Annotated in this window: 120 protein-coding genes and 1 other RNA gene (1 of these 121 running past the window's edge); 43 read left to right on the plus strand and 78 right to left on the minus strand. The window is 66.6% G+C overall.

Features of this window, described 5'->3' with window-relative positions; translation table 11 throughout:
• The 14 genes from ADE01S_RS17235 to gyrA all read right to left on the minus strand — a co-directional run.
• A partial coding sequence (locus ADE01S_RS17235) for a ComEA family DNA-binding protein (RefSeq protein WP_062682957.1) occupies positions 1 to 488 on the minus strand: 488 nt, incomplete at its 3' end.
• A gap of 193 nt (positions 489 to 681) precedes the next feature.
• A complete protein-coding gene (rfaD, locus tag ADE01S_RS17240; RefSeq protein WP_062682958.1) occupies positions 682 to 1671 on the minus strand; it encodes an ADP-glyceromanno-heptose 6-epimerase in 990 nt (329 codons plus the stop codon).
• A complete protein-coding gene (gene rfaE1, locus ADE01S_RS17245; RefSeq protein WP_062682959.1) occupies positions 1668 to 2609 on the minus strand; it encodes a D-glycero-beta-D-manno-heptose-7-phosphate kinase in 942 nt (313 codons plus the stop codon). The genes rfaD and rfaE1 overlap by 4 nt, the downstream gene beginning before the upstream one ends.
• Entirely contained in the window at positions 2606 to 3820 is a 1215-nt protein-coding gene (gene lapB / locus ADE01S_RS17250; protein ID WP_062682960.1) for a lipopolysaccharide assembly protein LapB, read from the minus strand. The genes rfaE1 and lapB overlap by 4 nt, the downstream gene beginning before the upstream one ends.
• 60 nt (positions 3821 to 3880) lie before the next feature.
• The gene (locus ADE01S_RS17255) at positions 3881 to 4195 is read right to left on the minus strand and encodes a LapA family protein (RefSeq protein WP_043542997.1); all 315 of its coding nucleotides are present in this window, start codon (positions 4193 to 4195) and stop codon (positions 3881 to 3883) included.
• 138 nt (positions 4196 to 4333) lie between these two features.
• On the minus strand, positions 4334 to 4693 hold the full coding sequence (locus tag ADE01S_RS17260; RefSeq protein ID WP_062682961.1) for an integration host factor subunit beta: 360 nt from the start codon (positions 4691 to 4693) through the stop codon (positions 4334 to 4336).
• A gap of 3 nt (positions 4694 to 4696) precedes the next feature.
• Positions 4697 to 6409 (minus strand): 30S ribosomal protein S1, encoded by a 1713-nt coding sequence (gene rpsA, locus ADE01S_RS17265; protein WP_062682962.1) that lies wholly within the window; start codon positions 6407 to 6409, stop codon positions 4697 to 4699.
• A gap of 207 nt (positions 6410 to 6616) precedes the next feature.
• Positions 6617 to 7309 carry a (d)CMP kinase gene (cmk, locus tag ADE01S_RS17270; RefSeq protein WP_062682963.1) on the minus strand — a complete coding sequence of 231 codons (693 nt, stop codon included), beginning with the start codon at positions 7307 to 7309 and terminating at the stop codon, positions 6617 to 6619.
• Between the two features lie 11 nt (positions 7310 to 7320).
• Positions 7321 to 8643, minus strand: coding sequence for a 3-phosphoshikimate 1-carboxyvinyltransferase (aroA, locus tag ADE01S_RS17275; protein ID WP_062682964.1), 1323 nt, complete (start codon positions 8641 to 8643; stop codon positions 7321 to 7323).
• A gap of 5 nt (positions 8644 to 8648) precedes the next feature.
• Positions 8649 to 9551: a prephenate dehydrogenase gene (locus tag ADE01S_RS17280; protein ID WP_087881357.1), complete on the minus strand. Its 903-nt coding sequence runs from the start codon at positions 9549 to 9551 to the stop codon at positions 8649 to 8651.
• Positions 9548 to 10669, minus strand: a complete 1122-nt coding sequence (gene hisC, locus ADE01S_RS17285) for a histidinol-phosphate transaminase (protein ID WP_062682965.1) — start codon at positions 10667 to 10669, stop codon at positions 9548 to 9550. The genes ADE01S_RS17280 and hisC overlap by 4 nt, the downstream gene beginning before the upstream one ends.
• Before the next feature lie 11 nt (positions 10670 to 10680).
• Positions 10681 to 11766, minus strand: a complete 1086-nt coding sequence (pheA, locus tag ADE01S_RS17290) for a prephenate dehydratase (RefSeq protein ID WP_062682966.1) — start codon at positions 11764 to 11766, stop codon at positions 10681 to 10683.
• Positions 11759 to 12889 (minus strand): 3-phosphoserine/phosphohydroxythreonine transaminase, encoded by a 1131-nt coding sequence (serC, locus tag ADE01S_RS17295; protein WP_062682967.1) that lies wholly within the window; start codon positions 12887 to 12889, stop codon positions 11759 to 11761. The genes pheA and serC overlap by 8 nt, the downstream gene beginning before the upstream one ends.
• Positions 12889 to 15558 carry a DNA gyrase subunit A gene (gyrA, locus tag ADE01S_RS17300; protein ID WP_062682968.1) on the minus strand — a complete coding sequence of 890 codons (2670 nt, stop codon included), beginning with the start codon at positions 15556 to 15558 and terminating at the stop codon, positions 12889 to 12891. The genes serC and gyrA overlap by 1 nt, the downstream gene beginning before the upstream one ends.
• Positions 15559 to 15972: 414 nt before the next feature.
• Between gyrA and ompA the strand changes: the two genes are divergently transcribed.
• From ompA to ADE01S_RS17335, 8 genes are all read left to right on the plus strand, one after another.
• Positions 15973 to 16554 carry an outer membrane protein OmpA gene (gene ompA / locus ADE01S_RS17305; protein ID WP_042792519.1) on the plus strand — a complete coding sequence of 194 codons (582 nt, stop codon included), beginning with the start codon at positions 15973 to 15975 and terminating at the stop codon, positions 16552 to 16554.
• A 144-nt stretch (positions 16555 to 16698) separates the two neighbouring features.
• Positions 16699 to 17427, plus strand: a complete 729-nt coding sequence (gene ubiG, locus ADE01S_RS17310) for a bifunctional 2-polyprenyl-6-hydroxyphenol methylase/3-demethylubiquinol 3-O-methyltransferase UbiG (protein WP_062682969.1) — start codon at positions 16699 to 16701, stop codon at positions 17425 to 17427.
• Positions 17424 to 18098 (plus strand): HAD-IA family hydrolase, encoded by a 675-nt coding sequence (locus tag ADE01S_RS17315; protein WP_062682970.1) that lies wholly within the window; start codon positions 17424 to 17426, stop codon positions 18096 to 18098. Before ubiG ends, ADE01S_RS17315 begins: the two co-directional genes overlap by 4 nt.
• 343 nt (positions 18099 to 18441) lie before the next feature.
• Positions 18442 to 19620, plus strand: coding sequence for an MFS transporter (locus ADE01S_RS17320; RefSeq protein WP_062682971.1), 1179 nt, complete (start codon positions 18442 to 18444; stop codon positions 19618 to 19620).
• 89 nt (positions 19621 to 19709) lie between these two features.
• Positions 19710 to 20098: a transfer-messenger RNA gene (gene ssrA / locus ADE01S_RS17325) on the plus strand.
• 178 nt (positions 20099 to 20276) lie between these two features.
• Positions 20277 to 20423 carry a hypothetical protein gene (locus ADE01S_RS31605; RefSeq protein ID WP_156494256.1) on the plus strand — a complete coding sequence of 49 codons (147 nt, stop codon included), beginning with the start codon at positions 20277 to 20279 and terminating at the stop codon, positions 20421 to 20423.
• Positions 20424 to 20460: 37 nt separating this feature from the next.
• Positions 20461 to 21132, plus strand: coding sequence for an SOS response-associated peptidase (locus tag ADE01S_RS17330; RefSeq protein WP_062682972.1), 672 nt, complete (start codon positions 20461 to 20463; stop codon positions 21130 to 21132).
• A 48-nt stretch (positions 21133 to 21180) separates the two neighbouring features.
• Positions 21181 to 21453, plus strand: a complete 273-nt coding sequence (locus ADE01S_RS17335) for a hypothetical protein (RefSeq protein ID WP_131828706.1) — start codon at positions 21181 to 21183, stop codon at positions 21451 to 21453.
• Here the strand turns inward: ADE01S_RS17335 and ADE01S_RS17340 are convergent.
• From ADE01S_RS17340 to ADE01S_RS17495, 33 genes are all read right to left on the minus strand, one after another.
• A complete protein-coding gene (locus tag ADE01S_RS17340) occupies positions 21450 to 21923 on the minus strand; it encodes a hypothetical protein (RefSeq protein WP_242663384.1) in 474 nt (157 codons plus the stop codon). The two genes, ADE01S_RS17335 and ADE01S_RS17340, sit on opposite strands and share 4 nt — an antisense overlap.
• Positions 21920 to 22450 (minus strand): hypothetical protein, encoded by a 531-nt coding sequence (locus ADE01S_RS17345; RefSeq protein ID WP_062682974.1) that lies wholly within the window; start codon positions 22448 to 22450, stop codon positions 21920 to 21922. The genes ADE01S_RS17340 and ADE01S_RS17345 overlap by 4 nt, the downstream gene beginning before the upstream one ends.
• Entirely contained in the window at positions 22447 to 22725 is a 279-nt protein-coding gene (locus tag ADE01S_RS17350; protein WP_045952776.1) for a hypothetical protein, read from the minus strand. Before ADE01S_RS17350 ends, ADE01S_RS17345 begins: the two co-directional genes overlap by 4 nt.
• 1 nt (position 22726) lies before the next feature.
• Complete coding sequence (locus tag ADE01S_RS17355) at positions 22727 to 23035, minus strand: hypothetical protein (RefSeq protein WP_062682975.1); 309 nt, start codon at positions 23033 to 23035, stop codon at positions 22727 to 22729.
• Positions 23036 to 23098: 63 nt separating this feature from the next.
• A complete protein-coding gene (locus ADE01S_RS17360) occupies positions 23099 to 23488 on the minus strand; it encodes a hypothetical protein (RefSeq protein ID WP_062682976.1) in 390 nt (129 codons plus the stop codon).
• Between the two features lies 1 nt (position 23489).
• Positions 23490 to 24881: a hypothetical protein gene (locus ADE01S_RS17365; protein ID WP_062682977.1), complete on the minus strand. Its 1392-nt coding sequence runs from the start codon at positions 24879 to 24881 to the stop codon at positions 23490 to 23492.
• A 134-nt stretch (positions 24882 to 25015) separates the two neighbouring features.
• On the minus strand, positions 25016 to 27574 hold the full coding sequence (locus ADE01S_RS17370; RefSeq protein ID WP_062682978.1) for a lytic transglycosylase domain-containing protein: 2559 nt from the start codon (positions 27572 to 27574) through the stop codon (positions 25016 to 25018).
• Positions 27574 to 28809, minus strand: a complete 1236-nt coding sequence (locus ADE01S_RS17375; RefSeq protein WP_062682979.1) for a hypothetical protein — start codon at positions 28807 to 28809, stop codon at positions 27574 to 27576. The genes ADE01S_RS17370 and ADE01S_RS17375 overlap by 1 nt, the downstream gene beginning before the upstream one ends.
• Positions 28810 to 28818: 9 nt before the next feature.
• Positions 28819 to 29979 (minus strand): hypothetical protein, encoded by a 1161-nt coding sequence (locus ADE01S_RS17380; RefSeq protein WP_131828707.1) that lies wholly within the window; start codon positions 29977 to 29979, stop codon positions 28819 to 28821.
• Position 29980: 1 nt separating this feature from the next.
• Positions 29981 to 30436, minus strand: a complete 456-nt coding sequence (locus ADE01S_RS17385) for a GNAT family N-acetyltransferase (protein WP_062682981.1) — start codon at positions 30434 to 30436, stop codon at positions 29981 to 29983.
• A gap of 3 nt (positions 30437 to 30439) precedes the next feature.
• On the minus strand, positions 30440 to 31039 hold the full coding sequence (locus tag ADE01S_RS17390) for an aspartyl/asparaginyl beta-hydroxylase domain-containing protein (protein ID WP_062682982.1): 600 nt from the start codon (positions 31037 to 31039) through the stop codon (positions 30440 to 30442).
• Positions 31040 to 31051: 12 nt separating this feature from the next.
• The gene (locus ADE01S_RS17395) at positions 31052 to 31417 is read right to left on the minus strand and encodes a hypothetical protein (protein ID WP_062682983.1); all 366 of its coding nucleotides are present in this window, start codon (positions 31415 to 31417) and stop codon (positions 31052 to 31054) included.
• On the minus strand, positions 31417 to 32835 hold the full coding sequence (locus ADE01S_RS17400; protein WP_131828708.1) for a packaged DNA stabilization protein: 1419 nt from the start codon (positions 32833 to 32835) through the stop codon (positions 31417 to 31419). The genes ADE01S_RS17395 and ADE01S_RS17400 overlap by 1 nt, the downstream gene beginning before the upstream one ends.
• Positions 32832 to 33212, minus strand: a complete 381-nt coding sequence (locus tag ADE01S_RS17405; protein ID WP_062682985.1) for a hypothetical protein — start codon at positions 33210 to 33212, stop codon at positions 32832 to 32834. Before ADE01S_RS17405 ends, ADE01S_RS17400 begins: the two co-directional genes overlap by 4 nt.
• Positions 33212 to 33547 carry a hypothetical protein gene (locus ADE01S_RS17410; protein WP_062682986.1) on the minus strand — a complete coding sequence of 112 codons (336 nt, stop codon included), beginning with the start codon at positions 33545 to 33547 and terminating at the stop codon, positions 33212 to 33214. Before ADE01S_RS17410 ends, ADE01S_RS17405 begins: the two co-directional genes overlap by 1 nt.
• Before the next feature lies 1 nt (position 33548).
• Positions 33549 to 33743 (minus strand): hypothetical protein, encoded by a 195-nt coding sequence (locus ADE01S_RS17415; protein ID WP_062682987.1) that lies wholly within the window; start codon positions 33741 to 33743, stop codon positions 33549 to 33551.
• A gap of 43 nt (positions 33744 to 33786) precedes the next feature.
• Positions 33787 to 34197: a hypothetical protein gene (locus ADE01S_RS17420; RefSeq protein WP_131828709.1), complete on the minus strand. Its 411-nt coding sequence runs from the start codon at positions 34195 to 34197 to the stop codon at positions 33787 to 33789.
• A gap of 74 nt (positions 34198 to 34271) precedes the next feature.
• Positions 34272 to 35369, minus strand: coding sequence for a phage capsid family protein (locus ADE01S_RS17425; RefSeq protein ID WP_062682989.1), 1098 nt, complete (start codon positions 35367 to 35369; stop codon positions 34272 to 34274).
• An 11-nt stretch (positions 35370 to 35380) separates the two neighbouring features.
• Positions 35381 to 36133, minus strand: a complete 753-nt coding sequence (locus ADE01S_RS17430; protein ID WP_075873244.1) for a lipase chaperone — start codon at positions 36131 to 36133, stop codon at positions 35381 to 35383.
• A gap of 111 nt (positions 36134 to 36244) precedes the next feature.
• Entirely contained in the window at positions 36245 to 38314 is a 2070-nt protein-coding gene (locus tag ADE01S_RS17435; protein ID WP_062682991.1) for a portal protein, read from the minus strand.
• Positions 38311 to 39756: a terminase large subunit domain-containing protein gene (locus ADE01S_RS17440; protein ID WP_062682992.1), complete on the minus strand. Its 1446-nt coding sequence runs from the start codon at positions 39754 to 39756 to the stop codon at positions 38311 to 38313. The genes ADE01S_RS17435 and ADE01S_RS17440 overlap by 4 nt, the downstream gene beginning before the upstream one ends.
• Positions 39698 to 40156, minus strand: a complete 459-nt coding sequence (locus ADE01S_RS17445; protein WP_062682993.1) for a terminase small subunit-like protein — start codon at positions 40154 to 40156, stop codon at positions 39698 to 39700. Before ADE01S_RS17445 ends, ADE01S_RS17440 begins: the two co-directional genes overlap by 59 nt.
• Positions 40157 to 40250: 94 nt before the next feature.
• Positions 40251 to 40700 (minus strand): hypothetical protein, encoded by a 450-nt coding sequence (locus ADE01S_RS17450; protein ID WP_131828710.1) that lies wholly within the window; start codon positions 40698 to 40700, stop codon positions 40251 to 40253.
• A 5-nt stretch (positions 40701 to 40705) separates the two neighbouring features.
• Entirely contained in the window at positions 40706 to 40888 is a 183-nt protein-coding gene (locus ADE01S_RS31610; protein WP_131828711.1) for a hypothetical protein, read from the minus strand.
• 98 nt (positions 40889 to 40986) lie between these two features.
• Positions 40987 to 41409, minus strand: coding sequence for a hypothetical protein (locus ADE01S_RS17455; protein ID WP_062682995.1), 423 nt, complete (start codon positions 41407 to 41409; stop codon positions 40987 to 40989).
• Positions 41406 to 42152 carry a hypothetical protein gene (locus ADE01S_RS32125; protein ID WP_242663385.1) on the minus strand — a complete coding sequence of 249 codons (747 nt, stop codon included), beginning with the start codon at positions 42150 to 42152 and terminating at the stop codon, positions 41406 to 41408. The genes ADE01S_RS17455 and ADE01S_RS32125 overlap by 4 nt, the downstream gene beginning before the upstream one ends.
• Complete coding sequence (locus ADE01S_RS17465) at positions 42149 to 42364, minus strand: hypothetical protein (RefSeq protein ID WP_062682996.1); 216 nt, start codon at positions 42362 to 42364, stop codon at positions 42149 to 42151. Before ADE01S_RS17465 ends, ADE01S_RS32125 begins: the two co-directional genes overlap by 4 nt.
• Positions 42365 to 42366: 2 nt before the next feature.
• Positions 42367 to 43722: a replicative DNA helicase gene (locus ADE01S_RS17470; RefSeq protein WP_062682997.1), complete on the minus strand. Its 1356-nt coding sequence runs from the start codon at positions 43720 to 43722 to the stop codon at positions 42367 to 42369.
• The gene (locus tag ADE01S_RS31615; protein ID WP_131828712.1) at positions 43719 to 44636 is read right to left on the minus strand and encodes a hypothetical protein; all 918 of its coding nucleotides are present in this window, start codon (positions 44634 to 44636) and stop codon (positions 43719 to 43721) included. Before ADE01S_RS31615 ends, ADE01S_RS17470 begins: the two co-directional genes overlap by 4 nt.
• Positions 44633 to 45037 carry a nuclease domain-containing protein gene (locus tag ADE01S_RS17485; RefSeq protein ID WP_062683065.1) on the minus strand — a complete coding sequence of 135 codons (405 nt, stop codon included), beginning with the start codon at positions 45035 to 45037 and terminating at the stop codon, positions 44633 to 44635. Before ADE01S_RS17485 ends, ADE01S_RS31615 begins: the two co-directional genes overlap by 4 nt.
• A complete protein-coding gene (locus tag ADE01S_RS32305; protein ID WP_082775832.1) occupies positions 45030 to 45647 on the minus strand; it encodes an HNH endonuclease signature motif containing protein in 618 nt (205 codons plus the stop codon). The genes ADE01S_RS17485 and ADE01S_RS32305 overlap by 8 nt, the downstream gene beginning before the upstream one ends.
• Positions 45647 to 46102 carry a recombination protein NinB gene (locus ADE01S_RS17490; protein WP_062683000.1) on the minus strand — a complete coding sequence of 152 codons (456 nt, stop codon included), beginning with the start codon at positions 46100 to 46102 and terminating at the stop codon, positions 45647 to 45649. The genes ADE01S_RS32305 and ADE01S_RS17490 overlap by 1 nt, the downstream gene beginning before the upstream one ends.
• Before the next feature lies 1 nt (position 46103).
• Complete coding sequence (locus ADE01S_RS17495; protein WP_062683001.1) at positions 46104 to 46415, minus strand: hypothetical protein; 312 nt, start codon at positions 46413 to 46415, stop codon at positions 46104 to 46106.
• Between the two features lie 65 nt (positions 46416 to 46480).
• On the opposite strand from ADE01S_RS17495, the gene ADE01S_RS31620 reads away from it, so the two are divergent.
• Positions 46481 to 46654: a hypothetical protein gene (locus tag ADE01S_RS31620; RefSeq protein WP_156494257.1), complete on the plus strand. Its 174-nt coding sequence runs from the start codon at positions 46481 to 46483 to the stop codon at positions 46652 to 46654.
• Between the two features lie 105 nt (positions 46655 to 46759).
• Positions 46760 to 47035 (plus strand): CRISPR-associated endonuclease Cas2, encoded by a 276-nt coding sequence (locus ADE01S_RS17500; protein ID WP_062683002.1) that lies wholly within the window; start codon positions 46760 to 46762, stop codon positions 47033 to 47035.
• A gap of 1 nt (position 47036) precedes the next feature.
• On the opposite strand, the gene ADE01S_RS17505 is transcribed toward ADE01S_RS17500, so the two are convergent.
• Both ADE01S_RS17505 and ADE01S_RS32310 read right to left on the minus strand, forming a co-directional pair.
• Positions 47037 to 47231 (minus strand): hypothetical protein, encoded by a 195-nt coding sequence (locus ADE01S_RS17505; protein ID WP_062683003.1) that lies wholly within the window; start codon positions 47229 to 47231, stop codon positions 47037 to 47039.
• Positions 47232 to 47253: 22 nt separating this feature from the next.
• Entirely contained in the window at positions 47254 to 47547 is a 294-nt protein-coding gene (locus ADE01S_RS32310) for a transcriptional regulator (protein WP_062683004.1), read from the minus strand.
• On the opposite strand from ADE01S_RS32310, the gene ADE01S_RS31285 reads away from it, so the two are divergent.
• From ADE01S_RS31285 to ADE01S_RS17580, 17 genes are all read left to right on the plus strand, one after another.
• Positions 47546 to 47974, plus strand: coding sequence for a helix-turn-helix transcriptional regulator (locus ADE01S_RS31285; RefSeq protein WP_165695611.1), 429 nt, complete (start codon positions 47546 to 47548; stop codon positions 47972 to 47974). The genes ADE01S_RS32310 and ADE01S_RS31285 overlap by 2 nt on opposite strands.
• A gap of 481 nt (positions 47975 to 48455) precedes the next feature.
• Entirely contained in the window at positions 48456 to 48971 is a 516-nt protein-coding gene (locus tag ADE01S_RS31625; protein WP_131828714.1) for a hypothetical protein, read from the plus strand.
• 169 nt (positions 48972 to 49140) lie between these two features.
• Complete coding sequence (locus tag ADE01S_RS32130) at positions 49141 to 49926, plus strand: pentapeptide repeat-containing protein (protein ID WP_082775834.1); 786 nt, start codon at positions 49141 to 49143, stop codon at positions 49924 to 49926.
• 37 nt (positions 49927 to 49963) lie between these two features.
• Complete coding sequence (locus ADE01S_RS17520; protein ID WP_062683005.1) at positions 49964 to 50209, plus strand: hypothetical protein; 246 nt, start codon at positions 49964 to 49966, stop codon at positions 50207 to 50209.
• A gap of 2 nt (positions 50210 to 50211) precedes the next feature.
• Positions 50212 to 50580 (plus strand): hypothetical protein, encoded by a 369-nt coding sequence (locus ADE01S_RS17525; protein WP_088146988.1) that lies wholly within the window; start codon positions 50212 to 50214, stop codon positions 50578 to 50580.
• 85 nt (positions 50581 to 50665) lie between these two features.
• Positions 50666 to 51031, plus strand: a complete 366-nt coding sequence (locus tag ADE01S_RS17530; protein WP_062683007.1) for a hypothetical protein — start codon at positions 50666 to 50668, stop codon at positions 51029 to 51031.
• A complete protein-coding gene (locus ADE01S_RS31810; RefSeq protein ID WP_087881360.1) occupies positions 51031 to 51198 on the plus strand; it encodes a hypothetical protein in 168 nt (55 codons plus the stop codon). Before ADE01S_RS17530 ends, ADE01S_RS31810 begins: the two co-directional genes overlap by 1 nt.
• Position 51199: 1 nt before the next feature.
• A complete protein-coding gene (locus ADE01S_RS17535; RefSeq protein ID WP_062683008.1) occupies positions 51200 to 52300 on the plus strand; it encodes a hypothetical protein in 1101 nt (366 codons plus the stop codon).
• Positions 52301 to 52307: 7 nt separating this feature from the next.
• Entirely contained in the window at positions 52308 to 53081 is a 774-nt protein-coding gene (locus ADE01S_RS17540) for an ERF family protein (RefSeq protein ID WP_075873247.1), read from the plus strand.
• Positions 53081 to 53716: a lambda exonuclease family protein gene (locus ADE01S_RS17545; RefSeq protein ID WP_062683009.1), complete on the plus strand. Its 636-nt coding sequence runs from the start codon at positions 53081 to 53083 to the stop codon at positions 53714 to 53716. Before ADE01S_RS17540 ends, ADE01S_RS17545 begins: the two co-directional genes overlap by 1 nt.
• Before the next feature lie 37 nt (positions 53717 to 53753).
• Positions 53754 to 54665 (plus strand): phiTE_015 family protein, encoded by a 912-nt coding sequence (locus tag ADE01S_RS32135; RefSeq protein ID WP_075873248.1) that lies wholly within the window; start codon positions 53754 to 53756, stop codon positions 54663 to 54665.
• Positions 54665 to 54907 carry a hypothetical protein gene (locus ADE01S_RS17555; RefSeq protein ID WP_062683010.1) on the plus strand — a complete coding sequence of 81 codons (243 nt, stop codon included), beginning with the start codon at positions 54665 to 54667 and terminating at the stop codon, positions 54905 to 54907. Before ADE01S_RS32135 ends, ADE01S_RS17555 begins: the two co-directional genes overlap by 1 nt.
• Positions 54904 to 55881: a hypothetical protein gene (locus ADE01S_RS31630; protein WP_131828715.1), complete on the plus strand. Its 978-nt coding sequence runs from the start codon at positions 54904 to 54906 to the stop codon at positions 55879 to 55881. The genes ADE01S_RS17555 and ADE01S_RS31630 overlap by 4 nt, the downstream gene beginning before the upstream one ends.
• Entirely contained in the window at positions 55874 to 56386 is a 513-nt protein-coding gene (locus ADE01S_RS17565) for a class I SAM-dependent methyltransferase (RefSeq protein WP_062683012.1), read from the plus strand. The genes ADE01S_RS31630 and ADE01S_RS17565 overlap by 8 nt, the downstream gene beginning before the upstream one ends.
• Complete coding sequence (locus ADE01S_RS17570; protein WP_062683013.1) at positions 56379 to 56564, plus strand: hypothetical protein; 186 nt, start codon at positions 56379 to 56381, stop codon at positions 56562 to 56564. Before ADE01S_RS17565 ends, ADE01S_RS17570 begins: the two co-directional genes overlap by 8 nt.
• A complete protein-coding gene (xisR, locus tag ADE01S_RS17575) occupies positions 56561 to 56758 on the plus strand; it encodes an excisionase family protein (RefSeq protein ID WP_062683014.1) in 198 nt (65 codons plus the stop codon). The genes ADE01S_RS17570 and xisR overlap by 4 nt, the downstream gene beginning before the upstream one ends.
• A complete protein-coding gene (locus tag ADE01S_RS17580) occupies positions 56755 to 57978 on the plus strand; it encodes a site-specific integrase (protein WP_062683015.1) in 1224 nt (407 codons plus the stop codon). The genes xisR and ADE01S_RS17580 overlap by 4 nt, the downstream gene beginning before the upstream one ends.
• A gap of 247 nt (positions 57979 to 58225) precedes the next feature.
• Here the strand turns inward: ADE01S_RS17580 and ADE01S_RS17585 are convergent, their stop codons facing one another.
• From ADE01S_RS17585 to ADE01S_RS17595, 3 genes are all read right to left on the minus strand, one after another.
• Positions 58226 to 60289: a TonB-dependent copper receptor gene (locus ADE01S_RS17585; protein ID WP_062683016.1), complete on the minus strand. Its 2064-nt coding sequence runs from the start codon at positions 60287 to 60289 to the stop codon at positions 58226 to 58228.
• 208 nt (positions 60290 to 60497) lie between these two features.
• Positions 60498 to 60902 (minus strand): DUF2946 family protein, encoded by a 405-nt coding sequence (locus tag ADE01S_RS17590; RefSeq protein WP_062683017.1) that lies wholly within the window; start codon positions 60900 to 60902, stop codon positions 60498 to 60500.
• Positions 60903 to 61061: 159 nt separating this feature from the next.
• Positions 61062 to 63095: an alkyl/aryl-sulfatase gene (locus tag ADE01S_RS17595; RefSeq protein WP_242663386.1), complete on the minus strand. Its 2034-nt coding sequence runs from the start codon at positions 63093 to 63095 to the stop codon at positions 61062 to 61064.
• 544 nt (positions 63096 to 63639) lie between these two features.
• On the opposite strand from ADE01S_RS17595, the gene ADE01S_RS17600 reads away from it, so the two are divergent.
• Positions 63640 to 64608: a hypothetical protein gene (locus ADE01S_RS17600; RefSeq protein WP_062683018.1), complete on the plus strand. Its 969-nt coding sequence runs from the start codon at positions 63640 to 63642 to the stop codon at positions 64606 to 64608.
• Between the two features lie 130 nt (positions 64609 to 64738).
• Here the strand turns inward: ADE01S_RS17600 and ADE01S_RS17605 are convergent, their stop codons facing one another.
• The 4 genes from ADE01S_RS17605 to ADE01S_RS17620 all read right to left on the minus strand — a co-directional run bounded on the left by ADE01S_RS17605 (position 64739) and on the right by ADE01S_RS17620 (position 68044).
• Complete coding sequence (locus tag ADE01S_RS17605; protein WP_062683019.1) at positions 64739 to 65155, minus strand: YidB family protein; 417 nt, start codon at positions 65153 to 65155, stop codon at positions 64739 to 64741.
• A 112-nt stretch (positions 65156 to 65267) separates the two neighbouring features.
• Positions 65268 to 66500: a lytic murein transglycosylase gene (locus ADE01S_RS17610; protein WP_082775835.1), complete on the minus strand. Its 1233-nt coding sequence runs from the start codon at positions 66498 to 66500 to the stop codon at positions 65268 to 65270.
• Between the two features lie 2 nt (positions 66501 to 66502).
• Positions 66503 to 67219 (minus strand): MOSC domain-containing protein, encoded by a 717-nt coding sequence (locus ADE01S_RS17615; protein ID WP_062683020.1) that lies wholly within the window; start codon positions 67217 to 67219, stop codon positions 66503 to 66505.
• Between the two features lie 3 nt (positions 67220 to 67222).
• The gene (locus ADE01S_RS17620) at positions 67223 to 68044 is read right to left on the minus strand and encodes a ferritin-like domain-containing protein (RefSeq protein WP_062683021.1); all 822 of its coding nucleotides are present in this window, start codon (positions 68042 to 68044) and stop codon (positions 67223 to 67225) included.
• A gap of 83 nt (positions 68045 to 68127) precedes the next feature.
• Here ADE01S_RS17620 and ADE01S_RS17625 point away from each other — a divergent pair, with 83 nt between their 5' ends.
• Positions 68128 to 69264: a GNAT family N-acetyltransferase gene (locus ADE01S_RS17625; protein WP_062683022.1), complete on the plus strand. Its 1137-nt coding sequence runs from the start codon at positions 68128 to 68130 to the stop codon at positions 69262 to 69264.
• A 16-nt stretch (positions 69265 to 69280) separates the two neighbouring features.
• Here the strand turns inward: ADE01S_RS17625 and ADE01S_RS17630 are convergent, their stop codons facing one another.
• Both ADE01S_RS17630 and ADE01S_RS17635 read right to left on the minus strand, forming a co-directional pair.
• Positions 69281 to 69751, minus strand: coding sequence for a cyanophycin metabolism-associated DUF1854 family protein (locus ADE01S_RS17630; protein WP_062683023.1), 471 nt, complete (start codon positions 69749 to 69751; stop codon positions 69281 to 69283).
• 21 nt (positions 69752 to 69772) lie between these two features.
• Positions 69773 to 72058: a cyanophycin metabolism-associated ABC transporter gene (locus tag ADE01S_RS17635; protein ID WP_062683024.1), complete on the minus strand. Its 2286-nt coding sequence runs from the start codon at positions 72056 to 72058 to the stop codon at positions 69773 to 69775.
• Between the two features lie 259 nt (positions 72059 to 72317).
• On the opposite strand from ADE01S_RS17635, the gene cphA (ADE01S_RS17640) reads away from it, so the two are divergent.
• The 5 genes from cphA (ADE01S_RS17640) to ADE01S_RS17660 all read left to right on the plus strand — a co-directional run bounded on the left by cphA (ADE01S_RS17640) (position 72318) and on the right by ADE01S_RS17660 (position 78985).
• Positions 72318 to 74933 carry a cyanophycin synthetase gene (cphA, locus tag ADE01S_RS17640; protein ID WP_062683025.1) on the plus strand — a complete coding sequence of 872 codons (2616 nt, stop codon included), beginning with the start codon at positions 72318 to 72320 and terminating at the stop codon, positions 74931 to 74933.
• 61 nt (positions 74934 to 74994) lie between these two features.
• The gene (cphA, locus tag ADE01S_RS17645) at positions 74995 to 77565 is read left to right on the plus strand and encodes a cyanophycin synthetase (RefSeq protein ID WP_062683026.1); all 2571 of its coding nucleotides are present in this window, start codon (positions 74995 to 74997) and stop codon (positions 77563 to 77565) included.
• A 615-nt stretch (positions 77566 to 78180) separates the two neighbouring features.
• Positions 78181 to 78381 (plus strand): CsbD family protein, encoded by a 201-nt coding sequence (locus tag ADE01S_RS17655; protein WP_062683028.1) that lies wholly within the window; start codon positions 78181 to 78183, stop codon positions 78379 to 78381.
• A gap of 27 nt (positions 78382 to 78408) precedes the next feature.
• Positions 78409 to 78573 (plus strand): DUF1328 domain-containing protein, encoded by a 165-nt coding sequence (locus tag ADE01S_RS31300; protein ID WP_006389411.1) that lies wholly within the window; start codon positions 78409 to 78411, stop codon positions 78571 to 78573.
• A gap of 73 nt (positions 78574 to 78646) precedes the next feature.
• Complete coding sequence (locus ADE01S_RS17660; RefSeq protein WP_062683029.1) at positions 78647 to 78985, plus strand: BON domain-containing protein; 339 nt, start codon at positions 78647 to 78649, stop codon at positions 78983 to 78985.
• 98 nt (positions 78986 to 79083) lie between these two features.
• On the opposite strand, the gene ADE01S_RS17665 is transcribed toward ADE01S_RS17660, so the two are convergent.
• The 10 genes from ADE01S_RS17665 to ADE01S_RS17710 form a co-directional block, all read right to left on the minus strand.
• The gene (locus tag ADE01S_RS17665) at positions 79084 to 79956 is read right to left on the minus strand and encodes a PhzF family phenazine biosynthesis protein (protein WP_062683030.1); all 873 of its coding nucleotides are present in this window, start codon (positions 79954 to 79956) and stop codon (positions 79084 to 79086) included.
• 59 nt (positions 79957 to 80015) lie between these two features.
• A complete protein-coding gene (locus ADE01S_RS17670) occupies positions 80016 to 81413 on the minus strand; it encodes a 4Fe-4S binding protein (RefSeq protein ID WP_062683031.1) in 1398 nt (465 codons plus the stop codon).
• Between the two features lie 39 nt (positions 81414 to 81452).
• A complete protein-coding gene (locus ADE01S_RS17675) occupies positions 81453 to 82304 on the minus strand; it encodes an FTR1 family iron permease (RefSeq protein ID WP_062683032.1) in 852 nt (283 codons plus the stop codon).
• A gap of 14 nt (positions 82305 to 82318) precedes the next feature.
• Positions 82319 to 82678 carry a cupredoxin domain-containing protein gene (locus ADE01S_RS17680; protein WP_172600314.1) on the minus strand — a complete coding sequence of 120 codons (360 nt, stop codon included), beginning with the start codon at positions 82676 to 82678 and terminating at the stop codon, positions 82319 to 82321.
• Positions 82675 to 83211, minus strand: a complete 537-nt coding sequence (locus tag ADE01S_RS17685) for an iron transporter (RefSeq protein ID WP_062683033.1) — start codon at positions 83209 to 83211, stop codon at positions 82675 to 82677. Before ADE01S_RS17685 ends, ADE01S_RS17680 begins: the two co-directional genes overlap by 4 nt.
• 197 nt (positions 83212 to 83408) lie before the next feature.
• Positions 83409 to 83975 carry a polyhydroxyalkanoate synthesis repressor PhaR gene (gene phaR / locus ADE01S_RS17690; RefSeq protein ID WP_062683034.1) on the minus strand — a complete coding sequence of 189 codons (567 nt, stop codon included), beginning with the start codon at positions 83973 to 83975 and terminating at the stop codon, positions 83409 to 83411.
• Between the two features lie 118 nt (positions 83976 to 84093).
• On the minus strand, positions 84094 to 84831 hold the full coding sequence (phbB, locus tag ADE01S_RS17695; protein ID WP_062683035.1) for an acetoacetyl-CoA reductase: 738 nt from the start codon (positions 84829 to 84831) through the stop codon (positions 84094 to 84096).
• A gap of 73 nt (positions 84832 to 84904) precedes the next feature.
• Positions 84905 to 86542 (minus strand): class I poly(R)-hydroxyalkanoic acid synthase, encoded by a 1638-nt coding sequence (gene phaC, locus ADE01S_RS17700; protein ID WP_062683036.1) that lies wholly within the window; start codon positions 86540 to 86542, stop codon positions 84905 to 84907.
• Between the two features lie 124 nt (positions 86543 to 86666).
• Complete coding sequence (gene pgeF / locus ADE01S_RS17705; RefSeq protein ID WP_062683037.1) at positions 86667 to 87431, minus strand: peptidoglycan editing factor PgeF; 765 nt, start codon at positions 87429 to 87431, stop codon at positions 86667 to 86669.
• Positions 87419 to 88417: an RluA family pseudouridine synthase gene (locus ADE01S_RS17710; RefSeq protein WP_062683038.1), complete on the minus strand. Its 999-nt coding sequence runs from the start codon at positions 88415 to 88417 to the stop codon at positions 87419 to 87421. The genes pgeF and ADE01S_RS17710 overlap by 13 nt, the downstream gene beginning before the upstream one ends.
• A 107-nt stretch (positions 88418 to 88524) precedes the next feature.
• On the opposite strand from ADE01S_RS17710, the gene ADE01S_RS17715 reads away from it, so the two are divergent.
• Positions 88525 to 89313 carry an outer membrane protein assembly factor BamD gene (locus ADE01S_RS17715; RefSeq protein WP_062683039.1) on the plus strand — a complete coding sequence of 263 codons (789 nt, stop codon included), beginning with the start codon at positions 88525 to 88527 and terminating at the stop codon, positions 89311 to 89313.
• A gap of 49 nt (positions 89314 to 89362) precedes the next feature.
• Here ADE01S_RS17715 and ADE01S_RS17720 read toward each other — a convergent pair whose 3' ends face one another.
• Complete coding sequence (locus ADE01S_RS17720) at positions 89363 to 90304, minus strand: GlxA family transcriptional regulator (RefSeq protein WP_062683040.1); 942 nt, start codon at positions 90302 to 90304, stop codon at positions 89363 to 89365.
• An 86-nt stretch (positions 90305 to 90390) separates the two neighbouring features.
• Here ADE01S_RS17720 and ADE01S_RS17725 point away from each other — a divergent pair, with 86 nt between their 5' ends.
• On the plus strand, positions 90391 to 91602 hold the full coding sequence (locus ADE01S_RS17725; RefSeq protein WP_062683041.1) for an MFS transporter: 1212 nt from the start codon (positions 90391 to 90393) through the stop codon (positions 91600 to 91602).
• 39 nt (positions 91603 to 91641) lie between these two features.
• Here the strand turns inward: ADE01S_RS17725 and yoaA are convergent, their stop codons facing one another.
• Entirely contained in the window at positions 91642 to 93738 is a 2097-nt protein-coding gene (gene yoaA, locus ADE01S_RS17730) for a DNA repair helicase YoaA (RefSeq protein WP_062683042.1), read from the minus strand.
• 201 nt (positions 93739 to 93939) lie between these two features.
• On the opposite strand from yoaA, the gene tex reads away from it, so the two are divergent.
• Entirely contained in the window at positions 93940 to 96315 is a 2376-nt protein-coding gene (gene tex / locus ADE01S_RS17735) for an RNA-binding transcriptional accessory protein Tex (protein WP_062683043.1), read from the plus strand.
• A 123-nt stretch (positions 96316 to 96438) separates the two neighbouring features.
• Here tex and ADE01S_RS17740 read toward each other — a convergent pair whose 3' ends face one another.
• The 5 genes from ADE01S_RS17740 to ADE01S_RS17760 all read right to left on the minus strand — a co-directional run bounded on the left by ADE01S_RS17740 (position 96439) and on the right by ADE01S_RS17760 (position 100767).
• On the minus strand, positions 96439 to 97197 hold the full coding sequence (locus ADE01S_RS17740; RefSeq protein ID WP_075873249.1) for an ABC transporter permease: 759 nt from the start codon (positions 97195 to 97197) through the stop codon (positions 96439 to 96441).
• A 1-nt stretch (position 97198) separates the two neighbouring features.
• Positions 97199 to 97987: an ABC transporter ATP-binding protein gene (locus ADE01S_RS17745; RefSeq protein ID WP_075873250.1), complete on the minus strand. Its 789-nt coding sequence runs from the start codon at positions 97985 to 97987 to the stop codon at positions 97199 to 97201.
• Positions 97980 to 98981: an ABC transporter substrate-binding protein gene (locus tag ADE01S_RS17750; RefSeq protein WP_062683044.1), complete on the minus strand. Its 1002-nt coding sequence runs from the start codon at positions 98979 to 98981 to the stop codon at positions 97980 to 97982. The genes ADE01S_RS17745 and ADE01S_RS17750 overlap by 8 nt, the downstream gene beginning before the upstream one ends.
• Positions 98982 to 99026: 45 nt before the next feature.
• The gene (locus tag ADE01S_RS17755; RefSeq protein WP_228468166.1) at positions 99027 to 99620 is read right to left on the minus strand and encodes a cupin domain-containing protein; all 594 of its coding nucleotides are present in this window, start codon (positions 99618 to 99620) and stop codon (positions 99027 to 99029) included.
• A 91-nt stretch (positions 99621 to 99711) separates the two neighbouring features.
• Positions 99712 to 100767 (minus strand): porin, encoded by a 1056-nt coding sequence (locus ADE01S_RS17760; protein WP_062683045.1) that lies wholly within the window; start codon positions 100765 to 100767, stop codon positions 99712 to 99714.
• Between the two features lie 152 nt (positions 100768 to 100919).
• On the opposite strand from ADE01S_RS17760, the gene ADE01S_RS17765 reads away from it, so the two are divergent.
• The 6 genes from ADE01S_RS17765 (at position 100920) to ADE01S_RS17790 (ending at position 107402) form a co-directional block, all read left to right on the plus strand.
• Positions 100920 to 101759: an alpha/beta fold hydrolase gene (locus tag ADE01S_RS17765; RefSeq protein WP_062683046.1), complete on the plus strand. Its 840-nt coding sequence runs from the start codon at positions 100920 to 100922 to the stop codon at positions 101757 to 101759.
• Positions 101760 to 101770: 11 nt separating this feature from the next.
• Positions 101771 to 102586, plus strand: coding sequence for an IclR family transcriptional regulator (locus tag ADE01S_RS17770; RefSeq protein WP_062683047.1), 816 nt, complete (start codon positions 101771 to 101773; stop codon positions 102584 to 102586).
• Between the two features lie 61 nt (positions 102587 to 102647).
• A complete protein-coding gene (locus ADE01S_RS17775; protein WP_062683048.1) occupies positions 102648 to 103439 on the plus strand; it encodes an SDR family oxidoreductase in 792 nt (263 codons plus the stop codon).
• The gene (locus tag ADE01S_RS17780; RefSeq protein ID WP_062683049.1) at positions 103432 to 105102 is read left to right on the plus strand and encodes a thiamine pyrophosphate-binding protein; all 1671 of its coding nucleotides are present in this window, start codon (positions 103432 to 103434) and stop codon (positions 105100 to 105102) included. The genes ADE01S_RS17775 and ADE01S_RS17780 overlap by 8 nt, the downstream gene beginning before the upstream one ends.
• 7 nt (positions 105103 to 105109) lie before the next feature.
• Positions 105110 to 105907 (plus strand): aspartate dehydrogenase, encoded by a 798-nt coding sequence (locus ADE01S_RS17785; protein WP_062683050.1) that lies wholly within the window; start codon positions 105110 to 105112, stop codon positions 105905 to 105907.
• A gap of 7 nt (positions 105908 to 105914) precedes the next feature.
• Positions 105915 to 107402 carry an aldehyde dehydrogenase gene (locus ADE01S_RS17790; protein ID WP_062683051.1) on the plus strand — a complete coding sequence of 496 codons (1488 nt, stop codon included), beginning with the start codon at positions 105915 to 105917 and terminating at the stop codon, positions 107400 to 107402.
• 46 nt (positions 107403 to 107448) lie between these two features.
• On the opposite strand, the gene ADE01S_RS17795 is transcribed toward ADE01S_RS17790, so the two are convergent.
• The 3 genes from ADE01S_RS17795 to ADE01S_RS17805 form a co-directional block, all read right to left on the minus strand.
• Positions 107449 to 108804 carry a tryptophan--tRNA ligase gene (locus ADE01S_RS17795; RefSeq protein WP_062683052.1) on the minus strand — a complete coding sequence of 452 codons (1356 nt, stop codon included), beginning with the start codon at positions 108802 to 108804 and terminating at the stop codon, positions 107449 to 107451.
• Between the two features lie 67 nt (positions 108805 to 108871).
• Positions 108872 to 109195 carry a DUF3325 domain-containing protein gene (locus ADE01S_RS17800; RefSeq protein ID WP_062683053.1) on the minus strand — a complete coding sequence of 108 codons (324 nt, stop codon included), beginning with the start codon at positions 109193 to 109195 and terminating at the stop codon, positions 108872 to 108874.
• Positions 109192 to 110255 carry the 3' portion of a PepSY-associated TM helix domain-containing protein gene (locus tag ADE01S_RS17805; RefSeq protein WP_062683054.1) on the minus strand. It continues 607 nt past the right edge of the window, so the window shows 1064 of its 1671 coding nt (coding positions 608-1671); its start codon lies off the right edge, out of view — the gene reads right to left on this strand; the stop codon is at positions 109192 to 109194. The genes ADE01S_RS17800 and ADE01S_RS17805 overlap by 4 nt, the downstream gene beginning before the upstream one ends.

The raw sequence follows: 110255 nt of genomic DNA on the forward strand, positions 1-110255 counted from the left end.
GCGGGCTGGGCGGCGGCCGGCCTGGGAGCCGGCTTGGCCGCCGCGGCAGGCGCGGCGCTCGCCGCGGACGGGGCGCCGGACGCGGCCGCGGGCGGCTGCGCCCCGCCGACCTGCAAGCCGGCGGCCTGCAGGGCTTGCGCCTTTTTCAGACTGATGCCGCGCACGCGCTCGGCCAGGTCGTCCAGGGATTCGAACTTGCCTCCCCGCTCGCGCTCCCGGACGATGGTTTCGGCGGTGCGCGGCCCGATGCCCCGCACGCTTTCCAGCTGCTGCGCGCTGGCCTGGTTCACGTCCACCGCGCCCGCCGGCGCCGCGGCCAGGCCCAGGCCCGCCGTCATGAGCAACACGCCCATCGCCCGCCGCAAAGCGCGCGGCGTCGACTGGATGCCCGGCTCGCCTTGCGGCGGGCGCCGGCCCGGCCCGTTGATGCGCCGCCAAGGCACAGACAGGCGCGGCCGCGCCACCGCGGAATGCAGGAATGGATTCATGGAAGCCTCCGGAAGTAAGGGGCGCAACGGATGTTGGGCCACGAGGCGATCATGCCGGCCGGCAGGGCCCCCGGCGCGGGCGGTGAACGGAAACATCCACCTCGGTTGGCCACGAGCGCGGCCTGCCCGCGCTCCCCCGGCGCAAGAAAAAAGCCACCGGGGTCAGCAGTGGCTTTGTCCTGGATGGGCGCGCTTACTTGCGGGCGCGCCAGTAGCGCACGTACTCGGTTACGCCGGTCCGCACGTCGCGCATCGGCGCCTGGAAACCCGCCGCGCGCAGGCGCGAGACATCGGCCTGCGTGTAGCTCTGGTAGCGGCCTTTCAGGTCGTCCGGGAACGGAATGTAGCGGATGAGGTCCTGCTCGACCAACTGGGCCAGCGTCAGCTCGGCTTCGCCGCGTTCCGCGCGCAGCGCGTTCACCACGCCGGCGGCCACATCGTTGAACGGCTGAGCCCGGCCCGTGCCGCAATTGAAGATGCCCGACTGCTCGGGATGGTCGAGGAAATGCAGGTTCACGGCGACCACGTCCTCGACGGAGATGAAGTCGCGGCTCTGGCCGCCGTCCGGGTAGCCGTCCCAGCCCGCGAACAGGCGCACGTGCCCATGCTCCAGGAACTGGTTCATGTTGTGGAACGCCACCGAGGCCATGCGGCCTTTGTGCTGTTCGTGCGGACCGTAGACGTTGAAGTAGCGCAGCCCCACGACCTGGGCCGTCAGGCTGTCCATGCGCCGGCGCAGGACCTGGTCGAACAGCAGCTTGGAATAGCCGTAGACGTTCAAGGGGCCTTCGTTGGCCGGGTCTTCCACGTAGACCGAAGAGCCGCCGTACACGGCGGCCGAGGAGGCGTACAGGAAGGGAATGCGGCGCGCCTGGCAGAACTCGAACAGCTCCAGCGTGACGCGGTAGTTGTTGTCCAGCATGTAGCGGCCGTTGCGTTCGGTGGTGTCCGAACACGCGCCCTGGTGCAGGATGGCGCGAATGTCGCCGATGCTGCCCTCGGCGATGCGGCGGCGGAACTCGTCCTTGTCCAGGTAATCGGCGATCTTGCAGTCGACCAGGTTGACGAACTTGTCGCCTTCGGTGAGGTCATCGACCGCGATGATGTCCTCGATGCCGCGGCGGTTGAGCCCGCGCACCAGGTTGCTGCCTATGAAGCCCGCGGCTCCGGTAACGACGATCATGAGGATTCTCCTGCCAGTTCGGCGGCGGTGACGACGGACGTGCCCAGCTTGCCGACGGCGATGCCGCCGGCCTTGTTGGCCCAGGCCATGGCCTCGGCCCAGGGCAGATCGATGGCGCGCGACACCGCCAGGGTGGCGAGCACGGTATCGCCCGCGCCGGACACGTCGAACACTTCGTGCGCCTGCGCGTCGATGTGGTCGCGTCCCGCATCGGTAAACAAAGTCATGCCCTGCTCGGAGCGCGTCACGAGCAAGGCCTCCAGATCCAGGTCGGCGCGCAAGCGCTGCGCCCGGCCGGTGAGTTCGGCCTCGGAATTCCAGCGGCCCACGGCCTGCTGCATTTCCGCACGGTTGGGCGTGACCAGGGTGGCGCCGCGATAGCGCGTGTAGTCGTCGCCCTTGGGATCGACCAGCACCGGCACGCCCGCGGCGCGGGCCAGCGCGATGAGGGCTTCGACCCGCGTGAGCACGCCCTTGGCGTAGTCGGACAGCACCACGATGTCGTGGTTGGCCAGGTGGCGCGCCAGCGAGGCATCCACGCTGTCCAGCGCCGCCTGGGCCGGATGCTGCTCGAAATCCACGCGCAGCAGCTGTTGCTGCCTGCCCAGCACCCGCATTTTCAGCGTGGTGTGCAGCGACGGATCGGAGATCAGGTCGGCCTGGATGCCGGCCTCGGCGGACAGCCGGCGGACGCTGTCGCCCGCCTCGTCTTCACCCAGCACGCCCACCAGCGTTACGTGTCCGCCCAGCGCGGCGACGTTGCGGGCCACGTTGGCCGCGCCGCCCAGGCGGTCTTCGCGGCGCGCCACGCGCACCACCGGCACCGGCGCTTCCGGCGAGATGCGTTCGACCTCGCCGAACCAGTACCGGTCCAGCATCACGTCGCCCACCACGAGAACGCGGCTGCGCGAAATGGCTTCGGCGGGAAAAGATTTCATTCAAGTTCTTCCAGACGGCGCGGCGCGTAGGTTTCCCATGCGTTGCAACCGGGGCATTGCCAGTAAAAACGACGCGCCTGAAAACCGCAACTGCGGCATGCGTAGCGGTCCAGCCGCTGCGTATGCTTGTGGATCAGGCTGCGCAATAGCGTCAGGTCGGCGCCGGGCACCGGGCCGTGGTCGGCGCCGCCCTCGCCGTTGGCGAGTTCGGCCTCCAGCAGGCGGTCCAGCCCCAGCAGGGACGGATGGCTGCGCAAGGCGCCGCGGGCGAAGGTCCACGCCGGCGCGGCCCCCTGCTGCACGCGCAGCTCGCGGAACAGCACGTTGAACAGGTCCAGCGAGGCATGGCGCGCGTACTGTTTCTGGAGGACTTCCAGCCCGGCTTCGGCCTGGTTGGCGGCGCGGTAGTTGGCCAGCACCTGCTCGGCCACCAGGCCCGCGTATTCCGGGGCATCGGTCATGACCGACTCCAGATACAGCCTCTCCCGCTTGGGATCCTGTTCGATCAGGGCCAGGCGGGCGCGCAGCATGGCGGTGCGCACCATGGCGCCCCGGCTCGATGTCGCGTCGATGCCCGACAGGGCGTGGTCGGCGGCATCCAGCGCCTTGTGGGCCGCTTCGCTGTCGGCCGGCTTGGCCAATAGCGCGGTCTGCGCCTGCTCGCAGTAGTAGTGCACGATCTGCGGCACCGGCTCGTCGACCAGGCCTTGCAGCGTCTTCACGGCCTCGATCGCGCGCGGCCAGTCGTGTTCCGATTCGAAGATGCGGATCAGCGAGCGCAGCGCCGGCAAGGCGTAACGGGTGTCCTTCAGCTGCTCGAAGCCGCTTTCGGCGCGGTCCAGCATGCCGGCCTTCAGGAAATCCTGCGCCAGCTCATGCTGGGCATGCTCGCGTTCGGCGGCGGGCAGGTCCGAGCGGCTCAGCAGGCTCTGGTGCACGCGGATGGCGCGCTCCATCTCGCCGCGGCGGCGAAAGAGGCTGCCGAGCGCGAAGTGCAGCTCGGTGGTTTCGGGGTCGAGCTTGGCCACCTCGACGAAGGCGTCGATGGCGCGGTCCGGCTCTTCATTGAGCAGGAAATTCAAGCCCCGGAAATAGGAATCGGGCAGGCTGCGGGTTTCCCGCAGCATTTGCCGGATGTCGAAGCGCGCGGCCAACCAGCCCAGCGCGAACAGCACCGGCACGAAAATCAACCACCAAGGTTCAAAATCCACTGTTCGGGCTCTTGCGGGAAGTCGGTGCGGAAAAGGCGGAATGCAGCGTGCGCAACGGCATTACAGCGGCGACATCGGGGCGACGGCCTCGGGCGGCACGACGGGCGTGGTGCCATTGACCGCGGCCTGGACGCGATCCAGCTCACGGCGCAGGCGCATGGCCTCGCGGCGACGACGCATGGCGGCGGGCACTGTCAGCAAGAGGCCGAACAAGGCGCCCAGCACGAAAACAACCAGCATCACGACGATGAGCGGAACGTCCTGCACCACGTAATCGGCGTAGAACTTCACGGCAACCGGATCGGTGTTCTTCAAGGCGAACATCAATACCGCAACAAACACGAGCAATCGCAGGGCCCAGACGAGGTAGCGCATGACGCATGCTCCTAAGAATTCGAGACTTTCAATTGTAAGCGACGTCTCGGAGATGCCGCGAAAAAACAAAGCCCCTTGATTTCTCAAGGGGCTTCGTCCGCGGTCCGATCCGCCCGAAGGCAGCCTTCAGCCGTGCCGTCAATGCATGGCGTGCAGACTCGCCATCGACGGCATCGGTTCACTCGATCCAGAGGATTGAGCGTCCTCGTCATTGCCGCCGGCCAAGTCCACCCGCTCGCGCAATTCCTTGCCCGCCTTGAAGTGCGGCACCTGTTTTCCAGGCACCAGCACCTGCTCGCCGGATTTCGGATTGCGCCCGATGCGGGGAGACCGCTGCGACAGCGAAAAGCTGCCAAAACCGCGGATCTCGATGCGCTGGCCCGAGGCCAGGGCCTGGGTCATTGCATCGAGCACGGTCTTGACCGCGTAATCGGTGTCGCGGGCGGCCAGCTGAGGATAGCGGGCCGCCAAGGCGGCGATCAGCTCCGACTTGGTCACGAATTAACCGTCGTTGCGCTGTTGGTCCAGCTTGGCCTTCAGCAGCGCGCCGAGGTTGGTGGTGCCGGACGAAGCGCTGGCGTCGGACATGCGCTGGATCGTTTCGGCGGTTTCGGCGTTGTCGCGGGCCTTGATCGACAGCTGGATCGAACGCGTCTTGCGGTCGATGTTGACGATCATGGCTTCGATGTTCTCGCCGGCGGTCAGGACGGTGGTGGCATCTTCGACGCGGCCCGAGGAGATCTCGGAAGCGCGCAGGTAGCCTTCGACGTCCACGGACAGCGTCACGACGGCGCCCTTGGCTTCGACCGACTTGATGGTGCCCGGAACAACGGCGCCCTTGTCGAAGGTGGCAACGAAGTTGTTGAAGGGGTCGCCTTCCAGCTGCTTGATGCCCAGCGAGATGCGTTCCTTGTCGGTATCGATGCCCAGAACCACGGCTTCGATCTCGTCGCCCTTCTTGAAGTTGCGCACGGCTTCTTCGCCAGCTTCCGTCCACGACAGGTCGGACAGGTGCACCAGGCCGTCGATGCCGCCGGGCAGGCCGACGAACACGCCGAAGTCGGTGATCGACTTGATGGCGCCGCGGACCTTGTCACCACGCTTGAAGTTGGTGGCGAACTCTTCCCACGGGTTCTGGCGGCACTGCTTCATGCCCAGCGAGATGCGACGACGGTCTTCGTCGATTTCCAGGACCATGACTTCGACTTCTTCGCCCAGGGTAACGACCTTGCGCGGATCGACGTTCTTGTTGGTCCAGTCCATTTCGGAGACGTGCACCAGGCCTTCGATGCCGGCTTCCACTTCAACGAACGCGCCGTAGTCGGTCAGGTTGGTAACCTTGCCGAACAGGCGGGTGCCTTGCGGGTAGCGGCGAGCCAGGCCCACCCACGGATCTTCGCCCAGTTGCTTGACGCCCAGCGAGACGCGGCTCTTTTCCTGGTCGAACTTGAGGACCTTGGCTTCGACTTCCTGACCCACTTGCAGGACTTCGGAGGGGTGACGCACACGGCGCCAGGCCATGTCGGTGATGTGCAGCAGGCCGTCGATACCGCCCAGGTCCACGAACGCGCCGTAGTCGGTGATGTTCTTGACCACGCCCTTGACCACGGCACCTTCGTGCAGGGTTTCGAGCAGCTTTTGACGCTCTTCGCCCATGCTGGCTTCCAGCACCTGGCGACGCGACAGCACGACGTTGTTGCGCTTGCGGTCGAGCTTGATGACCTTGAATTCGAGGGTCTTGCCTTCGTACGGGGTGGTGTCCTTGACCGGGCGCAGATCCACCAGCGAACCCGGCAGGAACGCGCGGATGCCGTTGGTCATGACGGTCAGGCCGCCCTTCACCTTGCCGGTGATGGTGCCGGTGACCAGCTCGCCGTTTTCCAGGGCCTTTTCCAGTTGCAGCCAGGCCGACAGGCGCTTGGCGCGGTCACGCGACAGGATGGTGTCGCCGTAGCCGTTTTCCAGGGAATCGATGGCCACCGAGACGAAATCGCCAGGTTGCACTTCGAGCTCGCCCTGGTCGTTCAGGAACTCTTCCAGGGGGATCAGCGCTTCGGACTTCAGGCCGGCGTTGACGACGACGAAGTTATGGTCGACGCGCACGACTTCGGCGCTGATGACCTCGCCGGACTTCATGTCCTGGCTCTTGAGGCTTTGTGCGAAAAGGTCGGCGAAGCTTTCGCCGCCGGTGGCGGTAGTGGAAACGGAAGACATGGGGTTGAAATCCATTGGGCCGAAATGGCCGTTAAATACACACCGCAGCGGATTGCCCGCCACAGTGGAGTCAAAATACCTGTTTGCCGGTTCGCCCTTGCGGGGTGGCCCGTGGGGGTTGCGCCATGCTTGAACAGGGCCGATAAAAAAATCAGAAAACCAGGGTGGATTCGCGTAGCCACCCGGCAGGGCCGATCCCGGAATGGATCAGCGGTCCGCCGAGGCGCGCTTCCAAAAATCCAGTATTGCCTGCACCGTTTCTGCAATCGTCAAATCAGACGAATCCAGCACGTGTGCATCCGCTGCGGGAGCCAACGGAGCCGTAGTTCGCCCCATATCGCGAGCATCCCGCTCGCGCATATCCCGTAGAAGGTCATCTAGATTAGCAGAAATTCCCTTTTCGATCAACTGCTTACAGCGCCTCTCCGCCCGCGCGACCACGTCGGCGACCAGGAACACCTTCAGGGGCGCGTCGGGGAACACCACCGTGCCCATGTCGCGCCCGTCCGCCACCAGGCCCGGAGGCAGCCGGAAAGCGCGCTGGCGCTCCAGCAGCGCCTGGCGCACGCCCGGGAAAGCCGCCACGCGGGAGGCGAAATTGCCCACTTCCTCGCGACGGATGTCGTGGCCGGCCTCCTTGCCCTCCAGATAGATGTGGGGGCCGTCGAAACGCACGTCCAGCGTTTCGGCCACGCGGGCCACGCCAGGCTCGTCTTCGGCCGCCAGGCCGCGATTGATCGCCGCCAGGGCGGTCAGGCGGTAGAGCGCGCCGCTGTCGAGCACCGCCCAGCCCAGCGCCTTGGCGACGCGATGGGCCACGGTGCCCTTGCCGGACGCGGTGGGGCCGTCGATCGTGATGACCGGCACGGCGGAAGGGGTTTCGGAGGAAATCGAAGTCATGGGTACATCCGCTAGGCCGTCACCAGGCCCGCGTAAACGTCAAAGTAACCCGGGAAGGTCTTGCTGACGCAACCCGGGTCGAGGATACGGACCGCCGAGGGGCCGAAGGCCGCCAGCGAGAAGCACATTGCCATGCGATGGTCGTCCCAGGTGCCGATATGCGCGTCGCGCCAGCCGTCCCGGGCCGGCGGCGTCACCCGCAGCCAATCCGGCCCCGATTCCACGCGCGCGCCCAGCTTCTCCAGCTCGGTCTGCATGGCGTGGATGCGGTCCGTCTCCTTGACGCGCCAGCTGCCGATGTTGCGCAGGCGGCAGGGCCCGTCGGCGAACAGCGCCAGGGCGGCCGCGGTCATGGCGGCGTCCGGAATCAGGTTGAAATCCGTGTCGAAGGCTTTCAGGCGCTCGCCCTGCGCCACGCGGGCGCCAGAGACCTCGATCCAGTCGGGGCCGTAGCTCACGGAAGCGCCCATGTCGGCCAGGGTGCCGGCGAAGGCGACGTCGCCCTGGATGCTGTCGGCGCCCACGCCGGTCACGCGCAGCGGACCGCCGCCGATGGCGCCCAGCGCCAGGAAGTAGGAGGCGGTGGAGGCATCGCCCTCGACCGCGATCCGGCCCGGGCTGCGATACGCGGCCCCGCCGTCGATCACGAAGCGGCTCCAGCCGTCTCGCCGCACCTGCACGCCGAAGCGCGCCATCAGGTTCAGCGTGATCTCGATGTAGGGCTTGGAAATGAGTTCGCCCACGACCTCGATCGTTACGGGCTTGCCGGTGCCGCTCGCCTGCAGCGGCGCTGCCAGCAGCAAGGCCGTCAAGAACTGGCTGGACACCGACCCCTGCACCCGCGTCACCGCTTCCTCGGCGATCTCGCCGCGGCCGATATGCAGGGGCGGATAGCCGGGCTGGCCCAGGTAATCGATGCGCGCCCCCAGGGCATTGAGCGCGTCCACCAGGTCCCCGATGGGGCGCTCGTGCATGCGCGGCACGCCCGACAGGCGGTAGTCCCCGCCCATCAGCGCCAACGCCGCGGTCAGGGGACGGATGGCGGTGCCGGCGTTGCCCATGAACAGGTCCGCGCTTTCCACCGGGAAGCGCCGCACGCCTTGCACCGTGACCCGGCCCTCTTCCAGCTCGGACACCTGCACGCCCAGCAGGCGCAAGGCGCCCAGCATCACGCGCGTGTCGTCCGAATCCAGCAGGCCGGTGATGTCGGTGCTGCCTTCGGCGATCGCGGCCAGCAGCAGCACGCGGTTCGAAATGCTCTTGGAGCCCGGCAGGGCGATCACGCCCTGCGCTTGCCGCACCCGCGGCAGATCGAGATAAGGCAAAGCGCCCATGTCAGCTACTCCTTGCGCCAGTTGCGGCGCGCTTGCGCCGCCGTATCCAGCAGCGTCAGCAAAGCCGCGCCGTCGCCTTCGGCAATGGCGCGTTCGGCACGATCCAGCACCGCGCGAACGTCGGCCAGTTCGGCCAGCATCGCGTCGCGATTGGACAGGAAGATATCGCGCCACATCTCCGGCGAACCCGCCGCGATGCGCGTGAAATCGCGAAAACCGCTGCCCGCGAGGCCGAGGCGGGTCGGCGCGTCGGCGGCCAGGGCCACCTGCTCCATGTAGACCGCCGAGAGCAGGTGCGGCAAATGGCTGACGGACGCCAGCACCCGGTCGTGGGCATCGGCATCCATGTCGATCACGTCCGCCCCGCAGGCCTGCCAGGCGCGGCGCGTCAGGTCGAGGGCGGCCGGGCCGTTTTCAGGCAGCGGCGTCAGGACGACGGTGCGCTCGCGGTAGAGATCGGCGTCCGCCGCCTCCGGCCCGGTGCGCGCGGCGCCCGCGATGGGATGGCCGGGCACGAACTGCCCGATCCGCCCGCCCAACGCGGCGCGCGCCGCGGCGACCACTTCCGCCTTGGTGCTGCCGGCGTCGGTGAGCACGGTGCCCGCGCCCAGATGAGGGAGCATGCGCGACAAGGCATCGGCCAGCCCGCCCACCGGCGTGGCCAGCAGGACCAGGTCGGCGCGCGCGGCCGCCTCTTCCAGGGAGACGGCCTCGTCGATCAGGCCCAGTTCGAGCGCGCGCGCCAGCGACTGCGCGTTGCGCCCCGCCCCCAGCACCCTGCCCGCCTGCCCGGCCCGGCGCAGCGCCGCGGCGAAGGATCCGCCGATCAGGCCCACGCCGACGATGGCCAATACAGGAATCAGGGGGCCAGCGGCCCCCTGATCGGAAGACAGTGAAGCGTCGTTCATTCGGACAGGATGGCGGTCAGGGCGTCGATGAAGCGCTGGTTCTCTTCCGGCAGCCCGATGGATACGCGCAGCCACTCGGGCAGGCCGTCGCCGGCCACCGGACGCACGATCACGCCGCGCTTGAGCAGCTCCAGGTTGATGCGCGGAGCATCGCCCACGTGGACCAGCACGAAGTTGCCGTAGCTGGGCACGTAGCGCAGCGCCAGCGCGTCGAACGCGGCGCACAGCTGCGCCTTGCCCGACTTGTTCGAGGCATAGGCCTGCGCCAGATACGCGGCGTCGCCCAGCGCGGCCACGGCGGCGGCCTGTGCCAGCGTGTTGACGTTGAACGGCTGGCGCACGCGGTTCAGCAGGTCGGTCAGGGCGGGCTGCGCCACCGAGAAACCCACGCGCAGGCCGGCCAGGCCGTAGGCCTTGGAGAAGGTGCGCGAGACGATCAGGTTCGGATAGCGGCGCACCAGGGCGGTGCTGTCGAAGCGGAATTCCGGATCGAGGTATTCGTTGTAGGCCTCGTCCAGCACGACGGTGACGCGGTCGCCGTGGGCGGCATGCACGCGCTCCAGGAAGGCCGCGATCTCGTCGCCCGGCACGAAGGTGCCCGTGGGGTTGTTGGGGTTGGCGATGAACACCAGGCGCGTGTCGTCCGCGATCGCGTCGAACATCGCGCCCAGGTCATGGCCGTATTCCTTGGCCGGCACCACGATGTGGCGCGCGCCGCGCGCCTGGGTGGCCAGGCGGTACACGGCGAACGAGTGCTGCGCGTACACGGCCGAGGCGCCCGGTTCCAGCAGCGCCAGCGCCGCGATCTCCAGGATGTCGTTGGAGCCGTTGCCCAGCGTGATCCAGTTCATCGGCACGCCGTAGCGTTCGGCCAGCGCCGCCTTCAGGTCGAAGCCGTTGGGATCCGGGTAGCGCGCCAGCGATTCGGCCGCGGCCAGCATGGCCTCGCGCGCCGACTTGGGCATGCCCAGCGGGTTTTCGTTGGAGGCCAGCTTGACGATGCCGGCCGGATCCAGCCCGAACTCGCGGGCCAGTTCTTCGATGGGCTTGCCCGCCTGGTAAGGGGCGATGGCGCTGACGTGCGCGGGTGCGGCGAGGGGCTTGGATGCGGTGGTCATGTTGTGGAGACTCACGACGCCGGGTAGGAACCCAGCACTTTCAGGTAGGCGACCTGCGCCTGCAGGGCGGCAAGCGCGCGTTCGACGTTCGGGTCATTGCGGTGCCCCAGCACGTCGACGTAGAAATAGTATTCCCACTGGCCGGTGCGGGCGGGCCGCGACTCGAAGCGCGTCATGGACACGCCGTTGGCCGCCAGCGGCGCCAGCATTTCGTAGACGGCGCCCGCGCGGTTCGGCACCGCCAGGATCAGGCTGGTCTTGTCCTGCCCGCTGACCAGCGGCTCGATACTGCCGATCGCCAGGAAGCGGGTGCGGTTGTGGGGATCGTCCTGGATACCCGCGGCGACGACCTGGAGGTTCCAGGCCGGCGCGGCCACTTCGCCCGCGATGGCCGCGATGGAGGGATCGGACGCCGCCGCGCGCGCGGCCTCGGAATTGCTGGAGGCGGCCACGCGGGCCACGTCGGGATAGTTGCGCGTCAGCCAGCCCTGGCACTGGGCCAGCGCCTGCGGGTGCGCGGAGATGGTCTTGATGCCGTCCATGCTGCCCGACTGCGACATCAGGCAATGGCGGATGACGAGCGAGCGCTCGCCCAAAATCTTCAGCGGCGTGTTCAGCAGCAGGTCCAGGCTGCGGTTGACGGCGCCCTCGGTGGAGTTCTCCACCGGGACCATGCCCACGTCGGCCTGGCCCGCCTCGACGGCGCGGAAGACTTCGTCGAAGGACGCGCACGGCAGCTTCTGCACGGCATGGCCGAAGTGCTCCATCGCGGCCTGCTCCGAGAACGAGCCCTGCGGCCCCAGGAAGGCGACCGTCATGCCGCGCTCCAGGCCTCGACAGGCCGAGATGATCTCGGTCCAGACCGCCGCCACGCCCGCGTTCGGGAACGGGCCGGGGTTGGTCTGCTGCAGGCGGCGGATGACTTCGGCTTCGCGCTCGGGGCGCAGCACCGGGCCGTCGGCGTGCGCGGCATGCTTGACCTCGCCCACTTCCAGCGCGGCGCGCGCGCGCTGCGTCAGCAGTTCGAGGATCTGCGCGTCCAGCGCGTCGATGCGTTGACGCAAGGGGAGCAGCTTGCGCTGCAGATCATCAGCCATAGCGACGCTCGAATTCCTTCAGGTACTCGACCAGCGCCGACACCCCTTCCAGGGGCACGGCGTTGTAGATGGAGGCGCGCATGCCGCCCACGCTCTTGTGGCCCTTCAACTGCGTCAGGCCGGCGGCGTCCGCGCCTTGCAGGAAGGCGTCGTTGAGCGATTCGTCGCGCAGCACGAACGGCACGTTCATGCGCGAACGCACGGGCGCGTGGATGGGATTGCGGTAGAACGAGGTGCCGTCCAGGTAGCCGTACAGCAGGTCGGCCTTCGCCTTGTTCGCGGTTTCCATGCCCGCCACGCCGCCGTTGGCCTTGACCCACTTGAACACCAGGCCCGCGACGTAGATCGCGAAGGTGGGCGGCGTGTTGTAGCGCGAGTGCTCGGCGGCCACGTTGGCGTAATCGAACGCGGACGGGCAGATCGGCAAGGCATGGCCGATCAGGTCGCGGCGCGCGATGACGACCGTCACGCCCGCCGGGCCGGCGTTCTTCTGCGCGCCCGCGTACAGCAGGCCGCAGCGCGTCACGTCCATGGGACGCGACAGGAAATGCGAGGACGCGTCGACCACGAGCGGCACGTCGGGCGCGCCCAGCTCGGCGGTATCCGGCCAGTCCATGAACTCGACGCCGCCGATGGTCTCGTTGCTGCACAGGTGCAGATAGGCCGAGTCCTTGCGCACCTGCCAGGTATCGACCGGCGGCACCCAGGTCAGCGGCGCCTGCTCGCGGCCATCCAGTTCGATGGCCTGCTCGCTGCTCGCCGCCACTTGCGCGCTGCCGTAGCGCCCGGCTTCCTTGTACGACCGCTTGGACCAATGGCCCGTCACGACGAAGTCGGCCGCCGGCGTGCCGCGGCGTCCCATGAGGTTCATGGGAACGATGGCGTTCTCCCCGGAACCCCCGCCCTGCATGAACATGACGGCGTAATCCGCCGGCAGCCCGAGCAGGTCGCGCAGGTCGGATTCTGCTTCATCGCAGATCTGCACGAAATGCTTGCCGCGATGGCTCATTTCCATCACGGACATGCCGCTGCCGTGCCAGTCCAGCATTTCCGCAGCGGCTTGCTGCAGCACCACCTCGGGCAAGGCCGAGGGGCCTGCCGAGAAGTTCCAGGGGCGGGCCATTATTGCTCCGTAGGTTCCGTCGAATCCGTCGTTTCCGCGGCGCCGTCGCCGTCGCCGCCGTCCGTGTCCTGACCGTCCTCGTCGAGGTCGCCGTCATCGTCCGCGTCGCTTTCCACGACACGGCGCACGCCCGACAGCGTGCTGCCGTCGTCGACGTTGATGAGCGTGACGCCCTGCGTGGCGCGGCCCATTTCACGGATTTCCGACACGCGGGTGCGCACCAGCACGCCGCCGGTCGTGATCAGCATGATCTCGTCCGAAGGCATGACCAGCACGGCGCCGACCACCTTGCCGTTGCGCGAGCTGGTCTGGATGGCGATCATGCCCTTGGTGCCGCGGCCATGGCGCGTGTACTCGGTGATCGGGGTGCGCTTGCCGTAGCCGTTTTCGGTGGCGGTCAGCACGCTTTGCGTTTCGTCGCCGGCGACCAGCAGCGCGATCACGGTCTGGGTGTCTTCCAGCATCATGCCGCGCACGCCGCGGGCGTTGCGGCCCATCGGACGCACGTCGTTCTCGTCGAAGCGCACGGCCTTGCCGGCGTCGGAGAACAGCATCACGTCGTGCTTGCCGTCGGTAAGGTCGGCGCCGATCAGGTAGTCCCCGTCGTCGAGGTCGACGGCGATGATGCCGGCCTTGCGCGGGTTGGAGAAGTCGGACAGCGGGGTCTTCTTGACGGTGCCGCGCGAGGTCGCCATGAACACGTAGTGGTCTTCGCTGAATTCCTTGACCGGCAGCACCACGGTGATCTTCTCGCCTTCAGCCAGCGGGAACATGTTCACGATGGGCTTGCCGCGGGAATTGCGCGTGCCTTGCGGCACTTCCCAGACCTTCAGCCAGTACACGCGGCCGCGGTTGGAGAAGCACAACAGGAAGTCGTGCGTGTTCGCGATGAACAGCTGGTCGATCCAGTCGTTTTCCTTCATCGCCGTGGCCTGCTTGCCGCGCCCGCCGCGCTTTTGCGAGCGGTACTCGGACAGCGGCTGGCTCTTGATGTAGCCGCCGTGCGACAGCGTCACGACCATGTCGGTCGGGGTGATCAGGTCTTCGGTGTCGAGTTCGGTGGCGTTCAGCTCGATCTCGGAGCGGCGCGTATCCTTCGCGCCGGTCGAGAACTCGGCCTTGATGGCCTGCAGCTCTTCGCCGATGATCGTGGTGATGCGCTCCGGACGCGCCAGGATATCCAGCAGGTCGGCGATGGTGGACATGATGTCCTTGTATTCGCCGACGATCTTGTCCTGCTCCAGCCCGGTCAGGCGTTGCAGGCGCATGTTCAGGATTTCCTGGGCCTGCGTGTCGCTCAGGCGGTACATGCCGTCGCCCTGGAGGCCGAATTCGGCGCCCAGGTCGTCCGGACGGAAGGCCGCGCGGCCTCCCGGCGTATCGCCGTCGGCGCGCGACAGCATCTCGCGCACCAGGGACGAATCCCACGATTTCGCCATCAGTTCCTGGCGAGCCACCGGCGGCGTCGGCGCCGCCTTGATGATGGCGATGAAATCGTCGATGTTGGCCAGCGCCACGGCCAGGCCTTCCAGCACGTGGCCGCGTTCGCGGGCCTTGCGCAGCTGGAACACCGTGCGGCGCGTGACCACTTCCCGGCGGTGCTGCAGGAAGTAGTCGATCATCTGCTTCAGGTTGAGCAGGCGGGGCTGGCCGTCGACCAGCGCCACCAGGTTCATCCCGAAGGTGTCCTGCAGCTGGGTATTCTTGTACAGGTTGTTCAGCACCACCTCGGGCACTTCGCCCCGCTTGAGCTCGATGACCAGGCGCATGCCGTCCTTGTCGGACTCGTCCCGGATATCGGAAATGCCTTCGATCTTCTTGTCGTTGACCAGCTCGGCGATGCGTTCCTGCAGCGTCTTCTTGTTGACCTGGTAGGGGATCGCGTCGACCACGATGGCCTGGCGGTTGCCCTTTTCCATGTCCTCGAAGTGGGTCTTGGCGCGCATGATGACGCGGCCGCGGCCCGTGCGATAGCCTTCGCGCACGCCGGACATGCCGTAGATGACGCCGCCCGTGGGGAAGTCAGGCGCCGGGATGAGCTCCATGAGCTCATCGACCGTGCACGCCGGATTGCGCAGGCAGTACAGGCAGCCGTCGACCACTTCCTGGAGGTTGTGGGGCGGAATGTTGGTGGCCATGCCCACCGCGATGCCGGAGCTGCCGTTGACCAGCAGGTTGGGCAGGCGCGAGGGCAACAGCAGCGGCTCTTGCTCGCTGCCGTCGTAGTTGGGGCCGAAGTCCACCGTTTCCTGGTCGATGTCGGCCAACAATTCGTGCGCGATCTTGGCCAGGCGGATTTCGGTGTAACGCATGGCGGCGGCGTTGTCGCCGTCGATGGAGCCGAAGTTGCCCTGGCCGTCGACCAGCATGTAGCGCATGGAGAAATCCTGCGCCATGCGGACGATGGTGTCGTAGACGGACTGGTCGCCGTGGGGGTGGTACTTACCGATGACGTCCCCGACGATACGCGCCGACTTCTTATAGGCGCGGTTCCAGTCGTTGTTCAGTTCGTGCATCGCGTAGAGCACGCGCCGGTGGACGGGCTTGAGGCCGTCCCGCACATCCGGTAGCGCCCGACCGACGATCACGCTCATCGCGTAATCGAGGTAACTGCGGCGCATCTCTTCTTCCAGCGATACCGGAAGCGTCTCCTTGGCAAAGGAATCCATATATATAACGACAGAATCGTGTAAGGAGGAACCCGGGCCGGGTAAACAGGAAATTCTATCATTCGATTCACGGAGCGGTCAGATGGGCCGCCCGAACAGGCGCCCCGGCAAGCCAGGCCGCGCAACATCCGGACACGGCTGCCGGCTCGTCCGCCCGCGCCCTGCGGGCCTGTTGCCAAAAACCAACATGGGAAACGGATGGAGTGCCGAAAACGTCATATCCAGCGTTAATGCGCCTGTCCAGGGAAGCCAAAGCCCCCCAAATGCCTTAAGATTGTTTCCAGCACGCAGGAAACCCAGTAGCTATTCCTTTGAACCAGCTCTTGGCGTTGCTATACTGGCCCCGTTTTCCTGATATGCGGCGGGGGTTCGCTGCGAGTCACTTATCCAGCTTCAAGCTCAACGAGGAGAAACATGAACAAACCCTCCAAATTCGCTCTGGCGCTCGCCTTCGCCGCTGTCACGGCCTCTGGTGTAGCTTCCGCGCAAACCGTGGACAACTGGCGCAACCCGTTCGGTGACGTTTGGAAGAACGGCACGAACGAACTGTGCTGGCGCGATGCTTTCTGGACCCCGGCCACCGGCATCCCCGGTTGCGACGGCGTTCCGGTTGCACAACAGAAGGCGAAGCCGGCCCCGATGGCGGCAAAGGTCGTGTTCAATGCTGACACGTTCTTCGACTTCGACAAGTCGACCCTGAAGCCCGAAGGCCGTCAACTGCTGGACCAAGTCGCCCAGCAAGCTCGCGGTATCGACCTCGAAACCATCATTGCTGTGGGCCACACCGACTCGATCGGCACGGAAGCCTACAACCAGAAGCTGTCCGAGCGCCGCGCCGCTTCGGTCAAGAGCTACCTGGTCAGCAAGGGTATCGACCCGAACCGTATCTACACGGAAGGCAAGGGTGAGCTGAACCCGATCGCTTCCAACAAGACGAAGGAAGGCCGCGCCCAGAACCGTCGCGTTGAGATCGAAATCGTGGGTAGCCGCAAGTAATTGCCGGACTAGCTACAATAAAGGGGCCTCGCATAGCGAGGCCCTTTTTTTCGCCGCCAGCGCACCGCTTTGGTGCGGCGGCGCGCCCTCCTCGCCTCGCGCGGACCCCTCTATATATAGAGTCGCCTTACGCTGGACCCGCCCATGACCACGCAAACCCACGACACCGCCCGCCCCGCCGTCAACGCCGACCAGGCCGAACTGGATAAGTTCGCCGCCCTGGCCAGCCGCTGGTGGGATCCCGAAAGCGAGTTCAAGCCCCTGCACGCCATCAATCCGTTGCGGCTGGAATGGATCCAGGAATGCGCGGGCAGCCTGGCAGGCAAGGCCGTGCTGGACGTGGGCTGCGGCGGCGGCATCCTGTCCGAAGCCATGGCCAAGAGCGGCGCCGAGGTAACCGGCATCGACCTGGCCGACAAATCCCTGAAGGTGGCGCGCCTGCACGGCCTGGAATCGGGCGTCAAGGTGGATTACCGCAAGGTGCCCGTCGAAGAGCTGGCCGCCGAGCGGCCCGGCCACTACGATGTGGTGACCTGCATGGAAATGCTGGAACACGTGCCGGATCCGGCTTCGATCGTGCGCGCCTGCTCCGCCCTGGTCAAGCCGGGCGGCTGGGTGTTCTTCTCCACCCTGAACCGCAACGCCAAGTCCTTCCTGTTCGCCATCCTCGGCGCGGAATACGTGCTGCGGCTGCTGCCCCGCGGCACCCACAGCTACGAACAGTTCATCAAGCCCAGCGAACTGTCCGCCGCGGCGCGCGGCGCCGGCCTGGAGCCGGTCAGCATGCGCGGCATGGAATACAACCCCATCACGCAGATCTATACCCTGTCGTCCAACACTTCGGTCAATTACCTGATGGCTACCCGCAAATGAGCGCCCTGATTCTGTTCGACTTCGACGGCACGCTGGCCGACACCGCCCCCGACCTGGCTGCCGCGGCCAACCGCCAGCGCACCCGCAAGGGCCTGGAACCGATGGCGTACGAGGCGCTGCGCCCGGTGGCCTCGCAGGGCGCCCGCGGCCTGCTGCGCGTCGCCCTGGGCCTGGCCCCCGGCGACGCCGATTACGAACCCACCCGCCTGCAGTTCCTGGAGGACTACGCGGCCGGGTCCACCGTGCACAGCAAGCTGTTCCCGGGGATCGAGGCCCTCCTGGCCGACATCCGCCGCCGCGGCCTGTCCTGGGGCATCGTGACCAACAAGGTCACCTACCTGACCCTGCCCATCGTCGAGTTCCTGGACCTGACGCGCGAGAGTTCCGTGCTGGTCTGCGGCGACACGACCGCCCATTCCAAGCCGCACCCCCTGCCGCTGCAGCACGCCGCCCGCGAGGCCGGCTTCTCCGTCGAGCGCTGCGTCTATGTCGGCGACGACCTGCGCGACATCCAGGCGGCGCACGCGGCGGGCATGCCCGCCGTCGCGGCGGCCTACGGCTACGTCGGCGAGGACGACAACATCACCACCTGGGAAGCGGAAACCTGCGCCCACTCCTCCACCGAACTGTGGCCCGCCATCGAACCCCTGCTGCCCCGCGATCTGCGCTAGGCGCGGCGGGGCGAGCCGCTATCCGGACCGCCCCGACCCGGCGCCGATCCACCGAATTAGTTGACAATAACGAACAATCTTTCCCGGATCGGCGTCTTTATCCCGAAACCAAAGTCACTTAAAGTGTGACTCATGCACGGTATCGGGGTCTTCCCGATACCCCACCGGCCAACGCCGGAGCCCCGGGCAATGCCGCCCGCGGCCTTAGATCCAACGCGCCGACGCCAGTCGGCCCAGGCGCGGTGCCGGACGCCCCCGGGGCGCCGAGCACGCCAGACCTTTTCATTCGCCCTTGAACGCCTGTCCGCGCGCCGCCTTCCCGCGCCGCGCCAGAGGAATGCCCATGCTATTGCCCATCTTGCTGCTTTCCGCCGCCGGGTTCACCATCCTGACGACCGAATTCCTGATCGTCGGCCTGCTGCCGGGCCTGGCCCGCGACCTGAACGTCACGGTGTCCCAGGCCGGCCTGCTGGTCTCGCTGTTCGCCTTCACCGTGGCGGCGACCGGCCCGCTGCTGACCGCCCTCATGGCCAACATCGAGCGCAAGCGCCTGTTCATCAGCGTGCTGGTCCTCTTCGGCCTGTCCAACGCCGTGGCCGCGGCCGCGCCGAACATCTGGGTCATGGCCGTCGCCCGCTTCGTCCCCGCGCTGGCCCTGCCCGTGTTCTGGTCGCTGGCCAGCGCCACGGCGGTGGAACTGGTCGGCCCCGCCCGGGCCGGGCGCGCCATCTCCACGGTGGCGTTCGGCATCGTCGCGGCCACCGTGTTCGGCATCCCCATCGGCGTGCTGATCTCCGACGCCTTCGGCTGGCGCGCCGCCTTCGCCGTGCTGTCGGTCGTGGCGTTCGCCAAGGCCCTGCTGCTGCTGTTCACCTTCCCCAGCACTCGCGTCCGCGCCGACGGCGTCCGGCTCGTCACTCAGCTGCGCATCCTGCGCAACCCCATGGTGGTCGGCCACGTGCTGCTCTCGCTGCTCGTCTTCACCGGCATGTTCACCGCCTACACCTATCTGGCGGACATGCTGGAACGGCTGGCCGGCTTCAACGGCCAGATCGTCGGCTGGACCATGATGGCGTTCGGCGCGGTGGGCCTGATCGGCAACACGCTGGGAGGCCGTCTGGTGGACCGCAGCCCGCTGGGCGCGACCGCCCTCTTCTCCTCGCTGATGGCGGCCGGGCTGGCGGCGCTGGCCCCCGTCATGGCGTCTCACGGCCTGCTGGCCGTGGCGCTGGGGGTCTGGGGCATCGCCCAGGCGGCCCTCTTCATCGTGTGCCACGTGCGGCTGATGAAATCGGCGCCCGAGGCGCCGGCATTTGCCGCGTCCCTGAATATCTCGGGCGCCAACATCGGCATCGGGCTGGGCGCCGTGGTGGGCGGAGGCGTCATCGACCGCTACGGCCTGGCGTCCCTGGGTTGGGCGGCTGCCGCCATCGTCGCCGTGTCGGTCGGCCTGGCCTTCCTGCTGATGGCCGCCTCGCGCGCCCGGCCGCAGTCCAAGGCCGCCTGCGCCAACGCCGCCTGAGCCCCGCTGTGTCCCCGGCGCCACGCCATACGCGCCGGGGAGCAGGAATACAGCAGGCTATGGCATTTACCAGTACAATAGAACTTCTTGGGGCCGATCCGGATTCGACGTGGGTCGCGAAACAACTCAGGGCATGCCGAGCACCAGTACGCTCGTTAAACCACTGGAACACTACAAACGCCAACGACGAGCGTTTCGCTCTCGCCGCTTAAGCGGTGAGCCGCTGCACTGATCTGTCCTTGGGTCAGGCGGGGGAAGGCAACTTCCTAGGGGGGCAACCCTCGAACCGCAGCAGCGACATTCACAAGGAATCGGTTTGAACTGGGGTCACACGGTTCAAATTTAAATTACGTGAATCGCTCTGGTCCGGCCTGTCGGTTGGCTAAGTCCAGGGTTAAAACCAAATAAATCGACTACGCATGTAGAACTGGTTGCGGAGGGCTTGCGGACGGGGGTTCAATTCCCCCCGGCTCCACCAAATTAGCAAGCTATAGACAGTACAGGACAGGGGCGGACGGGTTAACCGATCCGCCCTTTTCTGTCTCCAACTGTCCACCGTTTCACACCGTTTTCACACCCAAATCACACGAGCCAGAAACGTCCTGGATTCCCCTGTGCGCTGTCCGCCAGCGCGGCGTCCGAGCTACAGTCGGGCCATGGAAATCTGGCCTTTCAACGAGCACTTCACCGTCGCGGAATTCGCCGCCCTGCCCGTTGCCGCACAGCGGCAGATCGCGCTGATCGTCCGCGCACTCGTCGAGTACCTAGATCGCCATCCGGAGGAAGCCGCGGACCTGGAGTGACCCTATACTGGCCCTTCCCCTCGGTCAGGAGTGCGTCATGTGCGGTCGCATCGTCCAGAAGGCAGGCCCCATGGACTACGTGGAGCGCCTGTTCCCCAATCCCCACCGGATCTTCTCCGACCCGGCCGGCCCACGCTACAACATCCCGCCCGGCACGCGCCCGCTGACAATGCACCGGCTGGCCGGCGACTTCGAACTGGAGCGGCTCGCCTGGGGATACCGGCCGCAAGGGTCCAAGTTCTTGATGTCGAATGCGCGCCTGGACAAGATTCAGGCAAATAAGTGGCCTTGGAAGATGCTGACCGGCCAGCGCATCCTGGTGCCGGCCGACGGCTGGTATGAATGGAAGCCGCTGGACGACAGCCCGAAGCCACCGAAGCAGCCCTATTACATCCACGCCAAAGATGGCGCGCCACTGTTCTTCGCCGCCCTGTCAGCCTGGCGCGCTGGCGCAGAGAAGGACGCGGCCCACGGGTTCGCGATCGTCACCAACGACGCCGCCGGCGGCATGGTGGACGTGCACGACCGGCGCCCCGTGGCCCTCCCGGCCGACCTCGCCATGCACTGGATGGATCCGGACTTCCCAGCCGCCCAGGCGGTCGCGCTGCTCAGCGAGGGCCTACCGGAATCGGCATTCATCTGGCACCCGGTGCGCCAGGAAGTGGGCAATTCAAAGTACCAGATGCCGGACGCAATCGACCCCATTTAAGTTGGAATACACTGTTCATCCGAACAGTATTTTCACGCAGGTTGCAGCATGGGAAAGCCCGCCCGAACCCCACCGATCCCTCTGGATCGCCTGATCGCCCTCTGGAAAATCTCCCTCCCGGTGAGCATCGAGCGCGAGTTGCTATCCGAAATCAGCAGGGAGCACGGGGTACTACAGGAGGCCCGCGACCTCGTGGAAATCATCGACCGCGCCTGGAACGAAGAGGTCGGCAGTCATTTCGCGGCCATCCACCGCATAAAACTGCTCCTGGACGAGGAACCGGCCGTGATCGCCCGGAACCTGAGGGCGCCGAAAGTCTAGGGAGCGACGCCCAGCCCCCGGATGTACCCCTGCAGGCCGTTCACCTGGTCAGCCCATCGTGCAGCATCTTTTCCCATCTGCTCATATCGTCCGACACACGATCCAATAATTCCGATCCAGTCGGGGCCGGTTGCATCAGGTCCCGCGCTGGCGCCGGTAGCTTCGGCGCGCCGCTGGGCAAGCTGGCGGAGCAGCCCGTCAATGCGGCCACGCTGAGCGGCAACAGTCCTTTCAGCAGCTTCTCGCGCCAGGACGGCGCCACGGTATTGGGCATCAGCACGATCCTTTCCCTCCTGCCAGGCGCGCTCGATGGCAGTCTGGCGTTTCTCGATTTCGGCCAGCTTAGCGTCGGCCCCAGCCTGGAACTGGCGCGATCCGTACCACTGGCGTTCCAGGACCACGCCCGCCACCAGCGCCGCCCCGACCACGGCCACCGCGGCGTAGCCCTTCCAGCCGGCCAGCGCGCTCACGGTGCCACCTCGGTCAATGCCTGGGCATGGTTGCCGGCCCATTTCGCACGAAGCCCCGCACGCTGGGTCGGCGTGCCGCGCGCGTAGGCGCCCGGGCGCCAGGTTCGCAGGTACAGAGCCCAGGCGCCCTCGGCATCGCCGACCGCCGGAAGCCGGCCCGGGTCGCTCCACAAGAGCAGCCGCGCCAGGCCAGCCGCCAGCACATCGTCATGCTCGATGGCGTCCCAGATCGCGGCATCGCGCGCCGGTACGCCCCGGGCCTGGTACAGGTGCGCGGCCGCGGCGCGCGTGGCGACGTGCAGCCGAACACCGTGCACCATCCCGCCGCCCTGCTCCGCCTGCCAGAAGCTCTTCGCCGGTCCAACCGGGCGCGGCGGCCTTCCCACCAGCTGACGCCTGTGTTCGAACCGGGATTCCTGCAACCCGGTGGCCAGCAGCATAATGCGCGCTTCGGGCGTGTCCATCTTGGTGGGAAGCAGCGCCAGCGCGGGGGTGATGGCGTCGGAAACGATGGTATCCAAGGTCATAGCGTGGGCTTCCTGATGTGCTTTGCCGTCACGGCGGCAACGTAGAAGGCGGCCGACGCGGCAAGCGCGGCATCGCCGGCGCTGGCCCAGCCGGCCATGAAGATCCGGCATGCGGCGCCAGTGGCGGTCAGGCTGACGGCGGCCAGGCCGATTCGTTCGAACGTGGTGTCCTTGATGGCCCGCGAGAACACGGCCAGCACCGCGCCGCCGGCGACGATGAGCCAGCTTACGAAGGCCAGCACGGCCCACAGGGTCAAGTAGATGGTGCTGTCCATGTCACGCCCCTTTGCCGCGCACGCGGTCAATCACGGCCTGCCACAGTGCGGCGATTGGGGCAGCCTGCACCGCCTCCCAGCCGCGCGAGACGATGGCCATGCCAAACATCCCCGTCAGGAACCCGGCCAGGCCTTCAGGAATGCCCAGCAGCAGCGACAGATACGGCGATGCGTAATAGGCCACCAGCGAGCCGCTGGCCGCCATGCTCAACCTCGCCGGCCATGACCCTTGCAGATAGCGCATGGACACCGCCGCGCCCAGCACGCCGGCGAACTTTGCCGCAAGGGCGTCGAAGTCTTGGATGTTCAATCGTGTCCCCTATAGGCATGAAAAAGCCGCCCGGAGGCGGCGTATGGTTCTTGTGTCGTTGGCCTACAGCTGTATCGCCTCGGCCGCGATAAACAGCTGGTCAAGCATCGCGTCACTCCATTGGAGCGCCGCAGCGCCTGCGGCCAGGGCCGGACTATCCCGCCGGAACGTGGCTCCCTTCTGGAATGCCAGACGATGGAGCGGGTCCGTCGCCGGATCTGCGGCCCAGGCTTCCACCTGATCGAACAGCCCAGCGGCCATCAGCGCGGCGTAGGCTTGTGCGGCGGATACCTCCTGCGGTACGTACACCGGCTCAGGGTCGGCCGGCTCAATCACGCCGCCGGCGCGCTCCCACTCCAGGAACGCCTGATATTCCTTGTTGGCCTCGTCACGCGGGACATAGGCGCCATCGTCCAAACGCTGGATCAGTGTGTCATTGATGATTTTGTACATATCAGAACCTCGCGTCAGCAATCCAAGACCAAACGTTATTCACCATCCCGGCGTTCTGAAAGTTCCAGTTCACGAAGCCGACGCTGGCAGCTTGAACGACAACCGTGCCGTTCACTACCGCCCGGGTAACGGTGGGGGTGGCGCGCTTTTGGACCGCAAACTTATGCGATAGATATTGGACGGTCGTCGCATTGTTACCCGGGTTGGTGTAGCCGAACTGTCCATCTGATACTTCGTAATAGCGCTGGCACATCGCAAACTCTTGGCTGATCGGCCGATCTTCGAAGGGTGTCGCCTGATTACCTGGCTCGATCTGGACCTTGCTAATTTCAAGGGTTGCTCCGCTGGTGCTGACGGTGCGTATCGAGCCGGTCGCACGCGTGGTTTCTGTCGACAGCCACGTGCTTACGGCACCCTCGTAGTTCGTTCCGCTGCCCAGGTCGAATACCAGCTGCATTCCCAGCCCATTGGTGCGGTCCCAGTTGGCAATTCCGCCTTGGTCGATGGGAATCGTCAGCGTCTTCTTTTCCCAGGTGCCCGCCGTACCCACAGGGAACGTTCGCACATAGGACCGGAACGACGGAGAACCACCGTTTAGGAAGGCGATGCTGTAGTCGCCAACGATCGAGGCCTTGACCCAGAAACTGACCGTGAAGGAGCCACCCCACAAGGAGCCCAGCGCCAGAGCAAGTAGGTTCTGACCCTCGATGGGCTGCGAGAGACGGTTTCTGTCCGACGCGCCAGGAGTTGCTGCTGCGTTGGACGTTATGCGAGCGCTATATCCTCCCACTCGATCCTGCCCATAATCAGCCCCTGCCGCCTGCTGCGTGACAGTCACAGATGTGGTGCCAGCAGCGTGGATCCGCCATTGATCCGCCGTATACGGGTTGCCGCTCGCGGACGTGATGGGGCCGATCGATGTGCCCAATTGCCAGACGCGGAAATCTCCATTGATGATCTTGTTCTTATTGCCGAACGCCCCACCACCGAAGCCGCGCGAATAGTCGGATACGTACTGGCTTCCGTCCCAGTAGAACGTGCCCTGGCCCGGCAGGTACACCGGGCCGATGTCCGACGTCGGCAGCACGTTCACCACCGTGATCCCACCCGTGCCGCCGGCCGTTCCGGAAATGTCGTCCTGGGACCACACCAGCACGTCGCCGGCAGTCTTGAGAACCCACGTGTATTTCAGACCGTCCTGCAGGAACACCACGGCCTCACCGCGGTCGTCCAGCACAATCGGGTTCGTGTTGGCGGCCAGGCCGGCGGAGTCCTGATAGGTCGCCTGCGGCGTCGTCGTCGTGTTGGCATAGGTGTACAGCAGCCCACCCACCAGCGGCCGGCCGTTCAGGTCGATGGCCTGAAACCTGGGCGAAATGTATGATTGCGGCATTGCAAGCCCCAAAAAAAGCCCCGGCTATAGGCCGAGGCTGCTATGTTTACGAAATGGAAAACTTCCTACCGGCTTCCCTAATTGCCTATCTCGCTTTCGCCCTGGTGAAAGGAATATGGGATGGCTTTCACGAATCACCGACTGTTGGTGGGCGTCTTGATCCCCATCCCCAACGCGCCGCCGACACTGACGGATGGGTAGAGGAGACGATTCAGTCCCCCGAGACCCGGGAGTGGGCGCGGCGCACTGGCTGCACGATCGAGAGCAGAAAGCCCTGATCCCCCTTCGTTCAGCAACAGGCGCGCCAGACGGTTCTGGACATCCTCATTGCCAGACCGCATTAGGGCATTAGCAGCGGCGCCCAGCCTATTGCCGACCACAGCACCAGCGGCACCACCAGCAGGCCCTCCTATCATGAACCCGAGGCCGCCGCCAGCCAGAGCCCCCGGCCCGATGGCGCCGGCCACTTCGCCGACGCGACCGGGGAGCATGGTGGACAGCATGTTTTGCATCGCCAGGTTCTGAGCGGTATTCGTGCCCAGCGAGCGCCCGGCCTGGGCCTGCCCCTGACGCATCAGGTCGTCGCGGATATCCGTCAGGGCCGCAACTTTCTCCGCCGTGACGGATTTCGCCTCGTTCATGCCCGGCTTCTGCTGGGCCTTCTCCAGGTTGCGCAGTGCGTTCTGTACGCGCGCCAGCGTGATGTTCCCTTGGGCATCCGTGAGATTCATCCCCTGCAGGTACGCCATCTGGTCGATGTCGCGAGAGGCTGCGGAATAGGCTTGCCGAGCCTCCGCATAGCCTGGTATCTCCCTGTCCATCATGTCGACCAGCCGGCCTTTCACCTGCAGGACGCTGGCGGCCTTACTGTTCTCGCCGGCGCGCATGGCGGCGTTGATCTGATCATCGAGAGCCATCTTGATGCGCTGTAGGCCCACACCAGATACGTAGGTATCGGGCGTGCCCATCTGGCCGCCGCGATTTGCGTTCGTCCGGTTTGCAACTTTGGTTTCCACCGAGCTGCCGGAGTTCTTTGCCATCCGTTCCGCTTCGGCAAACGCGCTCTGGAAAGCAGGTGTTTTGCGCAGGGCAGCATATTCCGTATTCGCAACCGGGATGCCTACATGAGTATTCAGGTAATCATCCGCCGCCGCCGCTGAGCGGGCGGTTCTGGCAGAAGCCAAATCATCGGCCGTGCCGCGTATGGCGCCCATGGCATCCTGGCGAGCCAACTGGTTTGCCTCCTCACGCGCGACGAACGGAGTGGGCTCCAGATCGCGGATGGTGCGCTGCAGGTTGGCGATCTTGGGGTTACCCGTAATCTCGGCCAAGGTGGGTTCTACCCCCTCGACGAATTCGGCAACGCGACCCTTCTGCGGGCCTCCCCGGGCCATTCTGGCAAGAATATTCTCGGCGATCCGTTCGCGGCCAGCCTCCGTGAAGGGAGCAATGGCAGCTTGAACATTGCGGCCGATATACCGACCAGCGGAGCCCACGACCTGCCCGAGCGCCGGCGCCGCGAAACCCAATGCTGCACCGACCTTGGCGTTTCTGGAGGATTCCTTGTCGTAATCGCCGCCAGTTACCGGGGCCGCCGCACCGTAGCCAGCACTGACAAGGCTGCTTCCCGCTCCCCCCCCAAGCACAGCGCCAAGACGAGGAGCTACCGGCAACACGCGCGCCCCGATCTGCGCGCCCGTCGTCATAGGCGCGACCAGCGACGCGGGGCCGCCAGCCATCGAGAACGCGATATTGCCGCCCAGGCGGCCAACTCCTGCCGCGGCGGACCCGGGCGTCTGCTGCTGATATTCCGTTTCGCGCTGCGCCACCTCCGCATCTCGCGCGGCGACGTTGCTGGCGGCTTGGCTCGCCAGGTCGGTACCCAGCAGTCCATCGAGTTCTTGCAGGATCTGCTGACCCTGATGCATGGACGCCTGTGCGATTCCGGCGGGCACATCGCCGAACCCCTGCGCAAAGCCTTGACCTGCTTTGCGCACGCCCGCGCCAAGGCTCTCGATCGCGCCAAGCACGCCCGTATGCTGCGGCTGACCTTGCATCCTCTGGGCGCCTTCCTGGCTCATTTCGACGCGGTAGGGCTCGGCGGCAGGCGCAGTGGAGGGGCCCGCAGGTTCGTCCCACTGGACAGCATTCCAATCCACGTCAGGCGCGGCGCCAGCAGCGGCTGCCGCCGGGGCTTCATCCCACGTCACGCTGTTCCAATCCACATCGGGAGCGGAAGCAGCGCTGGCAGCCGGCAGCACCGCCGACGCCACGCGGTCCATAACGCCCGGCTGACCGCGCATGCCCGCCACGATCTTCTCAACGTACGGCACTGTCTCCTGGGGCTTGGGCAAATAGCGCATCCAATCCGGGTCGCCGGCCGCTTGGGCCTGGGCCAGCGCACGGTCTACGTTCCCGGGCCCGGCGTTGTAAGCCGCCAGGCCCTTACGAACGTCTCCGCCGTAATTGTTCACCATGGCGGCCAGGTAGTCCTGGCCCACGCGGGCGCGTTCCTCCAGGCTGTCGTCGCGGGCCGGCACCACGCCATAACCAGGATCGCGGTTGGTGGCGTCCATGACCTGCATGCGGCCCTTGGCGCCCACGGGCGACGTCACGACCCGGCCCGCCGCGTCATAGTCGCGGTTGCCGCTTTCCGCCTGCTCAACCAGGCGAAGAAGATCGTTGTAGGCCATTATTGGATCACCTCGCGCGTGCCGTCCGTGTATTCCACGACCTGGCGGCCATCAGGAAGACGTCCGCGGCGCGCAATCTCACGCGCGGGAGCGGCGGCCGGCGCGGCGGTAGCAGCAGGTGCTGCGGATTCGCCCGCCTTGCGACGGGCGCGTTCCAGCCCTCTGGCGACAATGTCCCTCAGCTCCTGCAAGGATTTGACGAATTCTTCTTCTGACTGTGCAGCGTCAAGGCGCGCAATAGCCTGCGTGGCCTTCGTTCCTTCCACTTCGGTGATCTGCCCGCCCCCCTTGAGGCTTTCGAACGCCTGAAGGAACGCTTGCCCCTTGATCTGGTCCAGTACGGCCCTGAAATCTGCGGCATCCGTGCCTGGAAAAATCGGGAGTATGGACGAAGTGCCGGTTGCATACGATCGGCCCGGATGGCTTATTGCCTTGTCGATCACGTCCATGATCTGCGTGGCCGTAGCCTCGGCCTGCCCCAGGCCCTGCTCGTTCTCCACCTGCGCCTTGCCCTGCGCGGTGCCGCGGGCCTTGGCCTGGGCGACACTGCCCTGTACTGCCGCATCGATTGACGCCGGCATCACGCGCTGGCCATTGTCTTCCAGCCACTTCTGCTCGCCACGCGCGTTTGTTTGAACCAAGCCACGGTTCGTCTGCACCGGCGACCCGTAGTTTCCAGCATCGCGCGCTAGACGGTCGCGCTGCAGCTCCATCATCTGCTGCCTGTACAGCATATCGAACTGGTCGAGCTGGCTCATGGTGCGCGCACGGGCTTGGTTCACCCAGGCCGGGTCGTAGCTCGGCGGCAACTGGGAAACATCCATGCCGGCCTGGGCCGCCGCTTGCTTAGCGCTCTGGTACGTCGATTCGTCATTCACCCCCTGCAGCAGCCGGCCTTGCAGCTCCATGCTCTGCTTTGCCTTCTGCATCCGGCGCACGTCCGCCTGGTCCGCGCTCGCGTCCTGCTGGTTCGCCAGGCCGGCGTACTGGAGAGCCGCGCCGGGCGACGCCTGCGCAATGGCAGGGAGCGCCGAGCGGTTGAAGCGGCCATCGGCGCCGAAGGTGTCGGGCGACCGGAGGACCCCCGCCAGAGCGTTGCGCTCGCCGGCCTGGCGCTCCTGTTCGCCTAGCTGAGCCTGGGCCGAGCGCAGCCGCGCCACATTGAACAGCGTATTGATCGGGCTTTCGATCTGCGGGCCGCGCGCCTGCAGCGCGATGTTGGTGTCGAGTTGCATATTCGCTCCTTAGGCGACCGGGCGCCATGCGCCATACAGGCTGTTCACGTTGCCCGTGGCGGCTGACGTCGGCGTGTAGCCCCCGCCATAGCCGCTCTGGCTGTTCAAGGCCGCGTAGTTCAAACCAGCATTCGCGATGGACCCCAAGCCCTGGCTGATGGCATTGCTCTGCCCCACGGCGCCGGCGGCCTGCGCATTCGCGCTTTGCGCCAGATTGTTGCTGACCTGGTTGGCATAGTTCTGGCTCACGCCCGCCAATGACGACGCCGACGCCTGGCCCATACCAGCCAAGGCCGCGAGCTTGTTGTACTGGTTCGTCTGGTTGGTGTTGAAAACGTTGAAGCCGGTCAGATAGTCGTTGTTGTATCGACCATAGGCGTTCCCATATTCCTGCGACGCCTGGCCCGAGTTGTAGGCCATGGCGTCTTTCAGCGCGCGGCCGGAATTCAGGTTCCCGGTCGCCGCCGCCATGTTGTTCAGCGCGTTCTGCCCTTCCTGAAGGCGGAACTGATAGCCGGGGTCCACCTCGAAATCAGCCATCGAGAACGGCTTGTACTCCTTGAAGGTGTTTAGTAGGCTGCCATAGAGCGGATCGTTCTTCGCCGCAGCCTGCTGGGCCAATCGTTCTTGAACGGCCGCGTTCAACGCCGCCTCGTCCACGGTGTCGCCGGTGGCGCCCACTGGATCGCCATATACCCAATTCGAAGACGTCCCGCCCGCGTCGCCGCCATCGATGTAATCGAGTTTGTAGCCCCAACGCTGGGCGCGCGGGTCATATCCCCACGTCGCATTCGAATAGTTCGATGCCGCTGCCCCACGCATCCCATTTGCAGCCAGCACCTCGCTGACCGACGGAGGGCGCCCGGAGCTCCCAGCTGTCGTGTACTGGCCGCGCAGTTCGTTCCGGATTTCCTGCTCGGTCAGTTCGCGCCCGCCGGTGCCGGTGCCAAGCCCGAGCCGATACATCAGCGCGTTCAGCCCAGCTTGACCTGCATTCAGATACGGCTGGAAATTGGCCGTGTTCTGCTCGTACTGTTCGCGCGTGATGGCATTGGCGTCCGCCGCGGCCTGTTGCTGCACGGCGGCGGCGTCTCCGGCTGCGTCTGCCGCCATTGCGCTGCCGGCCACGCCGGCGACTGCGCTACCTACTCCTACTGCTGCTGCGACCATTTCAGCCTCCAATCCACGCGCTATACGTGGTCTCTACATGTTGGAACCCCATCGCCTCGAATAGCCGGCCGATGTCCATGTGGGCTTTGGTACCCACGAACCAGCGCTGGACTCCGCGGCGCTTCAATTCCGCCTTGACCGCCTTCAGCAGGATCACCCCACCGCGGCCGCCGCGCTTGTCCTTGCGCAGGAAAAGGATGTCCATGTGGCAGGTCAGGCAGGTCTGGTAATGCAGCCCCGGCGCCACGAAGCCCACGAAGTAGCCCACCAGCTCGCCGGCGTCGCGCAGCGTGACGAAAATGACCTCGCCACGTGCGTCGCGCTGCAGGTAGACGTGGTACTGAGGGTCCAGAGGCACCTTGTCCTTGTTCAGGGCGAGTTCTTCCCAATGCAACGGGAACAGCGGCTTGAGTTCTTCCAGGCGTTCGGTGAGGCTTTCGACGTGGGCCGTGAGCATGGCTTACCCCTGGCGCGGCAGACGAATATCCACCACCATGGATACGCGGTCGTCGGCGCTGTTGTTGATGACCTCGTGCACTTTGTCGTTGGCGAACCAGAAACAGTCGCCAGTGCGCATCTGAATTTCTTCCGCGTCGTCGCCGTCGCCGCAGCGCAGGACGGCGCCGGGCAGCCCATGCAGCACAATGTGAAAGCGCGTGTAGTACCGGGTCTGCTCGGGCGTGTCGGCGTGCGGGAAGATCCGGCCGCCGGGGGCCACTTTGTTGATCATCACGCGGCCCAGCCGCTCACCGCTCACGCGCGCCATCAGGTCGAACATCAGCTTGCGCACCTCGGGCAGCGCGGCCTGCGCCGGATAGTTCACGGCCTCGTACTGGTCATGCCCGGCAAGCTGGTTGGCCTTATAGGCCTCGATTTGCTCGTCGGTCAGGCCTTCGACCTTCTCCGGGAAGCGGATCATGATGGTTTCGGTCTGGCCGAACGGGCCCTGTGGATACTTGCGCAGGAACGTGTCTTCCTTCCACAGGTGCGGCTGGCGACGGATGGCGAGCATGAGCGGGTTCACGTCCAGGCCGCTCGCCAGGAAATGGAAATGTTTCATATGGCCTCTGGGTTAGCGCGACACGGCGGTGATCGTGGGCGCGACGGTGTAGGTGATGACGACTTGGTCGCCGGGGTTGAGGGGGATGAGCTGGCCCGCCGACTGGACCGCCAGGCCCAGGGTGGTGGTGCCGCGTTTGAAGGAAATGGCGGACGCCGTGCCGCCGGCCACGTGCAGCGCCATGCGTGAGGGCGCCGTGTAGGTCATTGGCGAGCCCGTGGCGGCCACGGCAGTAGGCGCCAGGGTGTCGGCATAGGCCGACCCCAGAACGTTCGCCAGCGCCCGCATAAAGGCGAGTGTCTGGGGCGACTGGATAAGTTGGCCGTTCTGCTCGATCGCGAAGACAGCGTTGTTCTGAAGTAGCTGCAGGTCGGCCATCAGTCGTCCCCCAGGTAGGCGCCCAGCAGCACCGCCTTCACCGGGTCGGTGACGCTCAGCTCATAGACGACTTGCCGGCCATTGCCGGGACGGTTGAACCGCGCGCCATAGCCGTATTCGCCGATGCGGCCGACGGAGACCGTGCGCCGGTTGCTCCAAGTATGTCCGCCATCCTTGGACTTGCGCATCATCATGGCGGGCTTTTGGCCCTGCCCGGTGCTGGTTCCCACACCCGCCTCGACGTGCACCACCAGCGCGCCCATGGCCAGGTCGTTCAGCTTTTCCACGATCGTCTGTGCGGCGCGCAGCCGCTTGATGGTTTCACCGTCGTCCGTGTAGTTGGCCTGGTCCAGCAAGTACAGCCGCCCGCGCTCCCAGTCACCGACCACATGGCGCCCGGCAAACAAGGCGTGACAGTTGGCCCTATGGCGCGTGAATTCGCCCGTCCCCGGCACCATGTAGCCGCGCTCATGCCATTGCTGGGACGCGACGTCATACACCCAGGTGGTCATCGCCGCCGGGAACGTGAGCTGATAGAACAGGTGGCCGCCCTGCTGGTAGGAGAACCCAATCGCGTCATCAACGCGCGGGTATCCGCCGATGGCCGCTTCAACGCCATGAGTCGACACCCGGGTCGGCGCCGCGCCGCCTCGGGATTGCCAGATCACGCCCTGCCCCTCGGTGCCGCGGCCCAGCCACATGACGCTGTTGTCGATGTTCACGGGGCTGAACGCGGCCACGCATCCCTGCTGCATGGCACTGTTCTGGCTGGGGGAGAATCCTTGCGCATCGGCAACCAGCAGCTGCGTGGTGGATTCGCCGAAAACGTACAGCTGCTGTTGGTCTGGCAGGTGCGCGACGATATTGTCGGGTGACGCGTCCGTGCTGGCGAAATCCAGCCCGTTCCAATCGCGCACGTCGCCGATCTTGGACCAGCTCATGGTTTGCGACTGAGGCGCTTCAACCAGGAAGCGGTTGCGCAGGTATGAAATTTGCCGGGCGCCAGTCGGGAATTCGGTGTCGGTGATCGTGCCAAACGTGGAACTGGGCAGGTCGTAGTAGTAGCCCAGCACGCCGTCGACCAGCGCGAGCTGCGTTTCGTTGATCGCCATGGACACCGGGCCGGCCGACGTCGCGAGGCTGCCCACCAGTGTGGGAATCCAGGCGGCGGTGACGCGGAAAAGCTTGTCACCAGACACGACCCACAGTTCGCCCTTGAACACCTTCAGGCCGCGAATCTCGGCGGGCGCGTTGGGCATTTCCAACACGCGCGTCAGGCCAGGCGTGGGCAGCAGCGCCGCCTGGACCGTCGCGCCGTCTGCGCCCAGCTCGATGAACCAGTTGACGCAGCGTTGCGCGCTCAGGTTCAGGCTGGCGGCCTGATAGGCCGGCCCCACAACGGGTATGGGCGTTCTCAAGGCAGCACCCCCATGTTCCCCGGGCCGAAGGGCCAGCGCCAGCCATAGTCATTGCCCCAGGGCACGGTGCGCTCGGGCATGCCGTAGCCCAAGATCCAGCCGAAGGCCAGCGTGGTGCTGATGCCGTCCACGGTGCCGCGCAGGGTGTACCAGTTGCGCCAGACCAGGTCACCGGGCACGGTGAAGGGGGTCGCCACCGGCACCGATCCATTGAACGGTCCGACCGTCGCAATGGCCAGGTCCGTGATCAGCAAGGGATCGATCGGGTCTTCGTCGGCATCCGTGCGGAACACCTTAGCCGTCAGCGTGATCAGGTCGCCCTGATACACCTGCAGGTCGCGGCGCTTGGCGCCGTCCAGCGCAACTATGATTTCCATCAGAAGTACTCCGCCGGGGTGGTGCCGGCGTTGGGCAGCGCCACCGCAGATTCGATTTCTCGCATGCCCGCCGACCACATGCTGGCGTCCGGCGGGCGCTGGAATTCAGGGGCGGCCAGAAATGCGGCCATGAGCACGTACGATTCCTGCGCATAGTCTGGCACAGCGTTCAACGTCCAGCGCAGCAGGCCGCGCGTTCGCAGCGCCGCGTGCACCGCATCCAGCTTTTCGTTGATCAGCTCGATGTCGTCGGCTTCCGCCGTCTCGCCGGCGCCCAGTACCGACAGCTTGCGCAGGACGCGCGGGCCCAGGTCGCGTTTCGTGGCCGTGAGCATGTCAGGCTGCCTTCTTGGCCTGCGCCGGCGCGCCAGCCTTGAAATGGCTGTTCTCGGCCAGCTTGCGGAAGGCCGGGGTGTCCGGGACTTCTACCGCCTTACCCAAGGGGAAGATGTGCTCGCCGATGACCAGGTCGTCGCGCTTCTCGCCCGGATTGGCGGGGTCACCCGTGAAGGTGAGTTTGATTGTTTCCATGTAGATCTCCAGGCGGGCCGACCGAAGCCGGCCCGCGGTTGGGTTACGTGTTGAGGGGGATCACCAGGATGTAACCAGCGATGAAGCCACTGGCACCCGTGACGGCCGTACCGGTCACGATGTCGATGGTGTCGTTGGCGGTCAGCACCAACGGCGCGGCCGTGGCGGCGCTCGCCCGGATAACGGCGCCGGTAGCCGCGGCGGCGAAGTAGTCCGGATCGCCGCCGTACCCCACGTTGAAGGTGGCCGTGCTGACGCCGCTGGTCACCACCATGACGTCCAGCACCACCGAGCCGGCCTGGATGACCGGCGACTGGATCACGGTGCCGATCGGGACGGCGGCCGAAAAGTCGTAGCGAAACGGGATCGCCTTGACCGATTGGCCATCGCCCACGCCGGGCATGACGTCGCGCGGCTTCGTATCGCCCACACGGGCGGCATTGACAGTTGCCATGAAAATCTCCTTGGTAGAGACGAAAAAAAACGCCCCTCGGGCGCTTCGTTTCGTCTCAGGTTGGCTGTGGTTGCTTAGGCGTCCGGAACGGCAGCGGTGACGACCGTCACAACGCCGTTCTGCACCAGGTTGTCGGTATCCGTGGCGCCCTTGCCGAACATCAGCTTTTCGATGCCGCGGATTTCCTGGATGCCGACGCCGTTACGGAAACCATAGTCGCGCACGTCCGTGGTGGAGCGCGTGCGCTGCGCCCAGCCCAGGCCGAGCGCGCCGGCGCCGCACAGGAAGTTGAAGCCGACGTCAATGTTGCCCGCGCCCACGCCCGGCACGGAGCCGATTTCGGGGATTTCGCGGATGATCACGCCATCCCACACCAGGTCGCCTCCGGTAAACAGCGGGTTGGTGCGCACGTTGCGCTCGCGCGCATCGCGGTTCGCCTGGGTCATCTCCGGGGCGTTCTGCAGATCGCGGAACGACAGGGAATTGGCGAACATGACGAACCATTCCTGGTCCTCGGTCGTGCGGGTGGGCGTGATCGCCGGGGAGGCGGTCTGAGCCATGCGCTTTGCCAGGCTGATCACCTGGGGCGTCAGCTTGTCGGCCGTGTTGTCGATGTTCGCCAAGGAGGCGGACCAGTCGTTGCCAGTGTTGTTGGACTTGGCCGCGCCAAACAGCACGCGGTCGGCGTTGTTGGCCAGGAAGGCGTCCTTCTCGGCTTCGGTGGCCTGCTCGTAGGGGATCATGATGCCGGCGGCGTTCGGGATCGACTTGAACGCCGTATTGATGGCATCCCGCAGGGCATCAAGCGACCAGCCCTTGAGCGCGCTGCGGCCAGCGTTGCGCAGGTCGATCGCAGATTTCTGCTCGTCCCACTGGGTGATGACCACGGCGTTGCGATGTGGCATGACGCGCACGGCCATGGACCGGGTGTCAAGCTCGGCTTCGTTGCCTTCCAGCACCGTGTTGCCGGAGACGCCGCCGCCGATCTTGCGGACCGCAGCAAACGTGATTCGATCGCCCGCCTTGCGGGTCAGATCCTCTTTGACCATGAAGAGCGATTCTTCGCTGGTCCCCATGTAGCGCATGTAGCGGTTGGCGCGCAGGTATTCCTGGAAGAACTTGTCGTCCCAGATTTGCGGGGTAAGCCCCGGGCGTGCAGTGGTCTCAGCCATTTACGGCTCCTTTACTTTTTGAACAGGTCTTCGAACGGCGTCGGCCCGGTGTGCGCGTCCGCAGAGCGGGCGGCAGCAGATCGGGCGGTAGCCAGGGAGGTGGGCAAAGCTGCCGTGGGCGCAGGGCTTGCGGCGGGCTGGGCGGATTGGGGCTGTTGCGCGGAGAGCTCGGCCAGGAGTTCCTGGCGCAGGCGCTCCTTGTAGGCCGCTGGGTCATCGCCGATTTCCTGCATGGCAAGCAAGCGCGTGCCTTGCTCGTAGACGAATTCCCAGGGATGCCGCTGCTGCATCAGTTCCGCGCGCATGGCGGGGTTCTTCTGTGCCGCGGCTTCCCATGCCGCCATCTTCTCGTCCATATCCGGGTGGTCCTTGCGGGCCAGTAACTCGGACGTGTTGAAACGTTCGTTGATGGCGAACTCTTGCGCGGACATCTCGCGCGGAGTGGCAGGTTGCTGCTGCTGGGGCGCCTGCTGCTGCGCCGTCAATTGCTTGATCTGCTCCTCGTAGCGGATGGCCCTTTCCTTCCAGTCCGTCTTTTCCTTGCGGACGGCTTCAAGCGCGGCGAGTGGGACATGCTTGTCACTTCCAGGGGCTGGCGGCTCCCCATTCGCAGGCTCGGCGGTTGCCGGCTCCTGCGGTTCGCCCTGCGGTGCCTCCGGCGCGGCTGCCTGCGGCTCCGGTTCCCGTGCGGGTTCCGGCGCGGCCTGCGGCTGCTCTGGCTGCTTACCTTCGAAAATGCCGTTGAAGTCCATCGTTTCACTCATTGCGCTCTTCCTTCACGCCCGATTCAGCCCGGCGGCAGCTTTAACGCCCGAAAATCCCCGGCGGCGGAATAAAAAAAGCCGCCCGTAGGCGGCTGTCGAAACTGGGAGACGTCAGATGCTGACGCTTCCCCTGAACTCTGGTGCGGTGGGCATGGTGACGAGCAATTCGGTCTCCACCTCGGTCTGGACGGCCTCGGCGTTCGTCTTGCGCGCGCTGGCCACGTCCTTGGCGATCTGGGCCTGCTCGGCCATGGGGTTGCCAGGGTGGGCCTGCTGGCGTTGCTCCGGCTTCATGACGTCGTAGCGGCGCGTCTCGGCGTCGAACGCCTTGATCTGCAGGTCTGCCTGCTTGTCGCGCAGCTGCTCCTGCATCTGCTGCATGGCCTGCGCCTGCTGCTGAAGCTGCTGCTGCATCTGCTGCATTTGCTGCTGGATCTGCGGCGGGAGAGCGTTGCCCTGCTCCATTTCGTCCAGAATCTGGTCCTTGTTGCGCAGGCTGGACGCCAGGATGATCGCCTTGGGTGGGATGGGGATGCCCGACTGGGCCATCTGCGCGAGCTGTTCGAACTGTTCGCTTTGCAGGGTTGCCAGGTCCGGGCCCTCCTGAATGACGATGTCCACGTCCAGACCGCTGACGTCGTTCTCGACGGCCACGGGCTGCTCCAGCAGGCGCGGGTCCTGCGGCGGTATCCCGAATTGCTGGGCGGCCAGCATGATGGCCTGCTGCTGCATCTCGGGAGGCAGCTGCTCCAGGCGGTCCTTGACGGTCACGACCTTGTTCAGGCCTACCCACTTGATGTTGCGTTCGTCGTCGGTGACGCGCACCCACTTCTCGTCCGTCCAGAATTGCTTGATGCGCAGCCAGACCGCCTCGTATACGTCGCGTGTCCACTGGCGCAGCTCGTCGACGGTCGGCTCAACCTCGATGCTGCCGGCCTGCTGCTGGGACTGGATGGCGCGGCCGGACAGTTGGCGCTGATCCTTGCCGGCCAGGGAAGCATTCGGGCCGCTGGCCTGCATTTCAGCGGTGGCCTGCTGCAACAGTTCCATCTGACCGCTGGCCATATCGCCGGTTGGCAGGATGCCGAAGTTCTGCCCGAAGGTGGCGCCGCCGTTCAACTCGACGTGGCCATCAGGCTTGGCCAGTTCGCGCTTGGCCGCCGCAACGTCCTGCACCGCCTCCTTGGTGCCGTAGGTCTGACGCTGGTTCAGCAGGTGCAGCGCCTTGGACCGGCGCTTGTTTACCTCGTCCTGCGTGTCGATCCAGTCGCTGACCGCGCCGTAGCGGTTGTTCTCGCGGTCGATGTAGCAGGACCGCATGATCAGGGACGGCGCCGGTTGGCCGTACTTGTCGATGTAGGGGGAGACCTGCGGGTCCACCAGGAAGCCGCCGCGGGTGAACGTGGCAACCATCCAGGTGCCTCCGTCGTCCTGGTAGTGCATCTGGACGATGCGCACGCGGGTTCGGCGGTTGTCGGACCACATTCCGTCCTTGGGCCGGTCCTCGTAGGTGTCGGACATGGACACCGTCTGCAAGGATGCCTCGATGGCTTCGATGCGGTCCGGATAGGTGGCGAATGCCTCGGTCTTGTCCATCCAGATAACAATGCCGCGATACCGGCCGTCGCTGAAGTCGGACCGGCGGCTGTGGGGGTCGTACACCAGACGGTCCCAGGGCACGTACTGGATCGACACGACGATATCGCCGTTGGGGGCCGGCTCGACGATCACATCGGCGCCGCCGAACCCCTCGATCATCATGTTTTCGTAGACGGACGAGCGGACGACGTCGAAATCGTTCTCGTCGGCCACGAAGCGCAGCGCGTCGGTGGCGGCCTCGGCGCCCTTCTCGTCCTGCGGATTACGGGGGAACGCGCGCGGGTCCGTGCGGGACCGGCGTTCCAGGCCGCGCAGGATCTCGATTTTCCGCTTGATGTAGTTCACGACCACGGGCGGCTGGCCCCGGCGGCGCAGCGCGGCGACTTCCTCGGTCGTGAGCTGCTTGCCGTCGTAGTAGTCGCGGTTGCGCTCGGCGCGCTGGCGGGCGTCGCGGGTGCCGTCCTCCGCCGCCTCGAAATCACGGACGAGCCGGGTAAGGTGGTCGTAGAACTCGCCGCCGGGCGTCGCCGCGGCAGCGTCGGGCACCTGCTCGCCGTCCTTGGTTGCCAGTCTCAGGTTCATGCCACTTTCCAGTTTGTTTCGTCAGGGTCGGATGCGCCGAATGCGCGGTCCCAGCGGTCCAGCGTCTTGCTTTTGGTCTTGGCGCTGACGACGGCGGGGTGTGCATCGTCCAGCGCGCGGCCGATCAAGGAAGCCGTGTCCACGTCGTCGTCGTTCTTGCCATTGGGGAACTTCAGGAACTCGGCCAGCTCGGCACCCGGTTCGAACCACACGCGCTTGCTGGCGGCTCGGGCCTGAAAGCCGCGGGCCCGGGTCGGCTTGTTCGTCACGCTGGGCAGCCATTCCAGGCGGCAGAATGTGTTGCGCTCGCGCATCCGGCGCACCAGCATGGGTTCGATCGCCTTCTGGATCACGCCCGATTCGCCGAACCAGGCGAACGGCTTGTGCTTGGCGATCAGGTCGATCTCCCTTTCGATCCAGACGTCGGATGTGGTCTGGCCACGCCACCCGCCCAGGCGGTACAGGTCGCCCGCGGGGTCCACGCCCCAGATTCGGTGCACCGTGTAGTCGCCACCGTCTGCCGTCACTGCGTAGTCGCTCGTGCCGTACAGCGCCAGGTCGCCAGGCAGCGTGTCCTGATCCCATTCCTGGAAGTACTCCCGGCGGAAATACGTGCCGTCGTCAGGGTTGGGCTGCTGCTGGTACAGCGCATTCCAGTCCCGCTCGGGCAGCACGGCCTTGATCTGCTGCAGCACGGGCAACGGGTAGCGGTCGGGCCACAACGCCGCGCCATCATCGCTGATGGCTGGCAGGCTGACCACTTCCCACTTGTCGCCGCCCTTCGTCTGCTGGTCCAGCAACTTGCCCGACAGGTCATCCTCGTGCCACCGCGTGTTGATAACCACGATGGCCCCGCCCTTCATCAGGCGCGTGTAGGCGGTCGACGTGTACCAGTCCCAGACGCGGCGCCGGCGGATGTCGCTGTCGGCTTCCTCGCGGTCCTTGAACGGGTCATCGATCAGCAGCACGTGCGCGCCGCGGCCGGTGATGGCGGTACCGACGCCGGCGGCCACGTACATCCCGCCCTTGCTGGTGTGCCAGCGGTTTGCCGCCTGGGAATCCGGCGCCAGGCCCGATTCAAACAGCAGCCGATAGTACGGATCGGCCACGATGTTGCGCACGTCCCGGCCGAAGTCTGCCGCGATGTCGCCGTTGTAGGACGCCGCGATGATCTGCCGGTCGGGGTTGCGCCCCAGATACCAGGCAGGAAACCGGCGGCTTGCCAGCTCAGACTTCCCGTGGCGCGGCGGCATGCAGATCATCAGGCGGGTGACTTCCCCGCGCTCGACCGCTTCCAGGGCCGCGGCGATCTTGCTGTGGTGCCCGGCCGGCTCGTACCCATGGTTCGTGTACTGCGTGAAGGCCAGCAGGCCTGTGCGCGCCTTACGCCGGGCCAGAAGTTCGGCCGCCGCTTCCTGCGGCGATAGCTGCGAGCTGGTCATCGGTCATTTCCTGGGCGGTCGTGAGGCGCAGCGGCTTGTCGTCGGCGTTTGCCAGCTCGGTGCGCATGCGGTCGCCATAGACGGACGGCTCCATGCGGGCTGCATTCCACTTGCGGGTCTCGATCGCCAGCTTGGCGGCCTGGATTTCTTCGCTGGTGCCCTTCTTCACGGCGTCGGCGATGTCGATCATCTGCTCGGCGAACGTGTGCGCGCGCTCCTTCAGCGCCGCGCGGTATAGGGCCTGGATCCCCTGGCGATCCTCCTGGACCCACAGCATGAACGTGGAGCGCGCGGGCCGGCCCTTCTTGCGGCAGGCTTTCACTCCAGACATTCCGGACGCAATATCCCCGCAGATCGCGCTGGCCTGGGCCAGGATCTGCTCGTCGGTGTACGTGATCATGTCTGTGTCGGGACGCAAAAAAGCCCGCGAACCTTTCGGTTGCGGGCTTCGTGGAGGCATTTGTGGAGACTCGGGAGCGATAGTAACGCCAGTTTCAGCCGCCTGCAAGGGGGTCGGCCATCAGCCCTCGACGGATGAACATCGGGATAAGGAGCGCCTTGGCTTCCTGGTAGGCCTCGTGCAGTTGCTCGGGCGTCATCCGGGCATTGCGCATCAGGCGATTGCCGGCGTGCCGGTTCCCCGCGTGGATGTCGACGGCGGCGCGCATCTGCCAGGTGGGCAGGCTGTCGATGCAGACGTCGACCTGCTGGGCCTGCATCCTGGCAATGCGTAGCTCGCGTTCATCCCGCTCGGCCTGGCCGTCAATGTCCCGGGTGAGCCCGGGCTTGGCGTCCTTGAACATCGGCGACGCGTTGGAATGACCCAGGTGCGGGCGGCAGGCCAGGGTGTAGCGGTACCAGGTCATGATCAGGTCTTCGGCCGGGTCGGCCTGGGCATGCATGAACGGGTTCGGCGCCGTCGCGCGCATTGCGATGTGCATCATGTCTCCTAGACCCATTCCGGGTGATCGTGGCCCTTCGGCGGGCGCCGGGGGTCGTATTGCTGCATCAGGCGGTTCAGGTCCATCTGCGCATCGGTCAGTTTGCGGCGCCAGCCCCGGCCATTGGCCATGCGCTCCACGCGGTCAGGGCTATGCAGGGCCAGCTTTGCCGCCTCCAGCCTCGTAGCCATGCAATCTGGCGCGTAGGCTGCTTGGGAATTCTGCAAGCTCCATGCGCTCGGGACCTGCCAGGGAACTATCAGCGCGCCCATATCCGGGATGCAGAACATCACTCCCCTCCCCGCCGTCCGCCCGCGAGCGAGGGCGTTTTCGGCTGGGCCGCCAGCGCGCGCTCGCCGTTCAGGCGCAGGCCCACGGACGACAGGCTGAGCGGCGGGCGCTGCAATGCGTTGCTGGTGCGCGCCGGGGCCACGAATACGGGGATGTCCAGAGCGGCGGCTGGCGTCGATGCCGGCTTGACCGCGGGCGCAGGCTTGGGCCTGGGTGCGCGTGCGCGCCTCGCGGGCTTGACCGGCTCAACCGGCTGAGCCTCGATGATCGCCGCCATCAGCCAGCCGTCATACGCGTCTTTCGGCGTGACGCCGCGGCAAGATACCGTGGCGTCCACGCAAAGCCAGCAGCCGTCCATCCGTCCTTCTACGGGGATCAGGCGCGGCAGCTTGGCCCGCGCGGTCTGTTCGTGTGTGCTCATGCTTTGCGCTCCTGCGGCTGCCTGCCGCTGCGTGCGTTGGACGTGATTGCCACGCCCAGCGCGGGCCAAGCATGGGTGCTGACGCCGTAGAGCGGTCCGGGCTGCCCCTTGGTGCCTACCTGGGGCGTCGCGCCGCCACCCGTGCGCGGGAAGAGGTCCAAGATGGCCTGGCGCACGTTCCCGTCCTTGGCCTTCGTCGTGCCGCACAGGTGCATCTTCACGTCCTTGCGGTAGACCAGATCGACGGCTTCCGGCCGTTCCATGGCCTGCATGAACCGACCGATCCAGACGCAGGTTTCGAACACTTCCCGGCCCACGGGCATGCCGTAGCTGGCGATCATTTCCATGGCGATGCGGCTGTGGCTGACCATCTCCAGGTAGCGCAGCAGATCGGAGTTCTTCTTCACGCCGCAGCTCAGCACGCGGTGATGGTCAGGCAGGTAGACACACCAGCCGGACTGCTCCGGGCCCGGGTCAATGCCGAAGATCGAATACACCGGCCGCGGGTGACATTCGGGCACCTTAGGCGCGCGCGCGAAGCTGTCCGGGGCCGCTCCTGCACTACCTGCACTTTTCTGGTCGACCTGCATGAAATCGGTCGACCTGCAGGTGCACACCAGGCAGCCGTCGCAGCCGCGGGCCTGGCATTGCAGCGCCGTCCGTCCGTGGAAGGCCTGCAGCGTTCCCTGCATCGGATCGAGCGCCACGTCGGCGCCCTGGGGGGTGAGGTTCGGTAGGGTCATGCGGCCACCTGCGCGCGCTTCATCACCACGGGGCGTAGCATCTCCGCAGCGCTGTCGCATTCGGCTTTGGTGCCGACGTGCACGACGATGTAGTCGCAGGGCCGGTTCTGCATGAAGGCCTTGCGGTTGCCCTTGATCGCGTGTTCCAGGGGCTGGATGTGAAAGCCGCTCTGCCGCTGCGACCATTCGAGGACGTAGATTTCGTTTTCCATGATCAGTCTTTCAAACCTCCCGAGTAGACGGGCTTCTGAGGGCGCCCGAACTCCCAGCCGGCGGCGAGGTTCTCGAACCGGCTTTCGTGGGCGATGAAGGAAAGGCCGACACGCCCGGGTTCCCCCTGGCGGTTCAGGCCGACGTTGACCTCGCAAATCCCCTGGTCCGTGCTGTTCGGGTTGTAGACCTCGTCCCGGTACAGGAAGAGCGCGGCGTCACAGTCCTGCTCGATGGCGCCGGAGTCGCGCAGGTCGGACGCCATGGGGCGCTTGTTCGGGCGCGCTTCCAGGTTTCGGTTCAGCTGCGACAGCAGCAGGATTCCGATACCCATGGACATGGCCATGCCCTTCAGGCCGCGGGTGATCTGCTCAAGCTGCGTGTTGCGGTTGTCGCCGCCGGCGCCCTGCATGAGCTGCAGGTAGTCGATGACCAGCAGATCCAGCCCGTGCTGGCGGTGATGAGCCCGCGCCACAGCACGAACCTGCGCCAGGGTCATCTCGCCTTGGTTGTGGACGAACAGGCCAAGCTTCCGGAGCAGTTCGCCACCGCGCGCCGCACGGCCAAAGTCTTCCTGGCGCATTTTTTTCGCGTCGACCACATGCGCCATGTGCACGCCACCGAGGGCCGCAATGTTGCGCAGGTGCAACGAACGACGGTCCATCTCCATCGACAGGAACAGCACCTTGCCCTGCTGGGCAACGTTTCTGGCGACGTTCAGCGAAAAGGCGGTTTTGCCCATCTTCGGACGCGCCGCGACGATGATCAGGCTTCCCGGCCAAATGCCACCGCCCAGGTGCGCGTCAAGGTCGACGAATCCAGTGGAAATGCCCTGCTCGCCTTCGCCGCGGCTGCGCCGGTCCAGGTCGTCCAAGATGTCCTGCACGTCGTCCGCTGCAAGCACGGGCTCGTTCTTCTGGCGCTCCGTCAGCATGTCCTGAAGCTCACCTTGCGCTCGGTCGATGATGTCGATTACCGGCGTGGCGAGCTCAGTGGCGGCGGCTCCAGCCATCAGGTCGCCCAGCTCGGCTAGGCGGCGTCGGCGGCTGCGCTCGATCACGACCGCCGTGTAGTGCTCGACGTTCTCACCGAAGAACGACGTCAGCAAGCTGCTGAGGTAGGCCAGATCGGCATGCTCCGGGGCGTGGATCTGCAGCCGATCGTAGACAGCCAGGCTGTCAGGCCCGATGCCTTCGGCAATGAGGGCTTCGATCTGCTCGAAGATGGCCCGATGGCGCGCGGCGTAGAAGTGCTCAGCCTTCAAGGACCCGATACGGTCGAAGTGTGCGGCGCTCGCCAGCAGGCAGCTCAGCAACTGCTGCTCGGCTTCCAGGCCCGCCAGGGGGTGCGGCGCGTTCATGCGGCCTCCCTGGTCTGCGTGGCCATCTGAGCCTGCAGTCCAACGGTCGTCAGCTCGTAGGCAATGCCGTCACCCTGGGGTTTGGCGTACCACAGGCGGTAGAAATTGCCCTCGACGAAGTTCTGGAAATGCCGGCGCCAGAGGGCCTGCTGCTTGCGCTCGCGCTTACCGCCGGGGCCGAAGTCCCGCTTGAACTCGGCCCAAGCCAGGTTCACGAACTCCACCGGCAGCTTTGCCTCGGCGATGTAGGTCTGCAACGGCTCGTAGCCACCGATCGGGCGTTCGCCCGAGGTTCGGCAACGGTCCAGGAAGGTTTTCAGGGTCATGCGTTCGGACTTCACCCGGGCCTTCTTTTCGGTCAACGTCCCGGCACTCCCCCCGGTCACGGGGGGTGGGGGGGGATTATCTTTTTCCGAAGGAGAAGAAGAAGATGAAGAAGAAGAGCCGTCACCAAAGGGGGGCTTTGGTGAAGACTTAGATGGTTGCTTTGGTGCTGCCTTGGATGCTGCATCATTGCCTTCACCAAAGCGCGAACCTTCGCCACGAATGGTGCGGACATACTCGTCCTTCACCATGCGGCTGGAATACCAGATCGGGCCATCTTGGGGGGTGACAAGGGTGACGGGTTCGCCATCCTTGCGGCCGCTGCGCGGGGTGTAGACGAAGGGCTCGGCGAGCACCTTGTCGTCGCCCTTCAGGACGCCTTTGGCAACCAGGCCCTTCACCAGGGCCACCTGGCAGCCCGCAGCCTGCGCGATCTCCTTCATGGGCCAACGCAGCACGCCGTACTCTTCCTGGTCGTGCATCAGGCACATGATGTCCAACCAGGCGCCCTTCTCGGCATGCGTGCAGCGGCGCAGGTTGCTGTTCCCGGTCCAGTCGCCGGGGTAGAACTGGAATGACGGGCGCTTCATGCCGCCTCCTGCAGCTTGCCGGCGCGCACGGGCAGCCAGCGGTTGTATGCCCATTCCCAGGTCGCGCGCTTCTCGTCACCGGTCAGCGAGAAGCCGCTGTCCAGGCACGCATGGCAGCGGAAGCAGCCGGGAACGGTGTAGATGTCGTGAGCCTTGATGCCCATGCCCTTGCCGTAGGCGCTCCAATTGGCGTGGCACGGCACCACGCTGTCGCGCTCGCACGCGCCGCGACACACGCCCGGGATCTGGAGGTAGCAAGGTTCGCCGCGGCACGCGGCCAGGTACTTGGAATCATGGCCGGCGCGCTTCTTCGGCGCGCGGCGCTTGAATGCGGTGCGCTGCAGGCCGGTGGTGGCGCGCAGCGGGGTCTTGCGGGTCATCGCGACAGCGCGTTTAAGCATGAGCACCTCCATCCGTCAGATGTGTCCAGCTTTGGCCTGTACGAATTCGATGCACGGTCGATGGGGCAACCCCATACTGGCTGGCCACAACACGTTCTGAGGCCATCGATGATCGGATCGCCATGACTTGGCAGTCCGTCAGCCTTGACGCTTTATTCTGCTCACCGTAGATGCGCGAAGACCGCCCTTTATTCGATCGATCAACCGAGTTTTCAGCGTTGGTACCCAGCCATAGATGGCTAGGGTTGACGCAGGCAGGCGTGTCACAGCGATGGCACACGCACAGCCCCGACGCGATAGGCCCAACATAGGCCATGTACGAAAACCGATGCGCTGTGATTTTCACCGCGTCAGCGCAGAACTGCCCATATCCGAGGCGGTTACGCCCGCCTTGCCAAAGCCAGCAACCCGGCCCCTTCGTGAACTTCGTTTCAAATAGGTCGAGCGGCGTAGCCGCACGTCTCGTCGACGCACCTAGATAGGAGGCCATTGCGCGGATTTCTTCGCGGGTTCTGTCGGGCAGAAGAAGCATGCAGCCGGAAGCACCGACATCCCGGTAATGCTGTTGGAGGATAGCCTTGTCCTCTTTGGACCACGAGCGACGGAGCATCAGCGATCCCCTCGCGCGCGGAACTCCACGCCCAGCTCGGCGCCAGCGGCCTCTACCTGCGTCAGGTACTGGGCCATGCCCTTGACGGTCAGCATGGTGGTGCTGCCCACCAGCACGCGGTCACCGCGCGGGGTGTAGTCCCACTTGCGGTAGCCTTCCAGGCACAGCTCCGGGTCGAACTCTTCGGGCAGAAAATCGCGCTTGAACTGTTCATGCCAGGACTCGGCCGGGAAGCGCTGCCCCAGCACCCACGCCTGTTCGGCGATGTCGGACAGAGGCCCCTTCCACATCAGCGCGTTCTGAGACAGCTTGCGCGGCTTCACGCGCTCGCGCACGACCACTTCCAGCGGCTCGTCAGCATCCAGCGGCAGGTTGGCCAGGAACGTCTGCGCGGCGGCCTGCTGGCTCGCGCCGATCAGCAAGAAGGTGCGGGGGTTGTGCAGGCGCTGGCGCATATCAGCGGTCCCAGCCGCACTCGCCGCGGCCTTCGCTGGCGCAGACGCACGCGGCGCCCGTCTTGCCCAGCTCGCGGATGGCGTTCAGGTAGCGGCGCGTCACCGGCACCATGTCCAGCGCGCCGATGGCGGCGTCCAGCTTGTCGATGGTCACGCCCTGGGTGCCCGACAGGAACCGGCTCACCTGGCTATCGTCCCAGCCCAGCGCCTCCATGACCGTGGGCTTGAGCCGCGGATCGGTCAGGTACTGCCGGAACGAGCGCGCCATTGAGGGCGCTTGAGGGACCTGCGAGATGGGTATGGGTGCGTTCATCGAGATACAGCCTTGAACAAAAAAGCCTGAGTGCGCCTGAGCGCGGGGCCGCGCACACTGGCGGCATGAAAAAACTGACCGAAACCGAACAGCTTCTGCAGCACGCCCAGGACATCGCGCGCCGGACCTTCGTGGACCCGAGCGAGGCCGCGGTGATGGACCTGTTCCGTGAGCTGTGCAACGAGCGCGACCGTATGGCGTGGGCCACGGACGACCGCGCCGGCGCGGCTGTGCACTGATGGCCGTTTTGCGCGGGCCTTCCCCCGCGGATACGATTGACGGCGCCAGGACATACCTGGCATGGCTACCAACCATCCAACAATCGTTCCGCAGGAGAAGCCTTCATGGCGCATTACTTCATTGCCTACGACCTGACGAATGCCAGTCAGGAGCGGTATCAAGAGCTCGAAGACTTGATCGAGTCGCTTGGAACCTCCGTGCACTTGCAGTACTCGGTGTTCTATCTCCGCAGCAATATGGAGCTCAAGGCGCTCAGGGACACCATCGGCACCAAGATCAACAAGAACGAAAAGCTCATGGTGATCGACGCCAAGAACTGCATAGGCAAGGGGCATGGCAACGACTGGGACACGCTCCTGGCCGTCTGGAAGCGGCCCTAAATCAGGTTGCATCGTGTAGTTCCAAAGTCGCGCCCGGCGTGGCTTTGACCAACGCCTGGGCCAACGTCACGGCCCGGGCTTCGCTCTCGACCTCTGCAATGGTCCCCGCAGAACCGCCGGCCTCCTCAGAAGTGGCATGGCCGAGAACCCAAACGGTCTTGGGTCGCACAAAGAAAGTGGTCTTCACTTCGCTCATCGCGCCCTCCTGGGGTGTGGGCTTACACATGGCTCGCCTCCTGCTGGGGCTGGGCGGACTGGGAGGCATCGGGGGTGCCGCTCATTCGGAGCGCTGCCCAGTCGACGTCAGGCCGCAATTCCTCGCAGCGGACCACCTCCCCGCGAGCACGCGTTTCGCGCTCAATGATTGGGCAGTGCTCTGCCTTCACCTGGCGGTCAGGGTCTTTGTATTGGCTCACTGCACCCTTGGTGATACCAAGAAGCCGAGCCAAGGCCGACGCGGAACCAATCACGCGTGCAGCTTTATCGATGGGGTGTTCGGTCGGAGGATTCATGTCGCGTAGTATAGAAATTCTAGACTTTGAAAGTCAAGAAAAACTAGACCCACACCGTTTAGGTCCTCTCTACACTCGGGCGATGGAAATTAGCGTGTGGATTAAAGCTAGCCGGCAGTCTGCGGCAATGACTCAAACAGAACTTGGCGATGCCTTAGGCGTGACCAAGGGGAATATCTCTGCTTGGGAAAACGGCCGACATGAGCCGAGCTATTCGCAGATGTTGAGAATCGCCGAGCTGACGAATAGTCGGTTGCCTCTGGCATCTACACCCGGTGATTGGCCGTTCCCCAGAGTGTCGAAAGATTCTTTCGACAGGCTCACCCCAGGTCAGAAAGAGGCCATTGAAGACTGGGTCATCAATCAAGTAAGAGCATTCACCTCTGCACCCGTCGTCAAAAGCGGTGGAGCCGAAGAAGCCGCCTAGCCCGCGGCACCGTACTCTAGTTCCCTGTTGCGGTAGAGCTTTACGTTGAATGTGACAAAATCCGTATAACATTTCTGGAGATAACCATGCGGCACGCCTTACAGCTCTGCGCTGCGCTCGCTTCCATCGCATTTAGCACATCCGCTTTAGCTCAGTACTATGGCGGCAGCCGGTCGTACGGTTCTCAGCCATCTCGCGGTAGCGGCTACTCCACTCCCTCAATGCCCCGAGCGCCGACACCCAGCTACGGCACAGGCTCCAACTGGAACAGCAATAGCGTCGGTGGCTACACGAAACGGGATGGGACCTATGTAGCCCCTCATCAGCGTTCGATGCCGGATTCCTCCCTGAACAACAACTGGTCGACCAAAGGTAATTCCAACCCATACACCGGAACGAGTGGCACCAAGCGTGGCAATCCCTATGGGTGGTGATGAACCAGCACTTGGGATTTGCACGGCCTTGGGTAGGAGCATGAACAATGACGATGAAGAAATTTGCTATTGGTATTTCGGTATTTTGCTGCGCTACAGCAGCCTATGCAGCCAATGAGTCTTGGTCGCTCCAACTCATCGAAGGTTTTCAGATCGCCCGTGTAACGAATGACGCTGCACTTGCCACTGGAGTCATTTGTTCCATAGATGAACAGTCATGCAGGGCATACGTCACCATGCCAGCTTCTTGTGAGGTTGATGCCGGCTACCCGATGATGATCAATTCACCTGTAGGTGCGCTGCCAATTTCGACTACTTGCTTCGAAGTTGGTGGCCAAAAACTGTACGTGATCGACCAGTTCGATAAATCGCTAGCCGCATTTGAGAGTGGCGGCGAAATCGGATTCGCGATGCCATTAGAGAGCGGTAAGTTTGCCGTCGCAAGATTTAGCACCCGCGGGGCCTCTGCAGCGATCAGGAAGGCAAGAACCTATCCGCGTAAACCCGCATCACCGGCCAAACCTTCGCCTGGATCTCGGCCCAGTAGCGTTCAGCTCTTATAGGACCATAAGCACCAAATCAGGCCGCCTTCGGGTGGCCATTTTTTTGCCTCCTCCGCATGGCATCAACTTTTTCTAGACAAAGGTATAGATTTTGTTGACAACATAAGTTCAGCTTTTCTATACTTCTCCCAACGCCTCACCACCCGGTGAGCAACATGGGAGAAAGGCCTTGAAGCACCAGATCAAAAGCATTTCCGGCGCCGTGCTGTTCACGGCCGATGTGCCCGAGGGCACCGAGAGCGGGCTGATTACCCGCGTGGCGCTGGAGCAGGCGGTGGAGGCCCGTGCCTACCTGGCCGATGCCTACCTGGCCGGTGCCAACCTGGCCCGTGCCAACCTGGCCGATGCCAACCTGGCCGATGCCTACCTGGCCGGTGCCAACCTGGCCCGTGCCAACCTGGCCGGTGCCAACCTGGCCCGTGCCTACCTGGCCGATGCCAACCTGGCCGATGCCTACCTGGCCGATGCCTACCTGGCCGGTGCCAACCTGGCCCGTGCCAACCTGGCCGATGCCAACCTGGCCGATGCCTACCTGGCCGATGCCTACCTGGCCGGTGCCAACCTGGCCCGTGCCAACCTGGCCGGTGCCAACCTGGCCCGTGCCTACCTGGCCGATGCCTACCTGGCCGATGCCTACCTGGCCGATGCCAACCTGGCCGGTGCCAACCTGGCCGAGCTGAGCGGCATCTGGGGCGCCAGCGGCAACCTGCGCGAGGTCAAGGCGATCCAGTGCGACACGTGGCCCGTGACGTACACCGCGACCCACATGCAGATCGGGTGCCAGATGCACGCGCTCGAAGCGTGGTGGTCGTTCACCGATGAGCAGATCAACGAGATGGCCTTCGGCGCGCTGGCTTGGTGGCAGAAGTGGAAGCCTGTGCTGCACACCATCGTCACGATGTCGCCGGCCGTGTCCGGCGCTGAGCGGCCGGCTGAGCAGCAAGAAGCCGCCTGACCTTCCCCACCCGCCCCGGTAGGGGCAAGGAGACACCATGGACACGATCACCACCTGCCAAGCCGTCGCAGCGATGCAGAAGTTCGGCGGCAACGGCGTCAAGAAGCTGGCCGCGTGCTGGCTGGCTTTCGACAGCGAGAATCGCGACCGCCTGGAAACGGCGTTCAAGCCAGAGTTCGACCGCTACCGCGTGATGGCGAACCAGGAGGGCGACTACGCGGCCCAGCAGACCCTGGCTCAGCGTGCCGTGCTGGACGTGGCCGCCGGCTACGCGAGGAATTAATCATGAACGCCCGCCCCGAAATCCGTCTTACCCCAGCGCAGGAATTGCGCATGGACCTGACCTGGGATGTGCGCATGGCGCTGCGTGACGGCATGCAGGAGGTCGTCCGCTACTGCGTCGCCGGCGAGAACCGCCAGCTGGCCGCGCATGCCGTCTACGAGGACAGCATCGGCAAGCAGGACTTGGTCGACGCCTTCGACGCGGTGGCGAGGGCCTACGCGCACGGCGACACGTTCGGCCGGATCGGCGAGCTGTTCAGCAAGTTTATGGACGGCGCCAGCGCGCACTACGTAGAGAACCTGGCCGACGCGATCGAGGACCAGGACCGGCAGCTGGACGTGTCGTTCGAACTGCCGGCGCGCCGCAAATGATGGCCTACGCCGTGTGGGGCCTGTGCGCCCTTTATGCAATTGCCCTCGCCGGCGACGCCGCGATGGCCTATCTCCGGAGAAGCGCATGAGCGCACCCAACGGCAACATCCTGGCCCTGTTTCATGACGGCCACTACCTGGCCGAAATCGTCGGCGGCGGCATCCGCGTCGGCAAGCAGCAAGGCGCCCGTGCCGATTTCCCGCCCGGGACGCCCGAAGCGCGGCGCTTGGCGCGGCTGCACGAGGTCGGCTCGATGGACCAGATCCACGCCGAGGTGCAGGCCCAACTGGCCAAGCGTGCAGCAGCCGCCAGCGGCGCAAAGCTCAAGAACGGCGACAAGGATTGGGAAACGCCCTGCCAGAACTGCGAGCAGGTTCCCACCGTGCACCCCGTGGCGCTGTGTGGCCCGTGCTGCTTTGGCGAGGCCGAAACCGCCGGGGGGAACTGGTGATGATCCGCCGCCTCCTGCGCGCCCACGGCGACCTGCTGATCGGTGCCGTTGCCCTCTGCGCCGGCGTCTTCATGGCCTGCGTGCTGGGCCCGACGCTGGATGCTCAATCCCCCACCCTCACCGCCTGCGAAGGCTGCGGCAAGACCGCTGTGGCCGCCAAGGAATGACATGACCCAAACGACCGAACTCGCCGAACTGCCGCCCCAGGAATCCGCGCTGGAGGTGTATTCGAAGCCCTCCGGCCTGGAACCGTGGCTGGACAAGATCCGCGCCGAGGTGGCCGGCCACGTGCCGGACATGTCGACGAAGAGGGGCCGCGAGGCCACCGCCAGCCTGGCGTTCAAGGTGCGCAAGTCCAAGACCGCGCTCGACGCCCTGGGCAAGCAGCTGGTCGACGAGCTGAAGGATGTGCCCAAGCGCATTGACGCTGAGCGCAAGCGCATGCGCGACACCCTGGACGCCCTGGCCGAAGAGGTGCGCGCGCCGCTCACCGAGTGGGAAGCCGCCGAGGGAACGCGCCAGCAGCGCCACCAGCAGGGTATCGAATGGTTCCGCCTGCGCGCTGACGAACACCGCGACCTGGATGCGGCCGAGCTGCGCGCGGCCCTTGAACAGGTCAATGCGTGGGCTGTGGATGCGTCCTGGGAGGAATACGAGGCCGAGGCGCACCGCGTCAAGGCCCGCGCTCTGGACGCGCTGACGCAAGCCCTGGCCGCGCGCGAGAAATACGACGCCGAGCAGGCCGAGCTGGCGCGCCTGCGCGCCGCCGAAGCGGAGCGCGAGCAGAAGGAGCGCGACGAGCGCATCGCCCGCGAGGCTGCCGAGCGCGCCAAGCGCGAAGCCGAGGCCCGCGCCCAGGCCGAACGCGACGCCGCCGCGCGCCGCGAAGCTGAAGCCCTGGCCGCCGCCGAAACTGCCCGCCTGAATGCCCAGTTGGCCGAGCAGCGCCGTATCGCTGCAGAGCAACAGGCCGAACTCGACCGCCAGGCCGCCGTAGTGCGCGAGCGTGAAGCCGCTGCGCAGGCCGAACAGCGCGCCCGCCAGGCTGCCGAGCAGGCCGCCGCGGCCGAACGCCAGCGCATCGCCGACGAACAGGCCGCGGCAGCAGCCGAGGCCCAGCGCCGCGAGGAAGACATGGCCCACAAGGCCGGCATCAATCGCGCTGCCCTGGATGCGTTCGTCCATGGCGGCATGCCCGAGGACTGCGCCAAGCAGGCGATCAAGCTGATCGCCAAGGGCCAGATCCCCAACATCCGCATCACCTATTGAGGAAGCCATGACCGAAATCATCGATGCCCCGGCCCGCGCAGTGGCCCCCCGCCCCGAACCAAACCCTGGACACCTGCCCGCGCTGGCCGCCAATTCTCCCATGGGCATGATGCTGGCGGCCGTGCAGCAAGGCGCCACGCTGGAACAGGTCGAGAAGATGATGGACCTGCAGGAGCGCTGGGCCAAGGCCGAGGCCAAGAAGGCCTACGACGAGGCGTTCGCCAACTTCAAGGCCGAAGCGGTCAAGATCATCAAGGGCAAGGACGTCACGGATGGCCCGTTGAGGGGGAAGGCCTACGCCGAGCTGCACGACGTCGTCAATGCGGTCACGCCGGCGCTCTCCAAGCATGGCCTGTCGTCGTCCTGGAAGCTCACGCGCGACGAAAAGGACTGGATGGAGGTGACCTGCTACTTGCGTCACGTGGGCGGCCACGAGGAAAGCGTCAGCATGGGTGGCCCTCCGGACAACGGCGGCGCCAAGAACGCCATCCAGGCCCGCGCCAGCACCAAGACCTACTTGGAGCGCTACACGCTCAAGGCGATCACCGGCCTGTCCGAACAGAAAGACGACAACGACGGGAACGGCGCCGCGCACGCAGCCGAAGACCTGCGCGACGAGTGGATCAGCAAGCTGGCCCAGGCTGAAACGCTTGATGAGGCGGCCACGGTCTGGCAGGACGGATGCAAGGCGATTGAGCAAACCAACAACCTGGCCGCCTTCGCCGCGTTCAAGACGGCCTACAGCGACAAACGCAACATGCTCAAGCAGGAGACCAAATAATGGATCTGATCTTCCACAAGGAGCCCCAGGGTACGCCCGAGTGGCTGGAAGCGCGCCGAGGCGTCATTACCGGCAGCCGCTTCAAGGACTGCCGCGACCGGCTGAAAAGCAAGGAGCCGTCCAAGAACTGCCTGAACTACGCCATGGACGTGGCCCGCGAGCGCGCCGGCGGCAAGGCGGCCGAGGTGTTCGTGAACGGCGCCATGCGCTTCGGCACCGAACAGGAGCCGCACGCCCGCGCTGCCTACGAGGCCGCGACCGGCCGGTTCGTCGAAGAGGCGGGGTTCATCACCACCGATGACCGCAAGTTCGGCGTCAGCGTGGACGGCCTGGTCGACGAAGACGGCATCGTCGAGATCAAGACCATGGTGTCGTCCAACACCCTGTTCACCGCCGTCGTGTCCGGCGACATCAGCGAGTACGTTGACCAGTGCAACGGCGCCATGTGGCTGCTGGGCCGGCAGTGGGTCGACCTGGTCCTGTGGGCGCCCGACCTGGAGGCCATCGGCCGCAAGCTGACCATCGTCCGCATCAAGCGCGACGACGACGCCATCGAGGCCATGGAATCCGACCTGCTCGACTTCGAGCGCCGCGTGACCCGGCTACACCAGCAGCTCACGCAGATCGCCGCCTAACCCTTCCCCAGCAGCACAACCTACGGAGCAATCCCGAATGTTCACCCTGTACCAGCAGACCGCCAAGCTTGCCCAGTTCAAGCCCCGGATCGAACGCCATGGCGAAGAGCCCGCCGGCGCGGCCGACCTGTACATCAATTTCACCGACTCCAACATCATCCTCAGCGAACTGCACCCGCGCCTGCGCCACGCGTTCTACAGGATCGACGACAGCGAACGCCAGGAATCCATGGTTCCGGCCGAGCCCACGCAGCGCGTCTTCGGCGATCTGGTCGAGGAATTGAAGTTCAAGCATGAACTCAAGGGCGCCGCGGTCGTGATTGGCTTCGGCCTGGGCGGCCCTTCTGACATCGTCCTGGATCCGGTGGACGTTCTGGGATTTTCGGCGGTTCTCATGGAAGGTGGCAGCGTGAATATCGCCTTCCGCATCAAGTGCCATCCCACCAGCGAGCAGGCCAAGAAGCTGTACGAGGTAATGGGCCGCGAAATCACCGTCACGATCACCCCCGCCGTCGAAAAGCAGGGCTCGCGCTGCATCTACAACGGCGCGCACGCTTTGCCCGCCCCTTCAGCGCCTGGGGATGCGCAGGACGAGCGCCAGGCGTTCGAGGCGTGGTTTACCCGGAACGATGCCACCAAGGACATGGCCGACAGAGCGGTGCGGCGTGATGCGTGCGGGGAGTACTACCTCATGCAGACTTATACCGCGTGGGAAATCTGGCAGGCCGCCCGCACTTCGGTTGCCGCTCCCGCTGCTGGCGATGCGCTGGATGCGGCGCGATATCGCATCGTGCGCCAGTCCATTGCGGACGAGGCGAACGGCGCGAACCAGGTGGCCGCGGCCAGCGAGGTCATCGGACTGGAGCGCGGTAGCTATCCAACTCCCGATCAGTTCGATGCCATCGTGGACCATATTGCCGCCCAGCAGTCCGTGCGGAAGGAGGCGTGATGGAACTCAGCGAATACGAGAAAAAGGTTATCGCCGCACTGGCGGGCCCTGGCGCGCTTCTGACCAGGGATGTGGCCGACAGAGTGCGCCCGCGGTTCGGCAGCAACCAACAACAGCACAGTGGTGCTGTGCGGGCGTGGCTTCTGCGCCTGGAGAAGCTGGGGCTGGTTCGCCGCCTGGATACCGAGAAACCCGTCTGCTGGCAGCTTGCCGCCCAGCCCACCACTAAGAGAAGGCCATGAACCAGAACAACTCCGCCCAGCCTGGGCTGACGGATGACGAAATCAAGGCCATCAGGGACCGTCTAGGTGGCGGCTTCCTCGGGCCTGTTCCTTTCGCCCGCGCCGTCGAATCCGCCCTGCTGTCCGCGCTGCGCGCCCCTGTAGCCGATGAGCGGGCGGACGGTGACAAGCTGGCGGACCGTCTGGACAGAATGGCCTTTGCGCAACCGACAGGATCGCAGGCACAAAGTGATTTGCTTGCAGCGGCGACCATGTGGCGCAAGCATGCCAACCGGACGGCAAGCGCCCCTGTAGTCGTTGAATCGCCCATGGCGAAGATGGCCGAGGCTCTGCGGGAGAAAGCCCGGCAAGAGCAGCAGGCTTACCAAGACCGGCGAAATCAGGCTACCGAATGGGGGACTATGCCTGAAGGCACGGAGGCGGATCACCCAACCTCAAGTGCGCCTGTAGCACACGTTGCAGGCGATGAAGTTTCCCGGCATCTCGAATGGGCAAAAGACCGTAGCGCTTGGGAAATGCCCGTTGGCACTCCTGTCTACTACTCTGCCCTAGCAAGCGCCCCTGTAGCCGGGGAGGCGGTGGCTTGGCGCGTGACGCACCCGCGCTCTCCGGCCCCGAACTGGCGGGACGCGGCGCTCGAACGGCCTCCAAATAAGCACGACGTGAAGCAGCAGGATCCCGACTTGATCTTGGAACTGGCCTATGCCCCGCCCCAGGCCAGCGACGCGGTGCGCGATGCATTGCACGAACTTGTGGAAGTCCTGCAAAAGCGCCATTACGGTCGGATGCCGGACGAAGTGCAAAAGGCTTTCGACAACGCCCGCGCCGCCCTGTCCGCGCAACCGGTGCTCAGCAGCGGCGCGCCCAACGGACGCAAGCGCACCGCCGCCGAAAGGCGCGCACCGATGGTCGAGCGAGTCTATGGCACCGGTGTGACCGCGCAACCGGCGCAGAAGGATCATAGCGATGAATGACGCGACCGTGCTGGACCCGTGCTGCGGTGGCCGCATGATGTGGTTCGACCGCCAAGATCAGCGCGCCCTGTTCGGTGACATCCGCAGCGAAGAGCACACCCTCTGCGACGGCCGCGTGTTCAACATCACGCCAGATCTGAACATGGATTTCCGGGCCATCCCGTTCGCCGCCGACACGTTCGGGCTGGTGGTGTTCGACCCGCCGCACCTTCGCCGCGCCGGCCGGGATTCCTGGCTGCGCGCCAAGTACGGGATTCTGGGCGACGACTGGCAGGACGATCTGCGCCGAGGCCTCGCCGAGTGCTTCCGCGTACTCAAGCCGGAAGGCGTCCTGATCTTCAAGTGGGCGGAAGTCCAGATCCCGGTCAGCCAGATTCTGGCGCTCACCGATCACCGGCCGCTGTTTGGTCACAAGTCGGGCAAGCGCGAGAAGACGCATTGGCTGACGTTCATGAAGCCGCCCTACCCGACCCAGCACACCGACGGAGGGGCCGTTTATGGCTGACCTGATCGCCCGCCTGGCCGCCCAGCTTCGCGAGTGCGCCGAAACCCTCGGGGCCGACCGGATTGACGAACACCGAGCCATGCGCGCATATGCCGACGCCATGGCGCTGCTGGCGGAAATGCCTCATATATCGCGCACGCCCGCGGGCGATGCGTCATTAAAGGAGCAGCAACCATGAAGTGGGTGAAGCTGAACAAGTACTGCGAGCTGTCCGGGGATACGCCGGACGCCATCTATGCTAAAAATCGCCGACGGATCTGGACTGACGGCGTCCATTACAAGAAGGCGGCCGACGGCTGCATCTGGATCAACACCGAGGAAGTGGAGAAATGGGTCGAGCAGGATCAGAGCCAAAGCTGCCGCGCGGCGTGACCATCCGGGAACTGAAGGACGGCCCGCGCCTGCAGATCGCCTTCAGCTACCGCGGCGAGCAGTGCCGCGAGCTGCTGCCCGCGGGCAAGGTCACGAAGTCCTATCTGGAATATGCCGCCGGCCTGCGTGCCGAGATCCGCCGCAAGATCACCGACGGCACATTCAGCTACCGCGCCTACTTTCCGGATTCGCCGGCTGCGGCCAGGATGGAGCCGAACCAGGCTGCGATTCCAGGCGCGAAGCTGCTACTGGGCGCGCTGCTGGACGCGCAGCTTGCCCTCTACGAGAAGCAGGCCGCCAACGGCAGCATCTCCGCGTCCACGCTGCTGGGCTATGCCAAGGCGATCCGGCATTACCTCCGGCCGCGCTGGGGTGATACACCCGTCAACGAACTGGCGCCGGCCGACCTGCGCGCCTGGATCGCCGGCATGGGCGTCACGGGCAAGACGGTGCGCAACCGGCTGACGCCGCTCCGCTCGGTCCTGGATGATGCCGTGAACGACGAGTTGCTGGACAGCAACCCGCTGGACCGGATCGCCCTGGGCAAGCTGATCAAGCAGACGGCCACCAAGAGCAACTACGAGGTCGACCCGTTCGACATGGACGAGGTTGCAGCGCTGTGCAAGGCGGCGCGAGCCGACGAACTGCCGCTGATCCAGTTCTGGTTCGAAGCCGGATTGCGCCCGGGTGAAATTCAGGCCGTGGAATGGTCGAGCGTCGATTGGGTGCATGGGCGCGTGCGCATCGACGACAACATCGTGACGGGCATGGTCGAAGGCAAGGCCGCCCAGGTGCGCAAGGCGCCGAAGACGCAGGCGGGCATACGCGACGTGGACCTGTCACCCCTGGCACTGGCGGCGCTCAAGGCCCAGAAGGCGTTCACCTTCCTGACCGGCGGCAGAATCTGGCACGACCCGCGCAAGAACGAGCCATGGGCATCGGATGCGCAGATCCGAAAATCCCTCTGGCAGCCCCTGTGCAAGCGCGCCGGCGTGCGCTACCGCAACCCATACCAGATGCGGCATACCTATGCCAGCACGCGGCTGACTGCGGGCGCGAATCCCTGGTACATTGCGGACCAGCTCGGCCACACCGACGTCGAGATGGTATTCAAGATCTACGGGAAGTTCATCCCGAAGAACTTCCAGAGGGCCGGCGCATTCACACCGGTTTCACACGCAGACCAGGCGGCGGGCAAAACTGGCACTGTAAGCGGCTGATTTTTGGGACATATTCCCCCCAAGAAATCAGGCCAGCCGGCAGTTCAATTCCCCCCGGCTCCACCAGATTAGCAAGTCCTGCCTTGTGCAGGATTATCTGCCCTCAAGTACGAATGGCCGCCCGGCATTATGCCGGGCGGCTTTTTCTTTGGCCGGACGGTTCATCCCGGCCGTGTGCCGCGCCCCGGGAAAGCCGGCGGGGCGGCGGAGGCCGGCTTCCGGCCCACGGCAACCCGGGCCCGATGCTTCAATACTTGAAGCTCACGCGCGCCCAGAACGTGCGGCCGGGCTCGTTCACCGCGGTGTTGGCGGCGTAGCCGAAGCCGGCGTTCCCCGCGAGGTTCAGGTGCTCGCTGTAGGTCTTGTCGAACAGATTGTCCACGCCCATCGACAGCTGGACCTGCTTGTTGACCGCGTAGCCGCCATTGATGGAGAAGACGCCGAAGCCGGCGCTGGGGCCGAAGTCCTTGCCGACCACGTTGCCTTCGTTCAAGGCGTAGCGCTTCTGCGCGGCGACGATGCGCCACAGGGCGCCGGCCGACCAGGTGCCGTCGTCGTAGGCGGCGCTGAGCTTGGCTTCCAGCGGCGGCATCTGCGGCAAGGCCCTGCCGTCGCTGCGGTTCTGCCCCCAGGCATAGGCCAGCGTGGCGCCCAGCTTCCAGCTCGGCGCGATCTTGTAGGACGCGCCCAGCTCGCCGCCGGCGATCCTGGCGTCCACGTTGGTCGCCTGGGACGAGGATCCCATCATGCCGCCCGAGGTGTAGTTGAACAGGATGTAGTCGTCGATATAGCCCGCGTAGCCCGAGAACCAGGCGTCCACCGTCTCCGTCCGGTACTGCGCGCCGAAGTCCAGCTGCGTGGTCTTTTCGGGCTTCACGCCGCTGAAGGCGTTGACCGTGCCGGCCGGCCCGCGATCCGGCGAGAACAGCTCCCAGTAGTCGGGGAAACGCTCCACGTGTCCCAGGCCGACGTAGAGGGTGGCCGGCAGGGTTTCCAGGTCCTGCTCGTAGCGCAGGAACCCGCTGGGCAGCGTGTCGTTGCGGCGTTCGCCGGCGGTGGGATTGGGCATGGGCATCATCATGCCGCCGTCGTCCTGGCGGAAGTCCTTGGCGGAGGCCCAGTCCACGCGCGCGCCGCCGATGACGCGGCTGCCCGGCGCGGCGCGCCAGGTCACTTCGCCGAACAGGCCGGTATTGGAGAAGTCCGCGTCCTTGACCCAGGGCTGGCTGCGATAGGAGACTGCGCCCATGCCGCTGCGGGAACGATGGCGGCTTTGCTGGAAGTCCAGGCCGGTCACGACATCGACGTCCCGGGACAGGTTCCAGGTGCTGGCGAAACGTCCTCCCCAGGTGGCGCGGTCGACGTCGGCCGCCATGCGCATGGGCATGGCGCTCATCGGGTCGGGCGCGCGCAGCGTGTAGTTGTCCATCACGTGATCCGCGTAGTTGTAGTACAGCTGCGCCTCGACCTTGTTGAGGACCGTCCCGATGTTGCGCTTCTCGAACCGCAGGCCGAAGCTCTCGCGCTTGAATTGCGAGCCGTCCATGCCGCGGCCCGCGTAGCGGGCCTCGCCGTCGCCGGTGCCCGCGGTCAGCTCATACAGGGTGTCGGCGTCCGGGGTGAAGCCCAGCGTGACGTCCGCGTTCCACTTGTCCCAGCGGGACGGCACCTTGTTGCCGTCGCCGTCCTCGTAGTCCTGCGAATGGGAGTGATTGGCCGTGACGCGCGTGTACACCTTGTCGTTGCCCACCGTCAGGTCGGCGGCCTGGTCGTTGCGGCCGAAGGAGCCGCCCAGCAGGCTGCCGTCGAAACGCACCCCCGGCTCGGTGAAGCGCGGCGTGTCGCGGTCGAACTTGACCGTGCCGGCCGATGCGCCCGGGCCCCACAGCACGGTCTGCGGCCCCTTGATGACCGTGAGCTGGTCGAAGTTCTCGGGTGAGATATAGGAGCTGGGCGCATCCATGCGGGCGGGGCAGGCGCCGGGCATGGACGTGCCGTTGGTCAGGAGATTCAGGCGCGAACCGAACATCCCGCGCAGGACCGGATCGCCGTTGGTCCCGCCGTTGCGGATGGAGGAGAAGCCGGGAATGGTCTTGAGGTAATCCGTGCCGTCGCTCGCCGGCAGCGGCTGGCGCGGGATCTTCGGATCTGTCGTGAAGGTCAGGGGCGCGCTGGGCGCCACGCCCGTGATCACCACCGGATCCATGGTGGCGACGGCGTTCGCGTCGGTGGCCTGGCCCCAGGCGGGAGAGCTGGCGGCCAGGGCGGCCGCGAGGGAGGTGATGCGCAGGAATACGTCTTTCTGGTACATGTCGGGTTCTATCTGCAAAATCCATGGCCCGCACCCGCCGCGGCGGCCAGGGCCGCGCGGCGCCAGCCGCCCAGGGGCGGCGCGGGTGCGCAGGAAGCGAAACCGGTTTACGTCCGCGCCAGGGCGGCGCCGGCGGCGCGCAAGCGCGCGTCATCGCGCGCGCGGCCGGGGGCCGCGCGCGAAACGCATCGGTAACGTGGGAGCGGAATCAGGCCGTGAACGGCGGCGCGCGCGATTTCTGCGGCAGCCTCGCCAGCGCGCTGGAGAAGTGGACCTCGACGCTCGGCCGCGGCACGACGGGCGTGACGGCGGGCAGGAGCCAGGCCAGGACGAACAGCTCGGGAAGCGTGGCGCCGCCGAGCATCGCGCAGCCGGTGACGCAGCAATGCGGCAAGGCGCCGCTGTGCTGCTCGGCATCTTGCGCGGGACGCTGGATGTCTAGCGCGACGACGCGAGGACCGCTCGCCGTGCAGATGATGGTGAGGGCGCCCGCCTTGCCGGACGCGAGGCCGGATGCGGCCAGGGCCGAAGATGCGATCAACGCCTGGAAGACGAACAGAAGCGCCGCGGCTAGCGCGACGCATCGTCTGTTGGCGAGGACTCGTGTGTACATTCGCATCCCTTGATCGGTGCAGATGGTAGCACGCGAAGACGGAGCAAATGCCGCCTGCGGCACGCGGCCACCAGCGGTTTCGCGCCGGGACATGATCTCCGACAATATCCGGCGCCAGGCGTCGGGAAGGCCGGGATTCCCGTCCCGGCCCGTTCACCATCAAGGCGTGACGATGTTGAACCAGAACTCGAAGTTGTCCAGAGCGGCGAACATGTCCGTGATCTTCTGCTGATCGCCGGTGACCTTCACCTCGCCCTTGTCGATGGCGTCCTTGAGCGTCATTTCCTTGAGCATCATGCGGTTGAGCGTCTCGCGGCTGAGCGTCATGCCGGCCGTCGGCTCCTTGGACTGCTTGCCCTCGGTGTGGTTGAGCACGCTGTTCACCATTTCCAGCATGTACTGCTGCTTGGTGTCGGTGAAGTCCAGGTTGAGCACGACGTGCTTGCCGGCGGCCTTCTCGCGGTTCAGGCGCACGGCGAAATAGTCGAACAGCATGTCGAGCGTCATCGCGCGCACCGTGTCCGGGCTGGCGGTGTCCGGCACGGGCAGCTTCTGCACGCCTTCGCGCAGTTCCTTGGCGCCGGTCAGGTAGAAGTTGCGCCACGGCCCGCTTTCTGCCTGGTACCCCATCTGCTCCAGCGCGTCGGCCTGCAGGTTCTTGGCTTCCTGGTTGTCGGGGTCGGCGAAGACCGCGTAGTTCACCACTTCCGCGACCCAGCGATAGTCGCCCTTCTGGTAGTACTCGCGCGCCTTCTTCAGGATGGCGTCGACGCCGCCCATCATGTCCACGTAGCGCTTGGAAGCTTCCTGGATGGGCAGCGTGTGCAACGTGGCCGGATTGCCATTGAACCAGCCCAGATAGAGCACGTAGGTGGCGCGCACGTCATGGTTCACCGAACCGTAATAGCCGCGGTTCGAGAACTTGGTGGCGATGGTCTCGGGCAGCTTGACCTGCTCGGCGATCTCTTCCTTGTTGTAGCCCATGTTGGCCAGCCGCAAGGTCTCGTCGTTGATGTAGCGGTACATGTCGCGCTGCATGCCCAGCTGCTCCTGGACCGCCTTCTGGCCCCACACCGGCCAATGGTGCATGGCGTACATCACTTCCACATCGTCGCCCCACAGGGCCAGGGCCTCGTTCAGGTATTTCGACCAGGCCAGCGGATCGCGGATCTTGGCGCCGCGCAGCGAATAGGTGTTGTGCAGCGTGTGGGTGGAGTCCTCGGCGGTGTTGAGCGCCTTCTTTTCCTTGATGTAGTAGAGCATCTCGGCGGGCGCCTCGCTGCCCGGCGCATACAGGAACTCGTACGTGAGCCCGTCGATGGTGCGCTTTTCGCCGGTCTTCTCGATGATGTCCGTGGGCGGGATCAGCGTGACCGTTCCGGCGGACGTGGTGGTGCCCAGCCCGGCGCCCACCTGGCCGGTGGGGCTGGGCGGCAGCAGGTTGCCGTACATGTAGCTGGCGCGGCGGCTCATGGCGGTGCCGGCCATCACGTTCTCGGCCACGGCGTGTTCGAGAAAGCCCAGCGGCGCATAGATCTTGACCTTGCCCGCCTTGACGTCCGCTTCGTCCACCACGCCGCGCACGCCGCCGTAGTGGTCCACGTGGCTGTGCGTGTAGATCACGGCCACCACGGGCTTCTTCGGGCGGTGCTGGTAGTAGAGGTCGAGCGCGGCCTTGGCCGTTTCGGTGGAGATGAGGGGATCCATGATCGTCAGGCCTTCCTTGCCCTCGACGATCGTCATGTTGGAGAGGTCGTAGTTGCGCACCTGGTAGATGCCGTCGGTGACCTGGAAGAGACCCGAAATGTTCAGCAACTGGGACTGGCGCCAGAGGCTGGGATTGACGGTGTCCGGCGCCGCGGCGCCTTCCTTGATGAAATCGTATTTGCCGGGGTCCCAGACCAGGTTGCCCTGGGCGCCCTTGATCATGCCCGCGGGCAGCGGCGCGATGAAGCCCTTGTGCGCCAGCTCGAACGACGTCTTGTCGGAAAACGGCAGTTCCTTCAGCAGCGCCGCGTTGGCGTTCTTGGTCGCGACCTCGGCGGGCTTGGGTTGCTCGGCCGACCAGGCGCCGCCCGCCAGGGACAGCGCCAGCGCGCTCAGAGCCCATCGCGCCAGCCGGTGCTTTGGCGCCCTGGCGCGGCGGTCGGGGAATTCGGAAGGGGCGTTCATACTGCGAGGGGGCTTCATCATGACGTGTCTCCAAACATGGGGTATGGATGGGTCACGTCGGAACGCGGCCCGGTCAGGCAATGAGGTCACGCGTATGCGGGAAAACGCTGGCGTTCGGCCATGGAGCCGGGAACGCGCGCGCGGGGCTGACGGTCTGGGCTGGAGGAACAGGAGGGGGGATGGGGGGGAAGGACGGTGGCGCGGCCGGTGCGGCCGTGGGTGTGCGCGGCGTCAGCCGCGGTGCAAGCAGGAAACCCAGGCCATCGTTGCATCCAACCACCCTCCCGGTATTTTGACAATACGTACGAGTGAAACGCGGTAACGGCTTGACGGTCGCGTGTGCGCCAAGATGCATAAATCGTACACATAATTTCGATGGAATCAAGCATGAGTGCCGCAAATGCAACTGCGGCCCGGCGCCCTTCCCCGGGCCGCGCCCGAGGCAGCGCGCGGGATTCTTGAGCCCTTTCCGGCATCCGTGTAATCTGCCCGAGCCGGCTCCCCCTTGCCGTCCGGGCGCCAGACCGGCGTAGCGCGTTGTCAATGCATACACTCGGAGATTTGCATGCGGCATTCCGTCAGCGGGGCGAAGCGGCGCGTGCTCAGCCTGCTTGGCGTGCTGTCCTGCTGCTGCGGCGCGGCGCAGGCGCAGCAAGGCCTGCGGCTCACCCAGGACGACCTGCAAAAGCGCGCCAACGGCGTGCTCGCCCTGATGTCGTTCTCCATCGTGCCCGACATCACGACCAGCTCGCTCAACATCGGCAGCGGCGGCGGATCGACCAGCGGATCGACCGAATTCTTCATGACGCAACTGGGCGGCGGGGACACGATCTCCGACTCCGTCCCCATCTACCTGGAAGGCGTGCTGGCCGCGAGCCGCTATGACCCGACCTTCGTCGCCACGCAAGGCGCGGAGTCCCGCCGCATCCCCACGAAATGGAACAGCCTGTCGGCCACGGGCGGGATAGGCTGGGACTTCAAACTGACCGACGAACTCAAGCTGCGCCCTATCTTCAACTTCGCGCTGGGCAACGTCACCAGCGACCTGCGCGCAGCCAGCTGGTACGTCGGACGGCAGACCGACACCGACATCGATTTCCTCGACAAGGGCTCGCTCAACGCCTACGGCCTGGGCGGCTCGCTGATGCTGGACTACGAGCACTACCGGCCGGGCTACGAAGTGGACGTGGAACTGCGCTATTCCGACATGCGCCTGCGGAGCTTCGACAGCTCCGCCGCCGTGCGCGGCCAGGCCACCGCGCAGTCGGCGAACCTGTGGGCGCGCTATCGCGCGCCCACGGGCGCGATCCTGCTGCAGCGGCCGCTGCGCTACGTGCTGGAACTCACGCACTCCGAGTTCCTCGGCGACCAGCGCGGCATCCTGGGCTTCGACCGGCTGACCTCCGTGGGCCTCGGCCTGGAGCTGGACTCCAGCGCGTACGACATGATCATCACGCGCACCCGGCTGGTGGGCCGCTACGTCTTCGGCACCAACGTATCCGGGTTTTCGGTCGGCCTGGCCGTGAGCTTCTAGCGGTTCAGGCCGCCGGGGCGAACTGCGGCCGCGATTGGAATGGGATTACCGTCGCCGGCACGCGGCATGCCAGGGGCACGCAGACCGGCCGCAGGGCGGGCTGTTCGAGGAACAGCCCGGGCAAGGGAAACTACCCTGCGCGATTGCCGAACAGGCCCGACAGCGAAGCCAGCAGGTCGGCCGGGTTGAATTGCTGCTCGCCCTGGACTTCGCCGTTGGGCGTGGCCTTGTCCACCAGCTGCGGCAGCAGCGCGGACAGCGAACCCAGCACGGAATCCGTGTCCTGGCCGGTCTTGGCGGCCAGTTCATTGACTACGCCGGGATCCAGCACGGAACCGAGCTGGTCGGCGCTGACGGGCATGTTCTGGCCGGTGCCCACCCACGACGCCACGATCTCGCTCAGGCCGCCCTTCTGGAAGCTTGCGATCAGGCCGGCCAGGCCGCCCGGGTACTTGTTCAATTGCTCGATCAGCGCGGGCAGCAGCGACGCCGAGCCCCCTTGCTGACCGCCGCCGGCCATCGAGGCCAAGGAATCCAATAGGCTCATCATCGTGCTCCTCAAAAAATCGGAGAACCAGTATAGGCCCCTGTCCGAGGCCATGCGCGTCATCCCATGGCCCGGTTGCAGATCTTTGCAAAGCTTGTATTTGCGGGCCGGATCAGTCCGCCGGCTTGCCCGCCTGCAGCGCCCGCAGCGACTTCAGGCCCGCGCGGCCGTCCGGGGGCAGGCCGAGTTCGCGCTGCGCCGATTGCAGGGCCGTCCGCGTGCGGGCGCCGATCATGCCATCGGGTTCCCCCAGGTCATAGCCCCTGGCAATCAGCAGCCGCTGCAGCTCGCGCCGCTGCGCCCGCGACAGGCCGGGATCGTCGGTCGGCCAGGCTTGCGCCAGCGGGCCGCCGCCGCGCAGCCGATCCGACAGATGGGCGATGGCGAGCGCATAGCTTTCCGCCGCGTTGTAGGAATACAAGGCGTCGAAATTGCGCGTGACCAGGAAGGCGGGGCCGTTCTTGCCCGCCGGCAGCAACAGCCCGGCCGGGACATCGCCCGCGGGCAGCGGCCGGCCGTCGACCCGCGCGACGCCCTGTTTCGCCCAATACGACATCGGGCGCTTGTTCTTGCGGCCGGCCCCGGCGGTGTCCAGTCCGGCGGGCAGACGCACTTCGTATCCCCAATCGAGCGCGCTGTTCCAGCCCGCGCGCTTGAGGAAGTGGGCGGTGGACGCCAGCGCGTCCGGCACGCTGTCGACCAGGTCGCGGCGGCCGTCGCCGTCGAAATCCACGGCCAGCCGAAGGTAGGTCGAGGGCATGAACTGGGTCTGGCCGAACGCGCCCGCCCAGGAACCCACCAGGCGATCGGGCGCGAGGTGTTCGTCCTGGATGATCTTCAGCGTGGCGTAGAACTCGCCGCGGAAATAGGCCTGGCGCCGGCCGAAGCACGACAGGGTCGACAGCGACGTCAGCAGAGGCCGCCCGCCCAGGGTGCGGCCATAATTGCTTTCCACGCCCCACACCGCGGCGATCGTGGCCGGGTCCACCCCGTAGCGGGATGCCGCCCGCGCCAGCTCGGCCTGCCAGCGCGCCATGCCCGCCTGGCCGTCGGCCACGCGCTCGTCGTCGACCAGCCCGGCCATGTAGTCCCAGATCGGCATCTTGAATTCCGGCTGCGCGTCCAGCAGCCCGATCACGGCCATGTCCGGCGCCAGGCCCGCGGTATGGGTGTCGAACGTGGCGCCCGACACGCCCGCCTTCAGCGCGGGGCCGCGCAACTGCGCGAGGCAGGCCGCGAACGGGTCCGCGGCCTGGGCCGCAAACGCCAGCACGGCCAGCGCGGCGCCGGACAATGCGCGGGCCAGGGCCCGGGTGGCCCGGGGCCGTCCAGTGTTTCGATGCATGCTCAGGACTCCGTGGAAGGGGGTGGGACGACGTCGCCTTCCAGGCGCCGCGTCCAGTCTTCGGCCTCGCCGGAGCGGGCCCGTTTTTCGAAGAGCGCGCGCCAGTTCGGCGACAGCTCGGGCAGTTCCGACAAGGCCCGCAGCACGGCCGGCTCCAGCACGCGCCGGTTCAGGATGTCCTGCACCCGGGCCAGCGGCCATTGCGCCTGCGGCCGTTCCTGCAGGCAAAGCGCGTCGCCCGCCCGCAGCCAGCCTTCTTCCAGCACGCGGTAGTACCAGCCCGTCTTGCCGCTGGCCTGCACGCGCGCGGCCATGCCGCGCGTGTCGAAGCGGTGGTCCAGCTTCCAGCAGGGCTGACGCGCCTGCGACACCTGCAGCAGCGCCGTGCCGGCGCGGTAGATGTCGCCCACGCAGACCTCGCTTTCGGTCAGGCCCCGCGTGGACAGGTTTTCGCCGAAGGCGCCCGGCGCGCGCAGGACGGCGCGCGGTCCCAGTTCGGCGAGCCAGGACGGGTAGTGCTCGCGCGCGTAATGGTGCAGGGCTTTTTCGGGGCCGCCGTGATGGCGGCGGTCGGCCTGTTCGTCGCCGCGCAGGCCCTCCCGCCCCAGCCACAGGCGCTCCTCGACCGGATGCTTGTCGATGCCGCTGTCGCGGCCGGAATCGCCCAAGGGGCGCACGGCGCCGGTCAGCAGCGCGTCTATCGGAATGCCGGCGGCCATGTCTCAGCCCGCCTGCAGCGCGGCAAGTTCGGCCTCGTCGAAGCCGGCGGCCCGGCGGGCCTCCAGGTTGAACGGGCCGCGCAGGCGCGGCGCGCCATGGCGCCGCGCCAGTTCCGCATAGCAGGCGATCGGATCCCTGCCTTCCTGCTCGCACAGGCGCTTGTACCAGAAGTTGCCGATGGCCACGTGGCCGATCTCGTCGGCCAGGATGATGTCGACGATGGCGGCGCTTTCCCGGTCGCCCGCCCCCGCGAGCTTGTCGCGGATCTGGGGCGAGGCGTCCAGCCCGCGCGCCTCCAGCGTGCGGGGCACCAGGGCCAGCCGCGCCAGCAGATTGGCTTCCGTGCGTTGCGCCATGTCCCACAGGCCGTTGTGGGCCGGGAAGTCGCCGTAGGCGTAGCCCAGGGCTTCCAGGCGCCGCCTGAGCAGATCGAAGTGATGCGCCTCTTCGCGCGCGACGCGCAGCCAGTCGCGGTAGAAGGCCTCGGGCATGCCAGCGAAGCGCCACATGATGTCCAGCGCCAGGTTGACCGCGTTGAACTCGATATGGGCCAGCGCGTGCAACAGCGCCGCCCGCCCTTCCAGCGTGGCCATGGAACGCTGCCTGACCAGGGAAGGCGCCACCAGTTCCGGCAGCGGCGGACGGCCCGGCAGCGCGGGCGGCGGCGCGAAGACCTGCGCGCAGTCCAGCACGGCCGCGTCGGTGATGGCCCGCACGCCCGCCAGCTTGTCCTGCCACGCCGTGGCGGCCAGCGCCCGCAATGCCAGTCCGCGCAGGCTGTCCTGCCCTTCCCCGCCCGCGGGCGGGACCGTCTTGATATCCATGCTCGATCCAGTGCCGGGCTAGCGACCCGACAAAACCCCGCGGCTTCAGCGCCGCTTCATCATGAAGACTTTATCATTCGCGGATGGACTCCCTGCGCCTGACCATCGAAACCGACCTGTCCCGCATCGACGCCCTGCAATGGGACGCGCTCGCGGGCGACCAGCCCTTCCTGCGCCATGCCTTCCTGCGCGCGCTGCACGAGACCGGCTGCGCCACGCCGGAAACCGGATGGGCGCCGCACTATCTCGCGCTCTGGCGCGATGAGGAACTGGCCGCCGCCGCGCCGCTCTACCTGAAGTCGCACTCGCGCGGCGAATACGTCTTCGATTACGCCTGGGCCGACGCCTTCCAGCGCCACGGGCTGCGCTACTACCCCAAGCTGCTGTCGGCCGTTCCGTTCACCCCCGTCACCGGGCCGCGGCTGCTGGCGCGCAACGACGAAGACCGCGACATCCTGGTGCGCGGCCTGGTGGCCTTCGCCGAAGAGATCCAGGTCTCGTCGCTGCACCTGCTGTTTCCCGCGGACGCCGATATGCGCGCGCTGCGCGAGGCCGGCTTCATGATCCGGGAGAGCGTGCAGTTCCACTGGACCAACCCGGGCTACGCGGACTTCGACGGCTTTCTCGCCGCGATGAGCCACGACAAGCGCAAGAAGATCCGGCAGGACCGCAAAAAAGTGGCCGCCGCCGGGCTGAGCTACCGCTGGCTGCGCGGCGAGGAGATCGGCGCCGAGGAACTCGGGTTCTTCTATGAATGCTATTGCCGCACCTATTTCAGCCACGGCAATCCGCCCTACCTGACCCGCGATTTCTTCGAGCGCGCCCATCGCGACCAGCCCGAGGCATTCGTGCTGATCCTGGCGCAACGCGGCAGCCAGCCGGTGGCGGCCGCGCTCAATCTGGCGGGCGGCGACGCGCTTTACGGACGTTACTGGGGCGCGACGGAATACGTGCCGGGCCTGCATTTCGAGACCTGCTACATGCAGGCCATCGCCTACTGCATCGCGAACGGGATCGCGCGCTTCGAGGGCGGCGCGCAGGGCGAGCACAAGATGGCGCGCGGCCTCCTGCCCACGCCCACGTGGTCGGCGCACTGGGTGGCCCATCCCGGATTCGCCGATGCGATCCGCGTGTTCCTCGACGAGGAAACGGCGGCGGTGGCGGACTACCTGGGCGAACTGGAAACGCACACGCCGTTCAAGCGGCCCGCGCAAGGCTAGGCCGCGCCGCGGCCGCCTACAGGAAGCGGTCGAGCAGCTTGCGGCTGTGCTTGTCGAGCGACTGGATGTCGCGCACCAGGTAGAAGATGCCGTGGCTGTCGGCGATCAGCAGCGTCTGCGCGCTCAACCGGCGGATGTCTTCCTCGCCGCGCAGCGTGAACGAGGTGGGGCCGCGGTCGGTGTCGACCTTCCAGACGCTGGGCGTGGCGAAGGTGGACACGCTGGCCAGCTTGCGGATCTCGGGCATGAATTCCCGGCTTTCCAGCTCTTCCTCGATCAGCGCGCGCTGCAGCGCCGGCACGTCGGACAGGTGTTCGATCCAGACCAGTTCGCGCCCGTCGCCGGTCACCAGCGACAGGCCGCGGCCCGCCTCGCTGATCGGGAAGGCGCGCACGGGGATGACCCCTTCGTGGATGTCGCCGTCGGCGGACTGGAATTCCAGGCGCCCGAAAGCGTTGCGGCGCAGCTGAAAGGTCGGCAAGGTCATGACGATAATTCCGGTTCCGCGTCAGGCCACGGCGGCCATGTCTTCGCTGCCCGACGCTTGCGCGTCGGCCTCGGCCTGGCGCGCCTGCGCCTGGTAGAGCCGATAGTAGGCGCCCTCGCGGGCCATGAGTTCTTCGTGCGGCCCCTGCTCGACGATCTGCCCGCGGTCCAGCACCACCAGGCGGTCCGCCTTGCGCAGCGTGCTCAGGCGGTGGGCGATGGCGATCGTGGTGCGGCCGCGCACCAGGTTGTCCAGCGCCTTCTGGATTTCCTTTTCGGTGGTGGTGTCGACGGACGAGGTCGCCTCGTCCAGGATCAGGATGCGCGGATCGATCAGCAGCGCGCGCGCGATCGAGATGCGCTGCCGTTCGCCGCCCGACAGGGCCTGGCCGCGTTCGCCGACCAGGGAATCGTAGCCGTGCGGCAACCGCAGGATGAATTCATGCGCGTGCGCGGCGCGCGCGGCCGCCACGATTTCATCGCGCGTGGCATCCGGCTTGCCGTAGGCGATGTTCTCGGCGATGGTGCCGAAGAACAGGAAGGGTTCCTGCAGCACCAGCCCGATGTTGCGCCGGTAATCGGCCACGCGCACCGAGCGGATGTCGGCGCCGTCCACCAGCACCGCCCCTTCCGACACATCGTAGAAGCGGCAGATCAGGTTGATCAGGGTGCTCTTGCCCGAGCCGCTGTGGCCCACCAGCCCGATCATTTCGCCGGGCGCGATGTTGAGGTTCAGGCCGCGGATGACCTGGCGGTTGCCGTAGCGAAAGCCCACGTCGCGCAATTCGATGCGGCCGTTGATGTGCGGCAGCCTGGCCGGATTCTGCGGCTCCGGCACGCTGGACACGTGATCGAGGATGTCGAAGATGCGCTTGGCGCCGGCCGCGGCCTTTTGCGTGACCGACACGATGCGGCTCATCGAATCCAGGCGCATGTAGAAGCGCCCGATATACGCGAGGAAGGCGGCCAGCACGCCGACGGTGATCTGCTTCTGCGACACCTGCCAAATGCCGAAGATCCACACCACCAGCAGCCCTACCTCGGTCAGCAGCGTGACCGTGGGCGAGAACAGCGACCAGGTGGTATTGACGCGGTCGTTCACTTCCAGGTTGCGGTTGTTGGCCTCGCGGAAACGCGCGACTTCCCGCTTTTCCTGCGCGAAGGCCTTGACCACGCGTATGCCCGGAATGGTGTCGGCCAGCACGTTGGTGATTTCGGACCAGATGCGGTCGACCTTCTCGAAGCCGTGGCGCAGGCGGTCGCGCACGGCATGGATCATCCAGACGATGAAGGGCAGCGGCACCAGCGTGACCAGCGCCAGCCAGGGGTTGATGGACACCAGGATGACCGCCGTCATGGCGATCATCAGGATGTCGGTGGCGAAGTCCAGCAGGTGCAGCGACAGGAACACGCAGATGCGGTCCGTTTCGCTGCCGATGCGCGAGATCAGGTCGCCGGTGCGCTTGCCGCCGAAATACTCCAGCGACAGCTGCTGCAGGTGTTCGTACGTGGTGGTGCGCAGGTCCGCGCCGATGCGCTCGCTGACCCAGGCCAGGATGTAGGTCCGGGCCCAGCCCAGCCCCCAGGCCAGGAAGGCCGACGCCAGCAGGCCGCCCAGGTAGAGGCGGACCTTGTCGTAGTCGATGGGCGCGCCGTTCTGGAACGGGATCAGCACGTCGTCCATCAGCGGCATGGTCAGGTAGGGCGGCACCAGGGTGGCCGCCGTGCCCAGCAGGGTCAGCAGGAAGCCGGCCAGCAGCGGCCCCCGGTAGGGCCGGGCGAAGCGCCAGAGCCGCAGCAGCGCCCAGGTCGAGGACGGCGCCGCCTGCTCCTGGTTGCAGACCGGGCACTCTTCGGCGCCCGCGGGAATGACGTTATTACAGATCGTGCAGTGGCGTTCGGCCGGCGCTTCGGCCTCCTGGCCGGAAAGCCGGATGGCCTGCTGGGCCTCGAACTGGGCCAGCAGCCGCAGCGCGGCCGGGTTGCGAGCCAGCGTGAAACGCCAGATGCCCAGGCGGGCGGCGTCGTCGTGCAGGTCGAGCTGCGCGGCGCCGGCGTGGTCGGTCAGGGTGAGCTTTAATTGGGGGCCGTATGTCCAGGATTCCCAGCCGGCGTCGTCGGAACGGCGGGCCAGCAAGCGGCGATCGGTGGCGGCCACCAGGCCGGGATGGAACTTCAGGCGCTGATCCAGGTCTATTTCGACCCAGGCCAACAGGTTTTCGCCATCCGCCAATTCGGCGCGGATTTCATCCCGCCAGCGGGCAGGAAAGGCTTCGGCTAGGCCGGAAAGCAGGTGTGGTTTTTTCATTGGTACGCATACCGGGCCAGGACTCTGCCCTACGAGGCAACCGGTTCGCCACCGGGAGGGGCGGGAAACGTGTCCCTTCCTTACAACACAACGAGTTCACGCCCTGAAGGCGTCGTATAGTATCAGCCGATTTTTCTAATTAGGAATATCTGGGATCCCCCACTCGTTGGCATTATTCTAAAGTCGCAACCCCAATAAATTCGCGGTCTTGCATAGGGGCGTCCGCGCGTGCCAACCTGCTTCTTCAGCAAATTAAAACATGAAAAAGAAAGACATTGAATTTCTCGATGTCGTGGCTTTGCGCGGCCCGAACATTTGGACGTATCGCCCGGTCCTTGAAGCATGGGTGGATATCGGCGAGCTGGAGGACTACCCCTCCAACACCATTCCCGGCTTCTACGAGCGCCTGACCGCATGGCTGCCCACGCTGATCGAGCACCGCTGCAGCCCGGGTGTGCGCGGCGGTTTTCTCGCCCGCGTGAAGGAAGGCACCTGGCCCGGCCACATCCTTGAACACGTCACGCTGGAACTGCAGAACCTCGCGGGGCTGCGCGGCGGTTTCGGCAAGGCCCGCGAAACCTCCACCCGCGGCGTCTACAAGGTCGTCGTGCGCGCCTGGCAGGAGCAGGTCACGCGCGCCGCGCTGAACGAAGCCCGCGACCTGGTCATGGCCGCCATCGAAGACCGCCCCTTCGACGTGCCCGCCACCATCTCCAAGCTGCGCAGCCTGATCGACAGGCATTGCCTGGGCCCCAGCACCGCCTGCATCGTGGACGCGGCCGACGATCGCGACATCCCCTACATCCGCCTGTTCGAGGGCAACCTCGTGCAGTTCGGCTACGGCTCGGCCCAGCGCCGCATCTGGACCGCCGAGACCGACCGCACCAGCGCCATCGCCGAGGGCATTTCGCGCGACAAGGACCTCACCAAGGAGCTCCTGTCCACCTGCGGCGTGCCGGTGCCGGAAGGCCGCCTGGTCGACAGCGAGGACGACGCCTGGGACGCGGCCGAGGACATCGGCCTGCCCGTGGTCGTGAAGCCCTATGACGGCAACCACGGCCGCGGCGTCTTCACCAACCTGACGACCCGCGAGGAAGTGGTGTCGGCCTACCGCGTGGCGGTGGACGAAGGCAGCGGCGTGATCGTCGAGCGCTTCGTGCTGGGCAACGAGCACCGCCTGCTGGTCGTGGGCGACCGCATGGTGGCCGCCGCCGCCGGCGAGCCGGCCTGGGTGACGGGCGACGGCAAGTCCACCATCACCGAGCTGATCGACAGCCAGATCAACACCGACCCGCGCCGCGGCCGCACCGAGAATCACCCGCTGAACCCGGTGCGCCTGGATTCGGCCGCCCGGCTGGAAATCGCGCGCCAGGGCCTGACCGAGGACGGCGTGCCGGCCGAAGGCCAGCGCGTGCTGGTGCAGCGCAGCGGCAACGTCGCCTTCGACGTGACCGACCGCGTGCATCCCAGCGTTGCCGCCACCGTGACCCTGGCCGCCCGCATCGTGGGCCTGGACATCGCCGGCGTGGACCTGGTGGCCGAGGACATCTCGCGCCCGCTGGAAGAGCAGCGCGGCGCCATCGTCGAAGTCAACGCCGGCCCCGGCCTGCTGATGCACCTGAAGCCGGCCGACGGCACCCCGCGTCCCGTGGGCCGCGCCATCGTCGACCATCTGTTCCCCGACGGCGACGCCGGCCGCATTCCCATCGTGGGCGTGACCGGCACCAACGGCAAGACCGTGGTGGCGCGCCTGGTGGCCCGCCTGCTGCACCTGTCGGGCAAGCGCACCGGCCTGGCCTGCAGCGAAGGCCTCTACCTGGACCGCCGCCTGGTGCAAAAGGGCGACCGCGCCGATTTCGACTCGGGCACGCGCCTGCTGATGAACCGAAACCTGGACGCCGCCGTCATCGAGAACGACAGCGGCGTGATCCTCGGCCAGGGCCTGGCCTACGATCGCTGCCAGGTGGGCGTGGTCACCAACATCGACGACGCCGACCACCTCGGCGACTTCGACATCAACGAAACGGAGCGCATGTTCAATGTGTTCCGCACCCAGGTCGACGTGGTGCTGCCGACCGGCGCGGCCGTGCTGAACGCGCGCGACCCGCGCGTGGTGGAAATGGCCGAGCTGTGCGACGGCGCCGTGATCTTCTTCGGCATCGACCCCGCCCTGCCCGCCATCGCCGAGCACCTGGGCAAGGAAGGCCGCGCGGTGTTCGTGCGCGACGGCGCCATCGTGCTGGCGCAGGGCGCCCGCGAGGAAAGCCTGGCCGCGGTGGCCGCCATTCCGCTGACCCACGGCGGGCGCGTGGCCTTCCAGGTCGAGAACGTGCTGGCCGCCGTCGGCGCCGCCTGGGCGCTGGACATCCCCGTCGAACTGATCCGCGCCGGCATCGAAACCTTCGACATCGACCAGGCCGACGCGCCCTGGCAGTTCACGCTATTCGAACGCAACGGCAGCACCGTGGTGGTGGACGACGTGCACAACGCCTCGGCGCTGCGCCCGCTGATCGCCGCCATCGACCAATTCCCGTCGACCCTGCGCGCCGCCGTCTATTCGGCCGGCGCCGACCGGCGCGACGAAGACCTGATCGAACAAGGCAGGCTGCTGGGCGACGCCTTCGACCGGGTCGTGCTCTACGACGACCTCACCGTGCGCAGCAAGCGTCCGGCGGGACAGGCTCGCGCGCTGCTGCGCCAGGGCCTGGCGCAGGGTTCGCGCGTGAAGGACATCCAGGACGAGCCCGACCACGGCAAGGCCATCGAAAGCCAGCTCAACGGCATCGCCGCGGGCGACTTCGTCCTGCTGCAGTCGGACGAGGCCTTCTCCGGCCCGACCATCGATCTGGTCCGCCGCTGGATTCAGCAATACTGACAATATCCGCGCGCGCCCTGCCCGAGCGCGGGCGCGCGTGAGCTAGACAGGAATACCTGCCATGGAAGTTTCCCGTATCCGAGCCCTGCGCGGCCCCAATCTGTGGAGCAAGAACACGGCGATCGAGGCCATCGTCTCCTGCGCCGACGCCGAATGCTCCATCGACAATCTGCCCGAATTCGAAGCGCGCCTGCGCGCGCGCCTGCCGCAGACCGGGCTGCTGCGTCCCGAAGGCCACCAGGGCGCCGTGTCCATCGCGCACGTGCTGCAGATCGTCTCCCTGACGATGCAGGCGCACGCCGGCTGCCCCGTCACGTTCGGCCGCACCGCTTCCACCATCGAGCCCGGCGTGTTCCAGGTGGTGGTGGAATACAGCGAGGAAGAAGTCGGCCTGCTGGCGATGGAACTGGCGCAGGTGCTGGTGCGCGCCGCGCTGGACGATACGCCGTTCGACCTGGCCGACGCCCTCAAGCGTCTGCGCGAACTGGACGAGGACGTGCGCCTGGGGCCTAGCACCGGCTCCATCGTGAACGCCGCCGTCGCCCGCAACATCCCCTACCGCCGCCTGACGCAAGGCAGCATGGTGCAGTTCGGCTGGGGCAGCAAGCAGCGCCGCATCCAGGCCGCCGAGACCGACCGGACCAGCGCCATCTCCGAATCCATCGCGCAGGACAAGGACCTGACGAAGATGCTGCTGGACGCCGCCGGCGTGCCGGTGCCGATGGGACGTTCCGTGACCACCGCCGAGGAAGCCTGGGCCGCGGCCGAGGAGCTGGGCGGCCCGGTCGTGGTCAAGCCGCGCGACGGCAGCCAGGGCCGCGGCGTCGCGGTCAACATCGAAACGCGCGAACGCGTGATCCAGGCCTTCGAGGCCGCCGAAGAGATCAGCTCCGAGGTCATCGTGGAGCGCTACATCCCCGGCCACGACTTCCGCCTGCTGGTGGTGGGCGGCGCGCTGGTGGCGGCGTCTCGCCGCGACCCGCCGCAGGTCACGGGCGACGGGCAGCAGACCATCCGCCAGCTGGTGGAACAGGTCAACGCCGACCCGCTGCGCGGCGACGGCCACGCCACCTCGCTGACCAAGATCCGCTTCGACGACATCGCCCTGGCCACCCTCCAGAAGCAGGGCTTCGACGCCGACTCCGTGCCGCCCTCCGGCACCCTGATCTTCCTGCGCAACAACGCCAACCTGAGCACCGGCGGATCGGCCACCGACGTGACCGACGAGGTGCATCCGGAGATGGCCGCGCGCGCGGTGTCCGCCGCCCGCATGATCGGGCTGGACATCTGCGGCGTGGACGTAGTGGCCGAAAGCGTGCTGTATCCGCTTGAAGACCAGCATGGCGGCGTGGTGGAAGTGAACGCCGCGCCCGGCCTGCGCATGCACCTGAACCCTTCTTTCGGCAAGGGCCGCGCGGTGGGCGAGGCCATCGTCGCCAATATGTACGCGGACGGCGACGACGGCCGCATTCCGGTGGTGGCGGTGGCAGGCACCAACGGCAAGACGACCACGGTGCGCCTGACCGCCCACATCCTGGGCGCCGCCGGCAATCGCGTCGGCATGACGAACTCCGATGGCGTCTACGTCGACAACCTGCGCATCGACACGGGCGACTGCAGCGGCCCGCGCAGCGCCCGCAGCGTGCTCATGCATCCCGACGTGGACGCGGCCGTGTTCGAAACCGCGCGCGGCGGCATCCTGCGCGAAGGCCTGGCCTTCGACCGCTGCAACGTGGCCATCGTCACCAACATCGGCATGGGCGATCACCTGGGCCTGGGCTACATCAGCACGGTCGAGGACCTGGCCGTGGTCAAGCGCGTGATCGTGCAGCACGTGCATCCCGGCGGCACCGCCGTCCTGAACGCGGCCGATCCCATCGTGGCCGAGATGGCCGCCAGTTGCCCGGGCTCGATCACCTACTTCGCCGAGGACCGCAACCACCCCGTGATGGCGACGCACCGCGCGCAGGGCCAGCGCGCCGTCTACCGCGACGGCGACGCGATCGTGGCCGCGCAAGGCGCGGAGGAAACCCGCTATCCGCTGGCCGCCATTCCGCTCACGCGCAACGGCACGATCTCGTTCCAGGTCGAGAACGCCATGGCGTCGATCGCCGCGGCCTGGGCCCTGGGCCTGGACGAGGACGTCATTCGCCGCGGCCTGGCCACCTTCGTCAACGACGCGCAGACCGCGCCCGGCCGCTTCAACGTGTTCGACTACCGCGGCGCCACCGTGATCGCGGACTACGGCCACAATCCCGACGCGATCCTCGCCCTGGTCCGCGCCGTGGATGCCATGCCCGCCAAGCGCCGTTCGGTCGTCATCAGCGGCGCGGGCGACCGGCGCGACGAGGACATCCGCATGCAGACGGAGATCCTGGGCGAGGCGTTCGACGACGTGGTGCTCTACCAGGACCAATGCCAGCGCGGACGCGCCGACGGCGAAGTGCTGGCGCTGCTGCAGCAAGGCCTGGCCAATGCCAGCCGCAGCACGCGCATCGACGAGATCCACGGCGAGTTCCTGGCGATCGACACCGCGCTCGCCCGCCTCGCGCCCGGCGACCTGTGCCTGATCCTGGTGGACCAGGTGGAAGAAGCGCTGGCGCACATCGCCGGCCGCATCTCGCAGGCCTGAGCCGCGACGGCGGCTCAATGAAAACGGGGCGCCTCAGGGCGCCCCGTGTGCTTTCTGCTCAGGCTGCGCCGCGCGGCTCAGCTGCTGGCCGACACCACCGGCGCCGCGGCCTGGTACCTGTCCGTCACGTGCGTGCATCCCACCGCCGCCATCGCGGCCAGTGCCAACAAGATCGCGCTGCAAAGTCGTTGCGTCATGCGTGCCCCTCTCCCGTACCTGGTGATCGAACCGCCCTGCGGGTTCCGCCACGACTATACCCGCGGGGCCGGCTCCGGGCCAACCGGCCGGCGCGGGCAGCACGGCCTTTGCGGCCCGCGCAGATCCCGTTACCAGCCCTCCGCAAAAGCGGACAAGACGTTGCTGAAATGTAACTTCACTCCTTAGTGCGCCTGCAACCCTTTCCGCCGGAAATCGCCCATCCAGGCCCCGATGCCCCCGTTACATTTGCCCACAGCAAGGTTTGACAGGGCTCACCGGCGGCTCGTACGTTGAAGACCTGGGCCTGCTCAACAGCAACCGCTAAGCAGGCAGGCCTGGCTGATCAGTGTCCCAGTCAACCGCGGGGCAAGGTTTGTAGGCCGCAAACCCGCCGCCGCACGAAACGGAGAGGTCACCATGAACAACGACGTTATCGCGGGCAAATGGAAGCAACTGGCAGGCAAGGCCAAGGCGGCCTGGGGCGAACTCACCGACGACGAGTTGACCCGCAGCGAAGGCAATGCCGAACGCCTGGCGGGCCTGATCCAGGAGCGCTATGGCAAAACCCGGGAGCAAGCGGAGAAGGAAGTCCGGGACTTCTTCGACCGCAATCCCTGATCCGACCAACCACCAGGAGAAGCTGACATGCTGCACTACGCCGTAGTTTTCTTCGTTATTGCGATCATCGCGGCTGTCCTGGGTTTCGGCGGCATCGCCGCCGGCGCCGCAGGCATCGCCAAGATCCTGTTCTTCGTCTTCCTGGTACTGGCGCTGCTGTCCATTCTGGGCGGCGCATTCCGCAAGAAATAGAACCCGTACCCAAGCATTTCCGAGAGCCGTTGCGTCTTTAACGCGCTGAACCACACCAACAAGGAGCATGACTATGGAACTTCGCAAGCTGACCGCCGCCGCCGCACTGGGCCTGGGCGCTGCCTTTACTTCCATCGCCTTTGCCGCCGATGACGGCAAGCCGAAACAGTCCGTGGGTGAATACGCGTCCGACGCCACCGTGACCACCAAGATCAAGGCCGCCTTCGTGGCGGACAAGCAGCTGAGCGCCCTCGACATCGCGGTGGAGACCAATGCCGGGGTCGCGACGCTGACCGGCACCGTGGGCACTGCCGCCGAGGCCGATCACGCGGCCACCGTGACCCGAGGCGTCGAAGGCGTCAAGCAGGTCATGAACAACATCAAGGTCGATCCCGCCAAGAACAAGCGGTAAGACCGCCGTCGCCGCGGGCCGGTCCCGCGGCAGGAAAAACGCCCGCGCCGATGCGGGCGTTTTTTTGTCTTGTGCCTCCAACACACAAAAGCGCGCCCTCAGACATCCACGACGCCGCGGCCGATCTCCAACGCGCGTCCGCCGACCTGGATCCGGCCATCGGCCAGGACGTCGAGCAGCAAACGGCACGGCCGGCCCATCTGGTCGCCCTGCTCCACCAGGATGCTGACGGGCAAGGCATATCCGCGATGGCGCAGCCATCCGCCCAGGTTGGCGCAGGCCGACCCCGTGCCGGCGTCCTCGTTCACGCCGCCGCCCGCCTTGGCGTAGAAGTACCGCGCCACCACCACCTGGCGGCCGTCCTGCGTCCTGCTCTCGTCGAAGGCAAAGGCGTACAGGACCTTGCGGCCGATGCTGTTGGCCTGCCAGCGGTCCAGCCGGGACGCGTCGGGCGCGACGCGGCGCAAGGCCTCCACGCTGGCCACCGGCATCAGCAGCTGGTCGGCGCCCGTGTCCACCCAGATGGGATCGCCCGACAGGTCGGCCGCGTCCAGGCCCGCGAGGCTGGCGATTTCGGCCCGGGCCAGCGCCGGCGGCGCGGTGCGCACGCCGTCCGGGCAAGGCGCGGTGAACGTCCAGGCATCGCCTTGGGCCGTCACCGGCACCACGCCGGCCGCGAATTCCAGCGTCAGCGCATCGCCGGCCTTGAGCAGGTCGCGCACCACCTGCGAGGTGCCGATGGTGGGATGGCCGGCGAACTTCATCTCAAAGCCCGGCGTGAAAATGCGCACCCGCGCATCCGCGCGTTCCGACGGCAGGATGAACGTGGTTTCGGAAAGATTGAATTGCGCCGCCAGGTTCAGCATGGTGGCGTCGTCCATACCGCGCGCGTCCTCGAAGACGCAGAGCGGGTTGCCGCTGAAGGTGGTGGAGGCGAAAACGTTGAGCAGGCGGAATGCGTAGGAGGCCATGACGGAAAGCAGCGTGAGGGGCGGGCCCTACACTTTATCCCAGCCCCTTACCGCCGGAGCTACCAGACCGCGAAGAACAGCACCCAGGCCAGGCAGAACGGCGCCAGCCCCGCCGCCAGCACCAGCCATGCCAGGCCCTTGCGCAGGGCGCCGGCCTGGCGCGGCTTGAGCAGCCGCGCATACAGGCGCAGCGTCCACAGCACGGCGAGGCTGAGCAAGGTGAAACGCACGGGCGCGGCCCAGGCGGCCTGCACGCCTTCATGCTTGAGCAGGTTCACCGTGGTGGCCGACAGGCCCAGGAACACGCCGATGCCGGCGGACGGGATCAGGGCCTGGGCCAGCTTGTGCAGGCCGGGGCGGCCCCAGCGGCTCGCGGCCTCGCCCGCCACGGGCGCGGCGGGCGCCAGGCGGTCGGCGATCCACAGCGACAGGTAGCTCGCGCCCCCGACGCAGATCGTGGCGCCGACGACGAAGAGCAGGATGCCCGCGCCGTCCAGCCACGAGAAGCTGTCGTTCACTTCCGGGTAGTGGGTCAGGATGAACCAGGGCGCGTTGTCCAGCAGTGGCCACATGATGTCGTGCTCGACCAGCCACGTCGCGGCCCACTGCTTGGCGGTCACGTACCAGGGGCTGGCGCTCCACAGGAAGGCGCCGATCGCGATGCCCATCAGGCCGAAGCACAGCAGCGCCGTCTGCCAGGGGTCGCCCTGGGCGACGTGCACGATTTCCTCTTCCGGCGAGCGCGGCGTCAGCGTGATCGCGCCGCGATAGCCGCTGCAGCGTCCACAGACGTGGCAGTCGCCGGCGCCCTTCATGTGGCGCAGCGGCACCAGCGGCGCACAGTTGATGGGTTCGATTCGGATGACAGGATGGCGCCACTTTTCTTCGTCGACCTTGAAGTGCCAGGGAGCCAGCTTGGCCAGCAGGTTGAAGACGCCGTTGACCGGGCACATGTACTTGCACCACACCCGCTTGCTGCGCCCATAGCGCCAGCCGACGATCATGGCGGCCACCGTGGACCCGCCCAGCACGGCCAGCACGGCCAGCGGGTACTGGTACACGCTGACGAGCTGGCCGTAGATGGTCGTGAGCGCGAACGCCACGAAGGGCCAGCCGCTCCAGCGCAGCCATTTCGGGATCGCCAGCCCCTTGCCGCGCTCGCTGGCCCACTCGGTCAGCATGCCCTCGGGGCACAGCCAGCCGCACCAGGCCCGGCCCAGGATGGGCATGGAGATCAGCACGAACGGCCACCATACCCCCCAGAACGCGAACTGCGCGACGATCGTCAGGTTGTTGAATACCGACGAGGCGTTGTCCGGCAGCGGCAGGACCGCGGGCACGATCAAAAGGAAAGCGTATATCGCGACAATGCCCCACTGCAGCTTGCGCAACAGCGGGGCATGGTCTCGGAGGAAGTCGGCGATACGGGAGGTCGCCCTCCCGAGTGCAGCTGCCATGGTCAAACCTTCAAATATTCGGTCCGGCGTAAATCCGGGTCAGGAAGTGCTGCGGGCCGCGGCCGCCGCCGGAGCGGGCTTGCCGCCCACCCAGCGCAGCAGCGCCCAGACGATTACCCAATAAGCCACCCACAACAGCACCGAGATCAGGGCGGGCAAGGCGCGGTAGCCGGCGAAATCGGCCAGGATCTTGCCGAAGCCGGTGCTGTCGCTCAACAGCCACGAGCTGTCCCAGACGGGATCGACGATGGTGGGCAGGACGTCGAGAGAAATCAGGTGATCCAGCCCGCCCACCAGCAGCGAACCGGCCAGCAGCAGGAGCAGGATTTCGGTCACGCGGAAGAAGCGGCGCCAGGTGATCAGCTTGCCGCCCAGCTGCAGCAGCCAGAACGTCAGCAGCGCCACGGCGAAACCCGCGACGCCGGCCAGTGCCAGCATCAGCATGCTGCTGCCGTCGCCGCCCGCGGACACGGTGCCGTACAGGAACACCACGGTTTCACTGCCTTCGCGGGCCACGGCGATGGCCACCAGCACGAACAGGCCCCACCAGTTGTCGGCCGCGACGGACGCCTTCGCGCCGCTTTCCAGTTCGCCCTTGAGCGTGCGGCCGTGCTTTTTCATCCACACGACCATCTGCACCACCAGCACGCAGGCGGCCAGCGACATGATGGCCTGGAACCATTCCTGGCCCTCGTCGCTGAGCCAGGACGACACGCCCAGCAGCACCAGCGCCAGCGCCACCGCCAGGGCCAGGCCCGCGGCCACGCCGCCCCACAGATAGTTGAGCCCGCGCTTGCCTTCGGGCGTGGCGCGCAGCCAGGTGTACAGAATGCCCACCACCAACATGGCTTCGACGCTTTCACGCCAGACTATGAAAAGAACCTGTTCCATGTATCGGTACCGCGTTATTCCTTGGGCTTGACGACCAGGGTGCCTTTCACGTTCTGGTGAAAGTCATCGAAAAAGGGATACTCGCCCGGACGCGAGATGGTGATCACCACGAAGGACTTCACCCCCGGGCCCAGGACTTTTTCCTTGCGCAGCGGAATGCTCTCGAATTCCACCGGCTCGTTGCTCTCGTTGATGAGCTCGATCTTGAAACGGCCCGCGGGCACCTCCAGGGTGGCGGGCTCGAACGTGCCGTCGGGCTTGAACCTCAGCGTGAACGTGGGCAATTCGTCCGCCTGCGCGGGCGCCGTGCCGGCCAGGCCGGCCAGGCCGATCAGCAGTGCGGCGGCAACGCGAAGCAGGCGTTTCACGATCAGTAGCCGCCCTTCTTGCCGGTGCCGGCAAAGACGAATTCATATTCCAGGTCGAACGGCTCGAACCACGGGCCCACGCCGGTTTCCTTGTCGACGTGGCGGCCGAAGTGGCTCATCTTGTCGGCGGTCGGGGGCAGGACCGTGTACTTCAGCTTGTACTTGCCGGGGCCTTCCAGCTTGACGTTCTCGCCGTAGTGCGGGCCGTCGTTGGCGACCATCGGCATGAACGTGCCCTTCTGCACGTTGTTGCTGCCGACCTTCTGGATCTCGTACTTCACGACCAGGTACGGCACCCACTCGCCTTCGGGAAAGCCCGTCTTGTTGCCGGCGGTGGCATGGATGTCGGCCTCCAGGTGCACGTCCGAATCCTTGGCGGGACGCATCATCCCGGGCGGGTCCATTTCGATCGGCTGCAGATAGACCGCGCCGATTTCCATGCCGCCCTTTTCCACGGGCTTGCCGATGGGGTATTCAGCCGCGTGCGCGGCGGAAACGCTCAGAGCGACAATGGCCAGGGCCAAGGCTTTCTTGATCATGTGCATAATCCTTGAGACACGAATGAAATGGCGGCTCTAGAAACATAAACAAGAACCGTTTTCATTAATGTAACCAAAACAACTGACATATCCCTGAACCCCGGGGCATGAAAATCGCCGGATCATTGCGTTTCGTCAATCCATGAAAAACGCCCCCGAAGGGGCGTCCTCATCAGGGCGCGGCCGCGGAGGGCGCGCTACTTGCGGCCCGGGCCCTGCGGGCCGCCGGGCGTGAACGGAAAGGTCGAGAACATCGCGCGCGTCTGGTCCTGCATCTGGTCCTGCATCTGCACGAACAGGTTCTTGCTCTGGTCGATGTAGTTGTTCATCATGTTCTGCAGCATGGGCGTCTGCACGTTCATGAACTGGGCCCAGGCCTCGGGGCCGAACTGGCTCCCGTACAGGCCCTTGGACTGCTCGGCCATGCGTTGCTGGATTTCCATGAAGGCCTGGATGTTCTTTTCCAGGTACGAGCCCATGATGCCCTGCATGGCGTGGCCATAGAAGCGGATGATCTGCGACAGCATGTTCGAGGAGAACATGGGCATGCCGCCGCTTTCCTCTTCCAGGATGATCTGCAGCAGGATGCTGCGGGTCAGGTCTTCGCCGCTCTTGGCGTCCACGACCTGGAATTCCTCGTTCGCCAGGACCAGTTGCTTGACATCTGCGAGCGTGATGTAGGTGCTGGTCCGGGTGTCGTACAGACGACGGTTGGGGTACTTTTTAATCAGGCGCAGACTGGCGCCGGTTTGTGCTTGCGTCATGGTTGTCCCCGGATCGGGCGATCTCTAAGACTTCGGATAAGGGTAAGTGTAATGCCGGACGGCCCTCTCCCCGAGGCCGCCCGGCGCCGGCGGGCCGCTCGTGGCGGCCCGCGATGCTTCAGCCCATATGCAGGCCGCCGTTGAGCGAGAAGTCCGCGCCCGTCGAAAACCCAGACTCATCCGAGGCCAGCCACGACGTGATGGACGCGATTTCCTCCGGCGTGCCCAGGCGGCGCACCGGAATGGTGGCGACGATCTTTTCCAGCACGTCCGGACGGATGGCGCGAACCATGTCCGTGCCGATGTAGCCCGGCGACACCGTGTTGACCGTGATGCCCTTGCTGGCCACTTCCTGCGCCAGCGCCATGGTGAAGCCATGGATGCCCGCCTTCGCCGTGGAATAGTTCGTCTGGCCGAACTGCCCCTTCTGCCCGTTCACCGAGCTGATGTTGACGATGCGGCCCCACTGGCGCTCGACCATGTCGTCGATCACCTGCTTGGTCACGTTGAAGAGGCTGTTCAGGTTGGTGTCGATGACCGCGCGCCAGTCGTCGGCGCTCATCTTGCGGAACAGGCCGTCGCGGGTGATGCCCGCGTTGTTGACCAGCACATCGACCGGGCCCATGTCCCGCTTGACGCGCTCGAATGCTTCTACCGTGGACTCCCAATCGGACACGTTGCCCACTGACGCGTAGAACGTATAGCCCTGCGCCGCCTGTTCATCCAGCCATTGCTGGTAATTGCGGCTGGGGCCGCAGCCTGCCACCACGCGAAAGCCATCTTTGGCCAGGCGCTGGCAAATTGAGGTGCCGATACCGCCCATCCCGCCTGTAACGTAAGCCAGTTTTCCGCTCATTGGATTTCCTCCTGTGTGCGACGGACGCCTCGTTGATTGATTTACTGTCCTGGGCCAACCGCGAATCGCGGCTTCAGGCAGCCCGGACCTTCACATACCTGCCAGGCGCCGGCTCGATGGGCCGGTATCTGGCATTGCCTAACTTGGTGCGCGCCTTGACCTGCTTGCCGGAATGGCCAGACAGCCAGCCGGTCCAGTCCGGCCACCAGCTGCCGGGCTGCTCCGTCGCCTGCGCGAACCAGGCGTTCGGATCCCCGGGCAGGTGATGCCCCGATTGCTCCAGCGCGTCCGCCACCCAGTAGCTGCGGCGCTTCTTGGCCGGCGGATTCACCACGCCGGCGATATGCCCGGAAGCGCCCAGCACGAAGCGTTGCGGCCCGCGCAGCACCTGGGTGGAGGCATAGGCCGACACCCAGGGCACGATATGGTCCTCGCGCGATCCGAAGATGTACGCCGGCATGTCCAGGCGCGTCAGGTCCAGCGGCATGCCCGCGGCCTGCGCCCGACCGGGCACCTTCAGGTTGTTCTCCAGGTAGGTATTGCGGAAGTACCAGGAGAAGAAAGGACCGGGCAGGTTGGTGCTGTCGCCGTTCCAGAACAGCAGGTCGAAGGCCGGCGGCTTCTGGCCCTTCAGGTAGTTGCCGACCACGTAGTTCCATACCAGCTCGTTGGGCCGCAGGAACGAGAACGTGGTGGCGAGCTCGCGGCCGGGCATCAGGCCGCCCTTGCCCAATTGATGGTCGCGCAGCAGCGCGTGGGCCTCGTCGACGAAGACGTTCAGCACGCCGGTATCGTGGAAATCCAGCAGCGAAGTCAGCAGCGTGAGCGAAGCCACGGGACGTTCCCCGCGCGCTTCGGCCAGCGCCAGCGCGGAGGCCAGCATCGTGCCGCCCACGCAGAAGCCCAGCGCATTGACCTGCGGCTGCCGGGTGATGTCGCTGGCCACGCGCAGGGCCTGCAGCACCGCGTTGTCCAGGTAGTCGGACCAGGTGGCGCGATCCACGCCGTCGGTGTCGCTGGCCACGGGATTGCGCCACGAAATCAGGAACACCGTGTAGCCCTGGTCCACCGCGTGCCGCACGAAGGAATTCTCGGGCTGCAGGTCCAGGATGTAGAACTTGTTGATGTTCGGCGGCACGATGACCAGCGGCCGCTCGTGCACGGTGGCGGTGGTCGGCGCGTACTGGATCAGCTGGAACAGCGGGTTCTCGTACACGACCTCGCCGGGCGTCACCGCCACGTTGCGGCCGATCTCGAACTGCGTTTCGTCCGTCTGGGTGATGCGCCCTTTCTTCACGTCGCCCAGCAGGTTCGCCAGGCCTTCGTTCAGCGCGCGGCCCGCGCTCTCCACGATGGATTGCTGGGCGTCCGGGTTCAGCGCCAGGAAATTGGAGGGCGACAAGGCGTCGACCCATTGCATGATGGAAAAGCGCAGGCGGTCGCGCATCGGCTCGCTGACCTGCGCGGCGTCCACCATGCGCGACATCGCGCGGGCGGACAACAGGTAAGTATGCGCCAGCAACAGGTGCGAGTGATTGGCGGCCCAGGCTTCGCCGGCAAAACGGCGGTCCGGCGGCGGCGCGAGCGCCCCCCGGCGGGCGTCATCGCAAAGGCGCTGCCATTCGCGAGAAAATTCGGCCTGGATGTCGGCCAGGACTTCCGGTGCCACGCTCACCGGAATGGGCCCTGCGGCGGAGAGATTGGCATTCACTTCGACACCTTGTTATCGAAACTACGCGATTGATGTTGCATTCCGGGTCCAGGCCTGTCAATGCGGGTATACAAGGAGACCTACCAGGGTATTCCGCAAGCCGGGATGCCGGCCTTGCGCTGGATCAAACCGGGTCGAGCCAGGTGAGCAATGCCATGCGTCCGGTTTCTCCATCGCGCCGGTACGAAAAGAACCGGCCAGCGTCGGCCACGGTGCACAGCCCGCTCAAGGACACTTCTTGTACCCCGGCGCGGCGCAGCCGGAAATCGGCCAATCCGGCGAGGTCGGCCAGCCATTTTCCGGGGTGCTCCGGCCGCGGCGTGAAGTAGCGCCGGGTGGCGGGATCGTCCGCTTCGAAAGCATCCAGCACGTCCTGGCCCACTTCGAAAGCCTGCGGGCCGATGCCGGGGCCCACCCAGGCGCGCCAGCCCGCGGCCCGCGGCGCCTTGGCCCGCATGGCCGCGAGCGTGTGTTCCAGCACGCCGCCCGACAGGCCGCGCCAGCCGGCGTGCGCCGCGCCCAGCACCGTGCCTTGCGCATCGGCGATCACCACGGGCAGGCAGTCGGCCACCATGACGGCCAGCACGCGGCCGGCGCGCGCGGTGACGCTGGCGTCGACCGCCGGCTCGTCCGGCAGGTCCGGCAGATCGGCGTCCACGACCTCGCTGCCATGGACCTGGCGCAGCCACAGGGGTTCGGCGGGCACGGCGGCGCGCACACGGCGTCGGTTCTCCGTGACGGTGTCGGGATCGTCTCCGGCGCGGCGGCCCAGGTTCAGGGTGTCGTGCGGCGCGACGCCCACGCCGCCCGCGCGGGTCGTGCAGAAATAGTTCACGCCGGCCCATTGGGGGCCGGTCACCACCGGCAGGCCTGCCACTACGCGTTCCATGCGATACTTTCCTGTACCAGGGTCATGTCGGCGGGCGGAGCCGCGGCGAATTCGACCTCGCCTCGGCCGCCCGGATCGTCGAAATGCAGGGCGCGCGCATGCAGCATCTGCCGCTGCGCGCCCGCGATGGCCTTGCCGCCGTAGAGCGTGTCGGCCAACAGCGGATGCCCCAGGCTGGCGAGGTGCACGCGGATCTGGTGGGTGCGGCCGGTTTCCAGGCGGCACACCACTTCGGTGACGCGGCCGCCCGGCTCCACCTGGCCGCGGCGGGCCGGCGCATAGCGCGTGATGGCCGGCTTGGGCGCCACCGGGCGCTCCACGCTCATGCGCACGGGAACGCGGGAATCGCGGCCGATCGGGCGATCCACCTTGCCGGCGGCGGCCAGCCAGCCGTGCGCCAGCGCCATGTACTCGCGCCCCATGCTGCGCGCCTGCAGTTGGCGCACCAGGTGGGTCTGGGCCGTTTCGTTGCGCGCCACCACCATCAGGCCGGACGTGTCCTTGTCCAGGCGATGCACGATGCCGGCCCGCGCCACGTGGGCCAGTTCCGGATAGCGGTACAGCAAACCGTTGAGCAGCGTGCCGCTCCAGTTGCCCGCGCCGGGATGGGTGACCAGCCCGGCGGGCTTGTTCACGACGATCCAGTCGGCGCTTTCGTCGACCACCGCGAATTCCACGGGTTCGGGCGCGAAGGCCAGGGCTTCGGGCGCGGGCTGGGGCCACACGGCGATCTCGTCGCCCGGGCCCACGGTCTGGCGGACCTTGCCGGGCGCGCCGTTCACATGGACGTTGCCGGCCTCGATCCAGCCTTGCAGCCGGCTGCGGGAATGATCGGGCAACAACCCCGCCAGCACCTTGTCCAGCCGGTCGGCCCGGGTACCCTCGGGCACGGTTACAAGTTGCGGCTCCCCCCTGGGATTTTCATCGGGAAGACCCAGGAATTCGTCGTCGGAAACGAGATCTGCGCCGGCGGCTGTATCAGACATGGAGACAAATCATATAATCAGCCTGCCATGCTACCACCAAGGATACGATTCTCGTGATTCACCACTCCGCAGCTCCCTCGAACCCCGCCTCCCGCAGCGGGCCGATCTTGCGCGTGGTCATCGCGCTAGTTGCCGTCGTCGCGATCGCCGGTTGCGGCTCGTCCAACAGCAAGTACGACAAGACCACGAACTGGAGCGCCGAACAGCTCTACGCCGATGCCAAGTCGGAAATGTCCTCGGGCGGCTGGAAGGAAGCCCGCGAACGGCTGACCGCGATCGAAAGCCGCTACCCGTTCGGCGTGTACGCGCAGCAAGCCCTGCTTGAACTGGCCTACGTCAACTGGAAAGACGGCGAAAACGAGCAGGCCCTGGCCGCCATCGACCGCTTCCAGCAGCTCTACCCCAACCATCCCGGCACCGACTACGCGCTGTACCTGAAGGGCCTGGTCAACTTCACGCCGGCCAGCGCCTTCATGAGCAGCATTACCGGCCAGGATCCCGCCGAACGCGATCCCAAGGGGCTGCGCGCCTCCTACGACGCCTTCAACGAGCTGATCAAGCGTTACCCCGACAGCAAGTACTCGGCCGACGCCGAGAAGCGCGTCGCCTGGCTGGTCAACACCATCGCCATGAACGAAGTGCACGTCGCCCGCTACTACTACGAGCGCGGCGCCTACGTGGCCGCCGCCAACCGCGCCCAGACCGTCATCACCGACTTCGAAGGCGCGCCCGCCACCGAAGAAGCGCTCTACCTGATGGTCGAGTCCTACGACAAGCTCGGCATGACCGAACTGAAGAACGACTCGCAGCGCGTCTACGACAAGAACTTCCCCAACAGCGAATTCCGCACCAAGGGCCTGAAGGCCGACAAGAGCTGGTGGAACCCGTTCAACTGATCCGGTTCCTGCATGGAAAAGAAGCCCCTCACGCGATCAAGGGGCTTTTTTATGGAGCCGCGCCGCGCCGCATGGCTTGCGGCGGCTGCCCGTAGATGCGGATGAAGGCGCGGCGCATGCGCTCCGTATCGCCAAAGCCCACCCGGCGCGCGATGGCGTCCATGCCGGTCCCGCCCTCCTCGACCAGTTCGCGAGCCGCCTCGGCGCGTATTCGCTCCACCGCCTTGGCCGGCGTCTGGCCTGTTTCCTGCTTGAATTGACGGCAGAACTGGCGCGGACTCAGGCATGCCACGCCGGCCAGGCGCTCGATGTCCAGAACTTCGTCCAGGTGCTGCCCCACATGTGCCAGGACCTCGCGCATGCGCCCGCTGGGCGGCGCCAGGTCCTGCAACGCCGAGAACTGCGATTGTCCGCCCGTGCGGCGGTGATAAACCACCATTTCGCGGGCCGTGGCACGGGCGACCGCCTCGCCGTGGTCCGCCTGCACCATGGCCAGCGCCAGGTCTATGCCGGCCGCGATCCCGGCCGACGTCCACACCGCGCCGTCCTCGACATAGATGCGATCCGCCGCCACCGTCAAGGCCGGGTGACGCCGCTGCAGCTCGGCGGCGTGGCGCCAGTGGGTGGTCGCACGTCGCCCCTCCAGAAGGCCGGCCTGCGCCAGCACGAACGCGCCCGTGCAAACGCTGGCGACGCGCCGGCCGCGCGCATGCGCGGCGCGCAGATAGGCCAGCATGGCCGGCGCCGCCCGCGGCTCGCGCGCGCCCTGGCCGCCCGGCACCAGCACCGTATCGGCGCGCAGGCCGCGCCACGACCGGGTCTGCACCGGCACGCCGGCCGAACAACGGACCAGCCCGCCCTCGGCCGATACCACGGCCACCTCATAGGCGCCCGGCACCAGCTCGGCGGCAATCTGGAACACTGACAGCGGCCCAGCCATGTCGAGCAGCTGGAAGTTCGGCACAGGCAGAATGCAGACGCGGTGGGTCATGGCAAGAAATGAGGGGAAATGGTCATTCTTGTCAGATTCTCCGGCGCTAAAGTGAGGCCTGTCAACCCTCCGGACGTCCCTCCGCCATGACCTCCCCCTCGCGCGGCCTGCGCAATGCCCGCATCCTCGCCATCTGCCAAGGCCTGTACATCGCGGCGATCTCCATCGACCTCACCTTGACGGCGCTGACCGGCCAGATGCTGGCGCCCCACCCGGCGCTGGCGACACTGCCATTCGCGCTGATCACGGTAGCGGGCGCCGCGGTCACCTGGTATGCCTCTTTGCTGATGCAGCGCATCGGCCGCCGCGCGGGCTTCATGCTGGGCTCGCTGGCCGGCGCCGCTGGCGGGCTGATCTCCGTGGCCGCGGTGTTTGCCAGCGATTTCTGGCTCTTCTGCCTGGGCACGGCGCTGGTCGGCGTGTTCCAGGCCTTCGCGCAGTATTACCGGCTGGCGGCGGCCGACGCGGTGCCCGCCGAAGCCAAGAGCCGCGCCATCTCCGTGGTGCTGACGGGCGGCGTCATCGCCGCCATCGCGGGGCCGGCCCTGGCGGCCTGGGCCAAGGATTTATTCCCTGCGGCGGTCTTCTCGGGCGCCTATCTGATGGTGGCCCTGCTGGGCGCGGCCAGCGCGCTGATGCTCGCGGCCTACCGCGACCAGAACGCTGATGGTGGCCAGCCCGCCGAAGCGCAGGCCGCAGGCCTGCCGGCCCGTCCCTTGGGCGAAGTCATGCGGCAGCCCATCTTCGTGGCGGCCCTGGCCAACAATGTCGTGGGTTCGGTCTCGATGATGTTCGTCATGACGGCGGCCCCGCTGGCCGCCATCGCCTGCCAACACAGCATCGCCGACGGCGCCAGCATCATGCAGTGGCATCTCATCGGCATGTACGCCCCGGCCTTCTTCGCGGGCGCGTTGATCAACCGGCTCGGCCTGCCCCGAGTGCTCGGCATGGGCATGGCGTTGAACGCGGCTTGCTCGCTGATCGCCATGCAATCGAGTTCGCTTGCGGCTTTCCATGCGGCGCTGTTCTGCCTGGGCGTGGGCTGGAACTTCATGTTCGTCGGCGGCACCACGCTGCTGGCGCAGTCCTACCGCCCCGCTGAACGGGCACGCGTGCAAGGGGCCGCCGAGATGCTCCGCTATGCCACCACCGCCCTGGCCACCTTGGCCGCCGGCCCCGCCCTGGCGCGGATGGGTTGGGAAATCCTGAATGCCGCCATGCTGCCCATCGTGGGCCTGGCCGCCGCCATGACCGGCTGGTGGGCGCTGTCTCGACGGACCGAACGGGCCGCCGCCTGAGCAATCCGGCCAAGACTCCACAGCCCGGGCAGACCGCTCCTAGCCGCGCGGCTCCTGCTTGCGGCGGTAGAACGCCAGCACCTCTTCCAGTTCCCGCGTCCGCGCGAACGGCGGCAGCCCCCGCCACAGGCGCTTGCCGTAGGGCTTTTCGACCAGGCGGCCGTCGCCCACCATGAGCACGCCCCAATCGGATTCGGTGCGGATCAGGCGGCCGGCGCCCTGCTTGAGCGAAATCGCGGCCTCCGGCAACTGGTATTCCGAGAAGGGATTGCCGCCCTGCGACCGACAGGCCCGCAGGCGCGCCTCGATCACGGGATCGTCGGGCGGCGCGAACGGCAGCTTGTCGATCGCCACCAGGGTCAGCACGTCGCCGGGAAGATCGATGCCTTCCCAGAAGCTGGCGCTGCCCACCAGCACGGGGTGCTGGAGCTTGCAGAAACGGTCGAGCAGGTCGCGGCGCGTGCCGTCGCCCTGCTTGAGCAGCGGCCATTCATGGCCGGCGTCGTCGAACTGGTCGGCCAGCAGGTTGGCGACCTTGTCCACGGCGCGCAGCGTCGTGCACAGCACCAGGGTCCCGCCGGGGCTGGCCTCCAGCAGCGGCATCAGCGTCTGCACGAAGCGGTCGAGGAACTGCGGCGATTGGGGCTCGGGCATGCCGCGGGGCACGAACAGCAGCGCCTGCTCCGGGTAGTTGAACGGGGATTCCCACTTGCCGGTGCGCGCCTTGTCCAGCCCCAGCTGGCTGGTGAAGTGCGTGAATTCGCCGTTGATCGACAAGGTGGCCGAGGTCATGATCCAGGCCTGGCCGGGCTTGCGGTACTTGGAGAACGCCTGCGCCACCGACAGCGGCGCGGAATGCAGGCGCACGTGGTGCTGGCCGTGCTCGACCCAGCGCACCGCCGGGCCCGACCATTGTTCCGCGGCGGCGGCGCCCGCGAGAATGGCCGCCGGCGTGGGCAGGCCGTCTCCGGACGGGGACGCCGCCGCGGGTTCGGGCGCCTGGTCGTCGCGGCCCCAGCCTTCATCGGCCAGGCCCGCATCCGCGCGGCCCGGCGTGGCCCAGCGCTTGAGCCGCGCGGAGATCTCCGCGCCGCTGCGCGCCGCGGCCATCAGGTCGGGATGCTTCTCGGACACCGCGGCCAGGGCCTGCGCGGCGCTATCGACCGCGTCGCGCAATGTCTTGAGCGCCGCGTCGAACTCCTCGGGATTCGGGATGGCCTCGAACGTGGCCTTGCGGCCCGGCATCCGGTCCAGCGGCGCGCAGACCAGCCGCAGCTCGCGCGCGGCCGTTTCCAGATGGCGGCTGACGTCGCTCCATTTGGCCGCTTCGCGCGCATAGGCCAACCCGGCGGCTTCCAGCGCGCGGCCGAAATCCATCAGCTGGTGCGTGGACACGCTGCTGCCCAGGAAGCGCGTGGCGGTGTCGGGAAGCTGGTGCGCCTCGTCGAAGATCACGGTGTCGGCTTCGGGCAGCAGGTCGGTGACGCCCTCTTCCCGCAGCACCAGGTCGGCCATGAACAAGGCATGGTTGACGACCACGACGTCGGCTTCCTGGGCCTGCCTGCGCGCCTTCACCACGAAACAGTCGCGGATGCGCGGGCACTCCTGGCCCAGGCAGTTCTCGCGCGTGGACGTCACGCGCTGCCAGATGTCGGCGTCTTCGGGCACCTGCGCCAGATCGCTGCGGTCGCCCGTCTTGGAAATCCCGGCGAACACCTGGATCTGGCGCAGCTGCTGGATTTCACTGCGCGACTTCAGGGCGCGCTCGTCGCCCTGCAGGCGCTCCAGGTGGTAGTGGCACACGTAATTGCCGCGGCCCTTGAGCAGCGCGGCGGTCACGGGCGCGGCCAGCGCGGCGCGCACGCGCGGCAGGTCGCGGGCGTAGAGCTGATCCTGGAGGGTGCGGGTGCCGGTGGAAATCAGCACCTTGCCGCCCTGGATGAAGGCGGGTACAAGATAGGCCCAGGTCTTGCCGATGCCCGTGCCGGCCTCGGCCACCAGCGTGGCGCGGTCCTGGATGGCCTGGCCGATGGCCTGGGACAATTCCACTTGCGCGTGTCGGGGCTTGTAGCCGGGCAAGGCCGTGGCCAAGGGCCCGTCCTCGTCGAAGAATTCGGAAATATCCAGGTCCAGCATCGGAACGGTTTCGCCGGTGCCGGTTGCGGGTCGGGCGCCAGGCACTCATGTGGGAAAGGACCAAATGATACCCGCTGCCGGACCTGTCCCCCGCCGAAAAAGTGCCGCCAGAGGGACATGCCTGTCCACCCTGGCACGTTTTGTAACAACGGCTTATGGCACAATCCGCCCCTTGTTTTCCCTTTTTGTCGTCGTATAGAGATGTCTGAAACTTCCACTATCACGAACGTCGCCGCCGGCGTCGACAACGCCCGCATCGTCGCGCAGCTCGCTACCGAGCTCGAAGCGCGCGCCTCCCAGATCGCCGCGGCGGTGGAACTGCTGGACGACGGCGCCACCGTGCCCTTCATCGCCCGCTACCGCAAGGAAGCCACCGGCGGCCTGGACGATACCGTGCTGCGCAACCTGGAAGTGCGCCTCGGTTATCTGCGTGAACTCGAAGAGCGCCGGGGAGCCATTCTCGAATCCATTTCGCAGCAGGGCAAGCTCACGCCCGAGTTGCAGCAGGAAATCGGCGCCGCCGATACCAAGCAGCGCCTGGAAGACTTGTACGCGCCGTACAAGCCCAAGCGCCGCACCCGCGCCCAGATCGCCCGCGAAGCCGGCCTGGAACCGCTGGCCGACGGCATCCTGGCCGATCCCGCCTGCGATCCCGCCGCGCTGGCCGCCCAGTACCTGAATCCCGAGGCGTCCATCAATGACGCCAAGGCCGCGCTCGATGGCGCGCGCGACATCCTGGCCGAGCGCTACGCGGAAAACGCCGACCTGCTGGCCGATCTGCGCGAGCACCTCTGGTCCACCGGCCTGATCTATTCCAAGATGGTCGACGGCAAGGAAGCCGAGGGCGCCAATTTCCGCGACTGGTTCGACTTCAACGAGCCGCTGCGCACCCTGCCCTCGCACCGCATCCTGGCGCTGCTGCGCGGCCGCCAGCAAGGCGTGCTGGAATTGCGCCTGGGCCTGGAGTCCGAGCTGGAAGCGCAAGTGCCGCATCCTTGCGTGGCCCGGGTCGCCAACTTCCTCAAGCTGGGCAACGGCCTGTTCGCGCTGGACGCGTCGCCGCGCGCGCGCTGGCTGGGCGAGGTCTGCCGCTGGACCTGGCGCGTCAAGCTGCTGACGGCGTTCGAAAGCGAACTGATCGGCCGCCTGCGCGAAAGCGGCGAAGCCGAAGCCATCCGCGTGTTCGCCGCCAACCTGAAGGACTTGCTGCTGGCCGCGCCGGCGGGCCCCAAGGCCGTGCTGGGCCTGGACCCCGGCATCCGCACGGGTTGCAAGGTCGCCGTCATCGACGTCACCGGCAAGGTCGTGGACACCACCACCGTCTACCCCTTCGAGCCCCGCCGCGACCGCGACGGCACGATCAACACGCTGGCCGCGCTGGTCGCGCGCCACAAGGTGGACCTGATCGCCATCGGCAACGGCACCGCCTCGCGCGAAAGCGAAAAGCTGGTGGGCGACATGATGGAGCGCTTCCCCGACCTCAAGGTCACCCGCGTGGTGGTCTCCGAAGCCGGCGCCTCCGTCTACTCCGCGTCCGAAACCGCGGCGCAGGAATTCCCCGATCTGGACGTGACCCTGCGCGGCGCGGTGTCCATCGCCCGCCGCCTGCAGGATCCGCTGGCCGAGCTGGTCAAGATCGATCCCAAGGCGATCGGCGTCGGCCAGTACCAGCACGACGTCAACCAGCGCGAACTCGCGCGCTCGCTCGACGCCGTGGTCGAAGACTGCGTGAACGCCGTGGGCGTGGACGTGAACACGGCCTCGGCCGCGCTGCTGGCCCGCGTGTCCGGCCTGAACTCGCTGCTGGCCAAGAACATCGTGGCCTGGCGCGACGAGAACGGCGCCTTCCCCACCCGTGAAATCCTGCGCAAGGTGCCGCGCTTCGGCGAAAAGGCATTCGAGCAGGCCGCCGGCTTCCTGCGCATTCCCAACGGCGACAATCCGCTGGACGCGTCGTCCGTGCACCCGGAAGCCTATCCGGTGGTCGAGCGCATCGTCGCCAAGATCAAGGCCGAGGTCAAGCAGATCATCGGCCAGCGCGACGCGCTCAAAGGTGTTTCGCCGTCGGACTTCACCGACGAGCGCTTCGGCCTGCCCACGGTGCGCGACATCTTCGCCGAACTGGAGAAGCCCGGCCGCGATCCGCGTCCCGAATTCAAGACGGCGCAATTCAAGGAAGGCGTCGAAACCCTGAACGACCTGTACCCGGGCATGGTGCTGGAAGGCGTCGTGACCAACGTCGCCAACTTCGGCGCGTTCGTCGACATCGGCGTGCACCAGGACGGCCTGGTCCACATTTCGGCCCTGGCCGAGAAGTTCGTGAAGGATCCGCGCGACGTGGTGCGCGTCGGCCAGACGGTCAGCGTGAAGGTGCTGGAAGTGGACGCCGCTCGCAAGCGCGTCGCGCTGACCATGCGCCTGAACGACACCGCGGCGCCTGCGCGGCGCAGCGGCGACGCCCCCAAGGGCGGCGACCGCGGCAACCGCCGGCCGCAAGGCGATGGCGGCCGCGGCGCCGCCGGCGGCAACATGATGAACAGCGCGATGGCCGACGCCTTCGCCAAGCTCAAGCGCTGAGTCCCCGCAAGGCCCGGCCCGCATGGGCCGACCTCAAAAAAAACCGACGCGATGCGCCGGTTTTTTTTTGCCGAGACGCCCGCGCCGTCCTCCGCGCGCGGGCCGTCGGGTCAGGGCCCTGCCCTAGCCGATCTTCCCCGATTCATGCCAGGGAATCAGCACCTTGCGCAGCGAACCGATCGCGAAATAGAGCAGGAAGCCGATGGTCGCCAGCAACAGCACGACGGCGAACAGCGTATCCACCTCCATGTCCTGCAACTTGACCGTGGCCAGGTAGCCCAGCCCGCGCGAACCGGCGACGAACTCCGACACCACGGCGCCGATGATGGACAGCACGATGGCCATCTCCATGCCGGTCAGGATGTAGGGCAGCGAGGCCGGGATCACCAGCAGGCGGAAGCGCTTGCCGCCGCTTGCATTGCCGACCTGGAACACTTCCACCAGCCCGGTGTCCACCGATTTCGCGCCGAGATAGCTGTTGGCGAACACGGGGAAGAAGGCCATCAGCGCCGAGATCACGATCTTGGATTCGATGCCGAAGCCGAACCATAGGATGAACAGGGGAATCAAGGCCACCTTGGGCGTCAGCTGCAGGGCCACGACGAAGGGCTTGAAGATGGTATCGAGCAGCGGCACTCGGCCGAGGACCTGACCGATGACCGTGCCCAGCGCCACGGCGATCACGAAGCCGCCCAGGCATTCGGCCAGGGTGGTGTAGATGTGGTAGTAAGTGTCGGCGCGGCCCATCAGGCGCACCAGGGCATGCAGCACGTCTTCCGGCGGCGGCAGTACCAACGGCGACACGTCGAACGCCGTGACATAGCCCTTCCACAAGACGAAGAACACCACGACGGAGCAGATTTGAATGGCAAGGCGTTTCAATTCAGATCTCCAGGTGCTTGCGCAGTTCGGCGCACAGCCGCGCGTATTCGGGGTTTTCGCGCTGCGCGGTGCGCGGACGCGGCAGGTCCACTCTGATCTCGGCGGCCACGCGGCCGGGGCGGGCCGACATAACGATCACCCGGTCCGCCAGGTGCACGGCCTCGCTGATCGAGTGGGTGATCAGGAACGCCGCGAATTTCTCGCGCATCCAGATGGCTTCGGCGTCGGCGATGATCTGCTCCCGCGTCAGCGCATCCAGCGCGCCGAAAGGTTCGTCCAGCAAGAGCAGTTCCGGGTTGGAGAACAAAGCGCGCGCGAAGGAAGCGCGTTGCCGCATGCCGCCTGACAGCTCGGCGGGCCGGCGCTTTTCGAAGCCGGTCAATCCCACCATGGCGCAGAGCTCGCGGGCGCGGCTCAGGTCGTCGCCGCTCGCCCCCGTGGTCATCAGCTTGGGCAGGGCCACGTTCTGCTCGATGTTCAGCCAGGGCAGGAGGCGATGCTCCTGGAAGGCCACGCCGAATCGCACCGGATTGGCCGCCGGGCGGCCCGGCCATTCGATGCGGCCTTCGCTGGGCGTTTCGAGTCCGCACAGCAGACGCAGCAAGGTGGACTTGCCGCAACCGGACGGACCGATGATGGCGACGAACTCGCCGGGCGCGATGTGCTGGTTGATGCCTTGCAACGCGGTCGTGACGCCGGAGTCCGTCTTGAACTTCTTGGTGACGTCGACGAAGCTGACGATGGCCTCGGCGGCCGAGGCCGCCGGCTGCTGCTGTCGGGAATCAGGCAACTGCGCTCTCCCAGATATCGTTCGTGTACAGCGGGCGTTCGGTCGGGCGCATCAGGCCCGCCTCCACCAGCAGGCGCCGGCCTTCCGCCCATTGCTTGGGGTCGTTCCGGACCACGTTCTCGACGCCGTGCGTCAGCCAGAGTTCGCGATTTCCGCGCAAGTCCTGCAAGGCGATGTCGGTCTTCTCGATGCCGGGAATGTCGAACGCCTTGCCCATCAGCGCGATCGCCGCCAGCAAGGCTTGATCGTCCATGGCGGCAAGTTCCTTCACCGAGTCCACGACGCCGCGGGTGAACGCGACGAAGGCATCCCGATGCGCGGCCAGGTCGCGTTCGCGCGCCACGTAGACCTGCCCCGGCACGCCGTCGTCGGCATGCATGACCGACGCGGCCAGGTGCTCCGCCCGCAAGCGCGACACCGTGCTGGTGTTGCCGAAGAACGCATGCAGCCTGCCGGCCTGGATCATGGCGAAGGAAGCCGGGCCGTCGGCCACGCGCTCGCGGCGCACGGACTTCGGATCGACGCCGGCGTGGGCCAGCATGAGATTGAGCGTCGCTTCCATGGAGCCGCCGAAGGAAGCCAGGCCGACGATCTTTCCCGCCAGGTCCTTGGCTTCGCGCACCGGCGCCTTCTCATCGGAAATGACGACGAAGGGCGAGATCTGCGCGATCGTGCCGAACGCGATCACGTCCGAGTTGTCCTGGGCGCGCGTGCTCATGTAGTTGGCCCCGCCGGTGCGGCCCGCGTCGACCTGCCCCGCCGCGGCCAATTGCACCACCTGGGCGGCGCCGCGGCCGACCTCGACGCGCAGATCCAGCTTCCGGGCGCTGAACTTCCCCGTGGCCTGGGCGTACAGCACCGGCGCAAAGGCCAGCGACAGCGTGAACGGCGTCAGGAAAGTGAACTTGCCCTTGCCTTGCGCTGCGGCCGGTCCGGGCATCAAGAGGGCACCGGCCAATGCGGCCGAAGTGCCCAGAAAATGTCTGCGATTCATCGCGTTTTTCTCCCTGAGAGCTATAGGAACCCCGAAATATCAGGCTTACGCCTTCTCTTGCGCGGCGCGCTTGCGCTGTGCCTTGGCAATGGCGATGGGGTGATCGGCCGGGTAGTCTGGCAGGTCCGGACGATTGGCGCCCAGCATCACGCACATGAGCGCTTCTTCCTGGCCTTCGTTGCGTAGCCCGCGGTAGATGCCCGGCGGCACCGAGATCACGTCGCGCTCGTTGAGCACCGCTTCGAAGGTCTCGCCCTGGTACTCCAGGAACAGGCGGATGGCATGGCCGCGCAGGATGAAGAAGGCTTCCTCGACGTCGTGATGGACGTGCAAGGGCCCTTCGCAGCCGGCGGGCAGCACCATGGTCGAGAAGGTGAAGTGCTCGGCCGGAATGGAGTTCTGGTCGACGCTCACGCCGGCCGCGCCGGTGCCGATGTAGCGCGTCTGCGCCCGCCGGTAGATAGGGTCGACGTCGGCTTGCCAGCCCAGGGCGTTCCAGTCGTAGCTCCGCGTCGCGCGGCGGGCGATGCGGGTTTCGATCCACTCGCCCAGCGTCTTGTCCTTGGGACGCTTCCAGGTGGCGAATTGCGGATTCTCCTGGTCCGGGACGGGAATCTCGGGAATGGCGTTGGTCATCATGATGGTTCCTTCTCAGTAATGCATCCCTGACGGGACAAAAACAATGGCGGGCCGGGGCCTGCCGGCGCGCGAGGGCGTCTCGCGCGGGGCCTTAGAACGAGTGCTGGATGCCGAAGCCGAACTGGCGCCGGCTCACGTCCTCGTCGCGACGGAAGTTGCGCGTATCGGTGTCGTTGAACATCACGTACAGGTTGGTGCGCTTGGACAGGTAGTACTGATATGCCAGGCCGATGCCCGACGACTTGGACAGCACGGCGTTCTGGTACGAGGCCATGACGCGGCCGCTGCCCACCGGCACCGAGACGCCGAAGGTATAGGCGCGGTCGCGGTCGTTGCCGGCCGCCACGTAGCCCGGCGCGGGATTCAGGTTGATGTCGCGCTGCTCGTTGTAGCCGGCGTGCAGCTTGACTATCTCGAAGTCGTAGGCGACGCCGAACTGGAAGTTCTTCGCGTCGCGCCGGTCGGGGGTCTGGTTGGACGGATTGAGCTGCTCGTAGGTGGCCGCGACCACCAGCGGGCCGTTGGAATAGCGCAGGCCGGCCGTGGTGACGCGGTCGTTGTCTCCGGTGGCGAACCCTTGCTGCATCTCGGCATCGAAGCTGTAGCCGATGGCGGCCTCCAGGCCGTTCCACTTGGGCGTGAAATACAGCACCGAATTGCTGATCCGGCCATCGGCGCCGAAGTCGCCGGACTTGTAGCCGAACGTGGTGCCGATGGAATTGCGCGACCACGACACGCCGAACGGGCTGGCCACGAACGGCGTCCAGGCATAGCCCAGGACGACCTGGCGCCCCATGCGGATTTCACCGAACCCGCCCTTGAGGCCTACCGTCGCCTGACGGCCGAAGAGACGTCCCTGCGTATTGGAGCCGTTGGCGCCGTTGAAGCCGCTTTCCAGCTGGAAGGTGGCCTTCAGGCCATTGCCGAGGTCTTCTTGGCCGCGCAGTCCCCAGCGCGATTGGCCGGCGATGCCGCTTTCGATGCTGCTGCGCGACTGGTGATCGTTGCTATCGGTGCGAAAACCCATGTCGATCAACCCGTACAGGGTGACGCTGGAATCGCCGGCCGACACCGCGGCCAGGACGGGCGTGGCGATCGCCACCGACAGAACCGCGCCGCAAACGGCGCGCAAAGCAAATGCGGACATACGTTTTTTCCCCTTGGAGCGCCGCGGAAAGCTGTTGTGTAAAACCCGCAGCAAGCTGGTTGTTTTGTTTCACTAATGAACTGATGATTTATTAGTAAAACAAAACGGAGTATAGTTGCGATAAATCAAAACCCGAGATTGGGGAAACCCCTATGCCCGCTACCGAGCAAGCCATGCGCGATCAGGCGCTGCATCGCTTTACCGCCTGCCTGGCTCCCACCGCGCAGGGCCCGTCGGCCTACCGCCGGCTGGGCACGGGGCCGGCCGTCGTTTTGCTGCATGGCATCGGCTCGGGATCGGGCTGCTGGCTCGACGCCGCGACGGCGCTTGCCGGGGAATGCACGGTCTTGGCCTGGGACGCGCCGGGCTATGGCGCGTCGGCGCCGCTGGCCGGGGATCGGCCTTCGGCGGCCGACTACGCGGAACGGCTGCACCAGGTCCTGCGCCACGCCGGCATCGACGAATGCGTGCTGGTCGGCCATTCGCTGGGCGCGCTCGTAGCGGCGGCCTATTGCGCGCGGCGGGAACGGGCGCGGATCTCGCGCCTGGTCTTGCTGAGCCCCGCGCGCGGCTATGGGTCGGCCGACGCGGGCGAACGCGAGGCCACGCGCGGCAAGCGCCTGGGCGCGCTCGAACGCCTGGGCATCGACGGCATGGCGGCGGCCCGCGCCAGCGCCCTGCTGTCGCCGGCGGCGCAGGCCGGGCAGGTGCAATGGGCCGCCTGGAACATGCGGCAGATCACCCCGGAGGGCTATCGCCAGGCCGTGGGGCTGCTGTGCGACGGCGACCTGCTGGCCTTCCCCGTCCCGCCCATGTCCGTGGATGTGCGGGTGGGGATTCATGACACCATTACGCCTGCGCCAAAGTGCCAGGCAATCGCCGCGGCATGGCGGGCATCGTTTGAGCTAATCCCCGGGGCGGGCCATGCCTGCCATATCGAGCGGCCGCAGGAGGTCGCCGAAATCGTGCGCCAGGCGCGCGCCGGTTCCTGACGGAGATTCTCATGAGTGACACCGATGTGAATGACGACGGTCGCGACCGCTACACCGTCCCCGCGCTGGAGCGCGGCCTGCGCCTGCTGTGCCAGTTCAACCGCAACGACCGCGCGCTGGGCGCGCCCGAACTGGCGCGCCGGCTCGACCTCCCCCGCTCGACCGTGTTCCGCATGCTCAATACGCTGGAGCACATGGGCTTCGTGCGCAAGACCGACGGCGGCTCCACCTACCAGCTGGACATGGGCGTGCTCCGCCTGGGCTTCGAGTACCTGGCCTCGCTGGAACTGACGGAGCTCGGCCGCCCCTTGCTGGAACGCGTGCGCGACGCCACCGGCTACCCCTCCAACCTGGTGGTGCTGGACCAGCACTGGGCCGTGGTGGTGGCCAAATCGTCCGCGCCCACCCCTTTCGTCAGCACGGTCTACGTCGGCACCCGCCTGCCGGCGCATGCCACCTTGCTGGGCCGCGCCCTGCTCTGCGACCTGAGCCTGGACGCGCTGCGGAATCTCTATGGCGACGCGCCGCTGCAAAGCTATTCGCCGCGCACGCCGGGCACGGTGGAAGCGCTGCACGAGGTGCTGCAGCAGGACCGCGCGCGTGGCTACGTGAGCGATCACGGCTTCTATGAGGCCGCCGTCGCCAGCATCGCCGCGCCCGTGCGCGATCGCAACGGCGCCACCGTGGCCGCGCTGGGCGTGACGATACCGACGATGACCACCACGCAGCCGGCCATGGACGAAGCGGGCGTGATCGCCACCGTGCGCAGCGCGGCCGACGAGTTGTCGCGCTTACTGGATTACGCGCCACCCGGCGCGACGCGCTGATTCCGTTCCGGATCCGGCGCGACTGTGGCAAGGGCCGAAGGCCAAAGGCACGATTCTGACCATGTATGACTTGAGGGGATACGTTGCAGTGGTGACCGGAGGCAGTTCCGGCATCGGATTGGCAACCGTGGAGGCATTACTGGAAGCGGGCGCCGCCGTGGCGCTTTGCGGACGCGACCCGGACCGCCTGGCGGCGGCCGAGCAAGGCCTGCGCCGGCGCTGGCCGGACGCGCGGTTGCTGGCCGACCGGTGCGATGTGCTGGACAAGGCTTCGGTCGACCGCTACGCCGCGCTCGTGGAAGCGGAATTGGGACCTGCCGACATCCTGGTGAACAACGCCGGGCAGGGCCGCATGTCCACGTTCGAATCGACCGACGACGCGGCCTGGGAACACGAGCTGCGGCTGAAATTCTTCTCGGTCATCCACGCCACGCGCGCCTTTCTGCCGCAACTGCGCGCGAGCCGCGCGCCAGCGGTGGTCTGCGTGAATTCGCTGCTGGCGGTGCAGCCCGAACCCTATATGGTCGCCACCTCCGCGGCGCGGGCCGGGGTGCACAACCTGGTGCGATCGATGGCTACCGAATTCGCGCCCGACGGCGTGCGCGTGAACGGCATTCTCCTGGGCCTGGTGGAATCCGGCCAATGGCGCAAGCGCTACGCGGAACGCGAGACCCCGGAGCAAAGCTGGGAAGACTGGACCGCCGCGCTGGCCGCCCGCCGGCACATCCCGCTGGGCCGGCTGGGCCGCCCCGAAGAAGCGGCGCACGCGATCCTGTTCCTGGCCACTCCCCTGTCTTCGTACACCACTGGCACCCACATCGACGTATCCGGAGGTCATAACCGCCATGCCTGAAAACCACACTCATACCGTCGGAGACGCCATCGCGGCGTTTCTCGAAGAATGCGGCGTCAAGACCGCCTTCGGCGTGATCTCGATCCACAACATGCCCATCCTGGACGCGTTCGCGCGGCGCGGCCGCATCCGCTTCGTGCCTGCGCGCGGCGAGGCCGGGGCCACCAATATGGCCGACGCCTGCGCGCGCACCAGCGGTGAGCTGGGCGTCTGCCTGACGAGCACCGGCACCGCCGCCGGCAATGCCGCGGGCGCCCTGGTGGAAGCCCTGACCGCCGGCACGCCCCTGCTGCACCTGACGGGCCAGATCGAATCGCAGTACCTGGACCGCGACCTGGCCTATATCCACGAAGCGCCCGACCAGCTGGCGACCTTGAAATCCGTTTCCAAGACGGCCTATCGGGTGCGCAGCGCCGACACCGCGCTGGCCACGATCCGCCAGGCCGTGCAGACGGCATTGACGGCGCCGACCGGGCCCGTCAGCGTCGAGATTCCGATCGACATCCAGGCCGCGCTGATTCCGCCCAGCACCGACACCCGGCCGCTGCCGGTCGGCGTGGCGCAGCCCGGGCGCGAAGCGGTCGAACAATTGGCCGACGCGCTGGCCAAGGCCCGCAGGCCCCTGCTTTGGCTGGGCGGCGGCGCGCGCCACGCGGGCGAGCCGGCGCGCCGGCTTCTGGACATGGGTTTCGGCGTGGTCACCAGCACGCAAGGCCGCGGCATCGTCGCCGAAGACGATCCGCGCAGCCTGGGCGCCTTCAACGTGCATGGCCCGGTGGAGAGCTTCTACAAGCAGTGCGATGCGCTGGTGGTGGTCGGTTCGCGGCTGCGCGGCAACGAAACGCTGACCTACAAGCTCGCGCTGCCCCAGCCCCTGTACCGCATCGACGCCGACGCCGCCGCCGACAACCGCGGCTATGCCAACCGCCAGTTCATTTGCGCGGACGCCGACGCGACGCTGACGGCGCTGGCCGATGCGCTGGAAGGCCGCATGCAAACCGATCCGGACTTCCACGGCGATCTGGCGCGGGCCGCGCAAGCCGCAAGGCAGGACGTGCTGGACGGCCTGGGCCCCTATGACCAGCTGGTGCAAGCCTTGCAGAACGCCATCGGCAGGGATTTCAACTGGGTGCGCGACGTCACCCTGTCCAACAGCATCTGGGGCAATCGCCTGCTGCCCCTGTTCGACCCGCGCGCGGGCGTGCACGCGCTGGGAGGCGGCATCGGCCAGGGCCTGGCCATGGGCATCGGCGCGGCGGTCGGCGCGGCCGGATGCCGCCCCGGCAAGAAGACCCTCGTGCTGGCCGGCGATGGCGGATTCATCCTGAACGTGGGCGAACTGGCCACCGCCGTCCAGGAACGCGCGAACATGCTGATCCTCCTGATGAACGACCGCGGCTACGGCGTCATCAAGAACATCCAGGACGCCCACTACGGCGGGCGCCGCCATTACGTCGACCTGCACACGCCAGACTACGGCCAGATGGCCGGCGCGCTGGGATTGCCGCACGCGCGGGTCTCCGACCTGGCCGCGCTGCCCGCGGAACTGGAGCGGAGCCTGGCCTGCGCCGGCCCCTTCCTGCTCGAAATCGACATGGTGGCCATCGGCGGCTTCAAGACCACCTTCGCCGGCCCGCCGGTGCGCAAGCCGCTGGCCGCGTGAGGACGATATGCTGAAGATTGCAATGGCCGGCTGCGGCGCGATCGGCACCGCCGCGCTGGAACTGCTGGCCCCGCGCCGGGACCTGGCCGTCACCACGATACTGGTGCCGGCCGCGCAGATCGAGGAAGTTCGCTCGCGGCTGCCAGAAAGGATCGAGGTCTGCGCCAGCCTGGCGGACGCCGGCGCTCGCCCGGACCTCCTGGTCGAATGCGCCGGGCATGGCGCCATCGTCGAACACGTCCTGCCCGCCTTGCGCGCTGGCATTCCCTGCGTGCTGGCCTCGGTAGGCGCGCTGTCGGCGCCGGGCCTCGCGGCGGAAGTCGAAGCGGCGGCCCGGGCGGGCGGTACCCAGGCGCAGCTGCTGTCCGGCGCCATCGGCGCCATCGACGCGCTGGCCGCCGCCCGCCACGGCGGCCTGGACAAGGTGGTCTATAGCGGCCGCAAGCCGCCGCTCGCCTGGCAGGACACGCCGGCCGCCGCGCAATGGGACCTCGCCTCGCTGCGGGAGCCCACCGTCATTTTCGAGGGCAGCGCGCGCGAAGCCGCCAGCGCCTATCCCAAGAACGCCAACGTCGCGGCAACGCTGGCCCTGGCCGGCCTCGGCCTGGACGACACCCGCGTGCGGCTCTGGGCCGACCCCGGCATCGATGAGAACGTCCACCATGTCCACGCGGCGGGCGCCTTCGGCGAATTCGAACTGACCATGCGCGGCAAGCCCCTGGCGGCCAATCCGAAAACGTCCTCGCTCACCGTCTACAGCGTAGTGCGAGCCCTGTGCAACCGGGCCGAAGCCCTGGTGATCTGAGGTGGATATGGATATCGGAACCCCTTTACCCCTCTGCATCGGCGGCGAATGGCGGCTGGGCGGCGGCGAACGCTACGAGACCTTTTACCCGGCCACGGGCGAAGCCGTGGCCTGCCTGCACGCGGCGAGCCTGGCCGACGTGGAAGAGGCCATCGAACGCGCGCATCAAGCCTTCCACCGCGGCGACTGGTCGCGGGCCAAGCCGCATGCGCGCGCCGCGGTGCTGTATCGCGTGGCGGCGCTGATCCGCGAACGCGCCGAATCGCTGGCGCAGCGCCAGCGCCTGGACAACGGCAAGCCCATAGGCGAAACGCGGGCGTTGGTGGCCAGCGCCGCGGCAACCTTCCAATACTTCGCCGCCGCCTGCGAAACGCTGGAAGAAGCCATCACCCCGTCTCGCGGCGATTACCTGACCCTGAGCGTGCATGAGCCCATGGGCGTGGTGGCCGCCATCACGCCCTGGAATTCCCCCATCGCCAGCGAAGCGCAAAAGCTCGCGCCGGCGCTGGCAGCCGGCTGCGCGGTCATCGTCAAGCCCGCGGAAATCACGCCGCTGCTGGCGCTGGAGCTGGCCGCCCTGTGCGAAGAGGCCGGCGTGCCCAAGGGCATGATCAGCGTGCTGCCGGGCAAGGGCTCGGTCATAGGCGACGCCATCGCCCGCCACCCCAAGGTGCGGCGCGTGGCCTTTACCGGCGGCACGCGCGCGGGCAGGCAGATCGCCCATATCGCGGCCGAGAAAATGATGCCCGTCTCGCTCGAACTGGGCGGCAAATCGCCCACGATGGTGTTCTCGGACGCCGACATCGCGCACGCGGTCAACGGCGTGCTGTACGGTATCTTCAGTTCCTCAGGCGAATCCTGCATCGCCGGCTCGCGCCTGTTCGTGGCGCGCGATATCTACGAGGCCTTCATGGACCGGCTGGTGGCCGGCGCGCAGCGGCTGCGCGTGGGCGATCCGGCGGACCCCGCCACGCAGATGGGGCCCCTCATCACCGCCGCGCATCGCGATGGCGTGGAACGCTACGTGGCGCTGGGGCGGGAGGAAGGCGGGCAGATCCTGGCGGGCGGCGGAAGACCGGACCTGGCTGCTCCGTTCAGCAACGGCTTTTTCCATCAGCCCACCATCATCGCCGGCTTGCGCAACGATCAGCGCACCTGCCAGGAAGAAATCTTCGGCCCGGTGCTGGTCGCCATGCCCTTTGACGACGAAGAGGATCTCGTCGCCCAGGCCAACGACAGCGTCTACGCGCTGGCGGCGGGCATCTGGACGGCGGATTTCCAGCGCGCGTGGCGCGTGGGCCGGGCCGTGCAGGCCGGCACCGTCTGGATCAATACCTACAAGCAGTTTTCGGTGTCCACGCCGTTCGGCGGCTGGCGGGACAGCGGGCTGGGCCGAGAGAAAGGCCGGCTGGGCCTGCTCCAGTACATGGAGCAAAAGGGGATGTACTGGGGGTTGAACGAAGCCCCCCTGCCCTGGGCCGGGCCCGGCGCCTGAGCTAAAGGCGGCGGTCGATGCGCTTGCGCGTCAACCGCCCGCCCGCTTACTCCTGGGCCAGCGAAGCCAGCGCTTCGCGCGCGCGCGCCAGCAGGGCCTGGGGCTCGCCCTGCGCGCCCGCCGGCGCGGTCGCGACGGCCACGCCGTCGATCACGGCGGCATAACCGGCCGCGTCGGCCTTCAGCACCGTATCCGCCGGTTCCGACTGCAGGCGCCGCATCAGGGCGCCGGCTTCCTTCGGGTCGGCGAAACGCTGCGACAGCAGCAGTTCCTCGCCGTCGGCGGCCAGCAGGCGGAAACGGAAGCCGCCGTCTTCGTCGCGGAAGCTGACGAAGCGCGCGCCCTTGCCCTTTTCCTTCTTGGCCGGCGCGCCCTTGCCGTTGGCGGACGCGGCTTCCAGGTTGCGCAGGCCCACGGCCTGGCGCAGCTCGTGCATGAACGGCACGGACAGCTTGCGCGCCTTGGCGGCGCCCGCCTGCAGGATGTCTTCGATGCGGCCGGGGTTGGCCATCAGGTCGAAATACTTCTCGCGCATGGGCGCCAGCAGGTTCTCCAGGTGGTCGTAGAGGGCCTGCTTGGCATCGCCCCAGCCCAGCCCCTCTTCCAGCTGCTTGCGGAACGAGGCGGCCTGCTCCTGCGTGGCGAAGGCGCGGTAGATCGTGTAGAGGTGCGAGTTCTCGGCGTCCTTGGGCTCGCCAGGCTGGCGCGAATCGGTGACGATGCGCATCACCGAGGCGCGCAGCGCGCTCGCGCCGCCTTCGAACAGCGGGATCGTGTTGTTGTAGCTCTTGGACATCTTGCGGCCGTCCAGGCCGGGCAGCGTGGCCACGTCTTCCTCGATCACCACTTCCGGCAGCGTGAAGTAATCGCGGCCGTAGAGGTGGTTGAAGCGCTGGGCGATGTCGCGCGCCATCTCCAGGTGCTGGATCTGGTCGCGGCCCACCGGCACCTTGTTCGCGTTGAACATGACGATGTCCGCGGCCATCAGGACCGGATACGAGAACAGGCCCATGGTGACGCCGTCGTCGGGCTCCACGCCCTTCGCCTCGTTCTGGTCCACCGCCGCCTTGTAGGCATGCGCCCGGTTCATCAGGCCCTTGGCCGTGACGCAGTTCAGCATCCAGGTCAGCTCGGGGATCTCGGGGATGTCCGACTGGCGATAGAAAGTGACGCGTTCGTGGTCCAGCCCCACCGCCAGCCAGGTCGCGGCGATTTCAAGGCGCGACCGCGCCACGCGCGCCGGGTCGTCGCACTTGATCAGCGCGTGGTAGTCGGCCATGAAGAAAAATGCGTCCACGCCGGGCTGGGTGCTGGCCTGGACGGCGGGGCGGATCGCGCCCGCATAGTTGCCGAGGTGGGGAGTGCCGGAAGTAGTGATGCCGGTGAGGACGCGGGTGTTCATGAGGCGAAAAGGCGTGTGGCGGAAAACACCCAGTGTAACGTGCCCGGCCGGCGCCGAGCCCGGGTGGCTACAGCACGGCCAGCACCGGCGCCGCCAGCGCGCACAGGCCGCCGGCGGTGAGCGCGGCGCGCGGCCGGAACGTCAGGAACCAGATCAGCAACAGGCCGGCGATGCTGAGGATGCCGATCCATTCGACCGTGCCGTAGCTCCAGCCCCAGACCGCCGCCGAGGCCCACAGCGACAGGGCCAGCGAGATCCAGCCGAACAGGCGCAGCGGCACGCGGTGGCGCCTGGGCAGCGCGCGGTCGAAGAGGTCCTCGTAGTGGCGGTCCATGCCCAGGCACAGGGCGGAGAATCCCGCGTAGGCCAGGCAGAAGGCGGCTAGCGTCATGGCGTATCACCTCTCGGTTCATAAACGACGTGGCTCGAAGCGGCCTGCGCCGCGGGAGCCTGCGCGACTTTGGGGGAAACGGTCTTGGCGGCGGGGCGTTCGGCGCGCGCCTTGGCCGGCGCCTTGCGGGCCCTTGCGGCCTTGCGCGCCATCCAGCCGAACAGCGCCGCGCTGGCCAGGCAGGTCAGGTCGAAGCCGGCCATGACCCAATCGCCGGCGGGCAGGGAGACGCCGAGGTGGCGCGACGTTGTGAACGCGTTGACCACCGGCACCAGCGCGAGCGAGGCGGCGGCGATCGCCAGCAGGTCCTGCCATTTGCGGCGCTGGAAGAGGAATGCATAGACCAGCGACAGCCCCCAGGCGGAGAAGAACGCGCGTACTTCCCAGACCTGGCGGCCGGGCATCTCGGCCGGCAACAGGCGATTGGCCAGGAAGAAGGCCGCCACGCCGAAAACCACGCCCGCGATCGTCCCGGCGTTCAGGCCGTCCACCAGGCGCAGCGAGAATGCTTCGCGGACGTCGCCCGGCCGCGCCTTCTGGCGGCGCTTGGCGATCCACAGGACCAGCCCCGTGCCCACCATGCCCGTGCCCGCCAGGCTTACCAGGAAATAGAACCACCGCAGCAGCGGTTCGGCGAACAGCCCCAGATGCAGCCCGGTAATGACGCCGGCGGTTTGCACCGTGGCGCTGAGGTCGTCCTCGCCTTCCTGCAAGGCGCCCGTCACGCCGTCAAAGCGCATGTAGGGCGCCAGCCGGCCATACGACACCCCGTCGGCGGCATCGCGGACCAGGGTCACGGTGGCGCCCGCGTCGCCGGGGTTGTTGACCGTGACGCGGCCGACCCGGCCATGCCAGTGATCCTGGGCCTGGGCCACCAGCGGCGCGATCGGGACCAGCGGCGCCGGCTGGTTCAGCGGCGGCGTGATCTTGAACGACTTGAAGACCTCGTCGGTGTACTGGCGCGGATTTTCATAGACGGCCTGGATGCCGGCGGGCATCAGCATGACCATGAACAACACCAGCCCGCTAAACGTGATCATCAGGTGGAACGGCAGCCCCA

Source organism: Achromobacter denitrificans NBRC 15125 (genome assembly GCF_001571365.1).
GTDB lineage: Bacteria > Pseudomonadota > Gammaproteobacteria > Burkholderiales > Burkholderiaceae_B > Achromobacter > Achromobacter denitrificans.

Bases quoted from the DNA above. Each gene is read 5' to 3' on its own strand.
- ADE01S_RS17350 (WP_045952776.1), bottom strand. From the start codon at position 22,725: ATGGACAGCACCATCTACTTGACCCTGTGGGCCGTGCTGGCCTTCGTA.
- ADE01S_RS17615 (WP_062683020.1), bottom strand. From the start codon at position 67,219: ATGGCCGCCGGCATTCCGATAGACGCGCTGCTGACCGGCGCCGTGCGC.
- ADE01S_RS17435 (WP_062682991.1), bottom strand. From the start codon at position 38,314: ATGAACCTGAGACTGGCAACCAAGGACGGCGAGCAGGTGCCCGACGCT.
- hisC (WP_062682965.1), bottom strand. From the start codon at position 10,669: ATGACCACCGCATCCAAGCCCCTCGCCGCACCCGCGCACGTCAGCGCC.
- ADE01S_RS17505 (WP_062683003.1), bottom strand. From the start codon at position 47,231: ATGAGCGAAGTGAAGACCACTTTCTTTGTGCGACCCAAGACCGTTTGG.
- ADE01S_RS31300 (WP_006389411.1), top strand. From the start codon at position 78,409: ATGCTGCACTACGCCGTAGTTTTCTTCGTTATTGCGATCATCGCGGCT.
- ADE01S_RS17360 (WP_062682976.1), bottom strand. From the start codon at position 23,488: ATGTACAAAATCATCAATGACACACTGATCCAGCGTTTGGACGATGGC.
- ADE01S_RS17395 (WP_062682983.1), bottom strand. From the start codon at position 31,417: ATGGCCGACCTGCAGCTACTTCAGAACAACGCTGTCTTCGCGATCGAG.
- ADE01S_RS17710 (WP_062683038.1), bottom strand. From the start codon at position 88,417: ATGTCTGATACAGCCGCCGGCGCAGATCTCGTTTCCGACGACGAATTC.
- ADE01S_RS17770 (WP_062683047.1), top strand. From the start codon at position 101,771: ATGAGTGACACCGATGTGAATGACGACGGTCGCGACCGCTACACCGTC.
- ompA (WP_042792519.1), top strand. From the start codon at position 15,973: ATGAACAAACCCTCCAAATTCGCTCTGGCGCTCGCCTTCGCCGCTGTC.
- ADE01S_RS17565 (WP_062683012.1), top strand. From the start codon at position 55,874: ATGAATGACGCGACCGTGCTGGACCCGTGCTGCGGTGGCCGCATGATG.
- ADE01S_RS17465 (WP_062682996.1), bottom strand. From the start codon at position 42,364: ATGGAAAACGAAATCTACGTCCTCGAATGGTCGCAGCGGCAGAGCGGC.
- ADE01S_RS17665 (WP_062683030.1), bottom strand. From the start codon at position 79,956: ATGGCCTCCTACGCATTCCGCCTGCTCAACGTTTTCGCCTCCACCACC.
- ADE01S_RS17445 (WP_062682993.1), bottom strand. From the start codon at position 40,156: ATGATCACGTACACCGACGAGCAGATCCTGGCCCAGGCCAGCGCGATC.
- ADE01S_RS17555 (WP_062683010.1), top strand. From the start codon at position 54,665: ATGGAACTCAGCGAATACGAGAAAAAGGTTATCGCCGCACTGGCGGGC.
- ADE01S_RS17405 (WP_062682985.1), bottom strand. From the start codon at position 33,212: ATGGAAATCATAGTTGCGCTGGACGGCGCCAAGCGCCGCGACCTGCAG.
- ADE01S_RS17450 (WP_131828710.1), bottom strand. From the start codon at position 40,700: ATGATGCACATCGCAATGCGCGCGACGGCGCCGAACCCGTTCATGCAT.
- ADE01S_RS17570 (WP_062683013.1), top strand. From the start codon at position 56,379: ATGGCTGACCTGATCGCCCGCCTGGCCGCCCAGCTTCGCGAGTGCGCC.
- cphA (WP_062683025.1), top strand. From the start codon at position 72,318: ATGAAAAAGAAAGACATTGAATTTCTCGATGTCGTGGCTTTGCGCGGC.
- ADE01S_RS17520 (WP_062683005.1), top strand. From the start codon at position 49,964: ATGGACACGATCACCACCTGCCAAGCCGTCGCAGCGATGCAGAAGTTC.
- cphA (WP_062683026.1), top strand. From the start codon at position 74,995: ATGGAAGTTTCCCGTATCCGAGCCCTGCGCGGCCCCAATCTGTGGAGC.
- ADE01S_RS17765 (WP_062683046.1), top strand. From the start codon at position 100,920: ATGCCCGCTACCGAGCAAGCCATGCGCGATCAGGCGCTGCATCGCTTT.
- ADE01S_RS17620 (WP_062683021.1), bottom strand. From the start codon at position 68,044: ATGGATATCAAGACGGTCCCGCCCGCGGGCGGGGAAGGGCAGGACAGC.
- ADE01S_RS31630 (WP_131828715.1), top strand. From the start codon at position 54,904: ATGAACCAGAACAACTCCGCCCAGCCTGGGCTGACGGATGACGAAATC.
- ADE01S_RS17685 (WP_062683033.1), bottom strand. From the start codon at position 83,211: ATGATCAAGAAAGCCTTGGCCCTGGCCATTGTCGCTCTGAGCGTTTCC.
- ADE01S_RS31610 (WP_131828711.1), bottom strand. From the start codon at position 40,888: ATGGCTACGAGGCTGGAGGCGGCAAAGCTGGCCCTGCATAGCCCTGAC.
- ADE01S_RS17720 (WP_062683040.1), bottom strand. From the start codon at position 90,304: ATGACCCACCGCGTCTGCATTCTGCCTGTGCCGAACTTCCAGCTGCTC.
- ADE01S_RS17415 (WP_062682987.1), bottom strand. From the start codon at position 33,743: ATGGAAACAATCAAACTCACCTTCACGGGTGACCCCGCCAATCCGGGC.
- ADE01S_RS17430 (WP_075873244.1), bottom strand. From the start codon at position 36,133: ATGAGTGAAACGATGGACTTCAACGGCATTTTCGAAGGTAAGCAGCCA.
- ADE01S_RS17760 (WP_062683045.1), bottom strand. From the start codon at position 100,767: ATGTCCGCATTTGCTTTGCGCGCCGTTTGCGGCGCGGTTCTGTCGGTG.
- rfaD (WP_062682958.1), bottom strand. From the start codon at position 1,671: ATGATCGTCGTTACCGGAGCCGCGGGCTTCATAGGCAGCAACCTGGTG.
- ADE01S_RS17495 (WP_062683001.1), bottom strand. From the start codon at position 46,415: ATGAACGCACCCATACCCATCTCGCAGGTCCCTCAAGCGCCCTCAATG.
- phaR (WP_062683034.1), bottom strand. From the start codon at position 83,975: ATGACGCAAGCACAAACCGGCGCCAGTCTGCGCCTGATTAAAAAGTAC.
- ADE01S_RS32135 (WP_075873248.1), top strand. From the start codon at position 53,754: ATGTTCACCCTGTACCAGCAGACCGCCAAGCTTGCCCAGTTCAAGCCC.
- ADE01S_RS17455 (WP_062682995.1), bottom strand. From the start codon at position 41,409: ATGAGCACACACGAACAGACCGCGCGGGCCAAGCTGCCGCGCCTGATC.
- ADE01S_RS31615 (WP_131828712.1), bottom strand. From the start codon at position 44,636: ATGAAGCGCCCGTCATTCCAGTTCTACCCCGGCGACTGGACCGGGAAC.
- ADE01S_RS17660 (WP_062683029.1), top strand. From the start codon at position 78,647: ATGGAACTTCGCAAGCTGACCGCCGCCGCCGCACTGGGCCTGGGCGCT.
- ADE01S_RS17530 (WP_062683007.1), top strand. From the start codon at position 50,666: ATGAGCGCACCCAACGGCAACATCCTGGCCCTGTTTCATGACGGCCAC.
- ADE01S_RS17605 (WP_062683019.1), bottom strand. From the start codon at position 65,155: ATGAGCCTATTGGATTCCTTGGCCTCGATGGCCGGCGGCGGTCAGCAA.
- ADE01S_RS17540 (WP_075873247.1), top strand. From the start codon at position 52,308: ATGACCGAAATCATCGATGCCCCGGCCCGCGCAGTGGCCCCCCGCCCC.
- ADE01S_RS17725 (WP_062683041.1), top strand. From the start codon at position 90,391: ATGACCTCCCCCTCGCGCGGCCTGCGCAATGCCCGCATCCTCGCCATC.
- ADE01S_RS31620 (WP_156494257.1), top strand. From the start codon at position 46,481: ATGAAAAAACTGACCGAAACCGAACAGCTTCTGCAGCACGCCCAGGAC.
- ADE01S_RS17670 (WP_062683031.1), bottom strand. From the start codon at position 81,413: ATGGCAGCTGCACTCGGGAGGGCGACCTCCCGTATCGCCGACTTCCTC.
- yoaA (WP_062683042.1), bottom strand. From the start codon at position 93,738: ATGCTGGACCTGGATATTTCCGAATTCTTCGACGAGGACGGGCCCTTG.
- cmk (WP_062682963.1), bottom strand. From the start codon at position 7,309: ATGACTTCGATTTCCTCCGAAACCCCTTCCGCCGTGCCGGTCATCACG.
- ADE01S_RS17780 (WP_062683049.1), top strand. From the start codon at position 103,432: ATGCCTGAAAACCACACTCATACCGTCGGAGACGCCATCGCGGCGTTT.
- ADE01S_RS17775 (WP_062683048.1), top strand. From the start codon at position 102,648: ATGTATGACTTGAGGGGATACGTTGCAGTGGTGACCGGAGGCAGTTCC.
- ADE01S_RS17370 (WP_062682978.1), bottom strand. From the start codon at position 27,574: ATGGCCTACAACGATCTTCTTCGCCTGGTTGAGCAGGCGGAAAGCGGC.
- ADE01S_RS17630 (WP_062683023.1), bottom strand. From the start codon at position 69,751: ATGACCTTGCCGACCTTTCAGCTGCGCCGCAACGCTTTCGGGCGCCTG.
- gyrA (WP_062682968.1), bottom strand. From the start codon at position 15,558: ATGGATTCCTTTGCCAAGGAGACGCTTCCGGTATCGCTGGAAGAAGAG.
- ADE01S_RS17525 (WP_088146988.1), top strand. From the start codon at position 50,212: ATGAACGCCCGCCCCGAAATCCGTCTTACCCCAGCGCAGGAATTGCGC.
- ADE01S_RS17375 (WP_062682979.1), bottom strand. From the start codon at position 28,809: ATGCAACTCGACACCAACATCGCGCTGCAGGCGCGCGGCCCGCAGATC.
- ADE01S_RS17750 (WP_062683044.1), bottom strand. From the start codon at position 98,981: ATGAATCGCAGACATTTTCTGGGCACTTCGGCCGCATTGGCCGGTGCC.
- ADE01S_RS17545 (WP_062683009.1), top strand. From the start codon at position 53,081: ATGGATCTGATCTTCCACAAGGAGCCCCAGGGTACGCCCGAGTGGCTG.
- ADE01S_RS17330 (WP_062682972.1), top strand. From the start codon at position 20,461: ATGTGCGGTCGCATCGTCCAGAAGGCAGGCCCCATGGACTACGTGGAG.
- ADE01S_RS17795 (WP_062683052.1), bottom strand. From the start codon at position 108,804: ATGAACACCCGCGTCCTCACCGGCATCACTACTTCCGGCACTCCCCAC.
- ADE01S_RS32310 (WP_062683004.1), bottom strand. From the start codon at position 47,547: ATGAATCCTCCGACCGAACACCCCATCGATAAAGCTGCACGCGTGATT.
- ADE01S_RS17585 (WP_062683016.1), bottom strand. From the start codon at position 60,289: ATGTACCAGAAAGACGTATTCCTGCGCATCACCTCCCTCGCGGCCGCC.
- ADE01S_RS17390 (WP_062682982.1), bottom strand. From the start codon at position 31,039: ATGAAACATTTCCATTTCCTGGCGAGCGGCCTGGACGTGAACCCGCTC.
- ADE01S_RS17590 (WP_062683017.1), bottom strand. From the start codon at position 60,902: ATGTACACACGAGTCCTCGCCAACAGACGATGCGTCGCGCTAGCCGCG.
- ADE01S_RS17600 (WP_062683018.1), top strand. From the start codon at position 63,640: ATGCGGCATTCCGTCAGCGGGGCGAAGCGGCGCGTGCTCAGCCTGCTT.
- ADE01S_RS17635 (WP_062683024.1), bottom strand. From the start codon at position 72,058: ATGAAAAAACCACACCTGCTTTCCGGCCTAGCCGAAGCCTTTCCTGCC.
- ADE01S_RS17500 (WP_062683002.1), top strand. From the start codon at position 46,760: ATGGCGCATTACTTCATTGCCTACGACCTGACGAATGCCAGTCAGGAG.
- ADE01S_RS17385 (WP_062682981.1), bottom strand. From the start codon at position 30,436: ATGCTCACGGCCCACGTCGAAAGCCTCACCGAACGCCTGGAAGAACTC.
- ADE01S_RS17675 (WP_062683032.1), bottom strand. From the start codon at position 82,304: ATGGAACAGGTTCTTTTCATAGTCTGGCGTGAAAGCGTCGAAGCCATG.
- ADE01S_RS17315 (WP_062682970.1), top strand. From the start codon at position 17,424: ATGAGCGCCCTGATTCTGTTCGACTTCGACGGCACGCTGGCCGACACC.
- pgeF (WP_062683037.1), bottom strand. From the start codon at position 87,431: ATGGAACGCGTAGTGGCAGGCCTGCCGGTGGTGACCGGCCCCCAATGG.
- ADE01S_RS32125 (WP_242663385.1), bottom strand. From the start codon at position 42,152: ATGACCCTACCGAACCTCACCCCCCAGGGCGCCGACGTGGCGCTCGAT.
- ADE01S_RS17610 (WP_082775835.1), bottom strand. From the start codon at position 66,500: ATGCATCGAAACACTGGACGGCCCCGGGCCACCCGGGCCCTGGCCCGC.
- ADE01S_RS17755 (WP_228468166.1), bottom strand. From the start codon at position 99,620: ATGATGACCAACGCCATTCCCGAGATTCCCGTCCCGGACCAGGAGAAT.
- tex (WP_062683043.1), top strand. From the start codon at position 93,940: ATGTCTGAAACTTCCACTATCACGAACGTCGCCGCCGGCGTCGACAAC.
- serC (WP_062682967.1), bottom strand. From the start codon at position 12,889: ATGGCCCGCCCCTGGAACTTCTCGGCAGGCCCCTCGGCCTTGCCCGAG.
- ADE01S_RS17420 (WP_131828709.1), bottom strand. From the start codon at position 34,197: ATGGCAACTGTCAATGCCGCCCGTGTGGGCGATACGAAGCCGCGCGAC.
- ADE01S_RS17800 (WP_062683053.1), bottom strand. From the start codon at position 109,195: ATGACGCTAGCCGCCTTCTGCCTGGCCTACGCGGGATTCTCCGCCCTG.
- ADE01S_RS32305 (WP_082775832.1), bottom strand. From the start codon at position 45,647: ATGCTCCGTCGCTCGTGGTCCAAAGAGGACAAGGCTATCCTCCAACAG.
- ADE01S_RS17535 (WP_062683008.1), top strand. From the start codon at position 51,200: ATGACCCAAACGACCGAACTCGCCGAACTGCCGCCCCAGGAATCCGCG.
- ADE01S_RS17440 (WP_062682992.1), bottom strand. From the start codon at position 39,756: ATGACCAGCTCGCAGCTATCGCCGCAGGAAGCGGCGGCCGAACTTCTG.
- ADE01S_RS17595 (WP_242663386.1), bottom strand. From the start codon at position 63,095: ATGATGAAGCCCCCTCGCAGTATGAACGCCCCTTCCGAATTCCCCGAC.
- ADE01S_RS17255 (WP_043542997.1), bottom strand. From the start codon at position 4,195: ATGCGCTACCTCGTCTGGGCCCTGCGATTGCTCGTGTTTGTTGCGGTA.
- ADE01S_RS17485 (WP_062683065.1), bottom strand. From the start codon at position 45,037: ATGCTTAAACGCGCTGTCGCGATGACCCGCAAGACCCCGCTGCGCGCC.
- aroA (WP_062682964.1), bottom strand. From the start codon at position 8,643: ATGGGCGCTTTGCCTTATCTCGATCTGCCGCGGGTGCGGCAAGCGCAG.
- ADE01S_RS17785 (WP_062683050.1), top strand. From the start codon at position 105,110: ATGCTGAAGATTGCAATGGCCGGCTGCGGCGCGATCGGCACCGCCGCG.
- ubiG (WP_062682969.1), top strand. From the start codon at position 16,699: ATGACCACGCAAACCCACGACACCGCCCGCCCCGCCGTCAACGCCGAC.
- phbB (WP_062683035.1), bottom strand. From the start codon at position 84,831: ATGAGCGGAAAACTGGCTTACGTTACAGGCGGGATGGGCGGTATCGGC.
- pheA (WP_062682966.1), bottom strand. From the start codon at position 11,766: ATGGCTGATGATCTGCAGCGCAAGCTGCTCCCCTTGCGTCAACGCATC.
- ADE01S_RS31285 (WP_165695611.1), top strand. From the start codon at position 47,546: ATGTCGCGTAGTATAGAAATTCTAGACTTTGAAAGTCAAGAAAAACTA.
- ADE01S_RS17380 (WP_131828707.1), bottom strand. From the start codon at position 29,979: ATGGTCGCAGCAGCAGTAGGAGTAGGTAGCGCAGTCGCCGGCGTGGCC.
- ADE01S_RS17320 (WP_062682971.1), top strand. From the start codon at position 18,442: ATGCTATTGCCCATCTTGCTGCTTTCCGCCGCCGGGTTCACCATCCTG.
- ADE01S_RS17345 (WP_062682974.1), bottom strand. From the start codon at position 22,450: ATGACCTTGGATACCATCGTTTCCGACGCCATCACCCCCGCGCTGGCG.
- ADE01S_RS17625 (WP_062683022.1), top strand. From the start codon at position 68,128: ATGGACTCCCTGCGCCTGACCATCGAAACCGACCTGTCCCGCATCGAC.
- rpsA (WP_062682962.1), bottom strand. From the start codon at position 6,409: ATGTCTTCCGTTTCCACTACCGCCACCGGCGGCGAAAGCTTCGCCGAC.
- xisR (WP_062683014.1), top strand. From the start codon at position 56,561: ATGAAGTGGGTGAAGCTGAACAAGTACTGCGAGCTGTCCGGGGATACG.
- ADE01S_RS17425 (WP_062682989.1), bottom strand. From the start codon at position 35,369: ATGGCTGAGACCACTGCACGCCCGGGGCTTACCCCGCAAATCTGGGAC.
- ADE01S_RS31810 (WP_087881360.1), top strand. From the start codon at position 51,031: ATGATCCGCCGCCTCCTGCGCGCCCACGGCGACCTGCTGATCGGTGCC.
- ADE01S_RS17490 (WP_062683000.1), bottom strand. From the start codon at position 46,102: ATGCGCCAGCGCCTGCACAACCCCCGCACCTTCTTGCTGATCGGCGCG.
- rfaE1 (WP_062682959.1), bottom strand. From the start codon at position 2,609: ATGAAATCTTTTCCCGCCGAAGCCATTTCGCGCAGCCGCGTTCTCGTG.
- ADE01S_RS17410 (WP_062682986.1), bottom strand. From the start codon at position 33,547: ATGCTCACGGCCACGAAACGCGACCTGGGCCCGCGCGTCCTGCGCAAG.
- ADE01S_RS17790 (WP_062683051.1), top strand. From the start codon at position 105,915: ATGGATATCGGAACCCCTTTACCCCTCTGCATCGGCGGCGAATGGCGG.
- ADE01S_RS31625 (WP_131828714.1), top strand. From the start codon at position 48,456: ATGACGATGAAGAAATTTGCTATTGGTATTTCGGTATTTTGCTGCGCT.
- ADE01S_RS17470 (WP_062682997.1), bottom strand. From the start codon at position 43,722: ATGAACGCGCCGCACCCCCTGGCGGGCCTGGAAGCCGAGCAGCAGTTG.
- ADE01S_RS17365 (WP_062682977.1), bottom strand. From the start codon at position 24,881: ATGCCGCAATCATACATTTCGCCCAGGTTTCAGGCCATCGACCTGAAC.
- ADE01S_RS17335 (WP_131828706.1), top strand. From the start codon at position 21,181: ATGGGAAAGCCCGCCCGAACCCCACCGATCCCTCTGGATCGCCTGATC.
- ADE01S_RS17655 (WP_062683028.1), top strand. From the start codon at position 78,181: ATGAACAACGACGTTATCGCGGGCAAATGGAAGCAACTGGCAGGCAAG.
- ADE01S_RS31605 (WP_156494256.1), top strand. From the start codon at position 20,277: ATGGAAATCTGGCCTTTCAACGAGCACTTCACCGTCGCGGAATTCGCC.
- ADE01S_RS17280 (WP_087881357.1), bottom strand. From the start codon at position 9,551: ATGAACGACGCTTCACTGTCTTCCGATCAGGGGGCCGCTGGCCCCCTG.